This window comes from [Mycobacterium] stephanolepidis, assembly GCF_002356335.1.
Taxonomy (GTDB): Bacteria; Actinomycetota; Actinomycetes; order Mycobacteriales; family Mycobacteriaceae; genus Mycobacterium; species Mycobacterium stephanolepidis.
In genome coordinates this window covers 911,491-1,026,118 of the sequence record NZ_AP018165.1, presented here as the reverse complement: position 1 = coordinate 1,026,118, position 114,628 = coordinate 911,491, and the positions used below count along the sequence as shown (strand labels likewise).

General features: G+C 62.6%; 111 protein-coding genes, 1 tRNA gene and 5 pseudogenes (2 of these 117 running past the window's edge). 65 read left to right on the top strand and 52 right to left on the bottom strand.

Annotated elements, in window-relative coordinates; translation table 11 throughout:
- Window positions 1-470: the 3' portion of a DUF1707 SHOCT-like domain-containing protein gene (locus MSTE_RS05135; protein ID WP_096499501.1), read on the top strand. 133 nt of this gene lie to the left of the window's left edge; only the last 470 of its 603 coding nucleotides appear in the window; its start codon lies beyond the left edge, outside the window; its stop codon occupies window positions 468-470.
- On the opposite strand, the gene MSTE_RS05130 is transcribed toward MSTE_RS05135, so the two are convergent.
- From MSTE_RS05130 to sfnG, 7 genes are all read right to left on the bottom strand, one after another.
- Window positions 424-1,659, bottom strand: a complete 1,236-nt coding sequence (locus tag MSTE_RS05130; RefSeq protein ID WP_096505457.1) for a hypothetical protein — start codon at window positions 1,657-1,659, stop codon at window positions 424-426. The genes MSTE_RS05135 and MSTE_RS05130 overlap by 47 nt on opposite strands.
- Before the next feature lie 309 nt (window positions 1,660-1,968).
- Window positions 1,969-3,816: an ABC transporter ATP-binding protein/permease gene (locus MSTE_RS05120; RefSeq protein ID WP_096499499.1), complete on the bottom strand. Its 1,848-nt coding sequence runs from the start codon at window positions 3,814-3,816 to the stop codon at window positions 1,969-1,971.
- 22 nt (window positions 3,817-3,838) lie between these two features.
- A complete protein-coding gene (gene purH, locus MSTE_RS05115) occupies window positions 3,839-5,392 on the bottom strand; it encodes a bifunctional phosphoribosylaminoimidazolecarboxamide formyltransferase/IMP cyclohydrolase (RefSeq protein WP_162291369.1) in 1,554 nt (517 codons plus the stop codon).
- Window positions 5,389-6,087, bottom strand: a complete 699-nt coding sequence (gene purN / locus MSTE_RS05110) for a phosphoribosylglycinamide formyltransferase (protein WP_408645861.1) — start codon at window positions 6,085-6,087, stop codon at window positions 5,389-5,391. Before purN ends, purH begins: the two co-directional genes overlap by 4 nt.
- The gene (locus tag MSTE_RS05105; protein ID WP_096499495.1) at window positions 6,084-7,433 is read right to left on the bottom strand and encodes a cell division protein PerM; all 1,350 of its coding nucleotides are present in this window, start codon (window positions 7,431-7,433) and stop codon (window positions 6,084-6,086) included. Before MSTE_RS05105 ends, purN begins: the two co-directional genes overlap by 4 nt.
- A gap of 27 nt (window positions 7,434-7,460) precedes the next feature.
- Window positions 7,461-8,462 carry a DUF5336 domain-containing protein gene (locus tag MSTE_RS05100; protein WP_096499493.1) on the bottom strand — a complete coding sequence of 334 codons (1,002 nt, stop codon included), beginning with the start codon at window positions 8,460-8,462 and terminating at the stop codon, window positions 7,461-7,463.
- Window positions 8,463-8,576: 114 nt separating this feature from the next.
- Window positions 8,577-9,698: a dimethylsulfone monooxygenase SfnG gene (gene sfnG / locus MSTE_RS05095; protein WP_096499491.1), complete on the bottom strand. Its 1,122-nt coding sequence runs from the start codon at window positions 9,696-9,698 to the stop codon at window positions 8,577-8,579.
- A 119-nt stretch (window positions 9,699-9,817) separates the two neighbouring features.
- Here sfnG and MSTE_RS05090 point away from each other — a divergent pair, with 119 nt between their 5' ends.
- Complete coding sequence (locus MSTE_RS05090) at window positions 9,818-10,666, top strand: LLM class F420-dependent oxidoreductase (protein WP_096499489.1); 849 nt, start codon at window positions 9,818-9,820, stop codon at window positions 10,664-10,666.
- On the opposite strand, the gene MSTE_RS05085 is transcribed toward MSTE_RS05090, so the two are convergent.
- The 3 genes from MSTE_RS05085 to sucC form a co-directional block, all read right to left on the bottom strand.
- Entirely contained in the window at window positions 10,663-11,265 is a 603-nt protein-coding gene (locus tag MSTE_RS05085; RefSeq protein ID WP_096499487.1) for a hypothetical protein, read from the bottom strand. The genes MSTE_RS05090 and MSTE_RS05085 overlap by 4 nt on opposite strands.
- A 291-nt stretch (window positions 11,266-11,556) precedes the next feature.
- Window positions 11,557-12,459: a succinate--CoA ligase subunit alpha gene (sucD, locus tag MSTE_RS05080; RefSeq protein ID WP_096499485.1), complete on the bottom strand. Its 903-nt coding sequence runs from the start codon at window positions 12,457-12,459 to the stop codon at window positions 11,557-11,559.
- A gap of 14 nt (window positions 12,460-12,473) precedes the next feature.
- Window positions 12,474-13,637 (bottom strand): ADP-forming succinate--CoA ligase subunit beta, encoded by a 1,164-nt coding sequence (gene sucC / locus MSTE_RS05075; RefSeq protein WP_030094507.1) that lies wholly within the window; start codon window positions 13,635-13,637, stop codon window positions 12,474-12,476.
- A gap of 422 nt (window positions 13,638-14,059) precedes the next feature.
- On the opposite strand from sucC, the gene MSTE_RS05070 reads away from it, so the two are divergent.
- A complete protein-coding gene (locus tag MSTE_RS05070; RefSeq protein ID WP_162291368.1) occupies window positions 14,060-15,106 on the top strand; it encodes a M23 family metallopeptidase in 1,047 nt (348 codons plus the stop codon).
- Window positions 15,107-15,164: 58 nt separating this feature from the next.
- On the opposite strand, the gene pcrA is transcribed toward MSTE_RS05070, so the two are convergent.
- Window positions 15,165-17,519, bottom strand: a complete 2,355-nt coding sequence (gene pcrA, locus MSTE_RS05065; RefSeq protein ID WP_162291562.1) for a DNA helicase PcrA — start codon at window positions 17,517-17,519, stop codon at window positions 15,165-15,167.
- 361 nt (window positions 17,520-17,880) lie between these two features.
- Between pcrA and MSTE_RS05060 the strand changes: the two genes are divergently transcribed.
- From MSTE_RS05060 to pgi, 3 genes are read left to right on the top strand one after another with little or no spacing between them, the layout of a single operon-like run.
- Complete coding sequence (locus MSTE_RS05060; protein ID WP_030094504.1) at window positions 17,881-18,171, top strand: chorismate mutase; 291 nt, start codon at window positions 17,881-17,883, stop codon at window positions 18,169-18,171.
- A 43-nt stretch (window positions 18,172-18,214) separates the two neighbouring features.
- Window positions 18,215-19,048 carry a hypothetical protein gene (locus MSTE_RS05055; RefSeq protein ID WP_096499482.1) on the top strand — a complete coding sequence of 278 codons (834 nt, stop codon included), beginning with the start codon at window positions 18,215-18,217 and terminating at the stop codon, window positions 19,046-19,048.
- Window positions 19,049-19,090: 42 nt separating this feature from the next.
- Window positions 19,091-20,728, top strand: coding sequence for a glucose-6-phosphate isomerase (gene pgi, locus MSTE_RS05050; RefSeq protein ID WP_096499480.1), 1,638 nt, complete (start codon window positions 19,091-19,093; stop codon window positions 20,726-20,728).
- Here pgi and MSTE_RS05045 read toward each other — a convergent pair.
- Complete coding sequence (locus tag MSTE_RS05045; protein WP_096499478.1) at window positions 20,725-21,234, bottom strand: helix-turn-helix domain-containing protein; 510 nt, start codon at window positions 21,232-21,234, stop codon at window positions 20,725-20,727. The genes pgi and MSTE_RS05045 overlap by 4 nt on opposite strands.
- Window positions 21,235-21,363: 129 nt before the next feature.
- Between MSTE_RS05045 and MSTE_RS05040 the strand changes: the two genes are divergently transcribed.
- From MSTE_RS05040 to MSTE_RS05030, 3 genes are read left to right on the top strand one after another with little or no spacing between them, the layout of a single operon-like run.
- Window positions 21,364-22,155, top strand: a complete 792-nt coding sequence (locus MSTE_RS05040; protein ID WP_046252723.1) for an aldolase — start codon at window positions 21,364-21,366, stop codon at window positions 22,153-22,155.
- The gene (locus tag MSTE_RS05035) at window positions 22,152-23,039 is read left to right on the top strand and encodes a dihydrodipicolinate synthase family protein (protein ID WP_096499476.1); all 888 of its coding nucleotides are present in this window, start codon (window positions 22,152-22,154) and stop codon (window positions 23,037-23,039) included. Before MSTE_RS05040 ends, MSTE_RS05035 begins: the two co-directional genes overlap by 4 nt.
- A 22-nt stretch (window positions 23,040-23,061) precedes the next feature.
- A complete protein-coding gene (locus MSTE_RS05030) occupies window positions 23,062-24,198 on the top strand; it encodes a GTP-binding protein (protein WP_096499474.1) in 1,137 nt (378 codons plus the stop codon).
- Here MSTE_RS05030 and MSTE_RS05025 read toward each other — a convergent pair.
- Window positions 24,195-24,746 (bottom strand): CGNR zinc finger domain-containing protein, encoded by a 552-nt coding sequence (locus MSTE_RS05025; RefSeq protein ID WP_096499472.1) that lies wholly within the window; start codon window positions 24,744-24,746, stop codon window positions 24,195-24,197. The genes MSTE_RS05030 and MSTE_RS05025 overlap by 4 nt on opposite strands.
- An 80-nt stretch (window positions 24,747-24,826) precedes the next feature.
- Here MSTE_RS05025 and MSTE_RS05020 point away from each other — a divergent pair, with 80 nt between their 5' ends.
- From MSTE_RS05020 to ctaD, 3 genes are all read left to right on the top strand, one after another.
- A complete protein-coding gene (locus MSTE_RS05020) occupies window positions 24,827-25,321 on the top strand; it encodes a VOC family protein (protein ID WP_096499470.1) in 495 nt (164 codons plus the stop codon).
- Window positions 25,318-26,187 carry an NAD(P)-dependent oxidoreductase gene (locus MSTE_RS05015; RefSeq protein WP_096499468.1) on the top strand — a complete coding sequence of 290 codons (870 nt, stop codon included), beginning with the start codon at window positions 25,318-25,320 and terminating at the stop codon, window positions 26,185-26,187. Before MSTE_RS05020 ends, MSTE_RS05015 begins: the two co-directional genes overlap by 4 nt.
- A gap of 75 nt (window positions 26,188-26,262) precedes the next feature.
- Window positions 26,263-27,942, top strand: coding sequence for an aa3-type cytochrome oxidase subunit I (gene ctaD / locus MSTE_RS05010; RefSeq protein WP_096499466.1), 1,680 nt, complete (start codon window positions 26,263-26,265; stop codon window positions 27,940-27,942).
- Here the strand turns inward: ctaD and MSTE_RS05005 are convergent.
- Entirely contained in the window at window positions 27,939-28,373 is a 435-nt protein-coding gene (locus tag MSTE_RS05005) for a pyridoxamine 5'-phosphate oxidase family protein (protein WP_057968683.1), read from the bottom strand. The two genes, ctaD and MSTE_RS05005, sit on opposite strands and share 4 nt — an antisense overlap.
- A gap of 48 nt (window positions 28,374-28,421) precedes the next feature.
- Entirely contained in the window at window positions 28,422-29,270 is an 849-nt protein-coding gene (locus MSTE_RS05000; protein ID WP_231896998.1) for a TIGR03621 family F420-dependent LLM class oxidoreductase, read from the bottom strand.
- Window positions 29,271-29,356: 86 nt separating this feature from the next.
- Between MSTE_RS05000 and MSTE_RS04995 the strand changes: the two genes are divergently transcribed.
- The gene (locus MSTE_RS04995) at window positions 29,357-30,409 is read left to right on the top strand and encodes an NAD(P)H-dependent amine dehydrogenase family protein (RefSeq protein ID WP_096499464.1); all 1,053 of its coding nucleotides are present in this window, start codon (window positions 29,357-29,359) and stop codon (window positions 30,407-30,409) included.
- A gap of 23 nt (window positions 30,410-30,432) precedes the next feature.
- Here the strand turns inward: MSTE_RS04995 and MSTE_RS04990 are convergent, their stop codons facing one another.
- The 6 genes from MSTE_RS04990 to MSTE_RS04965 all read right to left on the bottom strand — a co-directional run bounded on the left by MSTE_RS04990 (window position 30,433) and on the right by MSTE_RS04965 (window position 36,203).
- On the bottom strand, window positions 30,433-32,019 hold the full coding sequence (locus MSTE_RS04990; protein WP_231896997.1) for a histidine phosphatase family protein: 1,587 nt from the start codon (window positions 32,017-32,019) through the stop codon (window positions 30,433-30,435).
- A gap of 177 nt (window positions 32,020-32,196) precedes the next feature.
- Window positions 32,197-33,105: a polyphosphate kinase 2 gene (ppk2, locus tag MSTE_RS04985; RefSeq protein ID WP_096499460.1), complete on the bottom strand. Its 909-nt coding sequence runs from the start codon at window positions 33,103-33,105 to the stop codon at window positions 32,197-32,199.
- Between the two features lie 53 nt (window positions 33,106-33,158).
- Window positions 33,159-33,908 carry an SDR family oxidoreductase gene (locus tag MSTE_RS04980; RefSeq protein ID WP_030094488.1) on the bottom strand — a complete coding sequence of 250 codons (750 nt, stop codon included), beginning with the start codon at window positions 33,906-33,908 and terminating at the stop codon, window positions 33,159-33,161.
- Window positions 33,909-33,917: 9 nt separating this feature from the next.
- Entirely contained in the window at window positions 33,918-34,781 is an 864-nt protein-coding gene (locus MSTE_RS04975) for an Fpg/Nei family DNA glycosylase (RefSeq protein WP_096499458.1), read from the bottom strand.
- Window positions 34,782-34,796: 15 nt separating this feature from the next.
- The gene (gene cobF, locus MSTE_RS04970; RefSeq protein WP_096499456.1) at window positions 34,797-35,546 is read right to left on the bottom strand and encodes a precorrin-6A synthase (deacetylating); all 750 of its coding nucleotides are present in this window, start codon (window positions 35,544-35,546) and stop codon (window positions 34,797-34,799) included.
- A gap of 6 nt (window positions 35,547-35,552) precedes the next feature.
- Window positions 35,553-36,203 carry a TetR/AcrR family transcriptional regulator gene (locus MSTE_RS04965; protein ID WP_096499454.1) on the bottom strand — a complete coding sequence of 217 codons (651 nt, stop codon included), beginning with the start codon at window positions 36,201-36,203 and terminating at the stop codon, window positions 35,553-35,555.
- 109 nt (window positions 36,204-36,312) lie between these two features.
- On the opposite strand from MSTE_RS04965, the gene MSTE_RS04960 reads away from it, so the two are divergent.
- Window positions 36,313-37,227: an AurF N-oxygenase family protein gene (locus MSTE_RS04960; protein ID WP_096499452.1), complete on the top strand. Its 915-nt coding sequence runs from the start codon at window positions 36,313-36,315 to the stop codon at window positions 37,225-37,227.
- A complete protein-coding gene (locus tag MSTE_RS04955; protein WP_096499450.1) occupies window positions 37,224-37,532 on the top strand; it encodes a DUF4873 domain-containing protein in 309 nt (102 codons plus the stop codon). Before MSTE_RS04960 ends, MSTE_RS04955 begins: the two co-directional genes overlap by 4 nt.
- Here the strand turns inward: MSTE_RS04955 and MSTE_RS04950 are convergent.
- Window positions 37,500-39,851, bottom strand: coding sequence for an ATP-dependent DNA ligase (locus tag MSTE_RS04950; RefSeq protein ID WP_096499448.1), 2,352 nt, complete (start codon window positions 39,849-39,851; stop codon window positions 37,500-37,502). The genes MSTE_RS04955 and MSTE_RS04950 overlap by 33 nt on opposite strands.
- Here MSTE_RS04950 and ku point away from each other — a divergent pair.
- Window positions 39,841-40,650 (top strand): non-homologous end joining protein Ku, encoded by an 810-nt coding sequence (gene ku / locus MSTE_RS04945; RefSeq protein WP_096499446.1) that lies wholly within the window; start codon window positions 39,841-39,843, stop codon window positions 40,648-40,650. The genes MSTE_RS04950 and ku overlap by 11 nt on opposite strands.
- Window positions 40,651-40,769: 119 nt before the next feature.
- On the top strand, window positions 40,770-41,969 hold the full coding sequence (locus MSTE_RS04940; RefSeq protein WP_096505447.1) for an Nramp family divalent metal transporter: 1,200 nt from the start codon (window positions 40,770-40,772) through the stop codon (window positions 41,967-41,969).
- A 313-nt stretch (window positions 41,970-42,282) separates the two neighbouring features.
- Here MSTE_RS04940 and MSTE_RS04930 read toward each other — a convergent pair whose 3' ends face one another.
- Entirely contained in the window at window positions 42,283-42,693 is a 411-nt protein-coding gene (locus MSTE_RS04930; RefSeq protein ID WP_096499442.1) for a DUF5313 domain-containing protein, read from the bottom strand.
- Window positions 42,694-42,747: 54 nt separating this feature from the next.
- Here MSTE_RS04930 and MSTE_RS04925 point away from each other — a divergent pair, with 54 nt between their 5' ends.
- The 3 genes from MSTE_RS04925 to cynS all read left to right on the top strand — a co-directional run bounded on the left by MSTE_RS04925 (window position 42,748) and on the right by cynS (window position 43,949).
- Window positions 42,748-43,242, top strand: coding sequence for a MarR family winged helix-turn-helix transcriptional regulator (locus tag MSTE_RS04925; RefSeq protein WP_096499440.1), 495 nt, complete (start codon window positions 42,748-42,750; stop codon window positions 43,240-43,242).
- 101 nt (window positions 43,243-43,343) lie between these two features.
- Entirely contained in the window at window positions 43,344-43,472 is a 129-nt protein-coding gene (locus MSTE_RS25650) for a hypothetical protein (protein WP_044104185.1), read from the top strand.
- A 36-nt stretch (window positions 43,473-43,508) separates the two neighbouring features.
- The gene (cynS, locus tag MSTE_RS04920; protein WP_096499438.1) at window positions 43,509-43,949 is read left to right on the top strand and encodes a cyanase; all 441 of its coding nucleotides are present in this window, start codon (window positions 43,509-43,511) and stop codon (window positions 43,947-43,949) included.
- Between the two features lie 4 nt (window positions 43,950-43,953).
- Here cynS and MSTE_RS04915 read toward each other — a convergent pair whose 3' ends face one another.
- A complete protein-coding gene (locus MSTE_RS04915; RefSeq protein ID WP_096499436.1) occupies window positions 43,954-44,967 on the bottom strand; it encodes an immunity 63 family protein in 1,014 nt (337 codons plus the stop codon).
- A 119-nt stretch (window positions 44,968-45,086) separates the two neighbouring features.
- Here MSTE_RS04915 and MSTE_RS04910 point away from each other — a divergent pair, with 119 nt between their 5' ends.
- Entirely contained in the window at window positions 45,087-46,007 is a 921-nt protein-coding gene (locus MSTE_RS04910) for an MPT63 family protein (protein ID WP_096505445.1), read from the top strand.
- Between the two features lie 63 nt (window positions 46,008-46,070).
- Here the strand turns inward: MSTE_RS04910 and MSTE_RS04905 are convergent, their stop codons facing one another.
- Together MSTE_RS04905 and MSTE_RS04900 are read right to left on the bottom strand one after the other, a co-directional pair.
- On the bottom strand, window positions 46,071-46,973 hold the full coding sequence (locus MSTE_RS04905; RefSeq protein ID WP_096499434.1) for a hypothetical protein: 903 nt from the start codon (window positions 46,971-46,973) through the stop codon (window positions 46,071-46,073).
- A gap of 144 nt (window positions 46,974-47,117) precedes the next feature.
- Window positions 47,118-47,720, bottom strand: a complete 603-nt coding sequence (locus MSTE_RS04900; RefSeq protein WP_096499432.1) for a TetR/AcrR family transcriptional regulator — start codon at window positions 47,718-47,720, stop codon at window positions 47,118-47,120.
- A gap of 87 nt (window positions 47,721-47,807) precedes the next feature.
- Between MSTE_RS04900 and MSTE_RS04895 the strand changes: the two genes are divergently transcribed.
- The gene (locus tag MSTE_RS04895; protein ID WP_096499429.1) at window positions 47,808-48,908 is read left to right on the top strand and encodes an oxygenase MpaB family protein; all 1,101 of its coding nucleotides are present in this window, start codon (window positions 47,808-47,810) and stop codon (window positions 48,906-48,908) included.
- A gap of 42 nt (window positions 48,909-48,950) precedes the next feature.
- Window positions 48,951-49,023 (top strand) — tRNA-Arg (locus MSTE_RS04890).
- Between the two features lie 83 nt (window positions 49,024-49,106).
- On the opposite strand, the gene MSTE_RS04885 is transcribed toward MSTE_RS04890, so the two are convergent.
- Both MSTE_RS04885 and MSTE_RS25435 read right to left on the bottom strand, forming a co-directional pair.
- Window positions 49,107-50,291, bottom strand: a complete 1,185-nt coding sequence (locus tag MSTE_RS04885) for a tyrosine-type recombinase/integrase (protein ID WP_096499427.1) — start codon at window positions 50,289-50,291, stop codon at window positions 49,107-49,109.
- Window positions 50,284-50,838 carry a hypothetical protein gene (locus MSTE_RS25435; RefSeq protein ID WP_231896996.1) on the bottom strand — a complete coding sequence of 185 codons (555 nt, stop codon included), beginning with the start codon at window positions 50,836-50,838 and terminating at the stop codon, window positions 50,284-50,286. Before MSTE_RS25435 ends, MSTE_RS04885 begins: the two co-directional genes overlap by 8 nt.
- A gap of 120 nt (window positions 50,839-50,958) precedes the next feature.
- Here MSTE_RS25435 and MSTE_RS04875 point away from each other — a divergent pair, with 120 nt between their 5' ends.
- From MSTE_RS04875 to MSTE_RS04840, 9 genes are all read left to right on the top strand, one after another.
- Window positions 50,959-51,144, top strand: coding sequence for a hypothetical protein (locus tag MSTE_RS04875; protein WP_096499425.1), 186 nt, complete (start codon window positions 50,959-50,961; stop codon window positions 51,142-51,144).
- Window positions 51,145-51,345: 201 nt separating this feature from the next.
- Window positions 51,346-51,675 (top strand): hypothetical protein, encoded by a 330-nt coding sequence (locus MSTE_RS04870; RefSeq protein ID WP_096499423.1) that lies wholly within the window; start codon window positions 51,346-51,348, stop codon window positions 51,673-51,675.
- Between the two features lie 184 nt (window positions 51,676-51,859).
- Entirely contained in the window at window positions 51,860-52,216 is a 357-nt protein-coding gene (locus tag MSTE_RS04865) for a DUF2742 domain-containing protein (protein ID WP_096499421.1), read from the top strand.
- Window positions 52,213-53,850, top strand: a complete 1,638-nt coding sequence (locus tag MSTE_RS04860) for a hypothetical protein (RefSeq protein ID WP_231896995.1) — start codon at window positions 52,213-52,215, stop codon at window positions 53,848-53,850. Before MSTE_RS04865 ends, MSTE_RS04860 begins: the two co-directional genes overlap by 4 nt.
- Before the next feature lie 36 nt (window positions 53,851-53,886).
- Entirely contained in the window at window positions 53,887-54,255 is a 369-nt protein-coding gene (locus MSTE_RS04855) for a hypothetical protein (protein ID WP_157997642.1), read from the top strand.
- Entirely contained in the window at window positions 54,224-54,445 is a 222-nt protein-coding gene (locus MSTE_RS04850) for a hypothetical protein (RefSeq protein WP_157997641.1), read from the top strand. The genes MSTE_RS04855 and MSTE_RS04850 overlap by 32 nt, the downstream gene beginning before the upstream one ends.
- Window positions 54,442-55,386 carry a hypothetical protein gene (locus MSTE_RS04845; RefSeq protein WP_157997640.1) on the top strand — a complete coding sequence of 315 codons (945 nt, stop codon included), beginning with the start codon at window positions 54,442-54,444 and terminating at the stop codon, window positions 55,384-55,386. Before MSTE_RS04850 ends, MSTE_RS04845 begins: the two co-directional genes overlap by 4 nt.
- Before the next feature lie 16 nt (window positions 55,387-55,402).
- Complete coding sequence (locus MSTE_RS24900) at window positions 55,403-55,549, top strand: hypothetical protein (RefSeq protein ID WP_157997639.1); 147 nt, start codon at window positions 55,403-55,405, stop codon at window positions 55,547-55,549.
- A 120-nt stretch (window positions 55,550-55,669) separates the two neighbouring features.
- On the top strand, window positions 55,670-56,086 hold the full coding sequence (locus tag MSTE_RS04840) for an HNH endonuclease (RefSeq protein WP_096499413.1): 417 nt from the start codon (window positions 55,670-55,672) through the stop codon (window positions 56,084-56,086).
- Here MSTE_RS04840 and MSTE_RS04835 read toward each other — a convergent pair whose 3' ends face one another.
- A complete protein-coding gene (locus MSTE_RS04835) occupies window positions 56,087-56,314 on the bottom strand; it encodes a hypothetical protein (RefSeq protein ID WP_157997638.1) in 228 nt (75 codons plus the stop codon).
- A gap of 385 nt (window positions 56,315-56,699) precedes the next feature.
- Between MSTE_RS04835 and MSTE_RS04830 the strand changes: the two genes are divergently transcribed.
- The 5 genes and pseudogenes from MSTE_RS04830 (at window position 56,700) to MSTE_RS04810 (ending at window position 61,557) form a co-directional block, all read left to right on the top strand.
- A complete protein-coding gene (locus tag MSTE_RS04830) occupies window positions 56,700-57,965 on the top strand; it encodes an ATP-binding protein (RefSeq protein ID WP_096499409.1) in 1,266 nt (421 codons plus the stop codon).
- Window positions 57,966-58,119: 154 nt separating this feature from the next.
- A complete protein-coding gene (locus MSTE_RS04825; protein WP_096499407.1) occupies window positions 58,120-58,431 on the top strand; it encodes a WXG100 family type VII secretion target in 312 nt (103 codons plus the stop codon).
- Window positions 58,432-58,437: 6 nt separating this feature from the next.
- Window positions 58,438-59,205: pseudogene (locus tag MSTE_RS25930) on the top strand (TNT domain-containing protein); the annotation flags it as partial.
- Between the two features lie 1,154 nt (window positions 59,206-60,359).
- The gene (locus MSTE_RS04815; protein ID WP_157997637.1) at window positions 60,360-60,773 is read left to right on the top strand and encodes a hypothetical protein; all 414 of its coding nucleotides are present in this window, start codon (window positions 60,360-60,362) and stop codon (window positions 60,771-60,773) included.
- A 382-nt stretch (window positions 60,774-61,155) separates the two neighbouring features.
- Window positions 61,156-61,557, top strand: a complete 402-nt coding sequence (locus MSTE_RS04810) for a nitroreductase family deazaflavin-dependent oxidoreductase (protein ID WP_096499403.1) — start codon at window positions 61,156-61,158, stop codon at window positions 61,555-61,557.
- Between the two features lie 916 nt (window positions 61,558-62,473).
- Here the strand turns inward: MSTE_RS04810 and MSTE_RS04800 are convergent.
- From MSTE_RS04800 to MSTE_RS04775, 6 genes and pseudogenes are all read right to left on the bottom strand, one after another.
- Window positions 62,474-62,848, bottom strand: a complete 375-nt coding sequence (locus MSTE_RS04800) for a hypothetical protein (RefSeq protein ID WP_096499399.1) — start codon at window positions 62,846-62,848, stop codon at window positions 62,474-62,476.
- An 18-nt stretch (window positions 62,849-62,866) separates the two neighbouring features.
- Window positions 62,867-63,832, bottom strand: a complete 966-nt coding sequence (locus MSTE_RS04795) for a glycerophosphodiester phosphodiesterase family protein (protein WP_096499397.1) — start codon at window positions 63,830-63,832, stop codon at window positions 62,867-62,869.
- A 283-nt stretch (window positions 63,833-64,115) separates the two neighbouring features.
- A pseudogene (locus tag MSTE_RS25825) lies at window positions 64,116-64,298 on the bottom strand (hypothetical protein); the annotation flags it as partial.
- A gap of 1,898 nt (window positions 64,299-66,196) precedes the next feature.
- Window positions 66,197-67,002, bottom strand: a protein-coding gene (locus MSTE_RS04785) for an IS5 family transposase (protein WP_231896907.1) whose coding sequence is annotated in 2 segments (ribosomal slippage) — window positions 66,197-66,655 and window positions 66,658-67,002 — 804 coding nt in all. Because the reading frame shifts where the segments join, the coding sequence is not laid out codon by codon here.
- A complete protein-coding gene (locus tag MSTE_RS04780) occupies window positions 66,999-67,928 on the bottom strand; it encodes a hypothetical protein (protein ID WP_157997636.1) in 930 nt (309 codons plus the stop codon). Before MSTE_RS04780 ends, MSTE_RS04785 begins: the two co-directional genes overlap by 4 nt.
- Window positions 67,929-68,351: 423 nt before the next feature.
- Window positions 68,352-69,818, bottom strand: coding sequence for a sugar transferase (locus tag MSTE_RS04775; RefSeq protein WP_096499393.1), 1,467 nt, complete (start codon window positions 69,816-69,818; stop codon window positions 68,352-68,354).
- 804 nt (window positions 69,819-70,622) lie between these two features.
- Here MSTE_RS04775 and MSTE_RS04770 point away from each other — a divergent pair.
- From MSTE_RS04770 to MSTE_RS04745, 6 genes are read left to right on the top strand one after another with little or no spacing between them, the layout of a single operon-like run.
- On the top strand, window positions 70,623-71,693 hold the full coding sequence (locus tag MSTE_RS04770; protein WP_096505441.1) for a glycosyltransferase family 4 protein: 1,071 nt from the start codon (window positions 70,623-70,625) through the stop codon (window positions 71,691-71,693).
- Window positions 71,690-72,874, top strand: a complete 1,185-nt coding sequence (locus tag MSTE_RS04765) for a glycosyltransferase family 4 protein (protein ID WP_096499391.1) — start codon at window positions 71,690-71,692, stop codon at window positions 72,872-72,874. Before MSTE_RS04770 ends, MSTE_RS04765 begins: the two co-directional genes overlap by 4 nt.
- Window positions 72,867-74,165, top strand: a complete 1,299-nt coding sequence (locus MSTE_RS04760) for a lipopolysaccharide biosynthesis protein (RefSeq protein ID WP_096499389.1) — start codon at window positions 72,867-72,869, stop codon at window positions 74,163-74,165. Before MSTE_RS04765 ends, MSTE_RS04760 begins: the two co-directional genes overlap by 8 nt.
- Entirely contained in the window at window positions 74,162-75,166 is a 1,005-nt protein-coding gene (locus tag MSTE_RS04755) for a CgeB family protein (protein WP_096499387.1), read from the top strand. The genes MSTE_RS04760 and MSTE_RS04755 overlap by 4 nt, the downstream gene beginning before the upstream one ends.
- Window positions 75,153-75,764, top strand: coding sequence for a YdcF family protein (locus tag MSTE_RS04750; RefSeq protein WP_096499385.1), 612 nt, complete (start codon window positions 75,153-75,155; stop codon window positions 75,762-75,764). Before MSTE_RS04755 ends, MSTE_RS04750 begins: the two co-directional genes overlap by 14 nt.
- Window positions 75,765-75,774: 10 nt before the next feature.
- Window positions 75,775-76,920: a glycosyltransferase gene (locus MSTE_RS04745; RefSeq protein WP_096499383.1), complete on the top strand. Its 1,146-nt coding sequence runs from the start codon at window positions 75,775-75,777 to the stop codon at window positions 76,918-76,920.
- On the opposite strand, the pseudogene MSTE_RS04740 reads toward MSTE_RS04745, so the two are convergent.
- From MSTE_RS04740 to MSTE_RS25820, 3 genes and pseudogenes are all read right to left on the bottom strand, one after another.
- Window positions 76,917-79,112, bottom strand: a pseudogene (locus MSTE_RS04740) (hypothetical protein); the annotation flags it as partial. The gene MSTE_RS04745 and the pseudogene MSTE_RS04740 overlap by 4 nt on opposite strands.
- A 1-nt stretch (window position 79,113) precedes the next feature.
- A protein-coding gene (locus MSTE_RS04735) for an IS5 family transposase (RefSeq protein ID WP_231896907.1) occupies window positions 79,114-79,919 on the bottom strand; the annotation gives its coding sequence in 2 pieces (ribosomal slippage) (window positions 79,114-79,572 and window positions 79,575-79,919; 804 coding nt in all).
- 45 nt (window positions 79,920-79,964) lie between these two features.
- Window positions 79,965-80,174, bottom strand: a pseudogene (locus MSTE_RS25820) (hypothetical protein); the annotation flags it as partial.
- A gap of 431 nt (window positions 80,175-80,605) precedes the next feature.
- On the opposite strand from MSTE_RS25820, the gene MSTE_RS04730 reads away from it, so the two are divergent.
- Genes MSTE_RS04730 through MSTE_RS04685 form a run of 10 tightly spaced genes read left to right on the top strand, consistent with a single transcriptional unit; the run spans window position 80,606 to window position 91,205 of the window.
- Complete coding sequence (locus MSTE_RS04730; protein WP_046252679.1) at window positions 80,606-81,463, top strand: MlaE family ABC transporter permease; 858 nt, start codon at window positions 80,606-80,608, stop codon at window positions 81,461-81,463.
- Window position 81,464: 1 nt separating this feature from the next.
- The gene (locus MSTE_RS04725; RefSeq protein ID WP_070951524.1) at window positions 81,465-82,322 is read left to right on the top strand and encodes an MlaE family ABC transporter permease; all 858 of its coding nucleotides are present in this window, start codon (window positions 81,465-81,467) and stop codon (window positions 82,320-82,322) included.
- Window positions 82,323-83,891: an MlaD family protein gene (locus MSTE_RS04720; protein WP_162291367.1), complete on the top strand. Its 1,569-nt coding sequence runs from the start codon at window positions 82,323-82,325 to the stop codon at window positions 83,889-83,891.
- Window positions 83,888-84,946: an MlaD family protein gene (locus MSTE_RS04715; protein ID WP_096499381.1), complete on the top strand. Its 1,059-nt coding sequence runs from the start codon at window positions 83,888-83,890 to the stop codon at window positions 84,944-84,946. Before MSTE_RS04720 ends, MSTE_RS04715 begins: the two co-directional genes overlap by 4 nt.
- Window positions 84,939-85,985 carry an MCE family protein gene (locus MSTE_RS04710; protein WP_096499379.1) on the top strand — a complete coding sequence of 349 codons (1,047 nt, stop codon included), beginning with the start codon at window positions 84,939-84,941 and terminating at the stop codon, window positions 85,983-85,985. The genes MSTE_RS04715 and MSTE_RS04710 overlap by 8 nt, the downstream gene beginning before the upstream one ends.
- Entirely contained in the window at window positions 85,982-87,100 is a 1,119-nt protein-coding gene (locus MSTE_RS04705) for an MCE family protein (RefSeq protein WP_096499377.1), read from the top strand. Before MSTE_RS04710 ends, MSTE_RS04705 begins: the two co-directional genes overlap by 4 nt.
- Window positions 87,100-88,449, top strand: a complete 1,350-nt coding sequence (locus MSTE_RS04700; RefSeq protein WP_096499375.1) for an MlaD family protein — start codon at window positions 87,100-87,102, stop codon at window positions 88,447-88,449. The genes MSTE_RS04705 and MSTE_RS04700 overlap by 1 nt, the downstream gene beginning before the upstream one ends.
- On the top strand, window positions 88,446-89,696 hold the full coding sequence (locus MSTE_RS04695; protein ID WP_096499373.1) for an MlaD family protein: 1,251 nt from the start codon (window positions 88,446-88,448) through the stop codon (window positions 89,694-89,696). Before MSTE_RS04700 ends, MSTE_RS04695 begins: the two co-directional genes overlap by 4 nt.
- Before the next feature lie 46 nt (window positions 89,697-89,742).
- Window positions 89,743-90,411: a DUF3329 domain-containing protein gene (locus tag MSTE_RS04690; protein WP_408645859.1), complete on the top strand. Its 669-nt coding sequence runs from the start codon at window positions 89,743-89,745 to the stop codon at window positions 90,409-90,411.
- A gap of 20 nt (window positions 90,412-90,431) precedes the next feature.
- Window positions 90,432-91,205 (top strand): mannan-binding protein, encoded by a 774-nt coding sequence (locus MSTE_RS04685; RefSeq protein WP_057966544.1) that lies wholly within the window; start codon window positions 90,432-90,434, stop codon window positions 91,203-91,205.
- 68 nt (window positions 91,206-91,273) lie between these two features.
- Here the strand turns inward: MSTE_RS04685 and MSTE_RS04680 are convergent, their stop codons facing one another.
- The 4 genes from MSTE_RS04680 to MSTE_RS04665 form a co-directional block, all read right to left on the bottom strand.
- On the bottom strand, window positions 91,274-92,554 hold the full coding sequence (locus tag MSTE_RS04680; protein ID WP_096499369.1) for an acetyl-CoA C-acyltransferase: 1,281 nt from the start codon (window positions 92,552-92,554) through the stop codon (window positions 91,274-91,276).
- A gap of 115 nt (window positions 92,555-92,669) precedes the next feature.
- Window positions 92,670-93,044, bottom strand: a complete 375-nt coding sequence (locus MSTE_RS04675) for a DUF4345 family protein (protein WP_096499367.1) — start codon at window positions 93,042-93,044, stop codon at window positions 92,670-92,672.
- A gap of 144 nt (window positions 93,045-93,188) precedes the next feature.
- Entirely contained in the window at window positions 93,189-94,373 is a 1,185-nt protein-coding gene (locus tag MSTE_RS04670; RefSeq protein ID WP_096505435.1) for an NAD-dependent formate dehydrogenase, read from the bottom strand.
- 156 nt (window positions 94,374-94,529) lie between these two features.
- Window positions 94,530-95,420: a LysR family transcriptional regulator gene (locus MSTE_RS04665; RefSeq protein WP_096499365.1), complete on the bottom strand. Its 891-nt coding sequence runs from the start codon at window positions 95,418-95,420 to the stop codon at window positions 94,530-94,532.
- Window positions 95,421-95,579: 159 nt separating this feature from the next.
- On the opposite strand from MSTE_RS04665, the pseudogene MSTE_RS04660 reads away from it, so the two are divergent.
- Window positions 95,580-96,721: pseudogene (locus MSTE_RS04660) on the top strand (FUSC family protein); the annotation flags it as partial.
- A gap of 278 nt (window positions 96,722-96,999) precedes the next feature.
- Here the strand turns inward: MSTE_RS04660 and arsC are convergent.
- Window positions 97,000-97,341: an arsenate reductase (glutaredoxin) gene (gene arsC / locus MSTE_RS04655; protein WP_064407919.1), complete on the bottom strand. Its 342-nt coding sequence runs from the start codon at window positions 97,339-97,341 to the stop codon at window positions 97,000-97,002.
- A gap of 213 nt (window positions 97,342-97,554) precedes the next feature.
- On the opposite strand from arsC, the gene MSTE_RS25815 reads away from it, so the two are divergent.
- The 4 genes from MSTE_RS25815 to MSTE_RS04635 all read left to right on the top strand — a co-directional run bounded on the left by MSTE_RS25815 (window position 97,555) and on the right by MSTE_RS04635 (window position 99,865).
- Window positions 97,555-97,902 (top strand): CsbD family protein, encoded by a 348-nt coding sequence (locus MSTE_RS25815; protein WP_231896994.1) that lies wholly within the window; start codon window positions 97,555-97,557, stop codon window positions 97,900-97,902.
- An 85-nt stretch (window positions 97,903-97,987) separates the two neighbouring features.
- Window positions 97,988-98,167, top strand: a complete 180-nt coding sequence (locus MSTE_RS04645) for a DUF6131 family protein (protein WP_064407918.1) — start codon at window positions 97,988-97,990, stop codon at window positions 98,165-98,167.
- A 90-nt stretch (window positions 98,168-98,257) separates the two neighbouring features.
- Window positions 98,258-98,509, top strand: a complete 252-nt coding sequence (locus MSTE_RS04640; RefSeq protein WP_064407917.1) for a hypothetical protein — start codon at window positions 98,258-98,260, stop codon at window positions 98,507-98,509.
- A gap of 102 nt (window positions 98,510-98,611) precedes the next feature.
- Window positions 98,612-99,865 carry a fatty acid desaturase family protein gene (locus tag MSTE_RS04635; RefSeq protein WP_064407916.1) on the top strand — a complete coding sequence of 418 codons (1,254 nt, stop codon included), beginning with the start codon at window positions 98,612-98,614 and terminating at the stop codon, window positions 99,863-99,865.
- Window positions 99,866-99,879: 14 nt separating this feature from the next.
- Here MSTE_RS04635 and MSTE_RS25170 read toward each other — a convergent pair whose 3' ends face one another.
- The 3 genes from MSTE_RS25170 to MSTE_RS04625 form a co-directional block, all read right to left on the bottom strand.
- Complete coding sequence (locus MSTE_RS25170; RefSeq protein ID WP_167455673.1) at window positions 99,880-100,038, bottom strand: DUF6307 family protein; 159 nt, start codon at window positions 100,036-100,038, stop codon at window positions 99,880-99,882.
- A 156-nt stretch (window positions 100,039-100,194) separates the two neighbouring features.
- Window positions 100,195-100,755, bottom strand: a complete 561-nt coding sequence (locus MSTE_RS04630; protein WP_064407915.1) for a hypothetical protein — start codon at window positions 100,753-100,755, stop codon at window positions 100,195-100,197.
- 185 nt (window positions 100,756-100,940) lie between these two features.
- Complete coding sequence (locus MSTE_RS04625; protein WP_064407914.1) at window positions 100,941-101,744, bottom strand: GAF and ANTAR domain-containing protein; 804 nt, start codon at window positions 101,742-101,744, stop codon at window positions 100,941-100,943.
- 411 nt (window positions 101,745-102,155) lie between these two features.
- Here MSTE_RS04625 and MSTE_RS04620 point away from each other — a divergent pair, with 411 nt between their 5' ends.
- From MSTE_RS04620 to MSTE_RS04610, 3 genes are all read left to right on the top strand, one after another.
- Window positions 102,156-103,037: a slipin family protein gene (locus MSTE_RS04620; RefSeq protein ID WP_096499363.1), complete on the top strand. Its 882-nt coding sequence runs from the start codon at window positions 102,156-102,158 to the stop codon at window positions 103,035-103,037.
- A complete protein-coding gene (locus MSTE_RS04615) occupies window positions 103,037-103,885 on the top strand; it encodes a universal stress protein (RefSeq protein WP_096499361.1) in 849 nt (282 codons plus the stop codon). The genes MSTE_RS04620 and MSTE_RS04615 overlap by 1 nt, the downstream gene beginning before the upstream one ends.
- 229 nt (window positions 103,886-104,114) lie before the next feature.
- Window positions 104,115-104,660, top strand: a complete 546-nt coding sequence (locus MSTE_RS04610) for a DUF5994 family protein (protein WP_096499359.1) — start codon at window positions 104,115-104,117, stop codon at window positions 104,658-104,660.
- Window positions 104,661-104,687: 27 nt separating this feature from the next.
- Here the strand turns inward: MSTE_RS04610 and MSTE_RS04605 are convergent, their stop codons facing one another.
- Complete coding sequence (locus MSTE_RS04605; RefSeq protein ID WP_096499357.1) at window positions 104,688-105,302, bottom strand: TetR/AcrR family transcriptional regulator; 615 nt, start codon at window positions 105,300-105,302, stop codon at window positions 104,688-104,690.
- Window positions 105,303-105,367: 65 nt separating this feature from the next.
- Here MSTE_RS04605 and MSTE_RS04600 point away from each other — a divergent pair, with 65 nt between their 5' ends.
- Entirely contained in the window at window positions 105,368-105,811 is a 444-nt protein-coding gene (locus tag MSTE_RS04600; protein WP_064407910.1) for an MmpS family transport accessory protein, read from the top strand.
- The gene (locus tag MSTE_RS04595; RefSeq protein WP_096499356.1) at window positions 105,808-108,678 is read left to right on the top strand and encodes an MMPL/RND family transporter; all 2,871 of its coding nucleotides are present in this window, start codon (window positions 105,808-105,810) and stop codon (window positions 108,676-108,678) included. Before MSTE_RS04600 ends, MSTE_RS04595 begins: the two co-directional genes overlap by 4 nt.
- A gap of 25 nt (window positions 108,679-108,703) precedes the next feature.
- Here MSTE_RS04595 and MSTE_RS04590 read toward each other — a convergent pair whose 3' ends face one another.
- From MSTE_RS04590 to MSTE_RS04570, 5 genes are all read right to left on the bottom strand, one after another.
- Window positions 108,704-109,327: a DUF3159 domain-containing protein gene (locus MSTE_RS04590; protein ID WP_157997634.1), complete on the bottom strand. Its 624-nt coding sequence runs from the start codon at window positions 109,325-109,327 to the stop codon at window positions 108,704-108,706.
- A gap of 104 nt (window positions 109,328-109,431) precedes the next feature.
- Entirely contained in the window at window positions 109,432-109,998 is a 567-nt protein-coding gene (locus MSTE_RS04585) for a TetR/AcrR family transcriptional regulator (protein ID WP_231896993.1), read from the bottom strand.
- Window positions 109,999-110,156: 158 nt separating this feature from the next.
- Window positions 110,157-111,377 (bottom strand): cytochrome P450, encoded by a 1,221-nt coding sequence (locus MSTE_RS04580; RefSeq protein WP_096499352.1) that lies wholly within the window; start codon window positions 111,375-111,377, stop codon window positions 110,157-110,159.
- Between the two features lie 51 nt (window positions 111,378-111,428).
- Window positions 111,429-112,184 (bottom strand): ArsR/SmtB family transcription factor, encoded by a 756-nt coding sequence (locus MSTE_RS04575; protein WP_162291560.1) that lies wholly within the window; start codon window positions 112,182-112,184, stop codon window positions 111,429-111,431.
- Between the two features lie 52 nt (window positions 112,185-112,236).
- Complete coding sequence (locus MSTE_RS04570; protein WP_096499348.1) at window positions 112,237-113,718, bottom strand: flavin-containing monooxygenase; 1,482 nt, start codon at window positions 113,716-113,718, stop codon at window positions 112,237-112,239.
- Between the two features lie 74 nt (window positions 113,719-113,792).
- Here MSTE_RS04570 and MSTE_RS04565 point away from each other — a divergent pair, with 74 nt between their 5' ends.
- Complete coding sequence (locus MSTE_RS04565) at window positions 113,793-114,431, top strand: TetR/AcrR family transcriptional regulator (protein WP_096499346.1); 639 nt, start codon at window positions 113,793-113,795, stop codon at window positions 114,429-114,431.
- A protein-coding gene (locus tag MSTE_RS04560; protein WP_096499344.1) for an alcohol dehydrogenase catalytic domain-containing protein crosses the window boundary here: on the top strand, window positions 114,418-114,628 show its 5' portion. It continues 887 nt past the right edge of the window; 211 of the gene's 1,098 nt are visible here — the first part of the coding sequence; it begins with the start codon at window positions 114,418-114,420; its stop codon lies off the right edge, out of view. Before MSTE_RS04565 ends, MSTE_RS04560 begins: the two co-directional genes overlap by 14 nt.

Below are 114,628 nucleotides of genomic sequence, written 5' to 3'. Positions count from 1 at the left end.
CAAAGGTGTACTCGGCAAACACGTACGGTGAGCTTGATCAGCTCAGCGCGGACCTGCCTGCGATCGCTACCGCTCAGGTTCGGGGTCAAGACAGCAAGCCAGCACCATCGACGGTGCTGATGGCGATCATGAGTGGATTTGAACGACGGGGCCGCTGGAACGTGCCCGGCAAGCTCACTTCATTCGCGCTATGGGGTGGCGGTGTGCTGGACCTGCGTTACGCCGACTTCACCTCCAACGAGGTCGAGATCCGCTCGTTCTCCATCATGGGTGGCCAAACGATCCTCTTGCCGCCAGAGGTCAATGTGGATGTCAGGGGCGTCGCCGTGATGGGTGGCTTCGATCACTCCGCGAGCGGCACCGGGGTGCAGGGCGCACCACATGTGACGGTCAAGGGGTTCTCGCTGTGGGGCGGGGTAAACGTCAAGCGGAAGCGGCGTAAGCGGCGCGAGTCGCTGGAAGAGCGCTGACGGCATCCAAAGCACCGAAGCGCCACAGCGTATTCACAATCTGACGGCGCCGATCGACATCCAGCTCTGCCGCAAGGACCGCATCAAGGTCATTCAGGGTGAACTCGCCTGCGAGCGCTAAGAGTCCGTCAAGATTCACTACGCCGCCGAACGCTATATCTCGACCACGGGCCACCAGATGGGTCCGATCCGCGCCGACGATCGATTGCACCACCGCGGGGTAGGCCCAGCCGAGCGCGACACCCGCGGGAGGATCACCGGTGCGCAAGGCCGCCACCTTAGGGGGCCGCAGATACCCGGCGGTGCGCTGTTTGGCCGCCGCCAACTCCATCGTTGTCGCCAGTCCCGATATCGCCTCGGGGTCGCCGAGCGTCTCCATCACCAGCTGCCGGACATCGTCGAAGCTGCGCGGCTCACCCGCCGCATCGAGCCGAGCGCCGAAGTGGTCGATCATCAAGTCCGAAAATGATTTTCGGACGTTTGGCGGAAAGAGTGTGACACCCAGGAACACCGAGGGACTCGCATTACGGAAAAGGTGGTAGCGCCCGCGGGGAATGCATATGAAGTCACCCGGGCGCAGGATGTAGCGGCTCGCTCCGGGCAGCAATCGGTCGAAGTCAAACGAGACCTTGCCCAACGACGGGTTCTCGAACAATTGATGGTGGTCGATCCCATCGGCGGGCCACACCCAGAGTTCCTTGATGCCCGGGCCCAAATGGAAGATCAGCGATGGCTCGTCGTCCTTGTGTATTCCGAAGGGTGTCCATTCCACATCGGCGACGAACGTATAAATATCCGCGCCGGACACCAGATCTCGGCCCGGGACAAGGCTGCGCACCACGGCTTGGGCGAAGGCGCCGAGGCCCAGGTCCCACGAGGAGATATCGTTGATGGCGACACATGCCGGACGGTCGTCCGCGTTCTCGGCAAGCCATTCGGTCAACTGCTGCGTGTCGTGCGGCACGGTGCGCGCGAGCCGCTCGGTGAGCTTGAAGTCGAATTCACTGCCCCGGAATCCGCGCAGTCGCAACCCTTTTCCGCCTGCCGCGGTCGCCGTGGCAGCCGCAGCGGCGATCCGGCTGCTGATCGCGCTCGGGTCTGTCACCAATCCGGGAAGGAAAACCGTTTGCTCGTACCCGGGGGCCCAGTCCGCAACAAACTGACGCCAGCGGGAGTCTTCGACGAACACCATTTCGCCTTCCATGCCTGCGTCCGGGCGTGCACGGCCGGGGGGACGACCATGCACGCCCGGCTCCCACTCTTAGTGGCTGGCAACCATTTCCGTTGCGGTGACGATCTCCTCGTCCTCGACAACGATCTCAACAGCGATTTCGCGCATGGCGGTTCCTTTCCTTCAAACGGTTAACTGCCGAACTCATCACAGGCACCGTGCTGGCATCCGTCGCGTGGCGCCACCGCGGTGAACGTACGCCCAGCCCACAGACGCCGTCACTAGATCAGTCGCGCAGTCATGGGCGAAAGTTCCCGCCGGGTCGATTCAGACCGGCGAGAGCTCCCATGCACCGCTGCCGGTCAGCTGCAACCGCGACCGGTGGTGGCGGTCGATCGTCGACCTGTGCCCCACGCTGACAACCACGCACTCGGGTAGCCGTTCCCGCACCAACGCATACATCGCATCCTCCAGCCCCTCGTCCAGAGCCGAGGTCGACTCGTCGAGGAACACCACTGCGGGACGCACCAGCAGCACTCTGACGAAGGACACCCGCTGCTGCTCCCCCAGCGAGAGCACGGCGGCCCAGTCGGCTTCCTGATCCAGCCGCTCGGTTAAATGCCCGAGCGAGACATCGCGCAACGCCTGCTTGAGCTCCTCGTCCGAAACATCTTCTACTGGAAGCGGATACACCACGGTCTCGCGCAGGTTACCCAATGGCAGATAGGGCAACTGCGGCAGGAACAGCGTCGCCCACCCGTCGGGGCGCGCGACCAATCCGGAGGCCTGCGGCCACAGCTGCGCCAGGCTGCGCAGCAAGGTGGTCTTCCCACAGCCCGATGGGCCCTTGACCACGACACTGTCACCTGCGGTCAATGCGAGGTTGAGGTCCGCGATCATGTCCAGTCCCTGCAGATCACGGACCTGGACATCGGTGAGTATCAGGGCGTCGTCGGCGCCGGTCACGGTGATCCGCGGCAGTTCGCGGGCGCGATGATCGCTGTCGAGCATCTGATCGATACGCAGGAGCGCGGCCCGGTAGACGGTGAATTCGTCATAACTGTCTCGGAAGAAGGACATTGCGCCACAGACGTTTCCGAATGCGGCGACGGTCTGCAACAGATCACCGACCTTGATCTGGCCGGTGAAGAATCGGGGTGCCTGCACGATGTACGGGATCATGCCGGTGGTCACGTCACCGATACCGCGGTTCCAGCCGTTGAGGCGCAGCTGTGCGTACACGATGCGCCACATGTTGGCGATGATCTCGGCGAAACGTGAGTGCAGCAGACGTCGTTCGCGTTCACCGCCGCGGTAGAAGGCCACGCGCTCGGAGCTATCACGCAGCCGCACCAGCGCGTACCGGAAGCTCGCGCTGAACCGTTCGTTCAAGAAGTTCAGCCGCACCAGCGGGCGGCCGATCCAGAATGCGATGACGGTCACCGTGATCGAGAACACGAACGCGATGAAGACCATGGCGCGGGGGATCTCGATTCCCCACAACAACAGTGGACCCGAGAGCTGCCACAGCACCCCGGTGAACATGACGATCAGCAGTGTCTTGTTCACCGCGCCGAGCGTCAGATCCACCGATTTGGTGGTGTGCGTCTCGATGTCGATCTGGATCCGCTGGTCGGGGTTCTCCACCGGAACATCCAGAAAACGGTTGCGGTAGAAGGCATCCTTGCTCATCCAGTCGTCGACGAGCCTCGTATTGAGCCACACCCGCCACCGGATGGCGAACACTCTGCGCAGGAAGAAGTCCACCACCGTGTAGGTCACCGTGAGCACCACAAGAATGCCGCTGATCGCGAATGACGTGAAGAACGCCTGACGCGCATCCGCCAGTAGAGCCGAGTTATGGGTGACGAGCGCCTCCGAGCCAACCTGCAGCGCATTCATCAGGTCCTTGTACTGGTACGTGAAGATCACCGTCACTCGTGCCATGTACACCGTGTGCCACATGATGAATGCCAGCAATGCCCACGTGCGCCAACTGTCGCGGCCGCGGAAGAAGGGCGCGTTGACTCGCCAGAACTGCTGTCCCCATTGGGTAAACCGGGCGATAGCGAAAGCCACCGCAAGGAACACCACCATGGTGACCGCCCAGGCTTGCAGCGTCCACACCAGAGAGCGCAATGGCTCGCCCGGCCAATCCAAACTGGGCTGAACCATTGGCTCTCCCTATCGTTGCGCCCTAATGGGCGAAGTGACGTGCTCCAGTGGTGTACAGCGTGATTCCCGCGGCCTTAGCGGCATCGGTCACCAACTCATCGCGCATAGACCCGCCCGGATGCACGATCGCTCGAACTCCGGCCTGCGTCAGCACCTCCAGGCCATCGGGGAACGGGAAGAAGGCGTCCGAGGCCGCTACCGCACCGGAAACTCGATCCCCACCACGAGACACCGCCAGCTTGGCTGCGTCCACCCGGTTGACCTGTCCCATTCCGACACCGATGGTGGCACCGCCGGAGGCGATGACGATCGCGTTGGATTTGACGGCTCGCCCCACCTTCCAGGCGAACGCCAAGTCCGCCAAGATGTCCTCATCCACAGCGGTACCGGCCACCAACGTCCAGTTGGCGGGATCGTCGCCCTTGGCGTCGAGCGCGTCGCGCTCCTGCACCAGCAGGCCACCGCTGATCTGTCGCCACTCGGTGTACCCGGACTGCGGGGGCGCCGCGCGCAGCAGACGCACGTTCTTCTTGCGACTCAGCACCTCCACCGCGCCGTCCGCGTAACCCGGCGCCACAATCACCTCGGTGAAGATGTCGGCGACCCGCTCGGCCATCTCCACGCTCACCTCGCGGTTGACCGCGATCACGCCGCCGAAGGCACTCAGCGGATCGCATTCGTGGGCCTTGAGGTGCGCATCGGCGATCGAGATGTCCGACACCGCGATACCGCACGGGTTGGCGTGTTTGATGATGGCCGCACAGGACTTGTCCTGGTCCCACGCGGCACGCCAGGCAGCATCGGCATCCGTGTAGTTGTTGTACGACATCTCTTTTCCGTGCAGCTGCTCGGCCTGCGCCAGACCATGCCCCGCGGCACCGGTGTACAAAGCCGCCTGCTGGTGCGGGTTCTCCCCGTAGCGCAGCACCGCCGAACGATTCCACGTGCCGCCGATCCATGACGGCAACTCCGCGGCCTCGGGCTCCGCCACGGAGGACAGCCAGCCGGCGACCGCTACGTCATACTCGGCGGTGTGGCGGAATGCCTTGGCCGCTAGAATCTTCCGTGCTTCCAGGGTGAATCCCCCGGCATCGACGGCCGCCAGCACCGCACCGTATGAGACGGGGTCGACGACCACCGCCACGCTCGGGTGGTTCTTGGCCGCGGCACGCACCATCGACGGGCCACCGATGTCGATTTGTTCGACACATTCGTCTTCGGAGGCACCCGAGGCCACCGTGGCGGCGAACGGGTACAGGTTGACGACCACCAGCTCGAAGCCCTTGACGCCCAGCTCCTCGAGTTGGGTCAGGTGCTCCTCACGGCGGGTGTCGGCCAAGACGCCGGCGTGCACGTGCGGATGCAACGTCTTCACCCGGCCATCCAGCACCTCCGGAAAGCCGGTGACCTCTTCCACAGGTGTCACCGGAATTGACGCGGCAGCAATGGTTTTCGCGGTAGATCCGGTGGATACCAGTTCTACGCCGGCGGCGTGCAGCCCGCTAGCGAGCTCTTCCAGTCCGGTCTTGTCATAGACACTGATCAATGCCCGCCGTACGGGTCGCTGCGTACTCACTTGATGGAGGCCCTTCTTCCGTTCCAAATCAAACCTCTGGTGGCCACCGCGGCCAGCACATCTACCAGCAGCGTGCGTTCCACTACCTTGACGCGTTCATGCAGACTGGCCTCGTCGTCATCCCCATGCACGTCGACCGACTGCTGGGCAAGGATCGGCCCGGTGTCCACCCCGTCATCGACCAGGTGCACTGTGCAACCGGTGACCTTGACCCCGTGTGCCAAGGCATCGGGGACGGCGTGCGCGCCGGGGAAGGACGGCAATAGCGCGGGATGGGTATTGATGACCCGGCCCAAGAACTGCGAAAGAAACCGCGGCCCAAGTATCTTCATGAATCCTGCCGAGACCACCAGATCGGGCCGGTGGGCGGCGGTGGCGTCGGTGATCGCGGTGTCCCATTGTTCACGGGAGTCGTAATCGGAGAGCCGCACGGTGTAGCTGGGCAGCTGCGCGCCGGTAGCGATATCGACGGCGGCGCACTGCCGGTCGGTGCCTACGGCGACGATCCGGGCGGGGAAGTCATCCGTAGCCGCATCAAGCAGGGAGCGCAGCAGGCTTCCGGTGCCGGAGGCCAGGACCACGACCCGCGCCGGGGCAGACGGGGCGATCTCAACGAGCGACTTGGGCTCCGAGGAGCCACCCGCGCGAGGAGAATCCGACACCGACACGCCGCTGAGCGTAGCCGGACTGGTCACTTGGCCTGTTCCGGAGGGTCGCTGGAGTCACTCTCGGCTTCGGCTTCGGGGTGGGCCTGGGCCTCCGAGTCCGATTCGGCCTCCACTTCCGATTCGGCTTCGGGTTCCGGCTCAGGCTCTGGCTCTGGCTCTGGCACCGGTTCGGGTTCTAGCTCTGGTTCGGGTTCCGGTTCGGGCTCTGGTTCCGGTTCGGGCTCTAGCCGTGCTTTTGCCGGAAGACGGGTGGCCCCGCCCAGCATGAACACCGTCAACAGGCCGATGACCAGGAACCAGAAGAACACTCCGGGACCGAACGTGCCCTGATCGATCCCCAGGCGTCCGAAGTTCCCCAGCTGCCCGCCTGCGAGCTTTCCGACGATCGCCAGGAATGTGGCCGCGAGCAGTGCCGCCGTGACCACCTTGTGGATCGCCGTCGGCCACGGAACGGGTCGGCGCGAGCATTGCTGACCGACGGCCACTCCGGACACCGCACCGATGATCATCAGGGCCACCCACGCAGGGCCGAGAGGTGGCGTGGGGACCGCTGCCAGAATCGGCACCGCCGGCAGCTGTCCGCCGAATACGGCGAACGCACTAAAGGCCGCGGTACCCACATGCGCGCTTGACCCGACCGCTAGCGCGCAGGCACCCAGAATGACGTTGGGCGCGTAGAGGATCGCCAACAACGTCAGGCTCAGCTGACCCACGAAATCGTTGGTGACCGAGTACAGCTGATCCATCGTCGCCCAATGGACCACCAAAGAACCGGCGGTCACGGCCGCGGACAGCCCGAACAGCGCGAGCACCCCGGCGACAGCGCCGCGGGCCGCGTCCATCGGCCATGACGGCAGCTGCAGGAGCACCGCGAGCCGCCTGCCGACCCGCAGCAATACGCCGGCAGTCGCACCGGCGGCGTGGACTCCGAGGACAGAACCGAATGCGCGCAAGGCATTCGGTGATTGCAGCTGCGTCAGCACCGTCGACGCATCGTGAATGATCGCCAGCGATATCGCCGTCATCAGGAGCGGGCCGGCCAGTGCCGAGGCGATCACCCACCGAATCACGTACCAGGAAGTGGTGGGTGTGATGGTCGAGGCGACCGTTCGGGCAACGCCCCAGACCATCGCTGCCGTCGGCAAAAGCGGCAGCACCTCGATGACTCGCCCACCGATTGAGATGGGTACCAGGTGCGTGCCCAGCCACATGCTGGCCACCGCACCGAACGTCCCGGTCATGTCACTGTTGGCAATTACCAACTGCACCAAGACGATTGCCGCAATGACGACCAACGCAACTGCTGACGGGCCAAAGGCAACCGTCAGCAGTGCGCGAGCCTGTGCGGGATTGGCGCGCGAGGTTTGATTCACGCGCCGATCACGGCAGTAAACACAGTCTTAGTTGGAAGGACGCGAGGTGCCGAACAGATCGTCACCACTGGCAGAGGCCGAGCCACTGCTAGCGCCCGCGCCGCCCTGCTCGCCACCGGGAGCCTGACCACCGGCCCCACCAAAGGTCGGGTACTGCTGGGTCGGCTGGGAGGATCCGGCCTGCTGGGTCGGCTGCGCTGACGGCGGAGTGAAGCCGGAGCTGCTGAAGCCCTGCGGCGGGGTCGGCGGTGCCGACTGCGGCTGCTGCTGGCCGTAGCCACCGTACGACGGCGGGGCGGTAGGCGCGGGCTGCTGCTGGCCGTACCCCTGAGCACCGGCCTGACCGTAGCTCGGGGCGGGTTGCTGGCCGAAGCCCTGCTGCTGGCCGTACCCCTGCGCGCCGGCCTGACCGTAGCCCTGCCCTTGCTTGGGCAGCTGCTGCTGCGCCGGGGTGTAGTACTGGCTCTGCTGCGGCTGGTACTGGCTACCGAACGGATTGGTTGCGGGCGAGGCAGTCTTGGCCTTCACCACGCCGACTTCACTGAGCAGCGCATAGACAGCGGCCGCGGCCTGCAGGCCGGACACCACGGCGAGCGTGATCAAGCCCCACCCGATACCGACCTCACCGAAGGCAGCCGCAAACGGGTTGCCGAACAGGCCGCCAAGGACGAAGAGGAATCCGACGAGCGACAGGATGGCGACGGGCGCCTGCTTGTCGTCCTTGCCGGAGAGGAGCGAGACCCCCGCGGTCAGACCGGCGAGCAACAGCGCGAACTGAGCGAAGCCGAAGACCGGCGACAGCGCCAGGAGGTCGAACCCGCCGAAGCTTCCCGATGTCCCCGAGCTGGCCTTCCCGGTGTAGAACGGCCCGAAGCCGGCAATGAAGCCGATCAGGCTCAGCACCAGGACACCACCGGGCAGGTAAACCCCTAGCGCGCCCGTGTTGGGCTCGGCCACAAAGGACGGGGTGCCGTACGGATTGGACGGCTGCGCGGGCTGGTATCCGGGCCCACCGGTCGAATACGTCATTACATCTCCTACATCACGGTTTCGGTCGTGGTCTCGGGGTGGATCGCCTCCACGCTACTGCACACGGCGTCGGTACGGACGCAGACAAGGCGAGACACGGCCGAGGCGCATCGGTTAGCTCAAAACCGGTACGCGATATTCGCTGTGGGTTTCCTGAGCGTCGGCTGCCTCGATCTCGCGGACCAGTGGCAGCACCTTGGCTCCGAAGTATTCGATCTCCTCCTGGAAGTGCAGGAAGCCGCCCAGGATCAGGTCTACACCCCGCCGGCGATACGCGACGATCCGCTCAGCGATCTGTTCCGGGGTTCCGATGAGCTGGGTACGGAATCCGTCGTTGTACTGCACCAAGTCCTCGAACGAGGAGTCCGCCCACATGCCCTTCTTGTCGCCGGTGGCCGAGCCTGCCTGCTGAACGGCCGCGCGGAAGCCCTCGACGGCGGGGCGATTGGCCTTCGCGACGATTTCCCGCAATACCTCGCGCGCTTCGGCCTCGGTGTCTCTGGCGATGATGAAACCGTTGAGCCCGACGCTGACCTCGCGGCCGACGGTGCGGGCGTGGTCGCGGACCTCCACGATCTGGTCGGTGATGCCCGCGAAGTCCTTGCCGTTGGAGAAGTACCAGTCGGAGTAGAGGCCGCCGTTGCGCCGCGCGGCCGTGGAGTTGCCTCCCTGGAACAGCTCCGGCGTGTGCAGCGGCTTCGGCTTCAGTGTGAAGTCGTGGATCCGGTAGAAGTCACCCCGGAAGTCGACGTCATCCTCGGTCCAGATCTTGCGCAGCACCTGAAGGAACTCGCCGCTTCGGCGGTACCTCTCGTCGTGCTCCAACCACGGTTCGCCCAAGTGAGTGAACTCGTCCTTGAACCACCCGGATACCACGTTGACGGCGAAGCGACCGCCGGAAAGGTGGTCGGCGGTTGCGCCCAGCTTGGCGAGCACGCCCGGCTGCCACAGTCCGGGATGGACGGCGGCGATCACCTTGAGGCGCTCGGTAGCCAGCAGCAGAGCAAGAGAGAAGCTGGTGGATTCGTGTTGGTACTCGGCGCCGTAGCTGGCTTCGTAACGCACCTGGGTGAGCGCGTATTCGAAGCCGTTGTTCTCGGCCGTGCGTGCCAGGGCGACGTTGTAGTCGTAGCCCCAGTCCGTGCGCTGCTCAATGGTGCTGGTGACCAGGCCACCGCTGACATTGGGGACCCAGTACGCGAATTTGACGTGGTCGGATATCCGTTCGGTCGTCATGGAGTCATGCAAACAGCGAACCCTGCGGACGGTCATCCGTCTTACTCACCGTGATCCGTTCCCGGCCCCATGTGGGCCCCACTCTCGACAACAAAACTGGAACACGTTCTAATTGGTGGATGGACTACGGCCTCGTTCTGTTCACCAGTGACCGCGGCATCTCGCCGGACATCGCCGCCAAGGCCGCCGAGGACGGCGGGTTCAGCACCTTCTACGTGCCCGAGCACACACACATCCCCGTCAAGCGCGAGGCCGCTCATCCCGGCACCGGTGGCGCGGAACTGCCCGACGACCGCTACATGCGCACCCTTGACCCCTGGGTGTCCCTCGGCGCCGCGTGTGCGGTGACGACAAAGATCCGGCTCGCGACCGCAGTCGCGATCCCCGTCGAGCACGATCCGATCACCCTTGCTAAATCGATTGCCACCCTTGACCACATGAGTGGCGGTCGGGTCACCGTGGGCGTCGGATACGGCTGGAACACCGACGAATTGGCCGACCACAACGTTCCCGCGGGCCGTCGCCGCACCATGCTGCGCGAGTACATCGAGGCGATGCGCAAGCTCTGGGAGAACGAAGAGGCCAGCTACTCAGGCAAATTCGTCAATTTCGGCCCGAGCTGGGCCTGGCCCAAGACCGTGCAGAAGCATGTGCCGGTGATCGTGGGCGCGGGAGGCACCGAGAAGAACTTCAAGTGGATCGCCAAGAACGCCGACGGCTGGATGTCCACCCCGCGCGACGAGGACATCACCGGCAAGATCGTTGCCCTCAAGGCGGAATGGACAGCGGCAGGCCGTGAGGGCGACCCGCTGATCTACGTACTGGCGGGCAAGCCGGACCCAGAACAACTCGCCGCCTGGCGCGAGCTGGGTGTCACCGAGGCGATCTTCGGGATGCCCGACCGCTCCGAGGAAGAGGTGCGGGCGTACATCGAGCGGTTGTCCGGAAAACTGGCCGCATTCGCCTAACGCACCGAGAACGGCGGCAAAGCGGCGAACTTCTGCTCCACGCCGATGGTCGGCGTCACCCTGGCCACCCATCGACGCAGACGCGACAGCGGGTGGTCCGGGAACCTGACGTCCCAACGTATTTCGTCGGCGATGTTGTACGGAATACCCGGCTCGAGGTCGGGCGCGTAGGGGTGCGGGGGCCACATGTGCGATGACGGGCCACCGGCAGCCAACAGCTCCTCGAGCACTACCGCCTCGCGCACCCCGGTCACCGGGCCCTCCGCGAATGCCCCGCAGACCATCGCATACGAGTGCGCGCGCGGCACAACTATCGAAGCCATGAAAGTGAGCCCTTGTGGGGCATCAGCTTTCGGAACCTTCACCACGTAGAGCAGGCCCGGCAATCTGTCGACGCCGACGATGTAGGCCTCGATGACGCCCGCGCGGCGGGTGAGCACGGCCTCGACGAGCGCGCGGCGCACCACGTCCAGATCCTCCAGGGGCACCGACAGGTAGGCGCCACGCGATTCCGAGACCCAGAATTGATCGCCGGTTGCCGGGTCGTACCAACCGTCAGCAGTCGGCACCAGTCCAGATGTGTCAAACAAGAGGCCCACGAACCGAGAAGGTAGCCGGTCACCAGGGGTGACAGAGCCCCGTCATCCGATTGTTCATGCATAGGTCACACAATCTCACTGAACGAAACGCGATATCGACTGACAGTAGATTCGACGCCTGCAGAGAGACGAATTGTCATGCCGCGGACCAAATTTCACCGCGGACAGGCCGCGCGCGAGCGCATACCACACGCAGCGCACGGGCCTGAATCAGCTGCGCCGGGTATGCGGTCGGCGAAACGACAAGGGCCCCAACCGGAAATCCGGTCGGGGCCCTCGCGTAAGAAGCCGTTACAGGCTCTGCAGGATCTCGCGAGCCAGCTTGGCGGTCTCGGACGGCGTCTTGCCGACCTTCACGCCGGCGGCCTCAAGGGCCTCCTTCTTGGCCTGAGCGGTACCCGAGCTGCCGGACACGATGGCGCCGGCGTGACCCATGGTCTTGCCCTCGGGGGCGGTGAAGCCCGCGACGTAACCGACGACCGGCTTGGACACGTTGGCCTTGATGTAGTCGGCCGCGCGCTCCTCGGCGTCACCACCGATCTCACCGATCATGACGATGATCTTGGTCTCCGGGTCCTTCTCGAACGCCTCGATGGCGTCGATGTGGGTGGTGCCGATGACCGGGTCGCCGCCGATGCCGATGGCGGTCGAGAAACCGAAATCGCGTAGCTCGTACATCATCTGGTAGGTCAGGGTGCCGGACTTGGACACCAGACCGACCGGGCCGGTGCCGGTGATGTTGTTCGGCGTGATGCCGACCAGAGCCTCACCGGGGGTGATGACGCCGGGGCAGTTGGGCCCGATGATGCGGGTCTTGTTGCCCTTCTCGACGTTGTATGCCCATGCATATGCGCTGTCCTGCACCGGGATTCCCTCGGTGATGACAACCAACAGCGGGATCTCGGCGTCAATGGCCTCGATGATCGCGTCCTTGGAGAACGCGGGCGGCACAAAGGCGATCGACACGTCGGCGCCGGTCTCCTTGATGGCCTCGGCCACACTGGCGAACACCGGCAACTCGACATCGTTGCCGTCGGCATCCTTGTGCGACACGGTGGTTCCGGCCTTGCGGGCGTTGACGCCACCCACGACCTGGGTACCGGCCTTGAGCATCAGCGCGGTGTGCTTGGTGCCCTCGCCGCCGGTGATGCCCTGGACGATGACCTTGGACTCTTTGTTCAGGAAAATGGACATTGATTCAAGCTCCCTTACTTGCTCGCCAGCTCGGCGGCCTTGTCGGCACCGGCGTCCATGGTCTCGGCCTGGATAACCAGCGGATGATTGAACTCGGCCAGGATCGCCCGTCCTTCTTCGACCTTGTTGCCGTCGAGACGGACCACCAGCGGCTTGCTGGCCGTGTCGCCGAGGGTCTTCAGGGCGCCGACGATGCCGTTGGCCACCGCATCGCATGCGGTGATGCCACCGAACACGTTTACGAAGACGCTCTTGACCTGCGAGTCGCCCAGGATGACGTCGAGACCGGCGGCCATCACCTCGGCCGAGGCGCCACCACCGATGTCCAGGAAGTTGGCGGGCTTCACGCCGTTGTGGTTCTCGCCCGCATAGGCGACCACGTCCAGGGTCGACATGACCAGACCCGCTCCGTTACCGATGATGCCGACCTGGCCGTCAAGCTTGACGTAGTTGAGGTCGTGCTCCTTGGCCTTGAGCTCCAGCGGATCGGTGGCGTCCTTGTCCTCGAACTCGGCGTGGCCGGGCTGACGGAAGTCGGCGTTGCCGTCCAGGGTCACCTTGCCGTCCAGTGCCAGGATCTGGTTGTCGGGGGTGCGCACCAGCGGGTTGACCTCCACCAGGGTGGCGTCCTCACCGACGAACACTTCCCAGAGCTTCTGGATGGTCACCGCGGCGGAATCCAGCACCTCGGCGGGCAGCTTGCCCTTCTCGGCGATCTCGCGCGCCAGAGCCAAGTCAACGCCCTTGACCGCGTCGACCGGCACCTTGGCCAGCGCGTCGGGGTTCTCCTCGGCGGTCACTTCGATTTCCACGCCACCCTCGACCGAGCACATAGCCAGGTAGGTGCGGTTAGCGCGATCCAGCAAGAAGGAGATGTAGTACTCCTCGGCGATATCGCTGGCCTCGGCGACGAGGATCTTCTTGACGATGTGGCCCTTGATGTCCAGGCCCAGGATGTTCTCTGCGTGAGTAAAAGCGTCATCGGGAGTGGCGGCGTACTTCACACCACCGGCCTTGCCACGTCCACCGACCTTGACCTGCGCCTTGATCATCACCGGCTTGCCGATTTCCTCGGCGATCGCCTTGGCATCCTCGGCGGTGGTGGTAACCCGGCCCGGGGTCGTCGGCACGTTGTGCTTAGCGAACAGCTCCTTGGCCTGGTACTCGAATAAATCCATCTAGCTAGCCCATCTTCCTCGTCGAACGTCGGGTCGGCACTATTGCACTAGGGACTGTAGCCAAGGCCACAGCGAGGCCCCTCACTACTTCTGAGTAAGTGGCCGAATTCACCACCTGGTCACCCGTAGAATTCACCCGCCGGCCACCCCCTGGCAGGACTCGAACGCGTCTGTAACCGGTTTCAGTTCGGTCACGAGGGGTCGCCATACGACCGTGATCTGTGGTGAGGTAGCCCCGGCGAGATTCGGCAACGATGCCCGGGCTCGGGAGCCCTATCAGCGACTTCGTGACACAAGTCACATTTATATGCGTTTCCGCGCATTGAGTTGCGACTCCCCTTGCCCAACCGTTACCTTCTCTTGGGTTAGATCACGTTTTGGTCACGCTAGGTCGTGACGCCGAACGGAAGACTGGCAGGGTTTTGACACAGCATCGAACGACACGCACGCGTGGTGGTCGGAGTACGGCGCCGACCGAGAATGAGATCACCAACATCGTGCCGATCGACGAGTTCGGCCTGAGTGACGCGCTAGAGCGCCCAGCGCTCGAGGACTACGACGTCTACGAGGACGCTCCCGACGAGGGCGCCGAGGCCGAGCACCAGACCGCTCTCGATCAGATCGAGCAGGACTGGGAAGAAGACACCGACGAGTCCGATCGGATTCGTGCCTCCATCGAGGCCACCGCGGACTGGTTCGCCGCCTCCGCGGCACGCACCAGAGACCCGCGTGACACCCCCACCGACAAGCTGCCCCGGATCAGCAGCGGAGGCGTGCACCGCCGCCGTGAGATCGGCCAGATAGGCAAGACGCGCATCGCTCTGGCGGCCATGGCCGCCGGCGCCGCTGCCGCCGCCGGATACACCGCGCTCAGTGAGCACGATGCCGCGACGGCCGCGGATCATCACAGCCTCGCGCTGGGTAGCTCCGCAGCGGTGATGGCCGCCCACGGACCGCAGTTGATCTCCGCTCCGCTGGCCACCGACACCTCGATCACCGATGAGCAGCTGGCGAAGGCCACCGCCTTCGCCTCCGAGCGGGCGGACCGCGAGAAGCGCCTGCTGGCTCCGCGCTTCGTGATGCCCGCCAACGGAACGTTCACCTCCGGCTTCGGATACCGCTGGGGTGCGCTGCACGGTGGCATCGACATCGCCAACAGCATCGGCACTCCGATCCTGGCCGCCGCCGACGGCGTCGTCATCGCGACGGGCCCGACCGCCGGTTACGGCGCCTGGGTCAAGATCCGCCACTCGGACGGCACCGTGACCCTGTACGGCCACATCAACACCTGGGAAGTATCGGTGGGTCAGCGTGTGATGGCGGGCGATCGCATCGCCACCATCGGTAACCGCGGTAACTCCACCGGCCCGCACCTGCATTTCGAGGTGCTGCTGGGTGGTTCGCAGCGCATCGACCCGCAGGGCTGGTTGGCCAACAAGGGCATCACCTTCAGCCGCTTCGGCGACTGAAACATAGCTTTCAACACCGGGTGGTGAGCATCGACGCTCACACCCGGTGTTTTTTGTTCTAGAGCTTCTGGACGGGCGCGAAGTTGTGCATCAGCTTCACGCGTCCATCACTGCCGAAGTCGATAAGCGATGTGGCACTCTCGCCGACACCGGTGACCTCCATGACCTTGCCCAGCCCGTACTTGTCATGACTCACACGATCGCCGGGCTCCAGCACCAGCAGCGGCTTGGTGCGCTTCTTGGAGGGAGCACCCAACGAACCGCCGCCACCGCCAAAACCCCCGCGCGATCCGCTGGACCCATAGCCACCGCCGCCATAGCTTCCGGCACCCGTCGCGATCCGGCCCGGCAGCGGATCGGTGCGCCGCCAGTCGATCAAGTCTTGCGGAATCTCTTGCAGGAAGCGCGATTCCGGATTCATCATGGGCTGCCCCCACGATGAACGCACCTTGGCCCGGCTCAGGTACAGACGCTGACGGGCGCGCGTGATCCCGACGTAGGCAAGCCGACGTTCCTCGGCCAGTTCCACTGGATCGCCCAGGGCCCGCATATGCGGGAACATGCCGTCTTCCCAGCCGGTCACGAAGACCACCGGGAATTCCAGCCCCTTGGCCGTGTGCAGAGTCATCATCGTGACCACGCCCGCGGTGGATTCGGGCAGTTCGTCGGCGTCGGCCACCAGCGACACCCGTTCCAGGAACGCCTCGAGGCTTCCCGGAGGCGCGCCGACATCCTCGTCGTCGACCGGCAGATCCTCGCCGGCCGCCTGGGCGTTGGCCGCATCAGCACTGAATTCGTGTGCGACACTGACCAATTCGTTGAGGTTGTCGAGTCGCGCCAGCTCCTGCGGGTCGCTGCTGTTCTCCAGCTCATACCGATATCCGGTGTGGTTGAGCACGGCGTCAACCACATCTCCGATGTCGGGCAATGCCCCCGGGTCGGTGCGCAACGTGGCGCGAATCTCGTCGAGCATGTCCATGAAAGCGGCAATTGCCTTCTCGGAGCGAGAGTTCAGCATCGCGACCTTGCCCGCCGCAGCGTCTGCGAGCGCTTCCCCGAAACCGATGCCCGCGGTCTCCGCGTGTACGGCAACGCACGCCTCGGCCCGGTCACCGATACCCCGGCGCGGGGTGTTGAGGATTCGCCGCAGGCTCACCGCATCACCCGGATTGGTCAGCACCCGTAGGTACGCGACGATGTCGCGGATTTCCTTACGCTCGTAGAACCGCACTCCCCCAACGACTTTGTATGGAATGCCGGTTCGTATGAAAATCTCTTCAAGCGACCGGGAATTGTTGTTGGTGCGATAGAAGACCGCGACGTCGCCGTAGTTGGCATCGCTGCGATCGAAGAGTCCGTCGATCTCCCGGGCGATGAACGACGCCTCGTCGTGTTCGTTGTCCGCGACGTAGCCGACGATCAGCTCGCCCTCACCGGAATCGGTCCACAACCGCTTCTCTCTGCGGTTGGCGTTCTTGGCGATAACAGCGTTGGCAGCACTCAATATGTTCTGGGTGGATCGATAGTTCTGTTCCAGCAGAATGGTTTTCGCGTTGGGATAGTCGCGCTCGAATTCCTCGATGTTGCGAATCGTGGCACCGCGGAACGCATAGATGGACTGGTCGGCGTCGCCCACCACGCACAGCTCCGCCGGTTCCGGGCTGTCCGGATCAACCGTGCGGTCCACGTGAGCACCCACCAATTCGCGAACCAACACGTACTGGGCGTGGTTGGTGTCCTGGTACTCGTCAACCAGGATGTGCCGGAACTTGCGGCGGTAGAACTGTGCGATCTGCGGGAACTGCTGCAGCACGGCCACGGTTTCACCGATGAGATCGTCGAAGTCCAGGGCATTGGCCGCACGCAGGCGCCGCTGGTACTCGCCGTACACGTCGGCGACGATTCGGCGCAGCTCACCGGCATCGTCGTCGACGCTGAGGTTGGCCACCGCCTGCTCCGGCGAGATGAGCTCGTTCTTGAGGTTCGAGATGGCCGTGGCCAGCAGGCGCGGTGAGTAGCGCTTGATGTCCAGGCTCATATCGCGCCCGATCATCTGCAGCAACCGCCGGGAGTCATCGGAGTCGTAGATCGAGAAGTTGGAGTTCAATCCGGGCAGCAGAGAAGCCTGGTTCCGCAGGATGCGTACGCAGCTGGAGTGGAACGTCGAGACCCACATGGAGTTGGCACGTCGGCCCACGAGGTTCGCCACGCGCTCGCGCATCTCGGCGGCGGCCTTGTTGGTGAAGGTGATGGCCAGGATCTGACCCGGGCTCACATCCCGCTCGGCCAGCAGGTAAGCGATGCGACGGGTCAACACCGCGGTCTTTCCGGACCCGGCGCCTGCGACGATCAGCAGCGGCGTCCCCTGGTGCGCGACGGCGGCCCGCTGCTGCGGGTTCAGGCCGTCGAGCAAGGTATCGCTGTGCGAACTCGAGTCGCTGGGCATGTCGAAGAGCGCGGGCTCGGGAAGTGCCGACGAACCGCTGGAGCGAAGAGAATCAGGTGTAGCCATGACCGATCTAACTTACCGCTGACGAGGGACAATCTTGGCCTGACGCTCTTCGCATCGGCGTTCATCGCATGTCAGCTACACTCTTTGATGTGCTTGACCACCACGAGCGATTTTTTTACGGGTACCGGACTCCGGTGCCCGTGGTCTAGCCGATTCACGAGCCCCGCAGTCCGCTACCGGACTACGGGGCTCCTCTCTTGTGAGGCCGGATTCCGGGGCGGCATTGCGGATCGAACCGCTCCAAGAGAAAGTGTGAGACAGAATGACTACTCAAATGACCGAGAACGCCGCCAACAACGCTGCCGAGCCCGCACCGGACATCGATGAGCTGCGCAAGGAGATCGACCGGCTCGACGCGGAGATCCTCGCCGCGATCAAGCGCCGCACCGAGGTCTCCCGCGAAATCGGCAAGGCCCGGATGGCCTCGGGTGGCCCGCGCCTTGTGCACAGCCGCGAAATGAAGGTTCTCGAGCGCTTCAGCGAACTGGGCCAGGAAGGCCATACCCTGGCCATGCTGCTGCTGCGCCTGGGCCGCGGCAGATTGGGACACTGATCCGGCGCATCCCGGCGGGGATCGGCGATGAGGGAGGGATCCGTTGAGCGACCAAGACAAGGGTGCGGACAAGCCCGATGCCGCGGACGATGTCGCCGCGGATAAACCCACCCCTGAGGACGGCACGACCGGGGATGCCCCCAATGAGCCGGTGGACTATGAGCTGGAGGCGGCCGTGGCCGCTGAGCCAACGCCCACGCGCCGGTTCGTCGCCAGGCATGCCACCAAGATTGTCATCGGGGTACTGGCGGTCTGCCTTGCCGCGGTGACGGCGGTTGCAGCGGGCCTCTGGGTCGAGAACAACCGGACCATCGAGGACACGCCCCAGTCTCGACCGACCGTCAAGCTCGGTGTCCCTCTGGTGAACCCGGCGGCGCCCAGCACCAGCACGACGACGACCACGACGAAGTCGCGGACCCGCACGAGCAGCGTCACCACCAGTTCCGCCAGCACGTCGACCAGCGGCGCAGCCTCAACCTCTGCCACGACGACCACGGCTACCGCGACGACGAGCACGGCCACCACCAGCATCTCGGTGCCGGGCCCCACCACGTCGTCGGTGCCGCGCGAAGGCACCAAGGAGGAGGAGCGTGAGCTGACGAACGTGCTCAAGGCGTTCTATGCCGCGCTGGGTGCCAAGGATCTCGATGTGCTCAACGCGCTGTCCTGCGTGAAGATCACCGACGAGGACCTCCAAGGCCAGCCCGATGATCTGAAGATCAACGTGGACAAGGTGGAAAAGACGGTCGTCAACGGCGATACCGCCTCCTCGCGGGTGACGATCACCGCGTCGGCCGACGGGAAGACCGAGACCAAGACCGGTATCGCGGGGTTCGCCCGGATCAGCAGTCGATGGGTGACCTGCGCCAACCAGTAGGCAGCCCTGCGCCGTCCGAGCCCCACTACTAGGCTCGGTCGCATGACACTCGCAGCGGCGTGGCAGGCACTGGAAACTCATCACAAGCAGATCGCCTCCACTCACCTTCGAGAGTTCTTCGCCGACGACCCGACCCGGGGAAGCGACCTGACCGTGACGGTCGGTGACCTGTACATCGATTACAGCAAGCACCGCCTGACTCGCGAAACCCTGTCGCTGTTAGTCGATTTGGCCAAAGCGGCCGACCTCGAGGGACGCCGCGATGCGATGTTCGCCGGTGCGCATATCAACACTTCCGAGGACCGCGCTGTCCTGCACACGGCGCTGCGCCTGCCCCGCGACGCGCAGCTGGTGGTCGACGGACAGGACGTTGTCGCCGATGTGCACCAGGTGCTCGATGCCATGGGCGACTTCACCGACCGGGTACGCAGCGGCGAATGGGCCGGCGCCACCGGGCAGCGCATCACCGCCGTCGTCAACATCGGGATCGGCGGGTCGGACCTGGGGCCGGTGATGGTCTACCAGGCACTGCGTCACTATGCCGATGCCGGAATCTCGGCACACTTCGTCTCCAATGTGGACCCTGCGGATCTGGTGGCCACACTCGCCGACCTGGACCCGGCGACAACGCTGTTCATCGTCGCCTCGAAAACATTCTCGACACTGGAGACACTCACCAACGCGACGGCGGCACGGCGTTGGCTCGTGGACGCACTCGGTGAGGATGCCGTCTCCAAGCACTTCGTGGCCGTCTCCACCAATGCGAAGCTGGTGTCGGAGTTCGGAATCGACACCGCGAACATGTTCGGCTTCTGGGACTGGGTCGGCGGTCGTTATTCGGTGGACTCGGCGATCGGTCTCTCCGTCATGGCGGTGATCGGACGTGAGGCATTCGGTGAATTCCTGGCCGGGTTCCACACCGTCGACGAGCACTTCCGCACCGCGCCCCTGGCGGAGAATGCGCCGGCGCTGCTGGGCCTCATCGGTCTGTGGTACTCGAATTTCTTTGGCGCACAGTCACGTGGGGTGCTTCCCTACTCGAACGACCTGGCACGCTTCGCGGCGTACCTGCAGCAGCTGACCATGGAATCCAATGGCAAGTCGGTGAAGGCCGATGGCGCGCCCGTGACCGTGGACACCGGCGACATCTATTGGGGCGAGCCCGGAACCAACGGTCAACACGCCTTCTATCAACTGCTGCATCAGGGCACCCGGTTGATTCCGGCCGACTTCATCGGCTTCAGCGAGCCCACCGACGATCTGCCCACCGCCGACGGCACGGGCAGCATGCACGACCTGCTGATGAGCAACTTCTTCGCACAGACGCAGGTACTGGCCTTCGGCAAGACCGCCGAGGAGATCGCCGCCGAAGGCACCGCGCCGAATGTCGTACCGCACAAGGTGATGCCCGGAAACCGTCCCAGCACCACCATTCTCGCCAACAAACTGACCCCCTCGACGGTAGGACAGCTGATCGCGCTCTACGAGCACGAGGTGTTCACCGCGGGCACGGTCTGGGGTATCGACTCCTTCGACCAGTGGGGGGTGGAGCTGGGCAAGAAGCAGGCCATCGCCCTGCTACCGGTCATCACCGACGACGCGTCCCCGGCACAGCAGACCGACAGCTCCACCGACGCGCTGGTGCGTTACTACCGTGAGGCGCGGGGCCGCACGCGCTAGGTTGCGGCGACGATGACCACCAACGCCTGCGTCTTGGATACGCGGCGAATCCGGTGGGTACGGGTGGCGTCAAGGTAGGCGCTGTCCCCTTCGTCGAGGACATAGCTGACGTCCTCGCATTGCAACTCGATCGACCCGCGGTGCACGAACACGAACTCCTGGCCCTCGTGGGAAGACCTGTGTTCGGCGAACTCCGTGGAGGGGCTGGCCAGGAACGGTGTCATGATCTTGCCGAGCATCTCGGTGCTCAGCGCGTGGAACTTGCTGTCATCCCATTCATCGGCGCCGCGGTCCACCACCACCCGGGACTCATGGGCGTCATTGGTGAACAGCCGACTGACGTCGACCTCAAGCGCCTGAGCAATGCGTATCGCCACGGATACCGATGGCGTGCTGTGTTCTCGCTCGACCTTCGATAGGTAGCTCTTGGTCAGGCCGGTGCGGTTGCCCAGCTCTTCCAAGGTCAGGCCGCGTTCCCGGCGCAGCGCACGAACCAGCGATGTCATGGGGTCAGTGTGACACGAAGGTTCCTATCAGCCACCGATGACAAACCTGATACAACACTGTTGACCATATGACACTTTGTGTCATATGGTGGTGATCGAACAGCCCGAGATCAGAAAGGAGCACGGAAAATGGCCACCACACTTCAGGACACCAAATCAGCTCTGATGAATCGAGCCGAGCGCAGCATGGAGACGCACTTCTCCGACTCGGAATGGACCACACGACAGAAGGTCGCACTCACCTGCCGCGCACTGTTCGACCGCGGACATGATTCTGGCCTCGCCGGACAGATCACCGCGCGCGCCGAGGAACCCGGCACCTTCTACACCCAACGACTCGGACTCGGATTCGACGAGATCACCGAGGAGAACCTGCTACTGGTTGACGAAGACCTCAACGTTCTCGAGGGATCCGGAATGGCCAACCCCGCCAACCGCTTCCATAGCTGGATCTACCGGGCCCGCCCCGACGTGCAGTGCATCGTGCACACCCACCCGTTCCACGTCGCGGCGCTGTCCATGCTGGAGACGCCGCTCGTGGTGTCGCAGATGGATATCGCCCCACTGTATGACGACTGCGCCTTCCTGCCCGACTGGCCGGGTGTGCCCGTCGGAAACGAAGAGGGCGAGATCATCTCGGCCGCACTGGGAGACAAGAAGGCGATACTGCTCGCCCACCACGGCCATGTCGTCGCCGGCGCCTCCGTCGAAGAATCCTGCTCGCTGGCGGTGCTGATCGAGAGGGGCGCCAAGCTGCAACTCGCCGCCATGGCAGCGGGAACCATCGCCCCTCTACCCGACCGGCTGGCCCGCGAGGCCCACGACTGGACGCTCACCCCCCGGCGCAGCATTGCCAACTTCGCCTACTACGCCCGCACCGCACTCGCCAATCACCCTGCGACCCTGAGGAAGACCGCATGACATCCACGCCACTGTTTCACGGAATCATCGCCTACCCCGTCACCCCCTTCTTTCCCGATGACACCGTGGACACCGATCGGCTCGCCGAACTGGTGTCCCGGCTCGTCGAGGACGGGGTTCACGCCATCGCGCCATTGGGCAGCACCGGCGAATCCGCCTATCTCGAGGAGCGCGAATTCGACGCCGTGGTCGACACCACCGTCGCGGCCGTCAACAAGAGGGTGCCCGTCATTGTCGGGGCCTCGGATCTGACCACCGCCAACACCATTCGGCGGGCCCGGCACGCCCAGCAGGCCGGGGCCGATGCGGTGATGGTGCTACCGGTCTCGTACTGGAAGCTGAGCGACCGCGAGATCGCACAGCACTACGCCTCGGTGGCGGCGGCCATTGACATTCCGGTGATGGCCTACAACAACCCCGCCACCAGCGGCGTGGATATGAAGCCCGAGCTCTTGGTCTCGATGTTCCGCGATATCGACAACTTCACCATGGTCAAGGAGTCGACAGGAGACCTGAACCGGATGCTCGGCATCCAACGCCTCAGCGATGGACAGCTGCCCTTCTACAACGGCAGCAACCCACTGGTGCTCGATGCACTCAACGCGGGCGCGTCCGGATGGTGCACCGCGGCACCGTGTTTGGCGCCGCAGCCGTGTCTGGATCTCTACGAGGCGGTGCGTGCCGGGCACCATGAGGATGCCGCATCGATCTATAAGGGACTCAAGCCGCTGCTGCAGTTCATCGTCGCGGGCGGGTTGCCGACAACCGTCAAAGCCGGACTGGAACTGCAGGGGCGCGCCGTCGGTGATCCGAGACGCCCGCTGCTCCCGCTGGATTCCGAGGGTCGCGAGACGTTGAAGGGCATCCTGGCGTCCACCCCTTAATGATAATGGTTATCATTATCATGTGACTACAGCCCAGCTCTTACCCGTAACCGTGCTCTCCGGATTTCTCGGAGCCGGAAAAACCACCCTGCTCAACCACATCCTTGCCAACACCGAGGGACGCCGCGTCGCGGTGATCGTCAACGATATGAGCGAGGTGAACATCGACGCCGCCCTCGTTGCGGGCACCGGACATCTGGACCGCACCGAGGAGCGGCTCGTCGAACTCACCAACGGCTGCATCTGCTGCACGCTGCGTGAGGATCTGATCGAAGCCGTCGGAAACCTGGCCCGACAGAACCGATTCGACCAGCTCGTCATCGAATCGACGGGCATCTCCGAACCCATGCCGGTGGCCGCCTCGTTCACCTGGGAATTCGAGGACGGAACCAGTCTCGGGCAGGTCGCCAAGCTCGACACCATGGTGACGGTTGTCGATGCTTCCACCTTCCTGCCCGAGCTGGCACGTGGCGAGGCCCTGGCCGACCGCGATATGGCCGCCGCCGACGGGGACGCGCGGTCCATCGCCGACCTACTCACCGATCAGGTGGAGTTCGCCGACGTTCTGATCCTCAACAAGGTGGACCTGGTGAACGAACGGACCCTGGGAATGGTGGAAACCCTGCTGCGCCGCCTCAATCCCACAGCGACGATCGTGCGCTCCACCGGCGGCTCCGTCGACCTCGATCTCGTGCTACAGACGGGATTGTTCGACCCCGAGCTGGCCGCCCAGACACCGGGCTGGGACGAGGAGATCGCCGACGGGCACACACCCGAAACCGAGGAATACGGCATCAGCAGCATGACGTTCCGCTCGGACCGGCCGTTTCATCCCCAACGCCTCAACGCAGCACTGGAAGCGCTGCAAGGACTGTTGCGCAGCAAGGGATTCTGCTGGATCGCCAGCCGCCCGGACATCGCCGCGATCTGGTCGCAGGCGGGACCGAACCTGACGATCGAACCCGCCCAATTCTGGGGCAACACCGAAGTCACGCCGGGGCAGGAGATTGTCTTCATCGGTGTGCGGCTGGACCGGCCGCGTGTGCAGCATCTCTTGGAATCCGCGGTGCTCACCGACGATGAGCTCGCCGGCGGCCCCGAGACGTGGCACAGCTTCCCCGATCCCCTGCCGACCTGGGGTGTCATGCACGCCCACTAACCCCGGCGGCTCATGGCAGCCTTTTTGGCGCGGTTTCCGCAGGTGTTCATGTTGCACCAGCGCCGGTTGTCGGCGCGGCTGGTGTCGAGGTAGAGGCCATGGCACTGCTCATCCGAGCAAGCCTTCACCCGATCGCGATCGGGCCCACCCAGTGTCTCAATGGCATCGGCGGCGATGATCGACAGTGCGTCCGCGACACACTCGCCCCGCCAGGTTGCCTCGCCGTTCTCCAACAGCCGGTGTGCATTTCCATTTCGGGAGAAGGCATTCAACGTCCGGATCGCGTCCGGTGCGATCCTGCCGCCGCCCGCGACCTGCGCACCCGCACGGTGGATGCTCTCGCGCAGCTCCGTGGCGGCGGCCAGATCGGCTTCGGTCAACGACGCGTCCGAGAACCTCAATCCGTTGGCCTGTAACCACAGCCCCAACCGCCCCGGGTCGGTGAGCCGCTCGCTTGCCGCCCCGGCGCGGTCGAAAACCGTCGCGGTGAAGCGGAACGCCAGCACCGCGTTGTCCAGCCGGAACGCCGCGCGAGGATCCTCTGCCATGTGAACCACACTAACCGGTTCGACAACGCATCGATGATGCCCTACGGTTGAACCGTCTAAACCGGTTCATTGGAGGAGAGATGTCCGTCAACCACGTCGGGATCACCGTTCCCGATATCGCAGCGGGAATCGACTGGTATCGCAAGGTGTTCGGATTCGAGTGCATCATGGGTCCACACACACTCGAACCCGGACCGGCCGGAGAGCTCCCACCGGGGCTGGACAGTCGATTCGGCCAGGCGCGCATGGCCGGTCTGCAGACAAGAAACGGGGTGGGGATCGAACTGTTCGAATTCATCGATCCCGTCACGGATCCACCATCTGACGTGGCCGTCGAATACACCCGGCGCGGCACCTGGCATCTGTGCCTCACGGTTCCCGACGTGGACAAGCTGACGCACGCCGTCTCCGCGGCCGGCGGACAGGTCATTACCCCGCCACGCCCCGTCCTGGCAGGCCGACCATGGACCATGTCCTACCTCACCGACCCATGGGGCACAGTCATCGAACTGATGAGCCACGACTACACCGAGATCTTCACCAATTGGCCTACCGAAACAGGAGCGCACCCGTGAGCACAATTGCCGTCGTCGGACTGGGAGCCATGGGAAAGGCCATGGCACACAATCTTCTTCAGGCCGGACATGAGGTCTCTGTGTGGAACAGGTCTCCGGGCCCCGTCGACGAACTGTCGGCCGCGGGCGCTCGCCCACTCGGCTCCCCCGCACAGGCCTTCGACTCCGCAGTTGTGTTCTCTGTGCTGGCCGATGACCATGCCGTAACCGAAACCCTTTTGACACCAAAGATTCTCGGGGCAGCATCGGGAGCTTTGCATGTCAACCTCGCGACCGTCAGCACGCAGCTGGCCGACCGGGCCACGGCACTGCATGCCGAGCACGGCGTGGGGTACGTTGCCGCACCGGTTTTCGGCCGGGTCCCCGTGGCACAGGCCGGGCAACTGCAGGTGTTATCGGCGGGCGCCTCCGACCAAATCGACAGAGCGCAACCATTCCTCGACGTCATCGGGGCCCGCACCTGGCGATTAGGCGATGTGCCTCGACAGGCCAATGTCGTCAAGATCATCGGAAACTTTCTGATCGCGGCGGCCATCCAGTCGCTGAGCGAGGCCGTCAGCATGGCCGAACGATCCGGCGTGGACTCCGAACTGTTGATCGACTTGCTGACCAGCACCCTGTTCCAGGGTCCGGCATACAGCAGCTACGGCAAGCTCATCGCCACCTCCACCTACCAACCCGCAGGTTTCACAACCACTCTGGGACGCAAGGATGTCGGGCTGGCTCTCGACGTCGCGGCGGACACCGACCTGCGACTGCCGTTCGGCGAGGTACTGCGAACGGTTCTCGATGAGGCGCTGGCCAACGGGCAGGCCGACCTGGACTGGTCCTCGATCGCCGATCTACAGCGGGCGCGCGACGTGTAGCGACTATGGCATGATGTCCACAGGAAATGCCTCACGTACACAGGCGAATCAGACTGTCTTGTATGGAGGTTTCCTGTGGCTACATCATCTCTCGAACTGACGGCAAGTCGCCCCTTTCCCCCTCGACTAGGGCCCAAAGGCTCTCTTATCTACAGACTTGTTACCACCACCGATCACAAGCTGATCGGAATCATGTACCTCGTCACGTGTTTCGCCTTCTTCATGGTGGGCGGTCTGATGGCGCTGCTGATCCGCGCCGAACTCACCACGCCGGGGCTGGCGTTCCTTTCCAATGAGCAGTACAACCAGCTCTTCACCATGCACGGCACCGCTATGCTGCTGTTCTACGCGACGCCCATCGTGTTCGGCTTCGCCAACGTGGTACTCCCATTGCAGATCGGCGCCCCCGACGTCGCCTTTCCTCGACTGAACGCATTGTCATTCTGGCTCTTCTTGTTCGGTGCCCTGATCGCCATGGCCGGCTTCATCACCCCCGGTGGCGCCGCCGACTTCGGCTGGACCGCCTACACCCCGCTCTCCGATGCCATCCACTCGCCGGGTGCCGGTGCCGACCTGTGGATCCTGGGCGTTGCCGTCGGTGGTCTGGGCACCATCCTGGGCGCGGTCAACATGATCACCACCATCGTGTGCATGCGCGCCCCCGGCATGGTGATGTTCCGGATGCCGATCTTCACCTGGAACATCCTGGTAGTCAGTGTGCTTGTGCTGCTGGTATTCCCACTGCTGGCGGCGGCCGCCATCGGGCTCGCGGCCGATCGACATCTGGGCGCGCACATCTTCGATCCCGCCAATGGCGGTGTCCTACTGTGGCAGCACCTGTTCTGGTTCTTCGGACACCCCGAGGTATATGTGTTGGCGCTGCCATTCTTCGGTGTGGTGTCGGAGATCTTCCCGGTCTTCAGCCGCAAGCCGATCTTCGGTTACACCACGCTGGTCTTTGCGACCCTGGGCATCGGGGCCTTGTCCATCGCGGTGTGGGCGCACCACATGTACGCCACCGGCGCAGTGCTGCTGCCGTTCTTCTCCTTCATGACGTTTCTGATCGCCGTCCCGACAGGTATCAAGTTCTTCAACTGGATCGGCACGATGTGGAAGGGGCAGCTGACCTTCGAAACCCCCATGCTGTTCTCGATCGGTTTCCTGGTCACCTTCCTCTTCGGTGGCCTGACAGGTGTGCTGCTAGCCGCTCCCCCCATCGATTTCCACGTCACCGACTCGTACTTCGTAGTGGCGCACTTCCACTACACGTTGTTCGGCACCATCGTGTTCGCCAGCTTCGCGGGCGTGTACTTCTGGTTCCCGAAGATGACGGGACGTCTGCTCGACGAGCGCCTGGGCAAGTTCCATTTCTGGCTGACGTTCATAGGCTTTCATGCCACGTTCCTGGTGCAGCACTGGTTGGGCAATGAGGGTATGCCGCGCCGGTATGCCGACTACCTGCCCACCGATGGCTTTACGGGGTTGAATGTCGTGTCGACGATCGGCGCGTTCATTCTCGGTTCGTCGATGCTTCCGTTCGTGTGGAACGTGTTCAAGAGCTACCGGTACGGCGAGGTTGTCACGGTCGACGATCCATGGGGTTTCGGCAACTCCCTGGAGTGGGCCACCAGCTGCCCGCCGCCGCGGCACAACTTCACCGAGCTACCCCGAATCCGTTCGGAACGCCCGGCATTCGAGCTGCACTACCCGCACATGTCCGATCGCATGCGCGCCGAGGCGCACGTCGGGCACTAGCCCGGAACGTGGCCGCCGTCCGGCTCGTGTCCGAAAACGAAACGGCGGCCGGTGATCTGCGCCGGGATGACGCGCACGTAATGCAGCTTCACAGTGGGTATCCACGGATAGAGACCACCCTGGTCGGCCTCGTCGATATCGGCCGACGAGTTCAGTACCTGTGCCGCGCCACGCACCACGACACTCCAGCCACCGATGTCGTTGTGATCGTCCGCCTCGAACAGCACCTCGTCGCTCACGACGGCACCGAAAAGCTTGGTGCCCTCGGCCGTCCGGAACAGTACGGTGCCACGTTGGGTCACGAAGTTGATCGGGAAGATCTCAGGTCTTCCATCGATCACCACGACCAATCTGCCCAGCTTGGCACTCGACAGCAGCGTCCAGCTTTCGTACTTTTCCAGCAGGGTCACGGGTTGCGAATCGGGCGTCATGACTGCATGATCGCCGACCGCGGCGGCCAACACTAGATGCGAAAGTCACTATCTGAGAGCGGCAATCAGCGCATGAAAATCCTTGAGGCCGCGTGGATCTACTCCCATGTACGTCAGATAGGAAATGCCCAGTTCTTCGCGAAGCACGATGATCCGCTCGATGAGCTCCCCTTTGGATCCGTGCAACAGCGTAGGAGAGGCGAGTAACTGTTCGTCGGAATCATGTGGCCGGTAGACACGCATCAGCCCCAGATCCGGTGCACGGTCGATGGCAACATCAAATATCCCCAAGTTCAGTTCCGGCGTGTCAGTGCGTTGACCGGCCGCCGCCAGCACGTACGCAGCACGTTCGGCGAGATCGGCGTTCGTCTTCGCATCGGAGATCGCAACGATATCGGCCTGCTGCGCCGCGAGTTTCAGGATCTTGTCCCCCTTGCCCGCGATCATGATCGGCACGGGTGACTGGACTGGCCGCGGCCAGTGCTGCGGGCTCGAAAGCAACCCCCGCAGCGCACCGAGAGCATCGGCGAGCTGCTGCACGCGTCCGGCGGGACTCAGGAACGGCACTCCCGCCGCCTCGTACTCCTGCTCGACATAACCGGCACCCAATCCGATCTCGACGCGGCCGCCGGTGAGCCGGTCAATCGTGGCGATATCGCGCGCAAGTAGACGCGGCGAATAGAAACCGGTAGTCAGTACGAAGCTTCCGACCCGGACGTTCGTCGAGGCGCTCGCGGCGGCAAGCATCACCGGGAAGGGCGCACCCACACCAAGGTGATCGGGAACCACGACGACGTCCACTCCGCAATCCTCGGCCTGTCGCACCTGATCGTGGATCTGGGCAGGGTCGCCGTGGGAGATCAGATTCGTCCCAAACCGAAATCCGTGTCTAATCACCGAGATTCCCACCTCTCAAGATCTGGACCAAGCACTTGTTTGGTGTTATGCAGGTCTGAGGCTACCGGTTGCGAGGAGGCAATGACATGGTCTATCGAGTGGTTCAGTGGGCGACGGGCGAAGTGGGCAAGGCAGCAATCCACGCAGTGCTCGTCCATCCGGAACTGCAGCTGGTGGGGTGCTGGGTGCACTCGCCGCAGAAGACCGGCGTCGACGTCGGCGAGATCATCGGCCACGCACCCGTCGGCGTCACAACGACCAACAGCCTGGAGGACATCCTCGCTCTGGACGCCGACTGCGTGATCTATAGCCCGCTACTTCCCAATCCGTCCGAGGTCTCGGCATTACTCGCCTCGGGAAAGAACGTGGTTACCCCGGTGGGTTGGTTCTACCCAGACAGTTCGGGCCTCGACTTGGACGCCACCGCCCGCCAGGCTGGAGTAACGCTGCACGGCACGGGAATTGACCCCGGCGGCATCACCGATCTTTATCCGCTGATCTTCTCGTCTATGACATCGGCCGTAACGTACGTGCGTGCTGAGGAGTACTCAGACATCCGCACCTATGGCGCTCTCGACGTCATCCGACACATCATGAAGTTCGGCGGCACTCCCGAAGAAGCTATCAGCGGCCCCATGCCCAAACTGTTGGGCGGCGGGTTCAAACAGTCCCTGCGAATGATCCTCGATGGCATGGGTTTCGCAGAGGTGGAGATCCGCCCCAACCTCAAAGTCGCCGTCGCCACCGCGGACATCGACTCTCCGATCGGTACCATCAAACCCGGATGCGTTGCCGGTCAGCAATTCTCGTGGGAGGCATTCGTCGGGGACCAGGCGGTAGTACGAATCGCCGTGAACTGGCTGATGGGCGAAGAACACCTGGAACCCGCCTGGTCCTTCGGCCCGACCGGCCCGCGCTACGAGGTCGAGGTGCACGGCACTCCCTCCTCATCGTGCACGATCACCGGCTTTCATCCCCACAGCGTCGAGGCCAGGCTCGTCGCCAACGAGGGCGTGGTCGCGACAGCCGCGCACTGCGTCAACTCGGTGCCCTATGTATGCAGGGCCGAGCCGGGACTCAAGTCATACCTTGATCTTCCGCTCATCGCGGGCAGGGCGCATCCTCGGCTCCATCGGTGACCGATGGAGCCGAGGACAGCTCGTTAGGCAGCGTCCTTATGGGATGTGCCGCTTGCTCCCGATCCCTCGGACCCTCCGCTCTTCGACGGGCTGGAGGTCGCAGGTTTGGCCGCCTTCGACTCCGCACCGGCCGGTTCACTCTTGTTACCGGCGCTCGCGGCAGCTTCGGGTTTGGACGGTGCAGCGGTGATCTTCTGAACCGCGTCAGAGGCCTTCTGAAGCACGGCCGAGAGGTGTTCCTTGACACTCGGCACGCCACGCGGGGCTTTACCCGGCTCCGACTTGTTGCCACCGCTCAAATCCGTTGCACCGTTGGCCTTGACCGGCTTGCTGGGCAGCGCAATGACCTTCGCCGGCGACTTGGCCTCCGGAACCTGAACGGCAGGATCCTTTGCTTCCGGCACATTCGCCTCTGGCGCCTTTAGTTCGGGTGACTTTACTTCCGGAGCAGCCGATTCATCGGCCGTGGTGGCGGGCTTGGCCAATCCGGCCGACTTCTCCGTTGCCGCCTCGACCACCGTGGCGGTCTTCTTCGCCTCGACGACCTTGGTGTCGGAGAGCTTCGACTCGTGGGGCTCGGTGTTGGCGTTGGATTCGCGCACAGCAGTTGACTTGTTCTCCGTCACCTTGCTTTCGGCAACCGCGGCCTCCGGTTTGACGGATTGATCGAGCACCTTCGGCAATGTGCCACGCACCTCATTGACGACGTCACGCGCCACTGCCACCGGGAAGTGCACCGTGGACCTGATGACGTCCACCACTCCCTTGGCAACCTCATCGGCCACCTTGGAGATGTCGCCGGTCGCGATCGCCTGCTGGATGCGGTACGCCGTGGTTTGCGGCTGTACGAAGAAGTTGCGGAAATCTACGAACAGCTTGGTCGGCAATGACGGGTTCTGGTTGACGGGCTTGCCATTCCACTCCTTGAGCGTCCAGCCGCCTTCGGGTGTGCCCTCCACCTTCACCACCGAGGTGTTACTCAGCGGGTCGGAGAGCAGCAGGGTGGGATCCGGATTGTCCACGTTCATCATGACCCAGAACATGATGGTGGCCCCATGCGAGTAGACCACGGCGTTGCGGTCACCGTTCTCATAGATCGTTTTCACCGAGTCATCGACACGGGCATCAAACGCGTTGCCGTCCTCACCTCCGGGCACGGGCACGAAACGGGCACCCAACGTCCACAGTAGGGGCGCGGCGATGTATCCGATGCGGCCGATGCCTTCCTTCTCCGATTGCCCTTCGAAGATGCCCGCACCGATCTCACGCAGGCCGCCCAGCACGGTGGCCTTCTGCCCCAGCTTGTCCTCCATGGGCTTGGCGGTCTCCTGGGTACGGATCATGTCCGACGCATAGATGCCGTCGAAGCCGCCGCCGAGCTTGTCGGCTACATCCTTGGCCTGCTGTTGGCCCGTCGCCGTGAGGTGGGGTCCGGGAACCGAGGTGTCGATCTTCCCCGACGCATTGCCCTCGGACTCGCCGTATCGCACAAAGGTAATGGTCATCGGATCGGCCGCCCAGGCCACCACCGCGGTGACGATCGAGAAGACGAGGGCAGCAATCACCGTCGTCAGGACACGCGACATTGCCCGCGTTTTCGATTCACGCATTGAGGAATCCCCATCCATAGGTCATGTGAGTGCGCTCACATTAGCGATGCCTGATCCGAGTTAGGCAATGTTTCATCCCACTGAGCGGACCATACGGATGTGACCAAATCTGGAACGAGATGTTAAGCGAAAACCCTTGCAGGGCTGAATATTCAGTGCTAGCGATACATTGCCCGGCTAGCGTGAGCCGGCCTTCTCCCCTTCTTCGAAGACGGCCGAAGCGGGACCGACGATCAGGGGGTCCGGCGCTCCCACGACCTCGGTGTCCTTGTTGTCATAGTCGAACTGCGAGAGCACGTGGCGCATCGCCTCTAGCCGGGCACGCTTCTTATCGTTGCTCTTGACCACCGTCCAGGGCGCGCTGTCGGTGTCGGTGTAGAAGAACATCGCCTCCTTGGCCTCGGTGTAGGCGTCCCACTTATCCAGAGACGCAAGGTCAGTCGGCGAGAGTTTCCAGTGGCGTACGGGATCGGTCCGTCGCGCTTCGAAGCGGGCCAGCTGTTCCTTACGACTCACCGAGAACCACAACTTGACCAGGTGCGTCCCCGAGTTCACCAGCATGCGTTCGTATTCTGGTGCCTCACGCAGGAATTCGGCGACCTGCGCGGGAGTGCAGTAGCCCATCACCCGCTCGACACCAGCCCGGTTGTACCAGGAACGGTCCATCAGCACGATCTCCCCACCGCTGGGCAGGTGCGCGGTGTAGCGCTGGAAGTACCACTGTGTCTGCTCTACCGAGGTCGGCTTCTCGAGTGCCACGACGCGGGCGCCGCGGGGATTGAGGTGCTCGGTAAACCTCTTGATCGATCCGCCCTTACCGGCGGCGTCTCGGCCTTCGAAGATGATGCAGATCTTCTCGCCGCGTTCCTTGACCCACAGTTGCAGCTTGAGCAGCTCAATCTGCAGCTTGCGTTTGGTCTTCTCGTATTCCTTGCGACTGAGTTTCTCGTCGTAGGGGTAGCCCTGTTTCCAGGCATCCTTGCCCTCTTTGGTGCGACTGATCCCGCCGCGCAGGCTCGCGAGTTCATCGAGCTCGGCGGCGTAGTCCACCGTGACGGAAGCGTTCGGTTTCTCTTGATCGGCCATAGGTTCAGCATCCCACGTGGGCACAAAGTCCCATGTGGGAAACCCATGGCCGATTAGGCCAGGCGCCCGGCCAAACGCGGCGGAATCAGGCGCATGATCAAGGTCACCGGGGCCCACGGCCAGCGCGGCACCGCGGCGCGGCCGGGCTCCCTCTCGATGGCATCCACCATGGCCGTCACACCGGTCTTGGTGTCCACCATCATCGGCGTGGTCGGCGATTTGGCGCTCAGGTCGGTCTGGATGTAGCCCGGCTCGATGGTGCTGACCTTGATTGGGCCACTGGCATATTCGGCGCGCAGCGACTCACCCAGCGAGGAGAGGCCGGCCTTGCTGGCCGCATACGCGGCCTTCGTACCCGGTAGCCCCTTGGCAGCGGTCACCGACGAGATAAGCACCAGGTGCCCGCGCCCCTGCTCTTTGAACAGGGCGAGCGACGCCTCGATCTGCACCAGCGCACCGATGAGATTGGTTTCGATGGTTTGGATGTTGGCCCACGACTTGCCGCCGCCCAGATGCCAGCCCTTGGCGATTCCGGCGTTCACAACCACGCGATCCAGACCGCCGAGCTCGTCGCGCAGCTCGCCGAAGACCACCGGCACCGAGTCATGGTCGGTGACATCCAGGGACCGCACCGCGACCTTGATGCCCGGGTTGGCGGCCAACAGCTCGGCCTTGAGTTCTTCCAGCGCCTCGGTGCGCCGGGCGCACAGCGCCAGGTCGCGTCCCTTCGCGGCGAACTGACGGGCCATCTCGGCGCCCAGGCCAGAGCTTGCCCCGGTAATCAGGATCTTCTGTCGCGTCACGTTGCCACTTTATTTGAGGAGCCGCGAGAGCCGACGGTCGGCCAGCACCTTGCCGCCGGTCTGGCATGTCGGGCAGTACTGGAACGATTTGTCGGCGAACGACACCTCTCGCACCAGGTCGCCACACACCGGGCAGGGCATCCCGGTACGGGCATGCACCCGCAGTCCGGATCGCTTCTCCCCCTTGAGAGTCGCCGCCTGTTGTCCCACACTGCGCTGCACAGCATCGGCGAGAACCGACTGCATGGCCTCATACAGTGCCGTGAGTTGCCCCTCGGTGAGGGTCTTTCCACTGGCGAAAGGGGACAGTTTGGCCACATGCAGGATCTCATCGCTGTAGGCGTTGCCGATCCCGGCAATCACCCGCTGGTCAGTGATCACATTCTTCAGACGTGCGGTGGTGCCGGACAGGATGTCGGCCAATCCGGTGGCGGTCAGCGAGAGCGCGTCGGGCCCCAGTGCGGCGATCTGCGGCACAGCGGCCGGGTCTGCCACGACCCACACGGCCAACCGCTTTTGAGTGCCGGCTTCGGTGAGGTCGAATCCCGGTGCCTCGCCGGGCGTTCCAAGATGAACCCGCAGCGCGATGGGCCCCTTGCCCGGTTTGAGCGGCGCGGGAGCCAGCTTGTCCGACCAGCGCAGCCACCCTGCTCGCGACAAATGAGTGATGAGGTAGTGACTGCCAACCTGAAGGCCCAGGTACTTGCCCCAACGCGTCGCACCCGTCACCGTGTGGCCATGCAGGGACGTGACCGGGGGATCGAAGGTCTTGAGCACCGAGAATGCCGAGACATCGACGCGGCCGATGGTGGCCCCGGTGGCGTGACGACGCAGATGGTCAGCGAGCGCCTCGACTTCGGGTAGTTCGGGCATGGGCCCAGTCTGCCTCTACTCGCCGACACTCCGCAGTAGATAGGTATCCATGATCCAGCCGTGTTCGGCCCGGGCCGAGGCACGTATCTCGGCGATCCGGGGACCCACTTCACCGACGGACCCCGACACCAGCAGCTCGTGCTCTGTGCCCAGATAGGCACCCCACCAGATCTGCGTTGCCGGGTCCAGCTGCCGGAATGCGCAGTCACCGTCGAGCATCACCACAACGGTTCCGGCACGTGGCCACTCGTCCAGCAACCGGCGCCCGGTCGTGATGAGCACGGGTTCCCCGATACCGTTCAGCACAATCCGATGCCGCGCGGTGAGCGCGGAGATCGCGGTAATGCCCGGCAGCACGTCGTAATCGAAGGCGTGAGGATCGCCGACCAGGATCGCGTCGAGGATGCGCAGCGTGCTGTCGTAGAGGGACGGATCACCCCAGGCCAGAAAGGCACCGACGCCCCCCTCCGGTAACTCGGAAGCAATTGCTTTGCCCCACAAGGCGGCCCGTTCCGCATGCCATTGCTTCACCGCATCCCGATACTCGCCCCTACCGCGCACCGGATCGGGCAGTTCGACGAAGCGATAGTCGGGTTCGGTGATGTACCGCTCGCAGATATGGCGGCGCAACTCGACCAGGTCGCCCTTGGTGTCGCCCTTGTCTGCGACGAAGAAGACATCGACCTCGTTGAGCGCCGCGATGGCCTGCACGGTCAGGTACTCGGGATGGCCGGCACCGATCCCGATGACGCGAATCCGTCGCATCGCGACTTAGGAAGCAGCCGAATTAGGAGTCAACACCGCCGAGATCCCCTCGGTGATCGCCGATACGGTGAGCAAGTTGCCGATGAAGTCACCCAGCTGCTCGTCGGTCTGAGTCTCGACCACTCCGGGAGTCACCAACAACGAGGCGGCGATCCGGAAGCTCCACTCGGCGGCGGCCTTGACGTCGATAGTGGCCAACTGCTCGTCGGTGAGCAACTTGCGGAAGTACGGGGCCAGCAGCACGGTCGTCTGATCGATGAACGGGCGCGCCTTGACGGTCAGATAAGGCAACACCTGCTCGGGGTTCTCCTTGAGCCCCTTCTGCAGCAACGGATGATGGCGACCGTGCTGAACGATGCGCACGATGGCGTCGATAAATCCGGTGCGGGGGGTCTTCGCGGTCGCGAAGACGGGCTCCAGTATTTCGCCGAACCGGAGAAACTCCCGATGAAACAGTGCCTCGATGATCGCGGCCTGATCACCCACGTGCTTGTAGACGGTGGGCCTCGACAAACCGGCCTTCTTGGCGATCAGCGCATGCAGGCGCGCCTCATAGCCGTGCTCCAGCAAGCATTCTTCGGCGGCATCGAGGATGCGGCGGCGAATCTCGCCGTGATCGCGCGTGCGGCCGCGATGGCTCGACCGGCTCACTTTCATCGGTGCCTACTTTCGTTCGCCACGATAATTACGTGGCACTTCGCGTCTCACTTGACGCCCCAACCTGCAACGTTTACGTTTGACATCCTAACGGAAAGGACTGTCAACGGTGACGTCTACCCTCAATAACGGCCCCGCTCGCACCCCTAATCGCGAGGAATACTCCGACCGGCTGCTCAAGGGCTCTGTGCGCCGCTCCTACCAGCCAATGGTGGATCTGGACTGGGATGCGCCGTTGGATCCGGACAAGTACTTCCTTCCTCCGAAGGCAATCTCTCTGTACGGCACCGACATCTGGAACAACATGTCGCGCGCTGAACAGATCGAGCTGTCCAAGCACGAGATGGCCAATGTGCTGTCGGTCGGCATCTGGTTCGAGAACATCCTCAACCAGAGCCTGCTGCGCGCTCTCATGCACGCCAGACCGAACAGCAGCGAGACCTTCTATTCGCTCACCGAGATCGGTGACGAGACCCGCCACATGACGATGTTCGGTAAGGCGATATCGCAAGCCGGGGTCGAGCCCTACCGGCTACCGCTCTACCAGCGGTGGCTGGCCAACGCCCTGCCCCTGGTCCTCAAGGGCCCGATGCTCTGGGTTGCCGCCCTGATTGGCGAGGAGATCTTCGACGCCATCCAGCGCGAGATGATGGACGATCCCGAGCTGCAGCCAATGGTCGCGCGGCTCATGCGAATTCACGTCACCGAGGAAGCTCGGCACATCCAGTTCGCCCGCGACGGCCTGCGCCAGCGTGTTGACAAACTGCCGTGGTACGCGCGTTTCATCGTCCGGCAGGTCAACGGCTTCGGTGGCCCCATCTTCATGTACCTGTTCACGAATCCGAAGATGTACCGCAATGTCGGGTTGCCCGGATATCAAACCCAGCGGATCGCGTACCGCAACCAGAACTTCCGCGAGACGCAACAGCTCGGTTTCGCACCGCTGTACAACTTCCTCAGCGGTATCGGTCTGATGGGCGGAACGTCACGCTGGTTGTGGCGCAAAGCAAAGTTCGTCGCATGATGGATGACGACGATCTGTACGACGGCCCTGCGCTCATCACCGCGGGAGAGTTCACCGTCGAGTCCCGGGTGCGGCTGATCGGGTTCTTCAACCCGCTGGATGGCAAGTTCCACTGGCAGGGAACGATTTACGCCAAACCCGAGGGCGGAGAGCTCAAGGGCGGAACCCAGGTCACCATCGCCGTGGGCGAGACCAGCGCACCTGGGCGCATCACCGAGCAGACCCCCTGGGGCCACTTCTCGGTCGCGGGTGTCGGCGCACCGCCGTACCCGTTACCCGAGATCGAGCTCGACGTCGCCAACTGACTTGTCGGTGCGCAGACCACGCCAACTGGAATGCTTGAGAATCCCGCCGGGCGTGCGGTCGCCGTAGCGAACCTCGGCGACCAGGACCGGTTCGACGAACTGCACATCTTTGGCCTCGACCGCGGAAAGCGGCGCGCTGAAGGGTGATTCATCGCAGTGCAACGGCTTGAGCTGCTCCTTGAGCGATGCCAGCTCCTTCTCCGTGAATCCGGTGCCCACCCGCCCCGCATAACGAAGCCCGTCGGACGCCGGTATCCCCATCAGCAGAGCGCCGATCCCGCTGCTGCGTCCGCCCTGCCCCTTACGCCAACCGCAGATCACGATCTCTTGGCTGCGCCAGTTCTTCGCCTTGATCCAGGACTGGGTGCGGCCCGGAGCATAAGCCGAATCCAGCCTTTTGGCGACGACACCCTCCCAGCCCCGCTCATGCGAATGAGCCAGCGCCGCATCTCCGTCGCCGTTCAGTTGTTCCGGAACGGTCATCATCTCGGCGCCGGCCCCCAGCACGTCGAGCAGGCGGCGCCGGTCACGATACTTGGTGCGCAGCAGGGATTTTCCATCCAGATACAGCAGATCAAACGCCCAGAATCGGACATCGGCACTCGGTGTCCGATTCTGTAACAACGAGAAACTCGGCCGCCCCTTGGAATCCAGCACCACCACCTCACCATCGAGAACCACACGGTGCTCGGCCAATTCCCGGGCGAGCTGCTGCAAGGCCGGGAACTCCTCGGTGACATCGCGCCCGCTGCGCGCCACGGCCCGCAGCCGACCGTGGTCGCATTCGAGGATGAGGCGGTAACCGTCCCATTTTCCCTCGAATGCCCACTCGTCGGCGGTCAGGCCCGCCACGGATCCGGTAGTCGGCAGCATCGGCGCGAGGCCAACCGGCATTGCACCAGGAGATCGCTGATCCTTCATGCGGTGCGCCAGCCACTGCTTGCCATCGGTTTGAATCAGCGCGTACCGTCCCGAGATTCGCTTGCCATGCAGTGTGACAATGACTTCTCCCTTTGACCCGCCGTCGGCGCTGGAGCCGTCGCGCGGATCGATGAACTTCTCGGTGTCATAGGTTCCCGAGTCCCAGATGGTCACCTCACCGGCGCCGTACTCCCCCTTCGGAATGGCGCCCTCGAAGGTTCCGTATTCGAGGGGGTGATCCTCGGTATGCACCGCAAGATGATTGACGGACGGCTCCATGGGCAGATTCTTGGGGACCGCCCACGAGACCAGCACACCGTCACGCTCTAACCGAAAGTCGTAGTGCAGCGCGGTGGCGTGATGTTCCTGGATCACAAACGAACTATCGCGACCTGCTTGCGGTTCGACGGCGGGTACCGGTTCGGGAGTACGCGCCGGATCGCGCATGCTGCGGTATGTAGACAGCCTGTCTTCGACAATCGCCGCATCGTCGAGTCCTGCCAGCAGATCACCGTCGCGCTCGGCACGCGCCAGTACTTCATCAAACCGCAACTGGCGCAACTCTGGGTCGTCCAATTCGTCCCACGTACGGGGCGCGGCAACAGTCGGCGCCTCGCGGCCACGCAGCGAGTAGGGGGCAACCGTAGTCTTGGAACCGCTGTTCTGACTCCAATCCACGAAAACCTTGCCCGACCGCAGGTCCCGGGTCATCGTCGCGGTGACCAGATCCGGCATCGACTGCTCCAGTTGCATCGCGACCTTTCTCGCGACGGTCACCGCACCGGATGAGCTGACCGGCTGCGCCAGCGGCACATACAGGTGCAGCCCCTTGCTGCCACTGGTCAAGGGAAAGGTGGTCAGACCGATATCGTCGAGTACATCGCGCACCGCGCGGGCGACCTGCGCCAGTTTCGGTAGGTCCACGCCGTCGCCCGGATCCAGATCGAATACCAATCGTGTTGCCGGCCCCGGATTTTCGCCGACAAACCGCCATTGGGGCACATGCACTTCCAGTGCCGCCTGCTGAGCTATCCAGGCCAGCGCTACCGAGGTGTCGATCAACGGGTAGGTGACGTAGCGGGATTTGTGCTCGATGCGTCGCCGGGGAAGCCAATCGGGGGCCGACGACGCCAGGTCCTTCTCGAAGAAGGACGGCTGCTCAACGCCATTAGGCCAGCGCTTACGGGTGACCGGGCGCCCCGCGAGGTGCGGCAGCATGAATGGTGCGACGGCGGTGTAGTAGCCGAATACGTCCGCCTTGGTGGTGGCCTGAGTGGTTCCAGTTGGCGGATAGAGCACCTTGTCCGCATTGGTGAGGCGCACGAAGGCAGTTGACCTCGAACCGGATGTCGCGGACTGCGCGGCTCCGGTGGGCCATACTGGGGATATGCGTTCCATCTGGAAGGGCTCCCTCGCCTTCGGGCTGGTGAACGTCCCTGTCAAGGTATACAGCGCGACCGAGGACCACGACCTCAAGTTCCATCAGGTCCACAACAAGGACAACGGCCGGATCCGTTACAAACGCACCTGCGAAGAATGCGGTGAGATCGTCGAGTTCCGGGATATCAACAAGGCCTACGAGGCCGAGGACGGCCGCACCGTCGTCATCACCGATGAGGATCTGGCGAGCCTGCCCGCCGAGTCCAGCCGCGAGATCGAGGTGCTGGAGTTCATTCCCGCCGCCGAACTCGACCCGCTGTTGTATGACAAGAGCTACTACCTGGAGCCGGATAGCAAGTCTTCGAAATCCTATGTGCTGCTGGCGCAGACGCTCGCGCAGACGGATCGGGTAGCGATCGTGCATTTCGCGCTGCGCAACAAGACACGCCTCGCGGCCCTGCGGGTCAAGGACTTCGGCACGCGTCAGGTGATGATCATCCACACGCTGCTCTGGCCTGACGAGATTCGTGAACCCGACTTCCCGGTGCTGGACCAGGAAGTGAAGATCAAACCGGCCGAACTGTCGATGGCGGGACAGGTGGTGGAGTCGATGGCCGACGATTTCGATCCGAGTCGATACAACGACACGTACCAGTCGCAGCTACTGGAGATGGTGGAAGCCAAGCTCGAAGGTGGTGAGGCGTTCACCAAGGAAGAGGCGCCCACCGAGCTCGATGCCACCGATGTCTCGGATCTACTGGCCAAGCTCGAGGCCAGCGTCAAAAAGCGTCAGGCCGAGAAGGCCAGTACCAACTAGGCGACCGCCACCCCGAGGTAGCCTCGCCGCAACACAAGGTTTCGGGTACTCTAACTTTTCTATTCGGGTACTTGAAATAGGAGGCGTGGGTGCTGGAGCGGCCGAAGCAGACGCGACAAATGCATGGGTTTTACCTACTCGGCCCCGCTTTCGTCGCAGCCATCGCCTATGTCGATCCCGGAAACGTCGCTTCGAATGTCAGCGCAGGTGCCAAGTACGGCTTCCTACTGGTGTGGGTAATCGTCACCGCCAATGTGATGGCCGGGCTGGTGCAGTACCTCTCAGCGAAGCTGGGCCTCGTCACGGGGCAGTCACTGCCCGAGGCCGTCGGCAATCGCATGTCACGGCCCACCCGGTTGGCGTTTTGGATGCAGGCCGAATTAGTCGCCATGGCAACGGATTTAGCGGAGGTCGTGGGCGGCGCCATTGCGCTGAATCTGTTGTTCGACCTGCCGCTGCTGCTCGGTGGTGTTATCACCGGAATCGTCTCGATGGTGCTGCTTGCCGTGCAGGACCGACGCGGACAACGCTCATTCGAATATGTGATCTCGGCGCTGCTGGCCATCATCGCGATCGGATTCCTCGCCAGCGTCGTTGTGGAACCGCCGCCGCTGGGCGAGGCTGCCGCGGGGCTGATCCCCCGATTCCAGGGCGCCGAGAGCCTGATGCTTGCGACGGCAATGCTGGGTGCCACGGTCATGCCACACGCCGTGTATCTGCATTCCGGGCTAGCCCGGGACAGACACGGACGTCCCGAAGAGGGCGAGCCGCGACGCAGGCTACTGCGCATCACCCGTTGGGACGTGTGCCTGGCGATGCTGTTCGCGGGCGCCGTAAACATGGCGATGCTGCTGGTAGCGGCCACCAACCTGAAGGGCCGCGACGGCGTCGACACCATCGAGGGCGCACACGCCGCCGTCCGCGACAGCCTCGGGCCCACTGTTGCCCTGCTGTTCGCGATCGGCCTGCTCGCATCCGGGCTCGCATCGTCCTCGGTCGGCGCCTACGCCGGCGCCATGATTATGCAAGGACTTCTCCGCCGGTCCGTCCCCATCGTGACGCGACGGCTGGTCACGCTGCTCCCGGCGCTGGCGATCCTGGCCGCGGGTATCGACCCCACCAGGGCACTCGTGGTGTCACAGGTGGTGTTGTCCTTTGGCATCCCCTTCGCCCTCATACCGCTTGTCCGACTGACCAGCGATCGCAGGCTGATGGGCACCGATGTGAACCATCGCGTAACGACGATGCTGGGCTGGATCATCGCCGCGCTCATCACACTGCTGAACGCCGTGCTGGTTTTCCTTACCCTTGCGAACTAGTTTCTCCTGGGAGTACGCTGTGAATCATGAAACGAATCCTGCTCTCGGCCTTGGCAATTGGAGTCGTTGCTAGTGGAGGTATGGCCTCTGCAACCTCGGCAAAGGCAGATCCAGACATTTGCGGCTCCGTGGATACCTACCCACGCGTGACCGTTTGCGCGGACGGCAACTGGGATCGCGGCTGGCGCGGCGGACATGGCAACGGTTGGGGCAAGGGCCACTGGAAGCACGGCGACTGGGACTGAGCCGCCGTCAGGCATCTTGGCGCAGACGAAAAAACTCAGTGCACCAAGATGTTTGACACCATGCCGCGTTAGATGGGACCGCTACTGGAGTGGCCGTCTCCCGAGCGCGGCCCGAATCGCCGCGCGTAGTCCTCGTGAATCCACGCGTCCTTTTGACGCTTGAGCACATCGACCAGGCCCGGATCCAAGTCATGCTGCACCAGCCGGTGACGGCGCCACACTTTGTTGAGGGCATGCGCCATGATCAGCACCCACACGTAGATGGGCACCGTCATCTCCATGTGGACGTACAGCGACGCCGGTAACAGCCAGAACGGCGCGAGGATGAACAGCGGTGGAATCGCACACCGGAAAATGTGCCTGCGCACCGCGCCCTTGCCCGCCAAATCATTGGCGACCCAGTCCTTCATCGAGTCGGGTAGACGCCGTCCGTAGCAGTAGGCGATGTACTGAAAGAAGTTCGGGCGATCGGCGGCCATAACTAGATTGTAGACTAATAATTAGTGCACTAACTAATGGTTAGGATAGTGAGAATGACCGCAGTCTCACCCGATGTCGACCCGCTGGCCCTGGAGCGGCAGGTGTGCTTCGCACTGGCCGTCACCAATCGCGCGGTGCTGGCCATCTACCGGCCGCTACTCGCCCCCCTTGGAATCACACATCCGCAATATCTGGTGATGCTGGCGCTCTGGGATCACGCCAAGAGCAGCGCGGACGATGCCCCGGAAGCGTTGTCCGTCAAGCAGATAGCCGCCCTACTGCAAACGGATTCGGCGACCATCTCCCCCATGCTCAAGCGGCTCGAGACGCTGGGCCTGATCACCCGCCCACGCAGCGCCGCCGACGAGCGCACCACACACGTCACGCTGACCAAGCAGGGCGCCGCACTGCGCCGGAAGGCGCTCAAGGTGCCTGCAGCCGTCGTGGAGCGCCTGGGTGTCGACCTCTCCGAACTGGAGCACCTGCATGCGGTGCTGACCAGGATCAATGCGGCCGCACTGGCCGCCGGGGCTCTGGACACCGACTAGCCCCGACGTCGTTGTGTGGCGTCCGCCACACCCCCCTGTACACCGATCGGTGTACGTGCTGCAATAAGCAGTATACCGATCGATATACCAAGGAGGTCATCATGTGGAACGACTCAATGGTGCTCATCGCCATCACGCTCGTCACCCTGGCCATGCTCTGGACCGCGAGCGGAGAGAACTCGATGAACTACTACGAGCGCGACACCCAAAAAGGCATGTGGCAGCGCTAGTTTGCGCACGCGGCGGGCGTCTGTTTGCCTGAGGTCATGACCAAGGACGAAGCCGCCGAACTGATCACCGCTCGCCGCCTCGAGAAGAAGCTGACGTGGCAACGCATCGCGGAAGCGATTGACTCACCACTGATTTGGACCATTGCGGCGCTTCTCGGCCAGCATCCGGTGCCCGAAGCGAAGGCCACGAAGGTGGCGGAGCTTCTCGAGCTGGGGCCGCAGGTCACTGCCGCGTTGCGGGCCCAGCCGTACCGCGGCACGCTAGACGGTGGTGCGCCGTCCGACCCGACGATCTACCGGCTGTATGAGGCGCTGAGCGTCTATGGCCCGGCGATCAAGGAAGCCATCCACGAGGAGTTCGGCGACGGCATCATGAGCGCCATCAACTTCAAGGTCGACATCGCGCGCCGCTCCGATCCCGACGGCGATCGTGTGGTCCTGACCCTCGACGGGAAGTTTCTCGACTACCGGTGGTGACGGCTCACAGCAGGTCGCGGATGTTGCGGCCCGTAATGGCACCCCATTTGGTGTCGAGCGCATTCATCAACAGCTGCCAGTACGGGGCCCACAGCGTGCGTTGCGCCATGGCCGGGGGCATCGTCTTGTAGGTGGCCGTCTGTTGCGTCCACCGCCACGCCAACCCCCTGGCGACATCGTCGATGCACCAATAAATCAGTTCATTCGGGTTGTTCGTGGTCTTCCATACGAATCCCTTTTTCGGATCACGCGTGTGGTACCAGAACTGCGCTCCATCCAGCACATACTGCGGCGCGGTATTGGAGTGGCGCTCCCCCTTCGCCAGCTCCGTCGGCACGGGCACCTCGGAAATCGCGACTTCACCAGCGAGCCGGCTCAACACGGCGATACGGACGTCGAGCTGCTCGCGGATCCACTCCGAACTCCCAGGGCTCCCGGGCTCGGGCGCACTTGCGGCCGGAACGGGCGCGGATACGGACCCGGGGGGGATCGGCTGATCGGGCTGTCCCTCGGAGGTATCGGCTGCGCGGTCGGCCACCGCCTCCCCAGCAACATCAACGATTGCCCCGCCCGCCCAGTCGACCTTGGCAGAATTGAGCACTCCGTCTTCTTCGAGCGACAGATCGACCACATAGGCGACGTCTACAAGAACATCGCGGGCGCCGGGCGCGAGGGACACTCCGGGGCGGCGTGGACCCAGCAGTGCCACATGCACCATGAAGAACTCACCGTCGTCGTCGCGGTCGCAGTATTCACGCTCGTACCGGGCGGCATCGGAGGCATCGGAGGCATCGAACCGGTGCTTGACCGGCGGTTCCAGTAGCACGCTGCAGAACTGCACCGGATGGTCGGCATCTCCGTCCAACATCCCGAGTTCTGTTGCGCTAATGGGCAGTTCGGCGGCCAAGCTCGGCGCGGCATCATCCGCCGCGGCGCGGATGGTGAACATGCGTGCGTCGGGTGGCCAGTCGTCTGGCTCCGGCGCGGCCCCCTCGTGACCGGTGGAATCAACCGTCATGTTCTTAACCGTATGGCAATCGTGTACTTCGGGCGACGATGGTGCATCCAGACCTGTTAGTTTTACGACAGACCGTCCCCGCTGGGGGGAGCATTTCGGACGTCAAGGAGACCACCATCGTGAAGATCAACGTGCCCATCACCGCCGCCTTGGCGGCCGCCGCGGCGGCCGCCGGACTTGCCCTGATGCCAACCGCCGGAGCCGACACTACGCTCGGCCAGCAAGGTCGCCTGACCAACGGCGACGTCGTGCAGGCATGGACCATCAGCGACCTGAAGGTCAGCACCGACCAGCTGCCGTACCAGCCCAAGGGCACCCTGTGGGAGGCGACCGCCACCGACGAGGCCATCCAGGGCAGCGTGATCCCCATCGTCGCCAACTTCAACGCGAAGACCAACGACGGCGAGACCTATCGCGTGCTGTACGGCGTGCCTACCGAACAGGGCGTGAACCCGGGAACCCTGTCGCAGGGCGAGAAGACCAGCGGCAAGATCTACTTCGACGTGACCGGTGCCGCCCCCGAGACGGTGACGTACACCTCCGGCGACGAGGATCTGCTCACCTGGAAGGCTGCGCCCGCCGCTGCCGCACCACGTTCAGGTGGTTCTTCGAGCCAGTCGCATGGCACCGCCCCCGCGCCGGCCACCAGCGCCGCGCCCACCACGTCCGCGGCACCCGCCGCTGTTCCCGCCGGCAGCCAGGGCACTCCGCTGCCCGCCGGTAGCCAGGGCACCCCGGTGGACGGACAGCAGCCCGCGACGACTGCGACCCCGACCGTGGCTCCCGTGACCGCAACTCCCGGCCCGACTCCGGCCACCCCGGCCCCCGCCGAAGGCACGCCGCTGAACAGCACTGCGGTGCCTGCTAGCCCGGCCCCCGCCTCGCCGGTACCCGCGACTCCGGTCCCCGGCGCCGAGGGTGCTCCGCAGACCGCGACCCCGCCAGTGGCTGCGGTTCCCGCCGTTCCGGCCTCTGAAAGCACTCCGCACGGCCAGCGCGCAGCGGGCAGCCAGGGCACTCCGGTTTCCACCGAGGGCTAGTAGGAGCCTCAGAAAACATCTCGGCATTGACCGCCGGCCGCCTCGTGCGGCCGGCGGTTTTTGTTATGAGTGCGAGGACCACCAGGCATACAGCTGGTCGAGAGTCGGACCTGTCACGCCCGAACGCGTCTCGCTGAGCAGCAATCGCTCCTCATCTGTCCAACCGACCACCGGGTGTCCCTGGTTGGTTCCGCAGAACACCGTGCCGCTCACCTGATCCGGCGTGGCGTTGCGACGCCACGGTCCCGGCGACTGAATCCGGCCGGGGCACACCACTACCGCATTACGTTTCGTCAGACGGCTCAATCCTGCCGCGAGCGCGGACCTGTCCTTCACCAGCGAGTAGCTGGCCTCCAGCGGCCCATCCGGATCGTCACTACGCCCGCACTTCACTTGCGCCACTGCCTCATTCGCGGGCTCAACGACCTTGCAGGCCGATGTCGCGTAACCCGTCGGAAGCATGGAGAGCAAGCGAGCTTCGGCATCGGAATCCCTGCTAGTCGCCGTTGTCGATGGGGCCGCGCTCGGTTCCGCGGGCGGGGCGTCGTCGCCACCGCCTGCGAATGCGGCGACCACACCACCGACGACGACAACCACAGCGGCCAGTATTGCGCCACCAATTACTAACGGCCGCTTGCTTCTTTGCGGCTTGTCCTCCCAGGACGAGAAATCAACCGGAGCCGTGGGCTTCGCAGGTCCCGAGGCGACGGGAGCCGCCGTGCTGAAGGTCTCGTGACTCGGCCACTGCAGGTACTGGCCGCTCGGTTCCACCGCGGGCGAGTGTGGTTGCACGAATGCCGGCTCATCGAGGAATGGCGGCTGGCCGAACTCCTGTTCCGGCGCAGCGAACGGACCGGGTTCAGACAACATCCCGGGAAACGCGTTGAGGACCGGTAGCGGCGCGGTATCCGCGGCATCAGACGAGTCGTCGGCCGGCGGTGAGCCCGCTCCGATGTCCGTATCCATCCGCTACCCCCAATGTCTCGTGGTTATGTCCCCGACCATGGTCAATGCACAAAGATTACTTGGCCCGGTTGCCCACCGGCCGAAAGCACACACGGTGGCCGCCTCAGAACCGGGCCGGCGTCGCGGAGAAGCTCCACCGCTCGGCTACAAGAGCGCCTTGGTGGGCGCCGGCACCAAGGCCCGCGCGATCGGCAGGATGTACTGACGAGCGTACTGTTCGGCGTCTTCCCTGGTGGCCAGCGCCCGGCGAGCACTCGGCGCAAGGATCAACGAATGCGTCAGGCGCACAAAAACTTCCGCAACACCGTAGGCGTCGTCGACAACATCACCGGCACTGCGGCTCACGTGGCCCGCCAGGTATGTGGTCGCCATGTCCAGAGCTGGGCCTGCACCATTGGTCAGGACCGGCAGCACCGACTCCGGATCGGTTTCCACTGCCCGCCGCATCAGTGGGTGCGTGTGCACATACCAATAGATTCCGGTGAATCCCGCCACCAGCTTGTCCTCGGGGCTCTTCAGCGCGGCGATTTCTCGGTCGATGGCGGAGAACATCGTCTGCGCCTCCCGCATGAGGACCGCTAGCACAAGCTCGGTCTTGTTGGACCAGCGGCGATAGACCGTCATATGCGATACGCCCGCACGCCGCGCGATCTCGTCGACCGTCGCCCGCCGAAGACCGAAGCTGAGCATGGTCTGCAGCGCCGCCTCAAGGATGCGCTCGCCGGTCGGATCCGGATCTGCAGACACAGTTCAGTCTCTCACGCAGAGGTACTTCCCAACTTCGTGTTGCAATGTTAGCTTCTAACTAAGTTACTAACACCGACGGAGGATGCAATGACGCATGTACTGCCGCGCGACACGACACACGACGACGAATCGGAACGGGATACCCACGAAGAGGGCTTGGCCTTCCTCCGCGCGGCCGGCACGCGCCCGCACGTCATGGACGCATTTCGCAAGCACCTGGGCAGCCCCCTGACCGGCGTCTTCGGTGGGGTGCTGTTCGACGAGGTAGCCCTGCTGCCGGTGGCGGCGTCTGTCGACCGCTCCGGACGGTTCCGCCAGAATTTCACCGACCGTGGCATCCGGAGTGCACTGAGCGCGATGTCGCTGCTCGCCGGCAATCAGCAGCAACGGGCCGATACGGCGCAATGGCTCAAGGAACGCCACCGCGACGTGCGAGGCACCGGAATCGGCGAGTACGCGGGGATTCGTTACAGCGCATTGGATCCCGAGCTATGGATATGGATCGCGGCCAGTGCCATGAACGCCACTTTGGAGGCCTTCCCCTATTGCACGGGTTACGCGATGAATCCCGCCGAAAAGGAGGCCGCATATCAATATCAGCGGTATCTGTTCAAAGATCTCGAACTGCCCAGCGCCAAGGGGAAATTCCCGGAAACATACGCCGCCTTCGTCGAGTACTACGACGACATGGTGTCAAACAGACTGCAGTCCAATGGCTTTCTGCGCGAGCAGTTCGCCGGATTGATGCGACTCCCACTGCCCACGCTGTTACTCCCCGCCGCGATGCGCCCGGCCCTGTTGCCGCTCTGGCTCGCGATTCGCCCGATCGCGGGCCGGGTGATTCAGGTGTGTTCGGCCAAGGCGATGCACCCCGAGATACGCGAGATGATCGGGTTCCAGCTCAAGCCCCGACACAACGTCGAGTTCGCCCTCTACACCCGGCTCCTGCAGCTGGTGTGGCGCGCGACACCGGAACGGCTCCTCATAGAACCCATGTTGTACAACACGATTCGCATAGACGATGCCCGCGCTCAACTCGATGGATCGAAGACCGCGCAACGCAAGTACGAGAAGGTCTCACGAACGCTGACCCGGCGTAACGAGCGGCTGGCAGACTTCTATCACGGCTATCGCCTGGATAGCTTTGCCGCCCCTGAACGCCCGACCGGTACCTGCCCGTTCGGATGAGAGCCCACGGGGACAGCCCGGTAGACTCCTGTGCTGATCCCCGCCCTCGTAGCTCAGGGGATAGAGCACGGCTCTCCTAAAGCCGGTGTCGCAGGTTCGAATCCTGCCGAGGGCACTAAACATGCACTTCAGAGGATTTTCAGAGTTGGCGGCGCGGCCAGATAGTCCGCAATCTCCGTACTTTCCCCGTACATTGGCCTACTTTTTGCCCTGACCAGCCCATTTGTCGAGCACAGCACGAGCGTCAGGGCCGGTGGTGCGGCGCTGTGCGTAATGCTGCTCAGTCGTTGCCATCTCTGAGTGTCCAAGCTGCTGTTGCGCCGCCTCGATACCAAGGCCATCGCGCACCACCGTGGCGACTGATCGCCGGAAGCTGTGCGGCGTGATCCAGCGCAGATCCTCGTGTGGTGCCAGTGCCTCACGCAGCGCGCTGCGGATGTTCGACAACGACACAAGGCCGCCGTCACGGTTGGTCAACACCGTGCCCGAAGAAGTCGTGGACACTGTGTCCCCTACTAGGGCGGTTAGCGCTTCAACGCCGAACTCGGGCAGCAAGACGGTGATCGGTGGCGCACCTCCCTTGCGGAAGCCCTGCCGATGGATCGGCTTGCCGGGAACTCGGTCGTGATCCATGACCGTGCCGTTCACCGTCACTGAGGGCGTGTCGTCGAGAAAATCCACGTCTTGCCATCGGATCGCGAGCACCTCACCGGGCCGGGCACCGGTCGCGGCCAACAACTCGACGAACGCCGGCAACATCACACCCCTTGGCGGGCCTGAGCGACCCGACGGAGTCACGTATGCCTTCACAGCCTGGCGAACCTGCTCAAGCTCCACAGCCGTCAGCGCGCGCACTGGCCTACGTTCACCCCGCGGTGCTGATTGCGCCTCACGAATCGGATTGTGGTGCAACACGTCGAAGCGGACTGCCATCGAGAACATACCGACAAGAATCGTTCGCAGGAGTGAAGACTGGCGCGCTGGAATAGTCTTCAGATGACTATCAGCACGACTGGTCGTCAACTCTGTAATACGCAGCGCCCCAAGATGTTCAGATCCATGCCCCCGCCACACCCGTCGATACTGCATCTCCGACTGCGGGCTCAGGGAACCTTGCGCAACCTTGTCGGCAACCCACGCCTCAAATAGGTCATCGAGCGTCGTCTTGCCATTGACGACTCCCGTGCCGGTCCCGGCCGCCAACTCAGCGACGATCCTGGCAGTGAGGTTCCGGCGCGCATCCTCCGCAGACTTGCCCGTCGCCTCACGCTCCACACGCTTGCCGGTCTTCAGTCGCAAATACGTTGTGGCGTAGTGCTTCCCATCACGTCGAGTACACGTGACCTTGCCATGCTCACCAGGGGCAAGGCGTTGCCTAGGCATCGCCGTCTTCTATCCCCAGCTGCCGCTCTAGATGCGCTATCCGCTTGTCGTACTCTTCGATTACCTCGCGGTCACGACCCCTGTCCCGCACGCCACCTTTGTGCTCCGAAGCGCGTTGGCCAAATAGCTCCTTGAGTCGATCGAACTTCAATTCCTGGTATGCCCGCCAGGTGTTGAGTTGCTCGGTGGCCCGGCCCCAGTCGCCAGATTCCGACACGACGTCTTGGTGCCACAGGAGTCCCGAAAACCATTGTGATGCAATGAACTCTGATGACTCTCGACCTGGCAGTACCTCCACCGAGTCCTGATACGGCCCGGGGTAGACGAGGTTCACTGGAGATGTTTCTAGAGCGGCGGCGAGGACGATCAGTTCCGCTATGTCGAGACCCTTCTTTCGCCCGCTTTCGTAGTTGGCGATCTGCGCCCTGGTAATCGGACAACCGAGTTCAGAAGTTCGATCTGCGAGCCACTGCGCCGACCGGTCCCCACGCGCCGCCTTGATCGCTGCTGCTATCCGCGCGTGCATATCGCGCTCCCACTGTGCCATAGCGACACAGTTTAGTTACCCCTTGTGCGGATTGGAACCTACGTGTATATCTTGATTCATCACTACACAAACGACATCGTATCGATGCTGTTTTGACACAACCAGGAAGAAGGCGGGAGCGTGGAGAAGGTCAACCATCTGAACAACTGGGAGCAGACCGGACAGCGGCTCGGAGGCATCCGACGAAGCAAGGTGTTCGAACTCTGGTATTCCGGCGCCTTGGGCTCGGTACTGGTCGGCGCGAAGCGGTTCTCGACCGATCGTCAGATCGACGAGTACATCGCCAAGCTGGAAAGCGCAGCCTAATGCGGATTTACCCGCAGGACGATCATGCCGATCTTGGCCTGATTGAGAACGATTACACCCCCGAAATGCGAACTGCTCCAGCTGATTCCGGTGCTCGAACACCGGGCCGGAGCAGTTCTGAACACCCAACCGATAAGTAAGGAGTTCATATCCATGATGACACAACTACTCGCACCTGATCTACCGTCGCCAGGTACTTGCATGCCGTGGTGCACCGATGGTGACGGGCATCCTCACTACCTGCTCCGCGGCGATCAGTCCTGCTGGGGACCCGCCCATAAGGTCGTTTTCAGCCTGGATGATCACGCCCCAGCCAGCTCAGTTGTCCCGGTGCCGTCCGATGCCACGGGGATCACGGTATACGCCTATCGCGGGTACTACGAGCTGCCGAAGGTGAAGCTGAATGTCTTCCATGATCCCGGCGACGACCCTTGCGGGATAGACCACGACTTTCTGCTGACACCGCAGGAGGCAGTCGATCTGGCGTTCCATCTGATCGGCGCGGCCGAGCTGATCGGTGGTTTCAAGTGATGTCCGAGATCATCCGGTGCTCGAGGTGCAACAGGCCGATCCAGGCCGAGCAATCAGTCAACCGCCTGTGCGGTCCAGTCTGCTGGCGGAGTATTTCGGGTTGCACCGAAGAACCTCCCGATTCACGGTTGACCTCGGGCATGGCAGACCTTGACGAACGTGCGGCTCGCGCCTTCGGGGCTCCGTGGTAATCGGCAAGGAGGTGGAGGCCCCGGTCATCGTGCCGGGGCACTCCCCCGTCTCCCGAGAGGTCTCTTGGTGGCCGGTGCACGAGTTCGTGGCCGCTCTGGTCGCGCAGCTCGATGAACCGTTGCCGACAGCGGGGACGCCTACGTGGTGCGCCCTGTCCGGTGGCGACCCTCGCAAGCTGCTAGCCCTGGCAGTGGCTGGTGAACATCACGTACTGCGCCTTGAGCTGGACCAGAACGCCTCCTCTGAAGCGTCGAAAGCCGTTGCCGCTGCATGTGACTGGGGTCGCGTTTCAAACGCAACCCTGCGAGGCCGTGGCCCGAACTACATCCCCCGAGAGAGGGCATCTTGAACAACGACGAATTCTTCACGGCCACCCCCGAGTTGCAGGCGATTCATGGGTGGGCGCGGGCCCGGTATGCCGCACCGTGGGCGGTTTTCGGCGCGGTGCTGTTGCGGGTGTCGGCCAGTGTCGGCCCTCATGTGCAGCTGCCCGGTCTGATCGGCGGCCGCGCGTCCCTGAATCTGCTGTGCGCGTTCGTATCGGCCTCTGGTGGCGGTAAGGGCATCTCGGACAAGGTGGCCCGTCTGGCGTGGCCTAAGCCGATTCTGGAGCTGCCCATCGGGTCGGGTGAGGGCATCGCCGCCACGTTCAAGAGGCCGGAGAAGGAGGGAGAGGACAACGAGGCGATCACCGCGGCGATTTTCAATGTGCCCGAGGTCGACACCTTGGCCGGTATCGCCTCGCGTCAGGGCTCGATTCTGCTGGCACAGCTCAAGTCCATGGCGATGGGTGAGCAGATCGGCCAGCAGAACGCCTCCAAGGCCACCAGCCGCGTCGTGGCAGCCCACACGTACCGCTGCTGCCTGTCGGTGGGAGCCCAACCGCTACACACCTCCGTGATTTTCAACGACGCCACCGGAGGTACACCGCAACGGTTCCTGTGGTTCCCCACCACCGACCCGTCGATGCCCGCAGAGGCCGCACCGGACCCGGCACCGCTGAACACCGACATCCCCGTCTACGTCCCCAACGACGATGGCGTGGTCGAGATCGCCTACGGTCCCGATGCCATTCGGGAGACCGTGATCGGTGCGCACCTAGCGCGTCAACGCGGTGAGGGTGACGCCCTCGACGGGCATGCACTGCTGACCCGTTGCAAGGTGGCCGCGCTGCTGGCGGTCCTGCATCACCGCTCGGTGGTGTCCGAGCTCGACTGGCAGCTCTCCGAGGTCGTGATGACCGTCTCGGATGCCACTCGGGACTGGATCACCAACGAAGCCAAGAAGGCGCAACGGGCAAAGGTGCGTGAGCGGGCGGTGGCACGCGCTGCCGGGGATGACTTCTATGACGCGAGCCGCTTGGAGACCGTCAAGCGCAGCATCCTGCGGCTCCTCGAGCGTGACGGGGAACAGCCTGGCAACAAGCTGCGATCACGCCTCGGTAAACGCGAGAAACGCGATCTCTTCGATCAGGCTGTTGCGTTGCTGGAAGCTGACGGTCTGGTCTCTGAACGGACGGATGAGTACAACGGAGCAAGGCGTGTTCGGTATCGAATCGGGTCAGGCCTGACCCATGAGGTCACCCCTGAAAACCCCAGTTCAGAAGGGGTGACCCAGTTGGTCAGGCCTGACCACCCTGCCACGGTCACTGAGTTGGATTTGCCCAGTTCGCACTGCCCCGACTGTCACACGGCCAGGGCACGAGTGGACACCGGGAAGTGCGGCCCCTGCACCCTGGCCACCATCGGAGCGCACGAGTTTCTTGTCTGCTGGTTTCGTACTAACACTCAGCGCGGGGAGTGGGTTGAGCCCGCCACCGTCATCTCCGCTGGCCTGGAGATCGGGTACAAGCACGCGACGCTGAAGGCCGCGCAGCAGCGCCAAGGAAGTCCGCGCATTCAGTCCTCCGGCACCGGTCGCGGTTCCAAGTGGCGACTTGATTCAGCAACTACATCAACTGCAGGCACCAAGGAGACCGCATGACTGACAGACGGCAGGCTCGGTGATCGATAGATGTGGGTGAGCGATGAGCAGGCCGCACTGATTCGGTACTGCGTCGCCGAGTTGGTGCGCCGCCGCCAGCTGTGTGGACAGCCCGTCCCTAACCGGATCCACGATCTGCGCCTGTTCCTGGCGGCGATGACCGTAGACGGAACCCAGAATCACTCCGGTGCAACAGAATTAGTTCAAGGTCAAGGCGATCTGATCGACACCGAGAAGGCCGCTGAGATCCTGGGCTACAGCACCCGCTACATACGTCGGATAGCCAGCGATCTTGACGGTCAACGGGTTTCGGGCCGGTGGGCGTTCAGCGCCCGCACCGTCACTGAATACGCCGAGGCAAGGAAACACCGATATGACCGACAGCCCACTGATGGCAGGGGTTAAGCAGTACCTATCCCAGCTGTCTCCCACTGAATTCGCCGACCTTGTCGCCGAGGTCCGCGAGCCCGAACCCGAGAAACAACCACCCGATACCAGCGGAATCGACCGCGGCCGTGCCCGCTACACCGGAAAACAAAAGATCGAAGTCGCTCCCGGTAACACGGAAACCCACACCGCGGGCAAGTGGTCATGAGAGTGAACGTCAAAGAACGGCCGCTTAAAGAGCGGGTACTCGACCAGATTCCCCGCTACCGCGAGCTACAGAATCGCCGCGACCGGCTACGCAGCTTATTGCGCATCGTGCCACCCGCCTCCGATCTCAATCTCGCTTACGCCGAGCAGATAACCGCCGCCGCCGATACCGGCGCCGACAACCTGGACGACCTGCGCGACCGGTTCGCCGCCGATCGCCAGAATTGGACTGCAGCAGCCGAATTCAACACCCTGGTCCGTGATGCCTGGTATCACGCATCCAGCGAGACCGAGAACGCCCAAAAGGCCAGCGTCCCGATCGCACTGGACTACCTGCGCGGTGAACTCACCGCCCTGATGAACGAGGTCCGCGAGCACCGCGAAGTCCTGCAGGCGCACCCCGACAGTGCCGAGGAAGCCATCGGCGCAGGCCCTGCCGGGCTCAAAAGCTGGAAAACCGTCAATACCCTGATCGACCGCTATCAAGAGCTGCGCACCGAGCACCGCGTCTACGTCAACCTCCGATTCGGCGGAACTGTCAAGGGATTCGATACCTGTGCACAGTCCGCCCGCTTCCTGGAAATGGACCCCTGGTGGCGGCGCTGCCGTAGCACCGGCGGCACCTGCAACGACACCCGGATCGCGGCCTGGCTGCACAACCGCGAACACCACGCAGAAGGCAACCGCACCAACATCTGGCCCCACAGCTACACCCAGCCCCAGTGGCTGCTGGCCGTCGCCGACAACGATCCATGGCTGCCGGACGCCAACACCATCGACCGGGCCAACCAGATCGCCACCGAACTGCTCGGACGCATGCCCAGCAATAACTCCGAGATCACATCGTTCTACCGACGTATCGCCGAACTAACCGCGCTAGGGGCAGTCGTCGACCTCACCACACCAGACACGGCACCGGCCACAACAGCCCACGCCCACTAAGCCGGAAGGAAAACTCATGCCTGAAGCGCACCGCATCGACCGCATCAGCCGCTGGGAGAACATCGTTTTCGCCTACCAGCAGTACCTCACCGAACTCGACGACGAACAGTTCGCCACCGAACTAAACCGAGTACGCAACAACGGCATCGCCAACCCCACCTAGACCGGGCCGCGCCGGCGGGCCTTCCTTTCACCCGCCCTGCAGCGCCCAACTGGACCCCAGGTGCCGCAGATACGGCCCAACTGCCGCACCTGGGGTCCCCACAACCCCCTAGGAGCCTCGATGCCCGAGCGCGTCAACGACGCCCGTATCAAACGCATCCGCACCAAAGTCCGAGCACGCAAAGATCACTGCCACATCTGCGGCAACCCCATCGACTACCAAGCACATCACCACCTGCCCAACAGCTTCCAACTCGACCACCTCTGGCAAGTAGCCCTCGGCGGACCCGAACACGACATCGCCAACTGCGCGGCCTCACACCGGCACTGCAACCGCCAACGCTCCGACAAGATCGACGCAACCACCATCACCGCAGCCGCCCACTACGGCGTCACCATCAGCACACCGGGGACGCCCGCAGCAGCAGACCGACCATGCGGCACGCCAAACGCACAGCACTGCGATCAATGCACCGGCACCCACAACCCTCAGACCGGTGTCACATTCGTGACTGCACGGAACTGGTGGTCGAAGTAGTTACTCGGCGCGCTTATCCCAGACCTCAACCATCTGGACGACCGTGGCCGCAAGGTCCACCACGAGTCCAGGTATCGGGTCGTCATGATCGGACTCGACCGTCTGGCCGGTCTGAACCATCTTGGTCAAGTGCCCTATCAATCCCCTAGCCGCCGACAACTCAGCCGGAACCTCTATGGACTGCATCCGCTCCACAAAATCTGACGGCATCCCCGGGTAATTCGGCATATCAGAACTCCTTACGGTGCAGGAACCGGGCGCGAACCCGCGTCAGGGTACTTGCAGCGTAGGACCAGATCGAGAGCGCCACATGCGAATTCACAGCCAGAGACCCTGGCTATATACCCCTCCCGCCCCACCTCGCTGTCCGCCTCGTGGCATACGGCGTTCCTCCCCCCGTCATTTTTTCCAAACCACCACCATGGGTCGAAAAAAGAAAACCGCTCCCTCTCCGCTGCCCTATGGCCCGAGGTGGAGAACCCTGGTGGGCGGGGGACTGCTACCCCAGGCCTCTACCTCCCATCGTGTTGAAGCTAGTACCCCGTGAAGATCGCTAGTTGAAGAAGATGCTGGATTAGTTGAAGCTGAGGTGCTTGGATGCTCCAATAGTTGAATGACACTGCCGTTCGGAGACGACGTACTGTCGCTGGCTGCCCAGGAAGCCATTTTGCATTCGATCTTCAGGCCGAGCGCGCCGACCGAAGATCGTGCAATGTTCAAAGGGCGCACCGCAGAGTTGAGTGGGGTACTGAGCGCGGTACAGCAAGTGGGGCAGCACGTCATAGTGTACGGAGAGCGCGGCGTAGGCAAGACTTCGCTCGCATACATGGCAAGAGAGGCATTTCAGCAGGCCTCTGCGCATGCTGGCGTGGCAGTACGTGTTGCCTGTGGCAATGATGACAACTTTGCGAGCGTGTGGAAGAAGCTGACCGCTCACCTTCAGTCATTCGCCGATCTAGCTCCGGCGGGAATTGCAGCCAACCTAGAAGCTGCTGTTGACAAATACGAAGACATCATCGAGATGTCTGATGCTGTGACTCCGGATAGTGCGGCTAGGGCACTCAAGATTGTGGCCAACGCGGTGCCGTTGGTAGTGATTTTGGACGAGTTCGACAGGATCGGAGCATGGGATGACACGGTCCTGTTCGCTGACCTAGTCAAAATGCTGTCGGATGACCTCGTGAAGTGCACAGTCTTCATCGTGGGAGTGGCCGACAATGTGGCCGGGCTCCTCGCTGGCCATGCCTCCATTGACCGCTGTCTCAAGCAGGTCTACATGCCAAGGATGAGTGCAGACGAACTGAGGGAAATTGTTGTTGGCGGCTTCCAAAGATTCAACGATCTGAGCGGAATTTCGATCGAACTTGAGACGCGCGCAGTTGATGCGATCATCCGACTCTCCCAAGGTTTTCCGTACTACACACATCTTCTAGCCGGCGCGATTGGCGAGCTCGCACTACGCAATCACAAGCATGAAACAGGTGTGCGGGATGTCTTCGAAGCACTAGTACGTGCGACCGAAGAAGCGGCTCACAGCATCCGAGTGAGCTACACGGATGCAGTGGCTTCGGCAAAACCGGCGGGATTCGACATGACACTGTTGGCGTGTGCAATAGCTGAAATCGATGAACTTGGCTTCTTCGCGCCGGTGGATATCAGCGGTCCGTTGTCGAACCTCAGCGGAAGGACCAGGCGGACACCGAGCTACCTGGGGCATCTGAAAAGGTTCGCCGATTCACCCATCTACATCCTCGATACGAGGGGCGAGGGCCGCAAAACCCGGTATCGATTTAGGGACCCTCTAATGAAGCCCTTTGTGATGATGAAGGGCTTCAAAGACGGGGCATTGAAATTTCCGCAGAACACGGACGACGCCTGAAATGCCTACTTTGCGCAGACGCTCCCCGATCTAACGTCCGGGCCGTTCGGGGCAACTCGACCGTTCTAGCAGTATCCAGACGGCTGACAACCATCGGCACGAGCTACCTGACGGTGCTACTGTGCCCGTAGTTGTTAGCTGAGGGGGTGTTGCTGTGGGGTCGTTGCAAGTCAGTCCTGAATTGCTGCATCTGTCGGCCAATGAGATAGACCGGCTACTGGCCGCGCATCGTGCAGCGCATACCAAAGCCCACGGCCTGATCAGTGCCGCGATGTCGGGGTGGGTTGGTGGCGCGTCCTCTGCGCTAGGCAGCGAATCAACCCAATGGCAGGGCCATTCCAAGCACGTCGAGAATGAATCCACCCATTACCGCGACGCATTCGATCAGATCGGGTACGCCTTCGCCGGGATGGAAGAACAAACCGCCGTCAGTATCCTGGGCAACCGTCCACAGGCGAAGGCGTAACCCGACGTGTCGTTGTCGCTGGCCGATATCAAACGCGCCAAGGTCCAATCGTTCCGTGACGTAGCGGACGGACTCGACGCGATGGCGAACGCCAATCGGGACATGAAACGCGGTGTGGAGCGGCTTCCGATCATGGGCGACGGGTGGAAAGGCGTCTCCGGTGACGCAGCGCACCACGACATCGACGCACACGGCAAGTACCTCGATGGCCACGCCCAAGCCCAACAGGTTGCGGCGGGCAAGATCCGGGCCGCTGCCGATGAATTCGAGGGCGTGCAACAGCTGCTCAAGAAGATTGAAAGCGACGCCGCCGGCGGCAAGTTCACGATCAACTACGACACCGGTGAAGTCACACCTCCGAATGGCAAGTACGACAAAAACGAGTTGGACTACCTGACCAACACGCTGCGGCAGATCCGCGCAGCCGGGGATGCCGCGAATACCGACCTTGAGGCAGCAGTCAAAGCTGCCCAGACACTTCCGGACCCGGCCGGATCTGCTGGCGCGCTGCCGCTTACACCGGGATCGGCGATCAAGCCTAACGGCGCTGCTGGAGCGCTACAGAACTTGGCAGCCCCCAACCCTGATGGTGATCCTGGGGCGACTAAGGCTGCCGCTGCCGGTGCGGACACACAAGCCAACTACAAAGAGTGGTACCCCAAAAACGCTGTCCCGGTGGGCGATAAGAACGTCGATCCAAGCAAGCTGGGCGGTCTAGGGGCACTCCCAGGCGTGCGGGACAGCACCGACAAGATTCCGCAGCGGATGTCGCCGACCTTGCAACCCAAGGATGTGCCCGCGTTCAAAGACTTGACGCGTCAAAACCTGCAACGCCTGGGCGTGCCCGCCGACCAAATCGAAGCAAAGGTAAACGCAGCGGTCGAGCAGGCACAAACCCCTCACTTCCTGCCTGATGCACCCGCTGGCGGAGACGGCAACGCCAACCTGAGCAGATCACCAGGTGAGCGGTTCATCGACTTCACCAACGATGTTCACGAGGGCTTCTACCAAAGCGCCGACGGTGCCGTACAGCAAGGCAAGGAACTCACCGGGCAAGCCGGTCCGGGCGCACCCGGAGTCGCCGAAGCCTGGGCCAACCTCGCCAAAGACAGCGGCAAAGCTCTGTTGGATCAGACCGTCAACCCCATCGGCTCCGCGATTGACCAAGCCCAACAAGCCGTCAACGACCCCGGACACTTCGCCGGACACAAACTCTTCGAGGCAACCGCCATCGCCCCCACCCTGCCCCTAGGCGGTGAAGGCGGGGCGCTCACACACGGCCTTGAAGGCGGCATCGAACGCGGACTCGCAAGCGACGTCGCCCACGGTATAGACAATGGCGTGGGCCACCACCCCGCACCGGTCGCTGGCCTCGATCACGCACCAAGCTCAGGCGGATGGAACTACTCCACTGAGCACTACTCGCCCCAAGCGCCGCAGTTGGCGTCCGAACTCAATAGCGCATTCGCCAACGGCCATCCCACAGCTGAATTAGCGGGCCAAGTGGCCGATCACGCGACTCACCACGCACCAGGTATTGGCAGTACCGCCAATCCCGATCGCGTGGTGCTTGGCAAATGGGCTGGTGAGGAAGCTGGATACATCGGAGAAGCCAGACAAAATGGCGGCATCTACTACGACACAGGCGGCGATGCATGGAACGCTATCGGCAACGGGCTCGGCAGATCAGACGCAGATACTCTGGGATGGCAAGTTAACGAGCATTTTCTAAAGTCACAGATGGAGAACGGGATACCGCGCATAGACTACGTAACTGAGGGCACCAAGTTCTCAGGCATCGCAGATGTGCTGCGTAACGACCCAAACTCGTTCTCCGCGAAGGAAATTAAGTACCTGATTGAAAATGCCCCAGCATATGGATACCAACGAATTGGTGACTCCTGGGTGCGAGTAGGAGGTCAATGATCATGAATGATGATTTCGCAGAACAGGTCCAGACTGTTGTCGGGCCATTGCTAACTGATCTTGGCTTCACGTTGGATGAGATCGATAGTCACGTCGACGAGGGCGGCATGCGTGGTTCAGTCGTCTACTACCGCGCCCAAGACTGCAAAATTCAGATCTACCAATCGTCCCGCGAAGGCAGCATCAACTGCATGATCGCCCCGCTGGCCGCACCAAACTCGTTCGGCCCCAGAGACCAGTCCGGTGGTTGGCAGTACCTCACCAAGTTTGTCCCGATGCCCGAGATGTCACTCGAGGAACTGGCCCGATCAGTGAGCTTCGAGCCAAAAACCAGCTTCGAACAACTGCAATGGGTGCGCGACAACATCGCGGACAACTTCGAGGCGGCACACACCGGTGTCCTCAGCACGCGCTGAGAACGTACCGCCCACAATGAATTGATCAACCTCGCCACAGGTAGACCCCCGCGACTTTCCGTCCGCAGTAGATTGACGCCGAAAAACCGTACTTTCCCCGCATAAACCCCCGCGACACGCCGCGAATCTATACGCATCTAACTGCACTTCGTACTCGCGTAAATGATTGTGCCGCAATACGTTAACGGACTTTGACGAACTACGGCAACCGACAAATCTACAAGCCGGTGTCGCAGGTTCGAATCCTGCCGAGGGCACTTCTTCCACTACGCCGTTTCACCCCTCCCGCCCAACCACACACAGCCCCGCAGGCGTTGACACGGGCCTACAACCTCATTAACTTCAGCTTACTCAAGTTGAATTAAATAAGGAGCACGGCTACATGCCCCAACACCTCCAGGCGCCCCGCTGGCTCGCCCGCTTCAACAAGCGAGTCACCAACCGAATCCAGGGAAAATGGGCCGGGGCCGTTCCCCCGTACGGGGTCATCCTGCACAGGGGCAGAAAATCCGGAACCATCTACAGAACGCCCGTCGTACTGCTGCGCGCACACGCGGGATTCGCGGTCATGGCCGGCTACGGCCGCCACAGCGACTGGATCAAGAACCTGGAGTCGGCGGGGACCGTCGACATCCAACGACGGGGCCGGACAGCGACGTTCGATCAGATTCTCGTCGAGTCAGCCTCGGAGGCGCTTCAGCACCTCCGACCGATCGGGCGCTGGATTACCAAGTGTCTTAAACCCGAATGGGTAGTTCTCATGCTCGAAATCGAGACCGCCTGAAACTTCCCGCGGCTACCAACCCGGGTAGTCGCCCACAACCCAACTCGCGATGAAGACCTCGGGTCGCTGTTGACCGTCGACGGAACACCATCAATTCCGATCGCTATTGATAGCGCCTTTCCAAAGACACGATCCCCACGAGGAACGAACCTCTGTACATCCACCAATCCGCATAGTCGGGCTCCTTCTTCCGCGACACCATCGAACAGTGACGATCTGCCGCGGAGGCGGCGGCAAGACCTTGCCCTTCATCCCAGTTGGCCACGTACACGGAAATATCTCTATTCTCGTCGTAATCCGAGACCCGCAGCTGATAGTACGCTCTCAATTTTCTCCCCCGTCCCATGAATGAGTCGTATCACGAAAGGGGAAACGGGCACATCCGAGTACGCGAACCACGGCCTCTAACGGCACACCTGATTGCGGAACCAAATCACTCGGCATGTCGCTTTTGATGTGCACGCTGTTGAGGTCAATTGAACTCGCCAGATTCCCTGAATAATCTATGGAGTGCGACAGCGGCGGATCTCCTTGTGCACGATTATTCCCCACAGCGATATCAGCCCGCGGTAGAGCAGTCATGAGGGAGAAAACAACCAACGAAACCCAGAAGAGTATCTTCATTGCCTCAGACCAATAAGACGCAACGCTACCCCATCCCAGTATTGTGTTAATCATAAAAACCCGTTCGGCATCAGGACGCTGTCTGACATCACGCTGCACTCGATCATGCAACCGATTATTACCGCGGTGACACACGCTCTACATGCACCTTTACAGATCAGTGCCACGACCATCCATGAATTGCCGATCGCATCCATTTAATGCATATCATTGATGAGCATTCAGCCGGCATTGAAATCTGCGGCATTGCACTACTTCACGGCATAAACGAAACGCCTCGACTGCCCGCTTCTCATCGATGGCGCGTGGATTGACGGGCGATCATCAACAACATTCCCGCACATCCGGCGACAGCCGCGAGTACGAAAATGGTGACGATTCGCCGCGTAGACACCGAGGCGATCTTGTGGACGCCGCTTACCCCGTTTTCCTGTTTGCGTGCGGCGTCGCACCACAGCTTACGGAAAGTGTCCACGTCGCCATTGAGCTGGCACACAACCAGATGGAGGATCTCCCATGACGGAATAGCCCCGGGCGCGAAGGCCTTGGCGACTGTTGTGTGACTACACCCGATAGCCCGGCTGATACTGCGAAAACTGGGTCGACCAGCCATGAAACGCAGCTCGGCCAGCTCAGCATTTAAAGGGTAGACATGAGCGTCAGGCATTATTCGAAGACTTCTTCTCTATTGCCAATTTCGTGCTGCCAAAGGCGAATCAACCAACACGGCATTCAGCCCAATCTTACGGGCCAGACGAAAATCATCTTCGGTTTTTACCGCAAATCCAATCGTCTTCATACCGGCCTGCTGAGAGTTGAAGCACTCAATAGAGCTGGGGTCCCAAAGCTCGGCATCAACTTGGGAAGCGCCGGTACCCAACGTAAACGTCTCAGAGACTGAGACATCGCGATGGAGCTCAAAGCCGGCCCATCTCCCAATGCTTGGCGCCGGCTCACACCGATGATTCAGTGCCATGTTCAAGAGGCGCTGACGAGTCATATCGCGACTTTCGGCGACTTCTAGGCTCCTCTGAGCCGCCAATACAGTCACTTCCGCATCTGTCGAGTAGATGACTGATCGCTCTACAGCAGCCGTCTTGACCAACACCCGAGAGACTGCATCTACCAGTGGCTGAGCCGGCGCCTGTTTCAGGTCGAGGAACAGCGGCATACTCGGCGGTACCGCGGCGATTGCTTCTTCGAGCGTCGGTATCTGGACTACCTGCTGACGATAGGGGTTGATATCTTCTTTTGCGAAATTCCACCCCGCATTCAGCTCTTTCAATTGCTTCAATGTCTTGGAGTTCACTCGCCCTGTACCATTTGTCAATACCGACAGATCAACCGGACGATAAAGCACCGGTATCCCGTCACCGCTCACCTGGACGGTTATCCACATCCCTCCGACTCCCGACTTTTCAGCGTTGGTAATTGCCAGAAGTGTGTTCTCCGGATAATCCGCGGCACCGCCACGATGGGCGATAAGCATTGGCCCGGAGCCAACATCAGCCGGGAGGCGATCGTCGGTTGACGGCGATATAGTCTCCGCAAAGGTCGCGTGTCCATTTTCATCGCCGGTGTAATGTCCGCATCCCGTCACCGAGAATGCCACAGCGATAAAACCAGAAGTTAACGACCAAGCACCGAGCATTTACGGATCACCTCAAATTGGAAAGCAGCGCAGTTCATCAAACACTGCGTCAGGAATACACATACAGAGCATATGACACGAGGTGTCATATTGTCAATGTCGCGCTGTGAAGTAGGCCTCTTACGTCGATCAACATTTCAGTACATTGACCTCACGCTAATTGGAATCCGCCGATTGAAAGCTGAAATCACTCGGTCCGCAAAGATGCACTGATCGCCTGGCAGCCGAGCTGATGTGGGACCCTAACCCTGCCGACGACAACACCAGCGCCATTCGTACGACCCTAACCGCCTGCCGAGTGCTTTCCCCCAGTCGAAGCCGATCCGCCATGAGCGCCCGAGCCTTCCGAACCACCACCCGACGACGCACCTGCTGTGCGGTGCTTTCCACCCGACTCGCTAGGCGAGGCCACCTTGACCTTCACCTTGTTGGACGCACCCGAGGAATCCTCGTGATGCTTGCCGCTGTCGGAGTCGTTCTTGGTCACGGACGACGTGCTTGAATCCGCCGCACTCGCCGGCTTCGAACTACCAGTCTTCCTCGACGTGGCCGGATTGTCATGAGAGTCATTGCCCTGCTTTGTCTTAGCTCCCGCCGACGAACCAGTCGCATCCGCCGCACTTGCCGACTTCGCACCCTCAGTCTTCGTTGAGGTGGCAGATCCATCGGTGTTGGTCCCCGTAGAGGTGATCGCACCCCTCGTCTGCTTGATGGACCCGGTTGCCGAATCCTTGAGCGCACTGTTCGCCTTATCGACCTTGTCCTGCAGCTTCTCCTTCACGACCGGCTTGGCGAGCTTCTCCTTGCCTTTCGATGCCTCCTGATGCTGACCAGAGTCATTGTCCTGCTTGCTCTTCGGAGCCTTGGATGCGGCATCTGCGACCGACTTAGTGCTGTCAGTCTTTGCCGCAGCTGCGGATGCATCTGTGTTAGTTGTCGTGGAAGCGCCGATACTGCCGGTGTTCTGGGTGTCGGTCACCTGCTTGTTTAGTGACTGGTCTGCCTTGTCCGGCTGCCCTTCCTTCACCAGTGGCTTGAGCGACCTGTCCCTGTCTTTCGCGTCATCCTTTGGTGCGGTCTTGAGGTCTTCCTTCGCGGTGTCCTTAACCGATTCGACAGCGTGCGGCGCCGAGGGCTCACTGTCTACAACCACACTCGGCCTCGATGCGGAAAGCTGCGCGGACGAGACCGTCTCGACATCCGACGCAGCGTCGCCGTTGACGACGGCCGCTTCCTTTTCCTTGCCTGATCCGCTGGTGCCCAGCAGGTGCCACGCAAAGTCCGGTGTTCCGGCGGTGAGCTGCTGAGGCTTGGGGAGCGTTTCCGGCATCGCAAACAGAGCGGCGGTGGAACGCGCGGCCACTGCATGAGCACCCGCGCTCTGCACTGCCCCGAGGAGCCCGTTGTCCAACGACTTAGTTGATTCGTTGATCGCGCGATTGGCATCGAAGAGTGGCTTGCTCGCGTCGATGTTCAGGCCCTTTATTGCGGCACGCCCCTGGTCGATCACTCTGTTCACCTGAACTGTGGCGGCGTCGAGTGCATCGGCCACCGGCTTGAGCATGTTCTGCGCCTGGTTGAACATGGGGTTGGCGATGCTCTTGAGCCGGGTCAGTCCCTCGCGCACCGCGTGAGCCACAGATACGACCAACGCATTCTTATAGATGGCATCCCCAAGTGCGCTGTTACCGAACAACGTGAGTCTCTGCTTCTCCGGGCTCAGCAAGTTATTGCTGAAACCGTCGATCAGCGCGTTGAACACCGTCTGCGGGACTTCAAAACGCTGCGCCCAGTTGATGTTGGTCGGCGCCCTGAAGACATCCGTTTGCACACCGGCCATATCCATACCGCGTGTAAAGGTCATCACGCCGTTGGCGTCGGTAGTGCTCTTGACATCTTGATAACCAAGCGCAACCAGCTGTGTGAGCGCACTCTCAAACGAGTCGGCAACGGGTGTGGTGATGTCCGCCAGGCCCGCGTATCCGAGTAGGCGAGGCAGCATGTGGAAGGGCTCAAGGAGCGCAAGATTGCCCGAGTCATAGGTGACGTAGGTGGAGATGCCCTGTACCGGGAACTTGAAGTCCGTGCCCAGGATCGACCGGAAGACCGGTCCCAACACCGCATTCAAGGCGCTGTTCAGGGGGCCATTGACCACGTCGACGATCGTGCCCTGGGTAAGCAGGTGGAGCCCCTGTCCTCCCGTCGGATCAGCGGTGACCAACCCCGCGTTGACGAGCCCTGGAAGCAGCTGGCCGACCAAGTTGGCGGCCACCGGGATTGCCTTGTCCTTATCGGGAATCAGGTAGGTAGGCATGACCACACCCGCGACGGAATTCGCCCAGGCAAGTGGGTTAAGAGCGTGTCTCATGTGGATAGTTTTCTGAAGCAGACCAGGGTGGCGGCGAGTGTGAGGAATGCGGCGTAGAGATGGTCGTGGCGTTCCCAGCGGGTGCCCAGGCGGCGGTAGGTGAAGAGCCAGGACATGGTGCGTTCGACTTTCCAGCGTTTGGTGCCGAGCCGGTCGCCGGATTCGGTTCCGCGGCGGGCGATCCGGGGTGTGATGTGTCGATTGGTGAGCCATTGCCGCAGCTGGTTCGCGTCGTATGCCTTGTCTGCGTGCAGTTTTGCCGGTCGCCGCCTGCGTGGCCCGCGCGGGGATTTGATGGCGGGCAGTGCCCGTACCAGCGGCGGGACCGCATGCCCGTCCCAGGTGTTGGCGGCGGTGACCGCGGTCTGCAACGGCAGACCGGTCGCGTCGGTGAGCACGTGAATCTTGGTACCCGCTTTGCCCCGGTCTACCGGGCTCGGCCCGGTCATGGCGCCCCTTTTTTAGCCCGCACGTACGCCGAATCCACCACGGCCCGTGACCAATCCAATGCCCCATCGGCACCGAGCCGATCGAGTACCGCTTCTTGTAGACGCCGCCATACCCCGACGGCGGTCCACTCGGCGAACCGGCGATGCGCGGTAGGGACCGTCACTGCGAAACATGGTGGCAAATGCCGCCAGGCACACCCACTGACCAGCACAAACACCACCGCGGTGAATACCGCACGCTCATCGGCATACGCCGTCCCGCCGCCCTGGGGACGCACCCGCTGCACCGGCAACAACGGCTCCACCAACGCCCACAACTCGTCCGGAACCAACCTCAACGAAAGCTCTTTCACACCAGCACATCATGCCCCAACCACCCCACAAACCACACAAGACACGCTCTAAGCGTCGACGGTGCGTCCGAAAGTAGGTCGTACTTCCACCCGATATCGGTGACGGAGATGTTGAGAACCTTGGTGGCAAGACCAGCATTGGCCCCTGCATTCGTGTAGCTGCCTGCACCGGGATTACTGAGGTTCAGCCCAAACAACTCCGAGATGGGGGTAACCATCGCCATCAGGCCGCCGCCCGGGCGCGACGTGTTGCGAAACAGTACGGCGACAACGCCGGTCACACCGTGCTTACCGTCACCCCACAGGGCACTGTCGGACTCGACCTCTTTGATCATCTGGCGTAGCGCGAGCGCGCTATCGGTGCCGCCGAGACCGTCCCCGAGAATGAATGCGCGCCGCTGGTTGAGCGCTGTCAGCAAATCGTTCCCGATCGCACTAATACCGGGAATCCAATTGATCCATGGGCTATTGAGGGTATCCGCGACGCCTTCAAGCCCACTGAATGCGCCCATGCTGTAGCTCAGCTCGTTCACGGAATCGTAGACACCCGCCGGCCCGAAACCGGGCACCTTGGGCTCGACAGGGCTGATCGTGTTCAGCACGTCCAACAGCGTCTTAGCCGCCGAGGACAAACTGGGATTATTGAGCAATCCGACCGCATTAGTCAGGACGGCATCCGGGCTGCCGACCCCGGCCAGGCGCAACGCCTGGAAGACAGGCCCCACCCCGTACATGCCCACCATCGAGGCAAGTTGAACGTCCAGACTCATCGCACGTGGAGCAAGCGCAACGGCGGCATGGGGCTCGGGGGGCGAGAAGTTGACGGTGACCGGCGCCGCCACGCTGACGGTAAGTGCCGTCGCGGTCACCAACGCCGTCGTCGCCGACATCACCCGCGAGACAGGCAGCGGCAGGTGAGCAGGCACCGGCGCGCCGGCAAGGACTTGCTTCCGCCATCGCTTGGGAACGTTATTCGACGACCGAACATCCCGACCCGACATAAGCACGACACCTCTCCTCAGAAAATTTGAGCAGCGTTGTACGCCGAAAGTCCCACTGGCCATTGAGAAATCGACAATGCCTATTCGCAGCGAATTTGCAAGGAACGCCCCGCACCACAGCCATGTGCAATCAGCATCTGGTACTCGAGGGACACTCGCCAGTTGGGGGTAACACCCACGAAACGGTAGGACACAGAGTGTCATGCTGTCAACGATGTGTTTTAGCGCTAACACGCATTTACCGATTGAATGCGGTGACCGTTCGGTCCGCAAAGACCCGCTCGAAAGATTGTGCGGCACAGGGCCGCACGGCAAGCTCGGGAAGCCCTGCGGGCCATCGACCGAGTATCAGTACGCGCCCTCGCTGCGCACCACCGCGCCGACAGTCCGGGAAATGATGCGGATGTCGAGCCCCATGGACCAGTTGTCGACATACGAGATGTCGTGACGAATAGACTCATCGACCGAAAGATCGTTACGGCCGCTGACCTGCCATTGACCGGTAACGCCCGGTTTCACCAGGAGCCGTCGCCGCATCGTCTCGTCGTAGGCGTCGACCTCGCGCTGCACCTGCGGGCGCGGCCCCACGACGCTCATGTCACCGAACAGCACATTGAAGAACTGGGGCAGTTCATCGAGGCTGTACTTTCGGATGAACGCCCCCACCGGGGTGATGCGGGGATCTTCCTTCGCCTTGAAGAAGACGGGCGTGCTTCCTGCCGAGTCGATCATCGCCGCGGTATCGCGGTCGGCGCCCGTGTACATACTGCGGAACTTGATCATTCGAAATGGCACACCGTCCAAGCCAATTCGTTCGGATACGTAGAGCACCGGCCCGGTGCTGGTGAGCTTGATGGCCGCGGCAATCGCGAGCATCACCGGCGCGGTGGCCAGAATGGCGGCAGCCGCGAACGCCATGTCGAAAGCTTCCTTGGACATCGATCGCGCGCGGCGATGGCCCGGGGCGAGCATCTCCAGCATGTGGACCCGCTCCAGACCCCGCTCCGCTGTGGTCACGACGGTCTCATCCACGTCCCCCGGAGATGCCGCGAGCTCGATTCCCAGATCTCCGAGCTCGGAGGCCAGCACTGAAAGTTCCTTGCGCCCAAGTCCATTGGTCATCGCGACCGCGACGATCTGAGCCGATGTCCGCTGCGCCGCCTCGACCACGTGCCGGTCGTCACCGACGATCGGTACGCGGTGACCGCCAACCTCGATCGCCTGTCCCCCAAGCCAATGCTCAACTCCGGGGGTGCACGCGCCGACGACCTCGAAGCCGCTGCCCCGGTGACGACCAAAGGCGGTGACCATCTCCCGGACGGCATCGTGATCGCCCGCCAGCAGCACGGGCGTCCGGCTCGCCGAGCCCCAGATACGCCGCAGCCCGTATCGGGCGACGAGTATGCCCAGCAGTCCCAGCGGGATCTCGATGACCAGATGCCGAATATCGATCAGCTCGATGCGTGAGATGAGATAGGTGAGCAGCACGATCGTGAACAGCTGGAACGTGACACTGACGACCGTCTGCCATTGCTGCAAGACCGCCCGCAACGCCTTTCCCGGGCCGACGGTGTGCAGCGAGAGCGCAGCAAACCAGGTGACGGCGATCACAACATCGGTTGCCGCGTACCACCGTCCCAGGTCTTGCCGCCCGGACAGCAGATGATGCGCGAGCTGATACGAGACCAGCGACGTGAGAGCGATGGCGACCAGGTCGGCCGCCGGCGCCCATCGTCGGTGCAGGTAGAAGAGCCCCCCAGGGCGCGCTTCTACCCTCCGTTGAATTCCATCACTAACGACGCTCTTCAAATCCATAAGTGCACTTGACCCGTTCGTTCATATCGGTTGATTCGTATGGACGATTTAGGCAATTGAGCCCGACCTATTTACGTGTAGAGGTTTCCATAACGACCAAAAACACGCCACGTGATGACTGTCACGCTACTTCACCCATCGAAGCGTTACAAATGAAAGTTTCATTGCAGGGAAATAAGAATTATCTAACAAACATCTCCCATCGATGCTCTTTGCTAATCTTCACGCCAATCACACAACGCTCACCAGCAAGTAACATATTCATAATATAGCCAGTTCAGGCTAGTTCAGGCAACGCGGAACGCGTCCCTCTCAGCCAGCCACAGCGTTATCTCGACCACTACATATCGGGTAGTTGCGGGCAAATTAAAGGCAAGGTTGGATCCGACTTTCAATGAGCGAAACCTCCGCCTCAGGTTGCGGAGCACCCACCGTGTGTTGCAGGCTAGAGACGAGTCGGCTGTCTGGCGGCATAAACTAGGCGCATCGGACATCGGTGCGCACATGAATTTCGCGTCCGAAGAGCATCGTGCTACTCGGAAATATTGTTTGGCCTACTCAGGCATTATGAGTATCAATGGACATGAACCTATCGGCGGCCGCATGCACGTGCATGTTGTGTCGGTTGAACATTGAACAAACATGAGGGATGGGGCCGAGCCCCCAAGGCAGACCGCGCATGGCGGCGAACACCTGCGTGGCGATGGACGATGCGCGACGTCGGACCAATTTCGCAGCCGTCACCGATAGCAAAGATCACCGACAGCGGAGATGAGGCCTGACATGGCACCCATCAGAGTGCACATGACCGGCTCGGAGTGGTTCTCATCGTTGCCCGGCGGGCTGAATCGGTACTTCACAGATCTATTCACCGCGCTGCGCCGGCGGGACAACATCGAACTGTCCGCCGCCGCATTCGGGGTGCCTTCAGACGGCGGATGGTCCTGGGGCGCTACCGGCGGGTCCACTCGCTCGCGGGTTCTCACCGCCTTCAACGATCGATCCGGGCTGCGGCAACCCGGGATTCTGGATCGCCACTTCTGCCTCTACGGGCCATCGGCCACCGGATGGCGCACCCACAGCCGGCTGGTTGTGCACTTCCACGGACCCTGGGCAGCAGAAAGCAGGTTCGCAGGGGCCGGAGCGTTCCGTTCGCGTGCCAAGTACCTCGTCGAACGCCTCCGGTACACCGGCGCTGAACGGATGATCGTGCTGTCGGATCGATTCCGTGACGTGCTGATCGAGGACTATCGAATACCCGCGGATCGCATCGAAGTCATTCCGCCCGGGGTCGACCTCGACAGATTCGGACTGCTACCACCGTTGGAGGCACCCACCGGGAGGCGCACGGTGCTCTGCGTGCGCAGGCTCGAACATCGCATGGGAATTCACCGCCTCATCGAATCGTGGCGGGCCGTCGTGTCCGCGCACCCAGATGTCTGCCTGATGATCGTGGGCACGGGCACCGCCGAAGACAATCTGAGGACACAGGTATCAGTGGCGGGTCTGGACGACAGCGTTCAATTCACCGGTCGTGTGGACGACCAGACCCTGACACAGCTCTACACGCTTGCCGACCTCACCGTCGTGCCGTCCGTGGCTCTTGAGGGGTTCGGACTGATCGCACTCGAATCCTTGGCCACCGGTAGGCCCGCCGTGGTCACCGACTGTGGTGGGCTCCCTGATGCGGTACGCGGTCTGGATCCCACGTTGATCGTGCCTTCCGACAACGCCGAAGCGCTTGGGGCACGACTCATCTCAGCGCTCGATGGCGTTCTCCCCACTCCACAACAGTGCCGACGACATGCCGAGTCCTTCTCCTGGGCCGCTGCCGCACAGCGTCACCATGCCGTGTATTCGGAGTTGAGCGCATGATCCGGGCGGTATTCGTCGCTCACACCGCGGCTCCCTCCGGTGCGGAGTTGGCAACCTCGCGATTGCTGTCGGCGCTACGCGATGCGCCCGCAGAGTTCACCGTCGAACCATCGGTGATCTACACCGAAGACGGCCCCATGGTCGGCGCAATGAAGTCCCGAGGCATACGAACATCACTGTTGGCCAACACTTTCGATAGCCGAAGCGTCACCATTGACGGTTCCGGATGGTTGCGCCGGTTGACCGGAGCCGTGGCACTGATTCGGCTCGGCTGGGATCTGGGCGCCGTCGTGCGAGAGCATGGAGCCGATGTGTTGATCGCAGGGAGCACAAAGGCTCTCATCATGTCTGCCGTCGCAGCCAAACGTGCGCGAATTCCCTTGATTTGGCATGTTCACGATCGGATATCAGCCGAATATTTCGGCGCCACACTGGCATTCCTCATCCGAACGGTGGGCATGATCGTCTCCGACGGGTACATCGCCAATAGCCGGTCCACCGAGAACTCCCTCCGGCCACGGCGCCGCCCGGGCGTCGTGGCGTACCCTGGGCTGGATTTTCTGCGGACACTCGACACAGAACACCCACCCCAGCGCCCGCCTGACGAGACCGTTGTCGCCGTCGTCGGCAGGCTGACTCGGTGGAAGGGGCAAGATGTATTCCTCAGGGCGCTGGCCAACACCAGCATTCAACCTCGGCGCGTATATCTCGTTGGCGGCACCTTCTTCGGCGAGGATTCCTTTCGAACCGAATTGGAAGACCTGGCAAGTGAACTCCAACTGCCCGTGACATTCACCGGGCATCTCGACGACCCCTCCGACATCCTGTCCACCGCCGACATCCTGGTGCATTGCTCGGTCATCGCCGAGCCCTTCGGGCAGGTTGTCGTCGAGGGGCTGCGCGCGGGCTGCGCAGTCATCGCCACCCAGCCCGGCGGCCCCGCCGAGGCTATCGAATCGGGAGTCCACGGGCTGCTGGTCGACGCCGGTAACGCTGATCAATTGACCGACGCGCTCGACTGTCTCATCGAAGACCGTGACCTTCGAACCCGATTGGCGCACGCCGGTCAGTCTCGGGCGAGAAGATTCGATATCGCCGACTCGGCACAGACCGTCGCATCGTTCCTCGCGCAGATCCTCAACCCCCGCGCGGCTACATCGTTGGAAGAGCGCAGTGTCTAGGGAACCCCAAAACAGCGCAACGCTCCCCCGCGCATTGCGACTGGCCAGAGATTTCGGGGCCGTCATCTTCGGCAAGTACGGCCAGTACGTCGTGACATTCGCGACCGTGCCACTACTTGCCCGAGTGCTTGGACCGGTGGGAATGGGGCTGTTGGCGGTGGGGATGGCCGCGTACTTCTTCGGCTCCATCGTCGTCGACCTGAGCATGACACCGTTTCTCGCTGCTCAAGTGCCTACCCTGCGCAACACCCCTGCCGAACTCCGGCAGGTCCGTAGCGACTACTTGTCCCTGAGGTTGATGACCCTCGCCGTGCTCGGCGCCGCGTTCGGCGTCGGCTGGATCGCCGGGGCGCCCCCATACGTGCACATGATTCTGTTGGGACTCTTCGCCGGTGGACTCTGGGCCACCTCCGACGACTGGCTGCTCATTGGGCAGGGGCGGTTTGTCGCATCCGCGGTTTACCAAGGCTCGGGGCGCATCGCCTATCTCGTTCTTCTCATCGTGCTACTACCGCACTCCCCGCACGCGTCCACCGCCGTGCTGTGCCTGCTGGGCTCCTCGATCTTGACGGTCGCCGGCACGTGGTGGGACAGCCTGCGGACCTTCGGCGGGCTGTGTCGCCCCTACGCACCTGGCCGCATCCTCCGCACCAGCTGGCCGATCGCGACCTCACGACTTCTCACTACCGGGTACGGGCAAGGCGCACCGGCCGTCTACTCGGCCATGCTCGACGCCGTGTCGCTGGGCCTGTTCTCGGCGAGCGATCGTCTGGTCAGGGCGATGCAATCGCTCCTCGACATGATCGGTTTGGTACTGCTGCCCCGGATGGCAAAACGCAGCGGACACGAACACTTCTGGCGCACCGGATTTCAGGGACTACGCGGCGCCGTCGCGGTGGCCGTACTCGCCGCAGCCCTACTCTGGGTGTTCGCCACACCGATAATTCACCTCATCTTCGGAAGTGAATTCCACGGGGCCGTAGGCTTACTGCGCGCCGAGCTTCTCATTCTTCCGGCGAGCACTATCAGCTCGTACATCAGCACCGCGCTGTTACCGGTACGTCAAGACATGCATGGTGTCCTCGTCGCATCGGTGGTAGGTACAGCGGCGTCGGTGGCGGGGCTGATCGCAGCATCCTGGAGCCACTCCGTGTGGGCACTCATTGGCGGCGTGATCGGTGCAGAATTCGGAGTAGCCATCTGGTATCTGGCACGCGTCAGGCACCTGGCAGGACGGGAACGAGGCGTGCTCAACGAGGCCGAGTCGGAGCAAGAGGGTGTTGCGCGATGAAGATCCTCTTTATCGGAGATGACTGGGTGGGCAGTAATGCCCGGTCGATGGCGGACGGATTCCGCCAGGCGGGCCATGAGGTGGTCGTGGTGGACACCACCAGAGTCACCTTGCCCACCAGACTGTCACCGGCATGGGTGTACTCAAAGGCCATGCGCCGGCGCGCATCCTGGGTGCAGAACTCCGTGCATGATCAGATCGATGCCATCGCGCGAGATTTCACTCCCGACATGCTCTTCGGGTTCAAGTCGATCCACCTGGACCAGGGACGCCTACTCCAGGTTCCGGCAGCTATGCGCGTCCACTACAGCCCCGATGATGTCGGCAATCCCTACAACACGACGGCCGATTACCTGGCGCACGAACGCGAGTGGGATCTGGTAGTCACCACCAAACGCCACAACGTGTCCGAGTTGCAAGACCGAGGCGCGCGCCGGGTGAAGTTCGTACGCAGCGCCTACGATCCTGCGTGGCATCGTCCGTGTGCCAAACGGGTTGCACGGCAGTATCTTGTGGGATTCATCGGAGCCAGGCGCCCCGACAGATCCGACATAATCGCCCGACTCGGCAACGAGCATGGGAAGAATCTTCTCGTGCGTGGTCCGGGCTGGCGGCGCATGCCCTCGCTGCAGGCCACCGGGGCCACGGTCGGTGGCGCCGTCTACGGCGATCACTTTGCGACCACCGTGGCGTCCGTGACAGCGAACCTGGTCTTGCTGAACTCGGACAACCGCGATACCCACACCTGCCGAACCTTCGAAATACCCGCGTGTGGAGGACTGTTCGTCGGGGAACGCACCGATGAACACAGCGAGCTGCTCAACGAGGGCACCGAAAGCCTGCTGTTCTCCAACGAGGCCGAACTTGGCGAGATCCTGCACTGGTGTGCCCGCCATCCGGCACAAGCCGCCAAGATCGCGGAGGCGGGCCACCTTCGCGTAACCCAGGATTCGCACCGCTACGTCGACCGCGCCGAGGAGATCACCGATGAGCTCCACTGACGCCACGGAAACACCCACCGATGAGCCCTCGGTGCCCGCCCCCGACCGCCGACCACAATGGCGCAGGCGAGTCCTGTTGGCCTTCATCGTGATCGCCGTGCTCATGGCAGGCTTCGTCACAGCCGGCTGGCGCGTCTACATGAACCCGCAGACCGATCCGCTACGCCCTGCCGACGCGATCGTCGTGCTGGGCGGTACCCCCTACGAGCGCTTCGATGTCGGTCTGGACCTGGCGAAGCGCGGGTACGCACCGTACCTGCTGATCGCACAGTCGACCGGCGCCAATGACCGCAACATGGACAAGTACTGCAAGGGCCACTTCACATTCACGGTCAGCTGTTTCATTCCAGACCCCTGGACCACGGAGGGCGAGGCCCAGGAAATACGTTCCAAGGCGCAGGAATTCGGCTGGCATCACATCATCGTCGTCACCTTCACACCACACGTCTCGCGTGCTCGTTACATCGTCGGGAAGTGTTTCGACGGGGAGCTCACCATGATTGCCAGTCCCACTCCTTCCGGAGTTGGCTTCTGGTCGTGGATGTTCATCCGACAGTCCGGCAGTTACGTGAAGGCCTTCCTGACCCCCGGATGCTGAGGAGGGAACTATGAACTCATCGCGTATCGCGATCGTCCATGAACGCTTCACCGAGTTCGGTGGCTCGGAATTGGTGGTCGCCGAATTCATGAAGGCCTGGCCACAGGCCAAGGTGTTCGCGCCCATCACCGAACCTCAGTGCCGCCGGCAGGTATTGGAGGCCGCCGGCAGGCTGGACGGCGCACCGCACGAGCAGATTTCGGGGACCTGGCTGGACAATGCCTACGGCCTTACCGGGCGCAGGTCGCATGCACCACTGCTTCCGCTGGTTCCCAGCGCCCTGAAGAGACTTCCGCTCGACGATGACCTGGACGCGGTGCTGATCAGTCATCACTCGTTCGCCACCCAAGCGGCATTCGCCACCGAGGCGCCCGTCGTCGCATACGTGCACAGCCCGGCCCGCTGGGCGTGGGATCGCACCTTCCGTGATCACGAGATGGCAAGCCGGGCAGGACGAATCGCCCTATCAGCATTGGGGAACCTCGCGCGCCGGGGAGAACTACGGGCAGCACCTCGCCTGTCGCATGTCATCGCCAACTCACATGCCGTAGCCGAACGGATTCGCGATTGGTGGGGACTGCCGTCGACAGTGATCAGCCCACCCGTACGCATCGACAGGTTCTCCCCCGATCCGTCGATAGCTCGCGAGGACTTTTACTTGTGCGCGGGCAGGCTGGTTCCGTACAAGCGTGCGGACCTGGCCATCCGGGCCGCCCAACGGGCCAATTGTCGTCTGGTAGTGCTGGGCGAGGGACGGTTCCGCGATCACTTGGAAGCTATCGCCGGGCCCGAGACCACCTTCCTGGGCGCCGCATCCGACGAGGTTCTCCTCGACATGTACCGGCGATGCCGCGCCCTGCTGATGCCCGGCGTGGAGGACTTCGGGATCGTCCCCGTCGAGGCAATGGCGTGCGGGACACCGGTCCTGGCGCTGGGCGCGGGAGGCGCCCTGGACACAGTGGAACCCGGCACTACCGGTGAACACGTCCAGGCCGGACCGGATGACGCCGTCGTAGCGCAGCTCGCCGAGCTGATGCGGGACTTCAACCCCGCCGACTACGACGCCGGCGCCATCCGGTCGCAAGCGTGCGGATTCTCACCCGAAGCGTTCCGCTCTCGGATCGCCGACACCGTGCTGAGAACCGTACGCCTCTAGTCGCCCGTCGAGTGCTTTCCGCCATTCGAAGCCGACCCGCCATGGGCGCCCGAACCTTCCGAACCACCCCCCGTGTTCGAACCACCACCGGATGACGCATCAGGTGCGCGGTGCTTCCCACCCGACTCGCCGGGCGAGGCCACCTTGACCTTCACCTTGTTGGACGCACCCGAAGAATCCTCGTGATGCTTGCCGCTGTCGGAGTCGCTCTTGGTCGCGGACGACGTGCTTGAATCCTTGTTTGCCTCAGTAGCTTTGGATTCAGACTGGGTTGACGTCGCAGATTCGACGGTGTTGGTCACTGCAGAAGTGATGGCGCCCCTCGTCTGCTTGATGGCCCCGGTCGCCGAGTCCTTCAGCGCACTGTTCGCCTTATCAACCTTGTCCTGCAGCTTCTCCTTCACGACCGGCTTGGCGGGCTTCTCCTTATCTTTCGAGTCGTCCGTGGTCTCGACCTTGGGCGTCTCCTTCGAGACATCCGGTGCGGGAGCGGCGACGGCAGCGGGTTGAGCTACCGCTTCGCCGACCGGCGTCGCACTCGATTCCGAAGCGCTGGTCACGGATGCGGAAAGCGGTGCCGGCGCGACCTTCTCAACAACCTTGTCCTTGGCGGTCAGGAGGTTCGAGGTGAGGTCCAGTTTCGGAGCCTCGAGCTGCTTGGCCTCAGGTGCCGCCGCAGCGCCCAGTTCCTTCACCGGTGCCGAAGCCTCAACGTGCTTGGCCGCCGGTTCAGGCGTAGCCGTGGCCGCCAAGGCGTTGGGCGCCGGGGACGAGAGCGGCGCTGGAGCGGCACCGATCACGCCGGCGAGCTGAGTCATCACGTCCTTGTAGAACTTAGAGGCCTGCAAGGTGTTCGACGCCGCGCCGTTGAACAGGTTCCCATACTGCGCAGTGAGCAGGTCTGAGATCGGTGTCATGACGGGCGTGACCAAACCCTTGTACAGCGGAGTCAGCGCCTTGGCGAGTTCGACTGTCGGGTCCGGGATTCCGAGTGCGGTACTGATCAAGCCGGAGACGGTGATGAGCTGGGTGGGCACGATGCCACCCGTGGGGATCAGGTTGGGCGGGATGATTCCCAGAGGCGTATTGGCCCCGGGCGCCGTGCCGATCTGGAATGTCGGCATGAGCCCAACGCCGAACAGCGATGGCAGCGTGAAGCCCATGCCCTCGGTCCCCATGTTGAAGCCACCCAGGGAGTAGACGATCGGTATCGGCAGCGCCCCGGAGAACGGCGTCTGCAACACCATCACGTTCTGCCCGTTGTTGATATTGAATCCGTTGGTGCCGACATAGTTTCCGGTCGTCACATTGAGATTCGTCATACCCAGACCGAGCATCGGAACGGAGAAGTTGGACAGCGTCGTGCCGATCGGCGAGTAGATACCGTTCTGCGTCGGGATCAGGACGTGTGCGTTGAACTGACCGGCCTGCCCCAGTCCCAGCGGCGCCTTGATGCCATTGGCCCACATCGGAATCGACAGCACGGTCTGCGGAACGTTCACTGCGCCGCCGTCGACCACCAAGGTGGGCGCGGTGGCCCACCATCCGGTCTCCATCCCCAGCGGGAATGTGTAGCTTCCCGCGCCCATCGGAACCCAGGCCGTCACGTTCGGCAAGGTGCCATCGGGCAGGATTCGGACCGAATCGGGCAGGATGCCCAGCGGGTCCAGCGAGGCCGGGATCTTGATATTGAGTCCGCTCGGCGTCTGCACAAAGGTGTTGGTGATGGTCGTCAGGCCGCTGGCCTGAAGCAGCGGCCAGTTGTATCCCGCCGTGAACTTGTCCTGTTCGGCGATCAGTCCGTCGACGATGTCGCTCAGGGGCGGGAGCTTGTCGACAATGGGCCCGATGATGGGGTTGTTGAATACACCGTCCAGCGCGTTGGCCAGACCATTGAGCAGGTTGGCGCCCGGGATGGTCGTCGGCAGCGGCAGGTCGACGAAACCCTGCCCGGGAATCTTGATCGACGGGATGACTCCCGGAACGGCCGTGGGGAGCGGAGTGCTTGCGAGGTTCCGCAGCACATCGGGGAGGTCGCCGATGCTGGTCAGATTCGAGTGGGTAAGGCTCGTCCCGAATGTCGGGAGCAGCCCACCGGATCCCTGGGCGAGGGGATTCCAGACGCCTCCGGCGGCCGATCCGATTGCATTAGTCCCGGATAAGTAGTTATTGAGCGCGTCCTTAGAGCGTGTCTCATGTGGATAGTTTTCTGAAGCAGACCAGGGTGGCGGCGAGTGTGAGGAATGCGGCGTAGAGATGGTCGTGGCGTTCCCAGCGGGTGCCCAGGCGGCGGTAGGTGAAGAGCCAGGACATGGTGCGTTCGACTTTCCAGCGTTTGGTGCCGAGCCGGTCGCCGGATTCGGTTCCGCGGCGGGCGATCCGGGGTGTGATGTGTCGATTGGTGAGCCATTGCCGCAGCTGGTTCGCGTCGTATGCCTTGTCTGCGTGCAGTTTTGCCGGTCGCCGCCTGCGTGGCCCGCGCGGGGATTTGATGGCGGGCAGTGCCCGTACCAGCGGCGGGACCGCATGCCCGTCCCAGGTGTTGGCGGCGGTGACCGCGGTCTGCAACGGCAGACCGGTCGCGTCGGTGAGCACGTGAATCTTGGTACCCGCTTTGCCCCGGTCTACCGGGCTCGGCCCGGTCATGGCGCCCCTTTTTTAGCCCGCACGTACGCCGAATCCACCACGGCCCGTGACCAATCCAATGCCCCATCGGCACCGAGCCGATCGAGTACCGCTTCTTGTAGACGCCGCCATACCCCGACGGCGGTCCACTCGGCGAACCGGCGATGCGCGGTAGGGACCGTCACTGCGAAACATGGTGGCAAATGCCGCCAGGCACACCCACTGACCAGCACAAACACCACCGCGGTGAATACCGCACGCTCATCGGCATACGCCGTCCCGCCGCCCTGGGGACGCACCCGCTGCACCGGCAACAACGGCTCCACCAACGCCCACAACTCGTCCGGAACCAACCTCAACGAAAGCTCTTTCACACCAGCACATCATGCCCCAACCACCCCACAAACCACACAAGACACGCTCTTAGAGTCGGTGACCGCGCCCTTGTAGTCCGGCGCCGCCGCGGCCGCCTGGGCGGTGGGCCCGACAAAAGCCAAGCTGGCAGTCGCGGCGACGGCACCGGCCGCGGTCACGGTGCGTTGGACGACGACCTTTTTGGATGACTTTCGATGCCGCTTAGACAAAACCGCAACCCTCTCCTTTGAGGAAACCTGAAACGTTAGCAGCACTGTAAACGTGTGACCCACCTCATAGTCGTTATTTGAAAATCGTGTCTACCTGCGATTTGTTTGGTAACACTGCGTGCCCAGACCGGCCCCGGTCGCTGCGCGTCGCACAAGGAGGGGCCATACTCACGCAAAGTGGCTGACGAAAGTTTGCTAGAGACGTCAACAAGCGTTTACGGCGAGCAACCCGGCGGCTGAGGCAAACACGCAAACCTCGCGGCCATCGGGGTACTACAACCCCAGTAGACGACCGTCAATTTACGTTCACGCCTGAATCCATTTTCGCGTTTCGCATGTATCCAGGAACCGAATAGCCCATGATGTCCGAGACGTACTCGTAGATTGCTGGGATTTGTGTTCCAGGTCACACAGGGAGCTGTATTGATTGCCGTAGCCGCAACCACTCTGAGCTGCCTCTGCGCGGGCCACCTGCGATGACCACACAAGACGAGCGCCGCGCCACCACTGATGGCGTCGCGGCGATCCAGGATTGGACCACCGGATACGTCAAGCGCCACCCTCTTGAATCACTCAAGACCGTCGGCGAGCAGTTCATGCTCGGTGTCCGCACCATCCAGTGGTTCTTCATCGACCTGTTCACCGGCCAATTCCAGTGGCAGGAGTTCGTCAGGCAGGGAGCCTTCCAGGCCGGTACCGCCGTCGTACCCGTCATCCTGGTCACCCTGCCCATCGGTGTCACACTCTCTATCCAGTTCGCGCTGCTCGCCGGCCAGGTCGGAGCGACGTCACTGGCCGGTGCGGCCAGTGGCATCGCCATCATCCGGCAGGCCGCCTCGCTCGTGGCCGCTCTCCTGATGTCCGCCGCCGTGGGCTCGGCCATCACCGCGGACCTCGGTTCGCGCACCATGCGCGAGGAGACCGACGCCATGGAGGTCATGGGTGTCTCGGTGATCCGGCGACTCGTCGTCCCCCGCTTCGCCGCCGCCATCATGATCGGTATCGCGCTCACCGGAGTCGTCTGCTTCGTCGGATTCCTCGGCGCCTACCTATTCAATGTCTATTGGCAGAACGGCGCCCCGGGCAGCTTCGTCACAACCTTCTCCGCCTTCGCGACCCCCGGCGACATGATCCTGGCCCTCATCAAGGCCGTCATCTACGGCGCCATCGTGGCGGTGGTGGCCTGTCAGAAGGGTCTGTCGACCAAGGGCGGCCCGATCGGTGTCGCCAACTCGGTGAATGCGGCCGTCGTGGAATCGATCCTGCTGCTGATGACGGTCAACCTCGCCATCAGCCAGCTGTACATCATGATGTTCCCGCGGACGGGGCTGTGACATGACCGCATCAACATATGTACCCCCGATTGCACGGCCCTTCGTCGGGATCTACAACAAGGCACAGAAGCCGATCACCCGGCTCGGCCACATGGTCGCGTTCTTCTTCCGGGCGATCGCCGGCGTACCCATCGTGTTCCGCCACTACAGGAAAGAATTCCTGCGGCACCTGTCCGATATCGCGTGGGGCAACGGGTCTCTCGTAGTCGGTGGCGGTACCGCCGGCGTCATGATCGTCCTCGGCATCATCGCCGGAGGACTGGTGGCCATCGAGGGCTACAACTTCCTGGATCTCCTGGGCCTGGGCCCGGCCACCGGCATCATCTCCTCCTTGGTGAACACCCGCGAACTCGCCCCGATCATGGCCGCGATCGCCTTCGCCACCCAGGCCGGCTGCCGCTTCACCGCGCAGCTCGGCGCCATGCGCATCTCCGAAGAGATCGATGCCATGGACTCCATCGCGATCCGGCCCATCCCCTACCTGGTGACCACCCGGCTGATGGCGGCCACCGTCGTCACCATCCCGCTGTACGTCGCGTGCCTTGCCGTCAGCTACCTGTCCTGCCAGATCATGGTGGGGATCATGAGTGGTGGATCCATCGGTTCGTACCTGCACTACTTCGGCATCGGTGTGAGTGGCATCGACATCTTCTACTCGGTCATCAAGGCGATCATCTTCGTGTGGCTCGCCTCGACCATCCAGTGCTACTACGGCTTCTACGCCAGTGGCGGCCCCGAAGGCGTGGGCGTAGCTGCGGGGCACGCCATGCGCGCTGCCATCACCCTCGTGATCATCGTCAACATGCTGCTCACCATGGCGCTGTGGAGTGTCGACGCCGGTGCGAGGTTGGGCGGCTAGATGGCGGCGAATTCCTTTGAGACGGACGGCCGTGGACCATCCGAGAAGCTTCTGCTGGGTACCGGCGTCGCGATGATCGTGGTGGCCGCACTGGTCACCGGCGTCATGATGCTGAAGTCCACGGGACGTCTCAACGACTTCGTTCGCGTGATTGCCGACCTCAACAACGTCGGTGACGGTCTGCCCCAGAAATCCGACGTGAAGTACCACGGTGTTCTGGTCGGCGAGGTCGATGGCGTCACGCCCGCCGCCAACGGCCAGCCCAACTTCGTACACATCAATCTCAAGCCGCAGTACGCCAAGTCCATCCCCGGCACCGCCACCGCCCGCGTCGTCCCCAGCAACGTCTTCGCGGTCTCGTCGGTGCAGCTGGTGGATCGGGGGCAGGGTGCTCCGATTCGTGCGGGCGCACACATCGCCGAGGACACCCAGCTGCCGACTGTTCTGTTCCAGACAACAGTGAGCAAGCTGCGCGACGTCCTCACCGCGACCGGTCGCGGTCGCGATGATCACTCCACCGGCATCCTGGCCGCGTTGGGAGCCGCGACCGACAATCGCCGCGTCAAGCTACTCACCGGCGGTGCGCAGCTGAACCGCCTCATCGCTCAGCTCAACGACATCGTGGTGACCGACACCGGACCGTCCACGGTCAAGGCTCTGCTCGACGCGACCGAGGGGCTCAAGCAGACCGCACCCGAACTGCTCGACTCGCTGCACCAGGCCGTCAAACCGATGCAGACCTTTGTCGAGAAACGCGACCAGCTGACCAGCCTGATCAACGGCGGCCTCACGACGGTGGGCACCACCCGGCAGGCCTTCGAGAATCACACCGATCAGCTGATCGGCATCACCACGGAGCTCACGCCCGTCCTCGGCACGTTCTCGAACAACGCGGGCAAATTTCAGATGATCTTCCAGAAGATCAACCAGATGAACCAGAAATGGTTTGAGAATCCTTGGCTGTCCGATGTGGATACCGGCAACATGCGGGTGAACCTCTCGTTGACCCCCGGATACAGCTACACACGTGCGGACTGCCCACGCTATGGCGAGCTCAAGGGGCCCAGCTGCTTCACCGCGCCCGAGCTCGTGGTGCGTCCAGACCTGCCGGAAGAACTGCTGCCCCAGAACTACAAGGTGCCCCCGGACTTGCAGCCGCCGCGCGGAACCGTGGTGGGCCCCAACGGAAATCTGATCGCGGTCGGGCCGCCGTACGTGGTGCCGCCCGGCGGTCCGAACCTGACGGACCCGAATCCGCCCCTGCCGCCATGGCAGGCGGTACCGGTGCCACGCGTCCCCGGGACCGCGGATCCCGACAATCTGGAACCACCGCCACCACCTCCTCCCCCACTTCCGGCAGCACCGGTGGCTCCCGGCGCACGGGACGGTGGCGGCGCACCGATCGCACCGGCGTCGTTCGGCGGGACGGTGGGCCCGGTAGGTAGCGCGGTGGAACGCGCTCAGCTCAGTGTCATCACCGATAAGCCTGCTAGCTCCTCCACGCAGCTGCTGCTCGGCCCGGTCGTGCGGGGCACCACGGTCTCGCTCGCGAAGGAAGGATCCCAATGAAGTTCCGTGGTCCGTTGATCGCGCTGGTCGTCTTCATGGCGGTCGCGATGGTGTTGACGTGGCTGGTGTATGCCACGTTGCGCCGTGATGTGGCGGGCGGGACCACGGCGTACTCAGCGGTCTTCACCGATGTGTACGGGTTGCGAGACGGTGATGACGTCCGCATGGCCGGTGTGCGCGTGGGACGCGTGGAGAAGATCGAGCTGGTCAACAACAACCAGGCCAAGGTCGACTTCGTCGTCCAGAACGACCAGAAGCTGTACGGCAACACCCTTGCCTCGGTGACCTATCAGAACATCGTCGGTCAGCGGTACCTGGGCCTGTCGCTCGGCAAGACCGGTGACACCAACGTGTTGGCCGCGGGGTCCACGATTCCGCTGGAGCGCACCGATCCCTCCTTCGATGTAACCACGCTGCTCAACGGATACGAGCCGCTGTTCAGCACGCTCTCACCGGAGCAGGCCGACAACCTCACCAAGGGTGTCATCCAGTCCCTGCAGGGCGATCAGGCCTCGATCACCTCGCTGGTCGACCAAACCTCAACGCTGACAAAGACCTTCGCAGGACGCGACCAGGTGCTGGGCAATGTGATCACCAGCCTGAGCACAGTGACGGGAAACTTGGCACAACAGAACGACAGTCTCGACAAGGCCATCACCAATACCCGGAAGGTATTCGCGGACTTCGACTCCCGCCGTCCGGAGCTGGTCAACTCGGTGGGCTCGCTGGCGCAGACCCTGCGACGGGTGTCAAAGATCACCGATGAGGTCTACCCGTCACTCGATGAACTCATCACGCGCCAACCAGGTTTCGCCAAGCACATGGTGCAGATCGAGCCGAAGCTGGCCTTCCTCGGCGGCAACCTGCCGCTGCTACTCAAGGGCTTGGCGCGCATCACCGGCGACGGCGCCTACGGCAACGCCTACATCTGCGACTTGAACATCACCGGCTTCTTCCCGGGCCTCAACGACGTGGTCCCGATCATCGTCAACGCGGCGACACCGGGCAACGTCACCCAGCACACCCCGCGATGCAGGAACCTGGCCAATGGCTGAGCACACGAGATGGCAGAAGATCAAGAACCGGCCGGTCGAGACCTATAACAAGACATGGCTCGGGTTCATCGCGATCGCCGTGATCGGCGCACTCGTGGGCGGGATGCTGCTCGTCAAGGCAATCGGTTTCGGGTACACCACCTACACCGCCGAGTTCGCGCAGGCCGCATCGCTGCGGACCGGTCAGCCCATCACCGTGGCGGGCATCCCGCTGGGAACGGTCACCGGCATGAAGCTGGTCGGCGATCATGTCGAGGCCAAGCTCTCGGTCAGCGACGACGTGAAGCTGGGTAAGGACACCAAGGCTGCGATACGGGTGACCACCATCCTCGGTTCCCGGTATCTGGACCTGCGCCCGGAAGGACCGGGGTCGTTGCCCAACAAGACAATCGACCTTGCCCACACGGAAGTCCCCTACGACTTACAGGCGACCCTGAAGGACGTGACGAACACCTTCGACCAGGTCGATTTCGACAAGGTGGCCCAGTCGTTGAGCATTCTGGGTAAACAGCTCGACGGGCTGCCCGAGGTGGTTCCCCAGGCCATGCAGAACATCCAGACGCTGTCGGGAATCATCGCCGAACGACGCGACCAACTGGGCACGCTGCTCAAGAGCACCGAGAAGGTCACCAACACGCTGCACCGTCAGCAGCAGGGTGTCGGGACCTTGATCAACCAGGGGCAGAGCCTGATCGGCGAATTCGTAGTGCGCCGTGGCACATTCCACGCGATGATGCAGTCACTGACCGACCTGGTCGAGCAGCTCAGCAAGATCGTCATCAGGAACCGGCCGCAGCTCGACGACATGCTCAAGACACTGCATCAGCTCACCGACATGCTCGGCCAGCATGACGACCTGCTGCGCAACATTCTGCAGGTTGCTCCCGTCGCGCTGCGCGGCGTGACCAACGCCACCGGTACCGGCAACGCCATCGAGTTCAACGCCCCCAACGGCCTGGCCGTCGACTCCTGGATGTGCGCAATCAGCGGTCGCGCAAAGCAATTCGGCATGATCCAGTACTTCAAGGACTGCAAATGAGTAGCGGCAAGGGTAAGGCCATCGCCGTCATCGCAGCGGTCGCGTTAGTGGTCGCGGCGGTCGTCGGCGCAGGCGCGTACTACGTGAAGTCGCAGTTGGATCACATCACGCTGACCGCTCAGTTCGACAACGCCTCCGGACTGTACGAGTCGAATGTTGTTGCGGTACTGGGTATGCCGGTTGGCAAGATCACAAAGATCACCCCCCGATCCGGGTATGTCGACGTGGAGTTCACTGTCGACAAGGACGTCAAGGTGCCCGTCGACGTGCAGGCCGTCACCCTGTCCACCTCGATCCTCACCGATCGCCAGGTCGAGCTGTCTCCTCCGTACCGCGGTGGGCCGACGCTCAAGGACGGCGACACCATCGGACTGGACAAGACGAAGACGCCGGTGGAATTCGACCGCGTGCTGGGCATGCTCGACAGATTGTCGGTATCGCTCAAGGGCGACGGCAACGGCCAGGGACCGGTGGGCGACATCATCAATGCGGCCGCCGGGGTCGCCGACGGTAACGGCGACAAGATCAAGTCAGGCCTTGACGAGTTGTCGAAAGCGTTGCGACTCAGCTCGGAGGGCGGCGTGACTACCCGCGAGCAGATGACAACCATCATCAAGAACGTCAGCTCACTGTTCGACGCCGCAGCATCCAACGATGGGAAGTTGCGCGAATTCTCTTCCACCATTCACCAACTGAGCAACATCATCGAAGACGAGGCGCTCGGCACCGGCAACACCGGGCGCAAGCTCAATGATCTGGTGAAGCAGGCCGGTGACCTCCTGGAAGTCAACCGCGACCACATCAAGGCGGCGGTCCTCAACGGCAATACGGCACTGAAGACGTTCTCGGACAACCAACGTGAGCTCGCCGAGACCCTCGACCTTGCGCCGCTGGCCGTGGAGAACCTGTACAACATCATCGACCAGGACAACGGGGCGCTGCGTGCACGGTTCCTCACGGACAAGCTGCTGTTCGAGAGTCAGACCGCCAAGGAGATCTGCAACATGATGGGCCTGCGCCAACTGGGCTGCAGCACAGGAACATTGCAGGACTATGGGCCCGATTTCGGCCTGTCCTACGTGCTCGACGGGCTCGCGGCGATGGGGCAAAAGTGATGGCTACACGCAAGCGGCCGGCAGCGATGAGCACGGCGACGATCCTGGCCGCCACCGTTCTGTCCGGTTGTGGAACCAACGGTCTGGGAGATCTCCCATTGCCCGCCCCCGGCGTCGGATCGGGCGGCTACCACCTGACGGCACTCTTCTCGAACATCCTGAACCTGCCGAATAGCGCCAAGGTGAAGCTGGCCGGCGCGGATGTCGGCCAGGTCGACGACATGCGGGTGAGTAACTACACCGCGATCACCACCTTGCGCATCATCCATGGAGTCCGACTCCCCAAGGGCAGCACCGCCGAGCTGCGTTCCGCGACACCGCTCGGCGACGTCTTCGTCTCGATTCGTCCCCCGGCCGGCGCCACCTCGGACTCGCCCGTCCTCAAGGAGGGCGACACCATCGGCCTCGATTCGACGATGGCCGCCGCGACGGTGGAATCCGTGCTCAGCTCGGCGGCGCTCGTCTCCAACGGGGGCGCCGTACGCAACCTGACCAACGTCATCAATGGTTTCGGTAAGGCGACCGGCGATCAGGGCCAGGCATTCGGCGATCTGATCAAGGACTCCAATCGCCTGCTGGGAACGTTGAATACGCGATCCGCGCAGATCTCTGATGCTCTCACCCAGACCTCGCAGTTGGCCGACCAGCTCGACACCAAGAACCAAACTCTCACCGACATCGTGAAAGAGGCCGATCCAGCCACCGAGGCTCTCGCCGCCAACACCGCGCAGCTCTCGCAGCTGGTTCTTCAGATCGGTGCCACCACCAAGCAGCTGCAGAAGTTCCCATCGATCGCAGGCACCGATACCAGCGGACACAGCATCATCAAGGATGCGAACACGATCGCCAAGTCGTGGAACGACATCGCGCAGGACCCGACAATTGATATCAACGGCCTCAACCGGCAGATCACCACGCTCATCAAATCCACCCCCAGCAATGCGATTTCGGTGCGCGTCAGTATCGACAAGTTGGTCCTGGGATCGATCCCCGATGCCGGGTTCAAGGGCGATATCGGTTCGCACGGACCCAAGCGCTACAACTGGGCTCAGCTGGTCGGCTCCTTCAAGTACACGCTGTGGCGCCTCCAGGAACGCGTCGTGGGCAAGGGTGTGGACGGCGAGGATGTTCCGATGCGGCCGAGTCCGACCGAACCCGGCGTGATCGAGCGCGTGCCCGGCCCGCCGCCAGGAGCCGCCCCGCCGGCGACACCCAACCCGGGTGCTCCGGTGCCGCCGGGACAAGCCGAACCCGCGTCGGCGCCTGCTCCTGGCGTCGTTCCCCCCTCCGCAACGGCGCCCGTTCCCGCCACTGGCCCCGCCCCCGGACCGGAGGTGATGGGCCAGTGATCAACGCCCTCGCCAATGGCCTGGTCGGCACGATTCGGGCCGGGCATCGCAAGCGGATGCTGCTCTCGGGCATCGCGCTGGCCACCGTGCTGTTGGTCGCGATCGCCTACCTCACGGTGGGCGCCTTGCGCGTCAGCCCGTTCTCGGGCACGTACCGCGTCAAGGTGCAGCTTCCGGAATCGGGCGGTCTACTGCCGAATCAGGATGTCGCGCTGCGCGGCGTCAAGGTGGGCACGGTGCAGTCGTTGGCGATCACGCCGCAGGGTGTCGACGCGGTCGCCGAGATCCAGTCGAAGTACAAGATCCCCGTTTCCGCGAAGGTGCGCGTCACCGGCCTGTCACCCGCCGGCGAGCAATACATCAACTTCGAGGGCGTATCGGATCAGGGTCCGTTCCTCAAGGACGGCGCCGTGATCTCCGAGGGTGCGCAGGTGCCGGTGACGTTGGCCAAGCTGTTGGCCGATGCCGACGGTCTGCTGGCGCAGGTGGATCCCAAAAAGCTCGAGCTCATCAAGAAGGAACTGAGCCTGAGCAAGGAAGGCCCACGCAAGCTCACCGAGATCATCGACGGTGGCACCTTCTTGCTGAGCACCCTGGATTCGGTGCTGCCCGAGACCACCAGCCTGCTCAAGACCAGCCGGGTGGTGCTCACCTTGGCCGCCGACAAGAACTCGGGCATCAAGGCCACCGCGAACGAACTGGGCCGCACCCTGCGCGGCGTGGACAAGATGCAAAACGGCTACCGCACCCTCGTCGATCAAACCCCGAAGACCCTCGGCGCGGTGGACAACCTGTTCGCCGACAACTCGGACACCATGGTGACTCTGCTGGGTAACCTCGCGACCGCCTCACGGCTGCTCTACCTGCGCGTTCCTGCCCTTAACGCACTGTTTCCCAACTACCGGGCCTCTGTGTTCGACGCACTGATGAGCATCATGCACGACGGTGGAATCTGGGCCACGGCAGATCTGTACCCGCGCTACGTCTGCGACTACCCGACACCGCGGCTGCCGCTGTCGGCCGCCGATTATCCCGAGCCGTTCCTCTACGCCAACTACTGCGCCGACACGGATCCGGCGGTCCTGATTCGCGGCGCCAAGAATGCGCCGCGCCCAGCTGGAGACGACACCGCCGGACCTCCCATGGGAGCCGATATGGGGAAGAAGGCCGATCCGACACCGAAGGGCCGCTTCCAGGTACCAACCACCTATGGTGGACCGACACTGCCGATCGAACCGCCAAGTTGACACCTGACCTGCGAATCAGATTCAAGGAGCTACTACCGTGGTCACCATGACCAAAGATGACGTCGATTCAACAAGCGACGCCGAGGCGGACAAGGTCGACGAGAAAGACACCGCGGACACTGCCGCGGAAACCGACCAGACCGACACCGACGAGCCGGACGACGTCGACGCGACAGACGAGTCTGATGCGCAAGCAGCCGGTGCCGATGACGATGCGGATTCTTCCGGAACGTCCTCGTGGGTGCGTTACGCCGCGATCGGAGCCTTGGCGGCAATCCTGGTCGGAGCTCTCGTGTTCTCGGGTGTGGTGGGCGCGAAGGTGTGGAAACAGCACCAGATCGACGCGGCCGGAGAGCAGGCACAGGCAGTCGCGGTCGCCTACACAGAGGTCTTGACCAGCGTCGAATCCGACAAAATCGACGAGAACTTCCGGCAGATCCTCAACGGAGCGACCGGCAAGTTCAAGGACGATTTCACCCAGGCAAGCATCCAACTGCGGCAGCTGCTCATCGACAACAAGTCGGGAGCAGAGGGCAAAGTCGTGAACTCGGCGATCGAGTCCAAGTCCACGGACAAAGTCGTGATACTGATGATGGTCGATCAGAGCGTCAAGAACGTTAATGTGCGGGATCAACGTGTCGACAAGAATCGAATGAAGATCACGATGGTGAAGATCGACGGTCGCTGGCTCGCAAGCGACCTGACGTACCTCTAGGTCGGCCAGGAAAGGTCATCATGCGGATTTCTCAACTCTTGGTCCGAGGGGTTGCCGGGGCGTGTGCCGTCGCGCTGGCGATCAGCAGCGCGCCGTTGGCGTCAGCGTCGGCGCAGTCCTTCTGCGGCGAGCTCGGCGGCAACTTCGACGGGCTCTACTGCCACACGGTGGTGACCTCGCCGCGTAAGGCAGATCGCGATATCAAGGTCGCCATCCCCGAATTGGTGGACAGCAACCCCGCCATCCGTGAGTACCTGCGCAACTTGTACAACAACTGGAAAGCCAAGGGCGCTGACATGATTCAGGACAGCTATGGCGAGGAGAACTTCCAGATCTTCAACCACGGCAGCACCACGTCCATCGTTTTTCACGAGGATTACCACGCCAACGGCCCGCAGGTGAACAACGCCTACCGGACGTTCAACTACGACGGCGGTAAGCGCCTGGTGCTCGCCGACATTCTCAAGGGTGGCGATCTGAACGCCATCCCGCCGATCGCCGAGCCCTTCATCATCGAGGCACTGGACCGGGCGGCGCCGGGGCACACCCCGCAGACCTATCCGTTCACGCCCGACCGGTGGACTCCGGACAAGGTGTACTCCGGCGCGTACAAGGCCTGGGCGCTGACACCGGACGAGCTGATCATCTACATGCCGGATTACCCAGTTGCCCATGACTATCCGATCGATTACTCCCCGGGTCAGCGGGTGTACTCGATGGACGGCGGCACTGTGGAAGCGCACATCCCGATTGGCGCCATCGCCCCGATCCTGAAGCCCGGGTACGGAGGCTAGAACGCAATGGGCAATGCCCGCCTACGAGCGATAACGCTTGTAGGCGGGCATTTTCCGTCTCCGGAGGATCACTCCACGCGTTCAAGCACGGCGCTGGCGCCGTGACCACCGGCCGCGCAAATGCCCAACAGCGCGGTGCTCTTCCCACTGAGCGCGAGCTCGTTGGCCATGGTGGTGACCATGCGGGCGCCGGTGGCGCCGAACGGGTGGCCTATCGATACCGAGCCGCCGTGCACATTCACCTTGTCGATATCGGGCGTACCCACGGCCTCGGAGCGCCCGAGCCGATCGGCCGCCCACTTCTTGGAACCGAGGGCCTCCAGCACTGAAAGAGTCTGCGCGGCAAAGGCTTCGTGAATGTCGACGTAGTCGATGTCGGCAAGGGTCATCCCTGCCTTCTCCAAGGCTCGCGGCATTGAGATGGCGGGCCCGATAAGCACCTCGTCGGCTGGGTCGACGCTGACATAGCTCCAGGACCGGATGGCGGCCAGCGGTTGCAGACCGAGCGCCCGCGCCTTCTCCTCGCTCATCAGCAGCACCGCGGCAGCGCCGTCGGTCAGCGGGCTGGCGTTACCTGCGGTCACCGTGCCGTCGCGATTGAAGACCGGTTTGAGCATTGCGAGTTTCTCGACGCTGGTGTTCTCGCGGACCAGGCCGTCACGGGTCACGCCGTTGACGGGCACCACCTCGCGGTCGAAGCGTCCCGACTTGATGGCGGCAGCTGCGCGATGGTGCGAGCGCACCGCGAACTCGTCCTGCGCCTCGCGGGTAATGCCGTGGATCTTGGCCATCTTGTCGGCAGACTCCCCCATCACCTCACCGGTGGTCCGCTCTTCGATCTTGGGTCGCCGCGGCAGCAGTCCGGTGAACGGCGCCAGGCTCAGGGCCGCGTCGAAGTAGTCCTTTGGTTTTGGCTTACCCAGCGCCAGAGGGGCGGCCGCGTGAATGAGCTTCTGCGGCAAGTTGACTCCGGCATTGGAGGTGGAGTCGGAACCGCCGGCAATAATGACGTCGTACTCACCGCGCTCGATCGCCGCGGCCGCCGTGGTGATGGCCTGCAGGCCGGAGGCACACGCACGGGTGACGGTATGCCCCTCGACGCCGTGCCCGAGCTTGAGGTCGAGTGCGATCTCACGAGCGATGTTCGGCGCACCCGCCGGCAGGATCACCCCGCCCCAGACGATGGCCTCAATCTCATTCGAGGAGATCTTGGTGTTATCGAGCAGACCTCGCACGGCTTCGTCGGCCAATGCGATGGTGTCGATGCGGGTGAAGTCACCGAAAGCACGGACAAAGGGAGTGCGCGCGCCCGCGACGATGACGGCGCGACGCTGAGCAGGTGCGGTCATGGCGGCGAGCTTACTCGCGAGTCAGTTCTTTTGTTTACACGGGTACTAGGTTCGTAAATCGGCCGACGGCGCCGTCCCGAAATCGGTGAACCGGGCCACGAACTCCCCTACCGCATCAGGCATTGGACCGCTCGGTGAGTGCCGCGCCCACAGCGATTTCCAGCGCTGCGAAAAACCCTGTGGGCCATGGCCGCACTCGCCGTTCTAACCCGCCCGACAACAATCGGGTCAGCCCCATGCCATAACTGGCGTAACGGACAGCAGCACGAAGACCCGCTGATCGCGCGCCGTCATCACCGGCCTGCGCCAAGGCCAACGCGAAGGCCAAGGGGATGCCTCCGTACACGGCGCGAACCTCGGTGCGGGATTCACTGGTCGGTGCGTCGCCGCCGAACATCTGTGGCACCAGGGCGGGTTTCACAAGGGCGAAGATGCCGATTCCCGCATAAAACCCGGCTGCCGCTTTGCGCAGTGATGCGTTGTGACTCATGGAGGCGATGCTGCCAGGATGACGCGGCCCTGACACTGCCAATCGGTGCCAGATCCCGCCGGATCCATGCCAGCCGGTGTTGACGTGGGCGCGAAGGCGGGCCGCTGTCAGGAAATCCGTCCCCGACAGCGGCCCATGTGTGGACTAGGTGCCCGCGCCGGGGCTGGCCGACCCATCCGCTGTGTAGGACTTGGCTCCGGTTCCAGCCAGCTGGCCGCCCTCGACGATCAGGTATTCGTCACGGATGGGCCGCCGCTCAAAGAAGTCTTCGAGGATTTCCCGGGTACCGGCCGCATACCTGGCCTGCGCCGACAGCGTGGTGCCGGAGACATGCGGCGTCATGGCCTCGTGGGGCATGGTGCGCCACGGATGATCGGGGGCGGGCGGCTGCGGGTACCAGACGTCGCCGGCGTAACCCGCCAGCTGTCCGCTCCGCAACGCATCGACCACCGCATCGCGAACCATGATCTCGGCACGCGCGGTGTTCACGATGTACGAGCCGCGTCGCATGGAGTTGATCAGGTTCGCGTCGAACAGGTGATAAGTCTGTGGGTGCAGCGGAGCATGGATGTCGACGATGTCGACGGAGCCGACCAGGGAGTGCACGTCCGGGTGATAGGTGAGCCCTAGCTCCTGTTCCACCTCGGCAGGCAGCCGACGAGTGTCAAAGTAGTGCAGCCGCACGTCAAATGGCTTGAGCCGACGCATTACTGCCTGCCCGATGCGCCCCGCCGCGATGATGCCGACATCGAATCCCTCAAGGTCGTAGGCGCGCTCAACGCTGTCTGCGATGTTCCAGCCGCCGTCGACCACCCACTGGTGCGACGGCAGGTAGTTGCGCACCAGCGCCAGGATCTGCATGACGGCATGCTCGGCCACACTGATGCTGTTGCAGTACGTCACCTCCGCGACAGTGATGCCCGCCTTGATCGCCGCATCCAGGTCAACATGGTCCGAACCGATACCCGCCGTCAACGCCAGCTTCAGCTTGGGCGCCCTGGCAATTCGCTCCGCACTGAGATATGCGGGCCAGAAGGGCTGGGAGATAACCACATCGGCGTCTGGCAGCTCCTTCTCGAACACCGAGTCGGGCCCATCTTTGTCGGAGGTAACCACAAGCTCGTGCCCCTGCGCCTCCAGGTAGCGGCGCAGGCCGAGCTCCCCGGATACACATCCCAGCAGTTCACCCGGGGTGAAATCGATGGCCGACGGGGTAGGCAGAGTCTGCCCATCGGGATAGCCGCCGATGACCGGGATCGAATCCCGGGCGTATACGGGCGGATAACCCGTCACCGGGTCGGGGTAGAGCACACACAAGATCTTCGCCATGACCACTCCTCCACGGCGGTCGTATGGCCGCCAGTTCTATTGATGCAGAAGGCTTTCCAGCTATCCGATGCGTTCATTTCGACGCACCCTCAGTGTCCGGCGCGCAGTGGTGCGGTGTCCAAGACCAAGTTCCGACCGCCCAATAGGCAGAGCCGATCAGAGCTGGTCGAGCGGTGCCGCCGTCTGCGCCAGCGCGCGCGCCAAGAGCGACGCGGGCTCGCCCGCGGTACGCACCAGCGCGACCGGCGAGCCGAGCCTCGGTGTCTGCAGCTCGACGACTCGAGTACCTGCCGGCGCAGGTACGGTGGCGAACCAGGTCCGTGCGACGATGGCCGCCCAGCGACCGGTCCCGACGAGGGCCAGCAGTGTCGCAACGGAGTCAGCCTCCAGGCGAGGCGACACTGTGAGCCCATGCTCGGCAGCAGCCTCATCGATGCGATCACGGTCACGCATCCCCTTGTGCAACAAGCACATGGGCAGGCTTAGCGCCTCCGACCAGTCGATCGGCTCGGGGGCGTCACGCAACAACCCCTCGCCCGCCACCAGCACATAGCGTTCCTCATAAAGCCGGGTTAGCTCGAGCCCTTCGGTCTGCAGCCCGTCGTCGTAGACCACGCCCGCATCGAGTTCGAACCGGCGGATGCGGTCCAGGATCTCCGCAGACCGCAGGCTGGACTCGATCCGCACCCGCACCAGCGGATGTTCGGCACAGAACGCATCGGCCATCAGCGCCACACGGGTGGCCGCCCCGGGCACCACACCCAACCGCAACTCACCGGTGAGTCCGCTGCGCAAGGCCGTCACCTCATGCTCCAGCGCGTCACGGTCCGCGAGAATCCTTCGCGCCCACAGGACCAGGCGCTCTCCCTCCGGAGTCAAGCCCTCAAAGTTCGACCCCCGCAGTACCAGCGGGACGCCCAGCTCGTGCTCGAGCTTCCGGATGGCCTCCGACAGTGCCGGCTGGGATACGTAGCATGCCGACGCCGCGCGGGCGAAGTGTCGTTCCCGCGCCAGCGCCACGAAATATTCAAGCTGACGGAACTGCATAACTCGTTCTACCACCAGCGATCGGTACCGCCTATCGCCTCAGCGGCAATGTCTCTTGGACAGGCCCGACGCCGCACTCACACACTGGTTGCCATCATCACCACCAAAGCTTGGGAGCACACCCGTCCGGATCGCCACGATCACCGGCACGCATTGAGGGTGGCCGCCGGTTTGGCTCTGCCCGGAGTGGTGCTGCTGGCCATCGGGCGGCCCGAGTTACTGGTGTACATCGTCTTCGGCTCTTTTACCGGAATCTACGGCCGCGCCGAATCCGGCTGGCGCCGGGTGCGTCACCAAGTCCGGGCGGGGACTCTCCTCTGCGTGGGAGTCGCTCTTGGCGTGATGCTTTCGTCGCTGCATGCCAGAACCTGGATGCTGGTCGCGGTTGAGGTGACATTCGCGACGGCCGGATCGGTGATGGCCGACGCGTTACGCCTGCAGCCGACGGGCCCCTTCTTCTTCCTCTTCGCCATAGGCGCCACGGCGACCGTTCCGGCGGGTCTGATCGCCCCGCCGGGCGCCATTGGGCTGTGCCTGTCGACGGCATTGCTGTCGGTCCTGATCGGTCTCATCGGATCGTCCGGCGAGACCTCGACACGGCGTGTGAAGCATCGTCGGCTCCCACCCGATGTCGGCATACATGCGCTGCGCTACGCGCTGGCCGTCGCGGCGGCGGGTGGGGCGGGGCTACTGCTGGGCTTCGATCACGCCAACTGGGCGATGGCTGCGGCTGCCGTACCGCTGTCCGCCATCGATGTCGGACGGCCGTCAGACCGAGAAATCCAGGGAGTGCTGGTGCGGGCCACCCACCGGACCATGGGAACTGTCGCGGGCCTGGTACTCACCGGAGTGCTTATGACGCTGGGCCTTCCGCCTGTCGCGGTAGGCGCACTGGTGATAGCACTCTTGTTCCCCACCGAGCTGTTTATGGCTCGCCACTACGCGCTGGCAGTCGGCTTCTTCACCCCACTGGTGATGCTGATGACCGAATTGGCCGACCCCACAGACCCGTTCACCCTGATCCTGTACCGAGGCCTGGACACCGCGATCGGCGTCACCGCCGGGGTGGCAGCCGCCGTGCTGGTAGGCAGACGGGGTGCCAAGCGCTACTAAACCCGCGCCAGATCCTTGGCTAGACGAGTGGCACCAACACTCATGTAACCGCCGGTCAGCACTACCAACGCGGCAGCACTGACGCGAGGAATGTCACCTCGGATCAGATGCGCGGCGCCGTGCACGGTGTCGGTAACGTCGACCATAAGCGCGAGCCTCTGCCATCGGAATCGCTCAGAGGTGGGCGAGGTCAGATAGCCGAGACCGAGAGCAACCGCGCGAACGCCGAATATCCTTGTCATATAGGCCAGTTCGGGTGTCGCACGGACGCGGCTGGCCTTAGCGAGCACATTGGGCGCAGCCAAGGAGACGACGCCCAACACGATCCTTCCGATGGCCAGGCCCCGCAGCGCACCCGCGAGACTGCCGTTGGCAGATTCTGGAGTCATATGGGCCATCGCGCCAACAGCCAATTCATCGAACCGGTCGTTGCGTGCCAGATGTGCTCGGAATCAGGACATCCGGTCTACAAGATCTCGTCGATCGCCTCGGTAGGGCGCGCCATCCGGGTGCCCTTGGCGGTCACCACGAATGGCCGCTGGATTAGCCGCGGATGGGCAACCATGGCGTCAAGGAGCGCGTCATCGGAGGCATCCGCAAGACCGAGCTCCTTGTACTCGGCCTCGCCGGTGCGCACCGCCTCACGCACAGTGAGATCCGCGTCCTTGATCAGCTTTTTAAGCTGCGCCTTGGTCAGTGCGTCGTCGAGGTACTTCACGACGGTCACGGTGGCGCCCGCTTCTTCGAGACGTGTCAGCGCCTGACGGGACTTCGTGCACCTGGGATTGTGGTAAATCGTTGCGTCCACAGCGTCAACTTACCTAGCGCTACCGACAAATTCGGCCTTGAAACGTCAGCCGGACGCAAACGTGGGAACGCGCCCACCGCAGCATTCGAACACTTCGTCGGCAGGATCCACCTATGTGTAGAAGGGCCAGGGTGGCGTAACATCACAGATAGCTGGGTACTTCAGCTGGTCTGGGAAGAATTTCGCCGTCCGCCGCGGAGTTCCGGGAGCGTTGTGCTCCGCAACCCAACACTTCCGGCGATCGTAGGCACGCCAGAGGTCTGCCATGACTACCCTTCGGCCACCAAAGTGATTGAAAAACATGATGATCCCTGCGAAACGACGCAGCCAGCAACCCATGTGCGCCGTCATCGCGGCTCGCGATCACCCAAACGAGGGGAATCTCCACATGAGCATCGGCAAGAAGATCACCTACAAGCCCAAGCGGCAGCAGGCTCCGTCAAGAAGTACCTCGGCCGCACCACCGGCAATAGCCGCCTGCGCGTCGAGGGGCGCGTAGATCAGTTCGAGGGCAACGTCAAACAAGCAGGAGAGAAGGTCAAAGACGCGTTCAAACATTGAGCTGCGGCCCGACCGACCACGGTTACAACCAGGTCTGATCCCGTCTCATCTCGCCGAACATCCGCAAAGAAACTAGGTAAACATCATGATCGTTCTAGGCATCATCCTTATCGCCCTGGGGCTCCTTCTCCCCAGCCTTGTCCCTACCTTCGCCTTCGCCCACATACTTCTCGTCCTGGGGGTCATCCTCCTGGTCGTCGGCGTGGTCTTGATGGTCGCGGGACGGACAGGACACGCACTTGGCGGCCGGCGCCACTACTACTAACCCGCAGCGTGCGCGTACGCAGCTAGTCAAGGGCTGTTGAAGAGTCGTTCACATCAATGACCATGAACGACCTATCCAAGGAAACACCACATGAGCACTATCTCCATTGCTATCGCCGTCGTCTCGGTTGGGCTGTTCGTGCTCTCTATCGCGATGGCATGGCAGGCCCAAAGGATGCGAACGCAGCAGCAGCACAAAAAGACCGGGACCATCCATAGCCACGCCACCACCACCCAAGATCACGTCAACCAGCAGCAGGACCGAGCAGAAAAGCTAGACGCGGTACCACTGCAGGAGGATGAACCTCTCAGCGCCGTCCCCAAAGAAGCGCAGGACCTGTAACAGTCCGCCAACCCGCACCGAGGACGTAACCGGCACTTCGGTCGATGACGTGGGCCGGGAGGTGCACATGGGTGCGGTGGTTCGGCAGAAAGCAAGGAAACTATGGCGATTACCGATGTTCCGGCGTTCGCCCACCTGACAAATGCCGATATCGAAAGCCTGGCCGTTGAACTGGACGCGATCCGCCTCGACGTTGAAGAGTCCCGCGGTCATCGGGACGCTCGCTACATCCGTTGCGCCATTGCCGCGCAGCGCGGACTTGAGGTGGCCGGCCGAGTCTTGCTGACGGCCAGCTCACATCGTTCGGCGTGGTGGGCTGGCACGGCGACGCTCGGCGCCGCCAAAATCATCGAGAACATGGAGATCGGCCACAACGTCATGCACGGCCAATGGGATTGGATGAATGATCCCGAGATCCACTCCTCAACATGGGAGTGGGACATGAGCGCGGTGTCCAAGCACTGGCGACTGACTCACAACGTCATGCATCACAAGTACACCAACATCCTCGGCGTTGACGACGACGTGGGCTACGGAGTACTGCGGGTTACCCGCGACCAGCGCTGGTCACCGCTGCACCTCGGCAATCTCTTTGTCAACGCTGTCCTGGCGATAGGGTTCGAGTGGGGAATCGGCCTGCAATCCTTGGAACTTGAAAAGTTCTTCACAGGCCAGTCGAACCGCAAGATCGCCCTTGTGCAGATCCGCGAGTTCCTGATCAAGGCCGGCCGACAGGTATTCAAGGATTACGTCGCGTTCCCGGCGCTGTCCTCACTTTCGCCTGCCGCGACCTATAACTCGACCTTGTCGGCCAACGCTATCGCTAACGTGATCCGCAACGTCTGGGCCAACGCTGTGATCTTCTGCGGCCACTTTCCCGATGGCGCAGAGAAATTCACCAAGACCGACATGGCCGGTGAGCATAGAGGGCAGTGGTACCTGCGCCAGTTGCTCGGCGCCGCGAACTTCAACGCGGGACCAGCGCTGCGGTTCATGAGCGGCAACCTCTGCCACCAAATCGAACACCATCTGTACCCCGATCTGCCAAGTAACCGGCTCCACGAGATCGCCATCCGAGTCAGTGACATATGCGACAAGTACGACTTGCCTTACACCACAGGATCATTTCTCATGCAATACGCCAAGACGTGGCGCACCATCGCTAAGCTCTCACTGCCCGACAAGTATCTACGCGACACCCCCGATGACGCGCCAGAGACCCGAAGCGAGCGGATGTTCGCCGAATTCGGGTCGGATTTGGCCGACGGCCAGGCAAGTACGGCCCGCAGGCAGGGGTTGAAATCCGCGATCAGGCTGGTACATCAAGGGATGCATCGCCCGCACACCGGAGGATAACCGAGATACCTTCGCTAGCGCACCTTTTCGGGAATTGAGTTCAAGGCACGTAGAACCTCAACCGCAAGCTCGCCGGCGGTATCGCTGTCGAGCGATGACGCAGACATCAGCGCTTGCTTAACCAGTTCAACGCGTTTCTCGTAAGGAGAGGTGAAGGTCGTCTGAGAATCCATGATCTCTGTCCTATTCAGTCAGGCTTGTTTCGAGCACCGCAAGGATGCTCCGCCTGACACTGTCAACGCTACTCCTCACGCGGTCGGGCCCAGGCGTTTGTGTCATTACCGTCAGTGACGCCTGATGTTTTGAGCAATCCGCACGTGAGTCATGCGTCAGCCATCTCCCTCGCTGAGGATGAGTTGCGCGATGGCGTGCCGACTGGTGCTGATGCGGACGGCCTGGGCGTCAAGGTGCTGCCGGGCCAGATGGGGTGTGTAGCCACGGCCGATCAGAACTCCGATGGCCTGGTTGATGTCGGTGGCCGCTTGTAGTTGGTTGGCGCTCGCACTGTCTACCACGGTGAGATCCTGGTCAAAGATGAGGTCAGTCAGTGGTTGCGTGGCGAGCAAGGCCAGGTCTGCAGCGAGTGCGACGAACGCTCCCGGCACTCCAGAACGCAGAACGAGGGCGACTGGAAGACGGTTCCGTCCGCCCGACAGCATTATGCGCAGCGAGGCACGGATGTCTACGGTCGCTGGCCCATCGGCCATGAGAGTGAAGGTGATCGGCAGATCGCTTTCGGAAACAATCACACTCAGGCCCAGATAGTCCGGTATCGCGGCAGCGGCATCTGCGGCCAACTGACGCAAACTATCTGCGACGTTGACCCCAGGTGCATCCAACGCCTGGGTGAGGATCGCCAGATCAGCGGCCATCGCCGCAGTGATCTTCACGAGGTGGATACTCCCTAAGCGCTCCCGAGCGCTGTCGAGTCGGGCAATACCGTGCATCGCGATTGCTGGTGCGCCGTGGAGAACTTGGGCGTGCGGGTCAGGGCCCGTATCCGTTGCTGTACTCCACTCTCAACCCTACGCGGGTACACACAATGCGGCGCCGCTGCCGGCCACAGGCGGTGAATTCAGCGCGCCGAGTGCCGGGCGCGCGCCCGGCGAACCGCCTCATCGACGATGCGTTGCGCCACGTCCGCCAACTTGCGGTGCTCGGCTTGGCTGATCGCCCGCAACTGGGTAAACGCCTCCTCGGCACTGCGTCCGCTGCGCCCTCTCAGCAGGCCGATCGCTTGATCAATTACCGGTCGCGTGGACAAAGCCGTATGCAACTGCGTGACCAAAGCCCTTGCTTGAGCGAGTAATTGAGCGTTATGTACTGCCACCGCGGCCGGTTTGGCGAACAGCTCGCCCAGTTCCGCCGCCCGCTCATCGAAGACGTCCTTGCCGTGGGAGTACACATTGATCGCGCCGACCACCTGGCCCGGCAAGAGCAGCGGTAACGAAAGAGCGCTGTGCACACCTAGCCTGCCTACGCGCGGACCGAACCGTGGCCACATCCGCTCCCCTCCCAATGAGCCGGAACGTACCGTGCGGCGCTCCAGTGCCGCTGTGATGCAGGGACCTTCCTGAAGCATGGTGTATTGAATATGGTCAATCTCAGAGACAAACGGCGCACTTGCTGCCAGCGCTTCGACCATATTGTCCGGATGGTCCACCCGCAACAGCGTCACCCCGGCACCATCAGCGCCCGGAATGGCGTGCACTGCGAAAGTCGCTACCTCCGCAAGTAATTCAGGCAGCCCTTGACTGCCCGCCACCAGACCCGCCAGATCGCCCAGAGCGTTCTGTAGATCGATAATGTCGGCGCTGACGTGGTCCGAACTCGTCGACCCAATCACCGGATCGGGCGTTCCTTCGCGAAAATCAGCCACTACTCTTGCCCATGCTCAATAGTTCGGCCCTAGCTCTGCCCAGAGCATGGTCCCTTAGCCGCGCCCGGAAAGCTCGTCACTCCAAGACTACCCGTCAGGGCCGCGAACGACTAGCAACATTGAGCGCCGACATTGAAAGTGGATACTTCCAAGTGCATCTGGGTGTGCGGGGAAACGACGTAGCGCGCTGAATCCTTGAGGTGTAGCGTCAAAGGCAGCTGAGAATTACAGCTGGTCTGAGAAGGGTTCTGCTGCCCGCCGTAGAACTCGAGGAGCGCGAGCTCCGAGTCCTGACATACCCGGTGATCGTCTGCCCGTCAGGATCGCCATGCCCAGCTTGACTGATTTGCCCCCGCGCCTGTCACAGCGCGCGCCGCCCAGACTCCAACCTGACGCACCAGGGGCACGGCCATGAAGACTCCGATCATCGTGGCAGCCATCCTGATACTACTGGGCATGCTGGCGCTGACAATGTCGGTTCGTGTTGTCAAGCAATATGAGAACGGCGTGCTGTTTCGACTGGGCCGAGTGATCGGCCAACGAGCACCCGGCCTACGGTTCATTTTCCCATTTGTCGATGTATTGCACGGGATTTCATTGCGGATCGTGACGATGCCGATTCAGTCTCAGGGCATCATTACCCGCGACAATGTCAGCGTCGATGTGTCTGCCGTGGCCTACTTCAAGATTGTCGATGCTGTGAAATCCGTTGTAGCGATTGAGAATGTGCATACAGCGATCAATCAGATCGCACAGACGACGCTGCGCAAAGTGGTTGGTCAGCACACGCTGGATGAGATCTTGGCCGAGACCGAGAAAATCAACCTTGATATTCGCGGGATTCTCGACGTCACGACCATCGAGTGGGGTGTCCAGGTCACCTTGGTGGAGCTCAAGGACATTCAGCTGCCCGATAGCATGAAACGCGCGATGGCACGCCAGGCCGAAGCAGAGCGCGAAAAGCGCGCGAAGATCATTGCCGCGGAGGGAGAATCCCTCGCAGCAGCCGCGCTCGGTGCAGCCTCTGACACCATGATGGCCCATCCGCTGGCACTGCAGCTGCGCAACCTGCAAACCCTGGTCGAGCTGGGCGTCGACAAAAACACCACGGTTGTGTTCCCGGCTCCCTTGATGTCAACCATTGCCGAGCTCGGTGCGTTCCTCTCACACGAGGGCGCGGCCGCCGCTAGGTCGTTGCCTCCGTCCCCTCAGGTTGCGACCGAGATCAACGGCTTCTCAGCCGACACCGGACGACGCGCAGACTCCACGGAGCCCGAAAACTGGAGGCTCTGATGTCCAGCACTGACCAGCGCGGGCCGGTAGTGGTGGGAATCGACGGATCGAAGGCCGCCCTTTTCGCTGCGGAATCGGCGATCCACGAGGCGATCAGTCGTGATGTGCCACTAAGCCTTGTGCACGTCATGCGACCGGTCGCGACCACGACATCACTCGTAGCCGAAGGTCGGCATGATGAGCGGTTCGCCGAATCATCTTTACGCTCAGCCGCAGCTGCGATCGAGGCGATCGGCAAGCCGGTCAAAGTGGATACCATCCTCGTCCGCGGACTGCCGTCTGACGCGCTTGTCTTCGAGTCAAGAAGTGCCAGTCTCATTTGTATCGGCGCCGGCCGATTTGTGCATGCGCCCCTCGGCTCGACGGCCACTAGGCTCGCCGAGCACGCCCATTGTCCCGTTCTGATCGCTCGCGCACCGTTTCCGGACCAGCCGTCGGAGCTATCAGTGCTGGAAAACGCGGCAGATGGTCGCAGCTGGAACACTAACCGACAGAATTGGATCGCAGTGTCTGTCAATGGATCTAAGGGAAACCGGAATGTCATTGACCACGCCATACGGGAGGCGCGGCTACGTCAGCTACCGGTACTTGCGATAGGCACCTGGCCGCACAAACTCGGTGAGGGGATGCATCATGAACTCGAGCGCCGCGTCGCCAGCCTGCACGAGCAGTACCGCGACGTTCACATCTACCCGGTGACAACTCGCGCCCGAATCGCCCGGTTCGTCGCCCGCTGCCACGAACCGATTGCGGTCGCGGTGATCGGCGCGTCGGAGGCCGGGCAGGCGGCCCGGCTCTGCCGATCATCACGTGAACAATGCTGCTCAGTTCTTCTCGTACGCCCTTAGCAGGGGCTGTGAAGTGGCGTCTGCATCAAGCGGAACAATCCCAAAATTGCAGATATCCAATGGATTTGGCGTACCGGAGTGGGAAACCGGCAACCGGATCCTTCTTCATTCCTTCCATCGATAGGAGTAAACTGGCGTATACGACGGTGTTCAGATACTCGCTCACCGATAGGGTGCTGTGTCGTCGGAAAAATGGTCCCGGTTGCGGGGCCCAGGGTAGGAGCGTCTGATGACGCATCATGTGTTTTCTAAACCCCGAAGCGGACCGGCCGTTCGTCTGCGATTGAAGCCCAAGGCGCCACCAACCGGACACGTCGATGGCGCATGGTGGCCTTACTCCAGGGATCTGATGGGCGAGCTGCCACAGCTGCTCAGGATTCTCAGTGTCCGCTTGGGCTCTATCGACCGGATCACATACCAAGTCTCGGAGTGGTCGACGGTCTCGCGGCGGATACTGTTTCGCAATCGCCTAACACATCTGAATTGGTCACTTAGCCAGCCGGTCAACACAATCAGTGCCGAAGGAGCGGACGGGGCTCATCTGACCCTGTTGATCGTCCCGCCGGACACGGAGGCCCTGCCCGCCCACACCACCATGATGGCGGCGGCCGCTCCCGGCAACACAGCGACCGTCGCTCAACTGCTACCGGCCAACCGAACAGAGCCCGGCACGTGGATCGATACGTTCGCGGCACAGAGCCAATGGGATTCTGAAGGGGGCGCACAGATGGTCGAACACCGTGATCAACGCGGCGCCGTCAGCGCCCGCGCGTAAACACCGCCAACACAAAAGATCGGAGCTTCAGAGCTTTCGGGTCAGGCTGGGCATGATGACATCGTCCACCAGCGTGCGGACGGTGTCCGCCGTAGCAGACCTCACCGGCAGTAACCCGCGGAACACAAGATACCCCGGCAACAGATCCCAGAGCTCCTCATTGATGGCGGCGGAATCGATCTCACCGCGTTCGACGGCCGCGTCGAGCACGTCACTGATCAACGACTTACGTTGATCGATGAATTGCGTCCGAAATGCCTTGGTCAGTGCGGGGTTTCGAGCAATCTCATTCAACATCCCGCGCATGATGGGCAAGTTGTGGCGACTCTCTTCAAGCACGCTGTCGCCTATCTGGAGCAAGTCTTCACGGAGCGAACCAGTATTCGGCCGGATCAGCTGCGCGCGCATTCCCTCGATGAAGGCCGCCAGCACCAGTTCCGCCTTCGAAGGCCAACGCCGATAGATCGTGGCCTTACTCGCCTTCGACTCCGCGGCGACTTCGTCGACCGAAAGTCGGTCGTACCCATGTTGCTGCAGCAGCCGCAGAGTGACAGCGAGCAGCTCCACCTCTCGCGGCGTCCACTGGGAGACTTGTCGCTTCTTCGCCGCCTTAGTCAACCCCGTTGACACACCATTCGTCATGGGAGTACGGTACCGTACCGTTCTGCACAAGTCGGTCAGCGACTATCGAGAGGGCGTGGACGCTGGTGCAGGGCTGGTTCTGGAATTTCCTCAAACGCTGGTGGACATTCATCGTCGCGGCAGCCGTGGTGGCAGTAGTGGCCTTCGGAGTGACACGGCTCCACGGCATTTTCGGTTCAAACATCGAACTGTCACGTCCTGGCACCGAGGCCATGGAGAACACCAACTACAACCCCAAGCGCGTCCTTCTCGAGGTCTTCGGCACGTCGGGGAGCACAGCCACCATCAACTTCCTCGATGAGATGGCTCAGCCGCACCGCGTCGACAACGCCGCGCTGCCCTGGTCTCACGAACTCGTGACCAACGACCCCACCTTGTTCGCCGACCTGCGCGCACAGGGCAGTGGTGACGTGACGGGCTGCCGCATCACCGTCGACGGCATCGTCAAAGACGAAAGGACTGTCACCATCGTGAATGGCTACACCACCTGCCTGGACAAGTCCGCATGAGCGCCGACCACACCCAAGAATCGCGGGCAGCGAGGATCATCCGCAGCCTCGCGGTGCCGATTGTGTTGTTCTGGGTGGCCATCGCGGCGGTAACCAACGCCGCCGTGCCCCAACTGGAGGTGGTGGGTGAAGAACGGTCTGCCCCGCTGAACGCGGCCGATGCGCCGTCGACACTCGCGATGAGACATATCGGCAAGGTATTCAACGAGTTCGACTCGGACAGCTCCGCAATGGTTGTACTGGAAGGCGACAAACCCCTTGGTGCGGAAGAACACCAGTACTACAACACACTGGTGCAACGGCTGAACGACGACCGCGAACACGTGCAGCACGTCGCCGACTACTGGGGCGATCCCATCACGGCAGGTGGCTCCCAAAGCAAGGACGGCAAGGCCGCGTACGTGCAGGTCTATGTCGCCGGAAATCAGGGCGAGGCGCTCTCCAATGAGTCCGTCGACGCCGTGCGTCGCATCGTAGCGGACACACCGGCCCCGGACGGGGTCAAGGCCTACGTTTCCGGTGAGGCCCCCACCATCACCGATCAGTTCGAGGTAGGTAACGCGGGTTCCGCCCAAGTCACGATCATCACCTTCGCGGTCATCGCGATCATGCTGCTGGTCGTCTATCGCTCGCTTAGCACCACGGCACTGGTTCTGGTGACAGTCTTGGTGGAACTGGCCGCAGCACGAGGAATCGTGGCAGCACTGGGACATACAGGCGTCATTGGACTGTCGACGTATGCCACGAATCTGCTGACGATGCTCGCCATTGCGGCCGGTACCGACTACGCGATATTTTTCGTCGGCCGCTATCAAGAGGCACGCTCGGCCGGTGAGGACCGCCTGGCCGCCTACCACACGATGTTCAAGTCCACCGCGCACGTGATCGTCGGATCGGGTCTGACGGTTGCCGGTGCGTTGCTCTGCCTGTCGTTCACACGGCTGCCCTACTTTCAGACCCTGGGTGTGCCCGCGGCGCTCGGGGTGCTGGTGACGTTGGCCGCCGCCCTCACCATGGCGCCGGCCATGTTGGTAATCGGAAGCCGATTCGGACTGCTGGACCCCAAACGTGCGATGCGCACGCGTGGTTGGCGCCGTATCGGCACGGCGATCGTGCGCTGGCCCGGACCGATTCTCGTCGTCTCATGCGTTGTGACGCTCATTGGATTGCTCGCATTGCCCGGATACAAGACCATCTACGATGGCCGCATCTACATGCCGAGCTCGGTTCCGTCCAACGTGGGGTATGCCGCCGCCGAGCGACACTTCTCCGTCGCACGCCTGAACCCCGAGCTTCTGATGATCGAAACCGATTTCAATATGCGTAACCCCGCGGGAATGGTCTTGTTGGAACGCGTCGCCAAGTCCGTTCTACACGCCCGCGGCGTGGCCCTGGTCCAGTCGATCACCCGCCCACTCGGGACGCCGATCACCCATTCCTCCATTCCATTTCAGATCAGTGCATCAAGTGCCAGCCAGCTGATGAATCTCTCACAGCAGGAGAACCAGGCCCTATATCTTTCCCAACAGGCTGATCAGATGACGCGGACCATCGCTGTGCTGAAACAGCAACTGGCACTTCAACAACAAAGTGCGGCGATCACGCATGAACAAACCCAGGGATTCCAGCAGACCGTGGCAGTCGCACAGGACCTGCGGGACAAGATCGCGAACTTCGACGACCAGTTCCGGCCCATACGCAACTACTTCTACTGGGAGCCGCACTGCTTCGATATCCCCTTCTGCGCGGCGCTGCGATCGGTCTTCGACGCGCTGGACGGTATCGACGAACTCGTCGACGCACTCCAAACCGTCACCGGAAGCCTCAACAAACTCGACGCTTTGCAGCCCAAACTCGTGGATCTCATACCGCCCCAGATCGAGATACAGGAGAAGAACCGCGACCTGACCCAGTCCAACTACGCCATCAACAATGGCACCAATACGCAGAATGAGGAATCTACCCGCACTGCAACAGAATTAGGCAAGGCCTTCGATGACGCGAAGAACGATGACTCCTTCTACCTACCACCGGAGGCATTCGACAACCCCGCGTTCAAACGCGGCATGAAACTGTTCATGTCCCCGGACGGCAAGGCCGCGCGGATGATCATCACCCATCAAGGAGATCCGCAGACCTCCGAGGGCATCGAACACATTGATGCGATCAAAGAGGCGGCTTTCGATGCCGTCAAGGCAACACCATTGGCTGACGCCAAGATCTATGTGGCGGGAACTGCCTCGGCGTACAAGGACATCGCCGACGGCCAGAAATACGATCTGCTGATGGCCGCGTTGGCGTCGCTCGGCCTCATCCTGCTCATCATGATGTTCCTCACCCGCAGCCTGGTCGCCGCACTCGTGATCGTGGGGACGGTCGCACTGTCGCTGGCAGCATCGTTCGGGATGTCAGTAGTGGTGTGGCAATACATCTTCGGCATTCCGTTGTATTGGGTCATCTTCCCGCTGGCGGTCATCATCTTGCTGGCGGTCGGAGCAGACTACAACTTGCTGCTGATCTCCCGATTCAAGGAGGAAACGGGCGCGGGCCTGAAGACGGGCATCATCCGTGCCATCGCCGGTACCGGCGGCGTCGTCACCGCCGCGGGCTTGGTCTTCGCGGTGACAATGTCCTCCTTCATCTTCAGCGATCTGCGCGTGCTCGGCCAGATCGGTACCACCATCGGCCTCGGCCTGCTGTTCGACACCCTGGTGGTGCGATCGTTCTTGACCCCGGCGATAGCCACCATGCTGGGTCGCTGGTTCTGGTGGCCCCTCAATGTGCGCACGCGGCCAACGCCCAAACCCTTTGGGCCAAAAGCGGTTGCGCCCGATGATGCCACCGGACCGATCTCGGTGGGCACATAGCACCTACTGTGGCCGGTTCTGCGACTCAGTCGCTTGTAACGCGCATCGCGCGGTGCGCCCGGCGCAGCAACGGGTAAGCGATCACGATGAGCAGGACACCCAATGGCCAGCCCATGAGGACTCGCGCCATCGCCAATGCCGATAGGCTGTCCGTGTCGTAGAGATCTTGCTGCACAACGAATCGCGCGGCATTGGCGAGCACGCCCGAAAATGTCATCAGTACGTACGCCAGGAATGCCGGCGGAACACTGCGCCAACGCGTCCCGTGGTCAAGCAGCCAACCCCACGCACATCCCGCCAAAGGCCATCGCATCAGGATTGACACCGCTCCCGCAATCGCCGCGAGCAGGCTTCTCCAGATTCCTATGACGAAATAGCCTCGCGCATCGCCCATTCCCCACGCAACGAGTAGTGCCACACTCACGGAGGCGGCCCCGATCAACGCACCACGGGCAGTCCTGCCCATTGCGATCTGAAAACACACGATCGCCAGGGAAGTCCCCAGGGCCGCAACGCTTGCCACCAACAATCCAGCTCCCGGCGCAAGGACGGCGAACACCGCCGTGGGGAACGCCGCGTGCAGGATGGCCGCCGCGCCACCCAGCCGACGGACCAGCACACGCCACAATGCGGCATCACTGCTGGCCATCTCGCTTTTTTCGGGTTCGCCTACCATCTCGACCTGAATGTACACAACTGTGCACAAAATGGTCAAGATGCTTGGCCTCTCGGCCGAAATAGGCTGGACTCTAGTCAGTCTCGAGGTAGTGAGAGCGTGCGACCTATCTCGGCGAGCACCTCGGTGCGCAACGCCTCATCATCCATGTCTGCCAGCCCAAACCCCGCACGCAATACCGGACCGAGCAGACGCCAGCCGTACTGCAGCGCTGTCGCATGCGCCGCGGCAAGCTGCGCCGCACGCTCGGTGGGAAAATTGGGGCGCGCCTGATCCAGGACCCATTCCATTCCCGGTCTGCGTTCCTGTAGCTCGGCAATCGGATAACCATCAAGGGCAGACCGCACGAGAACACGCATGTGCAGGTCGCCGAGCTCCTGGCGCTCTGCATCCACATCGCCAGATGCAGCCAGTTCGACGCCTCGATCGGCGAGATGCTGCAGTGTGGCGGCCAGTAACTGCTGTTTGGTGCCGAAGTATCGGTGTATCAGACTGTGATTGACCGCCGCATGCGTCGCCACATCGCGCAATGAGGTCGAGCTCGGCCCCTTCGCGGCGAAGAGTTCTGCAGCTGAAGCAAGGATGGCCTGCACAATCTCGGCGCGGCCCAGCGGCTTATCGTGATCCGGTTCGCGTTTGCTCACGACAACCCCACCCATCGGCGCACGGCAGTCGTCGCCGGAACGGTCAGCTGAAACAGACGCTGTCGGGTGGCAGGTAACACAACACAACAGTCTAGAGGGCCCGAATCGGGCTAAGGATGCTTAGCCTTGCGTTGTTCGTCCGCGTTAGCCGGAGCGGCTCAACGAACGCTCAGCGGAAATGTACTGATTCCCCGTAGCGCCGCGTTGGATGTATAGGTGGGCTCAGCGACCATGTGGGCGTTGGGAAACCGGGCAGTAAGAGCCGATAGCGCGAGCCTTGCCTCCAGCCGCGCCAACGGGGCGCCCAGACAAAAGTGCGGACCAAGACCGAATGCCAAGTGTTTCGCATCGGAACGCCGTGGATGGAATGTGTCAGGATCCTCGTAGACAGCCGGATCACGTTGCGCCGCAGCGAGCAATATCAAAACCAACTCTCCCTTCGGCAAGGTCGCCGCACCGGCGGTCATGTCCTGCGCCGCGGTACGCATGACCATCTGCACGGGAGGGTCGAAACGCAATGTCTCTTCGACTACCGCCGAGGCATATTCCGAGTCAGCTCCCAGCTCCCGCCAATGCCGCGGCTGACGCAACATGGCCAGCGCCGCGTTGCCGATGAGGTTGACCGTGGTGATGTGGCCCGCCAAGTACAAGATCACGCACATGGTGACGATCTCCTCGTCGGTGAGGCGATCGCCAGCGGCTTCGGCATCGATCAGTGCCGATAGCAAGTCCGCGCCGGGATGGTGTCGCCGCGAGGCAACCAGCTCTGAGAAGTAGGCCCGCATGTCTGCGTCCGCCTGCACCTGCGCGGTGTTATCCGGTGCCTCACCGGTGAGCGCAAACGCGAGTCCGGGTGAACCGTTGAGCAGCTTGGTCGTGTCAACCACCATCGACTCATCGCCGGGGGGCACCCCCAGGATCCGCGAGATCACGGTCACCGGCAGTGGGTACGCACAGTCGGCGATGAGATCGAATGTGCCCATTTCTGCTGCACTGTCCAGTAATTCATCGATGAGCTGCTGAATACTCTCACTTATCGCATTGACCACCTTGGCGTTGAATGCTTTCTGGACGAGGCCGCGCAACCTGGCATGGGGCGCACCATCCAAACCCAGAAGTGACGGCTCACGTGCGGGGGCCGGACTACCCGCACGCTGGCGTATATGGGCGTGACGAGCGTCCGAGGAGGCCAGCGGATGCCGAAGCATGGCATTGCAATCATCGAACGTCGCCAGCACGCTGACTGGCAGGCCCTGCGGACGCACGGCGCCAGTTCTGGCCAACTCTCGAATTTCCCCATAGAGCGGATACGGATCCGCCCTGTCTCCCTCATCCAGGAGGCGGCGGAGTAGGGGATCTACTTCAGTTTGTACACGCATGTCTACATAATGCATATCCCGGCTGAGACATACCTGTGAAGATCGCGCCGCCTAGCCGGGTTGAGTCCACGGCGCCGTAGGCAACGGGGCCCCAGTCTCCAAGAACGACTTAAGGTTTGACAGCACCGCGGCCCACCCACCGCTGGCCTGGGCATACTCCGACGGGTCCGCAAGGTCGGCGTGCTCGACAGTCAGCCGCACGATGTCTCGATACGGCTGAATCAGGAAGGTGACGGTGGACGCGGGAGCTTCGGCACCGCCGGCCGGGTCCACCCACGTGGTGACCAGCTTTCTGGGCGGATCCGCCTCTACAACCGTACCGACAACGTCGGCAATGCCGGACCCGTCCACGCGCTGATGCTCCCAACGTGAACCCTGTTGCCAGTCAGACACATTCGAGTGTCCCCAGTACTGGCCGCTGAGTTCGGGATCGGTGATGGCCTGCCACACCTTCTCGGGCGTGCTGTTGATGTAGGTGGTGTAGACGAAAGTTGGTTGAGACATCTCCGGCTCCTCGGCTCGCTGCTTGATGGCGCTCAACGCCCGCAGTCGCGGGCGTTCGAACTTGTCGATCCACCGTTCCTGAATCTCATGCAGCGGAACCGGATTGAGATAGTGCAGCTTCTCCCGGCCCTGCCGCACGGTAGTGATCAAGTTGGCAGATTCCAGTACGCCCAGATGCTGAGTCGCCGATTGCCGCGTCATCCGAACGCCGTCGCACAGCTGACCGAGGGTCTGGCCGTTACGTTCATGCAGCCGGTCCAGCAGCTCCCGCCGAGTCCGGTCGGCGAGCGCCTTGAAGACCATGTCCCAATGAGAATGGCCGGGTGCTGACTGCACCCGGCCATTATGCAGGTATTTACCTGCCTATTGCAACGGGGGCCTCACGCGAGACCTTTACCTTGCTGAATCGCACACCCTTGTCGGCGACCTTGCCGTACTTGAGGACGGGCAGCTCACGGAAGTAGTTCTGGTACGAGCGCCACGGCGCCAGCGGCACCTGGTGTGGCACCGCGCTCTCCGCGCGGGTGACATACCCGGAGACCAAGTCCTCCAAGAACGGCAACCGCTCACTGGTCGGGGGCTCAACCGGCCACACGACCGTCTGGCCCTCTTTGTCCATGTACTTGAGCAGGCGGCAGGCGTACTGCGACACCAGATCGGCACGAAGGGTCCACGATGCATTGGTGTACCCGAAGGTGAAGATGAAGTTCGGCAGACCGGTCAGCATCAAGCCCTTGTAGCTCACCGAATCCGCGGGGTTCACCTGCACGCCGTCCACCACAGGCTTGAGCCCACCGGCCAGCTGAACATTCAAACCCGTTGCGGTCACGATGATATCGGCCTCGAGCTCTTCGCCCGACTCCAGCAGGATACCCTTCGGCGTGAACCGCGCGATGCGGTCGGTGGCTATGGAGGCAGTGCCCTTGCGCAGCGCGCGGAACAGATCCGAATCCGGCACCACACACAACCGCTGATCCCACGGGTTGTACTTCGGGGTGAAGTGCTTGTCCAGATCGAAATCGGGCAGCTGGCGCTTCAACAGCGCGCGCAGGATTCCCTTCATACGCTCGGGGTCGCGGCGGCTGGTCTGGTAGCTGATGAAGCTGACCATCTGGTTCTTCCACTTCACGATCGGGTAAGCGATCGAGGCGGGCAGCTTGCCCTGCAGCGCCACCGCGAGCGCGTCCGTCGACGGCAGCGACACCACATAGGTGGGTGAACGCTGCAGCATGGTGACGTGCCCAGCGGTTCCGGCCATCGCGGGAACCAGCGTCATGGCCGTCGCACCACTGCCGATGACAACAACCTTCTTGCCGGCGTAATCCAGATCTTCCGGCCAGTGCTGCGGATGGATCACCTGGCCGGTGAAGTCTTCGATACCCGCGAACTCCGGCGTGAAGCCTTTGTCGTAGTTGTAGTAGCCGGTGCACGCCAGGAAGAACCGCGTGGTGAACTCGACGATCTCACCCGCGTGCTCGGCCCGCACCGTCCAGAGTCCCTGCTCGGAGGACCACTCGGCACCGACGACCTTGTGACCGAAGCGGATCTTCTTGTCCACGCCGAACTCGCGGGCGGTGTCGGTGACGTACTCGCGAATGGAGGTTCCGTCAGCGATGCCCTTGGTGCTCGTCCACGGACGGAAATTGAAGCCCAGGGTGAACATGTCGGAGTCGGAGCGGATGCCCGGGTAGCGGAACAGATCCCAGGTACCACCGATGCGCTCGCGCGCCTCCAGCACCACGAAGTCCTTGCCCGGCACGTCACGGGCGACATGGCAGGCCATGCCGATCCCCGAGATTCCGGCGCCCACGATGACAATGTCGACATGTTCGGTCATGAGAGCTAGGCTATCGACGCAGTGTCGAGAAAGTCAACAGTGTGTCGACAAATTTATAGAATGCGCAGGTAGACGTGACAAAACCGGCAACGCGAGGCCGCAAAACCACGCGTCCCTCCGGGGACGAGCGGATACAGGCCATCCTGACCAACACCGAGGAACTGCTCGGGCAACGCCCACTGACGGATATCTCCGTCGATGATCTAGCGCGTGGAGCCGGCATCTCGCGCCCCACGTTCTACTTCTATTTTTCCTCGAAGGAGGCGGTACTTCTCACGCTGGCCGAGCGGATCATCGAAGAGGCCGACGCCAACGTCGCCGGTATTGACCCCGCGGCCATGACAAGCCCCGCCGAGTACTGGCGCGCCGTGATCAAGGCCTACTTTGACGCCTTCGGCTCCCACCGGGCCCTCACCGTCGCGTTGTCCAGCATGCAAGGAACAAGCCCCGAGCTAGATCAACGCTGGTCCGAGGTGACGGAGAACTGGGTCTCCAACACGACGCTGGGCATCGAGGCCGAACGCACGCGCGGCGCCGCGCCCAACACCATCCCAGCCCGCGATATCGCTATTGCTCTCAACCTCATCAACCAGGCGATGATGCGCGCCACCTTCACCGGGCAGCAGCCCGCGGTCGACGACGGCAAGGTGGTCGATACGCTGCTCCACGTCTGGCTCAATGCGATTTACGGAGGGGTCTGTGCGAATTCGTAGTGCGGTGCTGCACGCGGCACCGATCGAAAGGCCATACCGCGACACACACCCACTGAAAGTCGTTGAACTCGAACTCGACCCACCGGGCCCCGGCGAGGTACTGGTCCGGATCGAAGCCGCAGGGCTGTGTCACTCGGATCTGTCAGTCGTCGACGGCAACCGGATACGTCCGGTGCCCATGGCGCTCGGACACGAGG

Coding starts and splice junctions, on each gene's coding strand:
- MSTE_RS05120 (WP_096499499.1), bottom strand. CDS start 3,816: ATGGTTCAGCCCAGTTTGGATTGGCCGGGCGAGCCATTGCGCTCTCTG.
- MSTE_RS05100 (WP_096499493.1), bottom strand. CDS start 8,462: ATGACGTATTCGACCGGTGGGCCCGGATACCAGCCCGCGCAGCCGTCC.
- sfnG (WP_096499491.1), bottom strand. CDS start 9,698: ATGACGACCGAACGGATATCCGACCACGTCAAATTCGCGTACTGGGTC.
- MSTE_RS05090 (WP_096499489.1), top strand. CDS start 9,818: ATGGACTACGGCCTCGTTCTGTTCACCAGTGACCGCGGCATCTCGCCG.
- sucD (WP_096499485.1), bottom strand. CDS start 12,459: ATGTCCATTTTCCTGAACAAAGAGTCCAAGGTCATCGTCCAGGGCATC.
- sucC (WP_030094507.1), bottom strand. CDS start 13,637: ATGGATTTATTCGAGTACCAGGCCAAGGAGCTGTTCGCTAAGCACAAC.
- MSTE_RS05060 (WP_030094504.1), top strand. CDS start 17,881: ATGACTACTCAAATGACCGAGAACGCCGCCAACAACGCTGCCGAGCCC.
- pgi (WP_096499480.1), top strand. CDS start 19,091: ATGACACTCGCAGCGGCGTGGCAGGCACTGGAAACTCATCACAAGCAG.
- MSTE_RS05045 (WP_096499478.1), bottom strand. CDS start 21,234: ATGACATCGCTGGTTCGTGCGCTGCGCCGGGAACGCGGCCTGACCTTG.
- MSTE_RS05040 (WP_046252723.1), top strand. CDS start 21,364: ATGGCCACCACACTTCAGGACACCAAATCAGCTCTGATGAATCGAGCC.
- MSTE_RS05035 (WP_096499476.1), top strand. CDS start 22,152: ATGACATCCACGCCACTGTTTCACGGAATCATCGCCTACCCCGTCACC.
- MSTE_RS05025 (WP_096499472.1), bottom strand. CDS start 24,746: ATGGCAGAGGATCCTCGCGCGGCGTTCCGGCTGGACAACGCGGTGCTG.
- MSTE_RS05020 (WP_096499470.1), top strand. CDS start 24,827: ATGTCCGTCAACCACGTCGGGATCACCGTTCCCGATATCGCAGCGGGA.
- MSTE_RS05005 (WP_057968683.1), bottom strand. CDS start 28,373: ATGACGCCCGATTCGCAACCCGTGACCCTGCTGGAAAAGTACGAAAGC.
- MSTE_RS04995 (WP_096499464.1), top strand. CDS start 29,357: ATGGTCTATCGAGTGGTTCAGTGGGCGACGGGCGAAGTGGGCAAGGCA.
- MSTE_RS04990 (WP_231896997.1), bottom strand. CDS start 32,019: ATGCGTGAATCGAAAACGCGGGCAATGTCGCGTGTCCTGACGACGGTG.
- ppk2 (WP_096499460.1), bottom strand. CDS start 33,105: ATGGCCGATCAAGAGAAACCGAACGCTTCCGTCACGGTGGACTACGCC.
- MSTE_RS04975 (WP_096499458.1), bottom strand. CDS start 34,781: ATGCCCGAACTACCCGAAGTCGAGGCGCTCGCTGACCATCTGCGTCGT.
- cobF (WP_096499456.1), bottom strand. CDS start 35,546: ATGCGACGGATTCGCGTCATCGGGATCGGTGCCGGCCATCCCGAGTAC.
- MSTE_RS04965 (WP_096499454.1), bottom strand. CDS start 36,203: ATGAAAGTGAGCCGGTCGAGCCATCGCGGCCGCACGCGCGATCACGGC.
- MSTE_RS04955 (WP_096499450.1), top strand. CDS start 37,224: ATGATGGATGACGACGATCTGTACGACGGCCCTGCGCTCATCACCGCG.
- ku (WP_096499446.1), top strand. CDS start 39,841: ATGCGTTCCATCTGGAAGGGCTCCCTCGCCTTCGGGCTGGTGAACGTC.
- MSTE_RS04950 (WP_096499448.1), bottom strand. CDS start 39,851: ATGGAACGCATATCCCCAGTATGGCCCACCGGAGCCGCGCAGTCCGCG.
- MSTE_RS04940 (WP_096505447.1), top strand. CDS start 40,770: ATGCATGGGTTTTACCTACTCGGCCCCGCTTTCGTCGCAGCCATCGCC.
- MSTE_RS04930 (WP_096499442.1), bottom strand. CDS start 42,693: ATGGCCGCCGATCGCCCGAACTTCTTTCAGTACATCGCCTACTGCTAC.
- MSTE_RS04925 (WP_096499440.1), top strand. CDS start 42,748: ATGACCGCAGTCTCACCCGATGTCGACCCGCTGGCCCTGGAGCGGCAG.
- MSTE_RS25650 (WP_044104185.1), top strand. CDS start 43,344: ATGTGGAACGACTCAATGGTGCTCATCGCCATCACGCTCGTCACCCTG.
- cynS (WP_096499438.1), top strand. CDS start 43,509: ATGACCAAGGACGAAGCCGCCGAACTGATCACCGCTCGCCGCCTCGAG.
- MSTE_RS04915 (WP_096499436.1), bottom strand. CDS start 44,967: ATGACGGTTGATTCCACCGGTCACGAGGGGGCCGCGCCGGAGCCAGAC.
- MSTE_RS04905 (WP_096499434.1), bottom strand. CDS start 46,973: ATGGATACGGACATCGGAGCGGGCTCACCGCCGGCCGACGACTCGTCT.
- MSTE_RS04895 (WP_096499429.1), top strand. CDS start 47,808: ATGACGCATGTACTGCCGCGCGACACGACACACGACGACGAATCGGAA.
- MSTE_RS04885 (WP_096499427.1), bottom strand. CDS start 50,291: ATGCCTAGGCAACGCCTTGCCCCTGGTGAGCATGGCAAGGTCACGTGT.
- MSTE_RS25435 (WP_231896996.1), bottom strand. CDS start 50,838: ATGGCACAGTGGGAGCGCGATATGCACGCGCGGATAGCAGCAGCGATC.
- MSTE_RS04870 (WP_096499423.1), top strand. CDS start 51,346: ATGCCGTGGTGCACCGATGGTGACGGGCATCCTCACTACCTGCTCCGC.
- MSTE_RS04850 (WP_157997641.1), top strand. CDS start 54,224: ATGACCGACAGCCCACTGATGGCAGGGGTTAAGCAGTACCTATCCCAG.
- MSTE_RS04845 (WP_157997640.1), top strand. CDS start 54,442: ATGAGAGTGAACGTCAAAGAACGGCCGCTTAAAGAGCGGGTACTCGAC.
- MSTE_RS24900 (WP_157997639.1), top strand. CDS start 55,403: ATGCCTGAAGCGCACCGCATCGACCGCATCAGCCGCTGGGAGAACATC.
- MSTE_RS04840 (WP_096499413.1), top strand. CDS start 55,670: ATGCCCGAGCGCGTCAACGACGCCCGTATCAAACGCATCCGCACCAAA.
- MSTE_RS04835 (WP_157997638.1), bottom strand. CDS start 56,314: ATGCCGAATTACCCGGGGATGCCGTCAGATTTTGTGGAGCGGATGCAG.
- MSTE_RS04830 (WP_096499409.1), top strand. CDS start 56,700: ATGACACTGCCGTTCGGAGACGACGTACTGTCGCTGGCTGCCCAGGAA.
- MSTE_RS04815 (WP_157997637.1), top strand. CDS start 60,360: ATGAATGATGATTTCGCAGAACAGGTCCAGACTGTTGTCGGGCCATTG.
- MSTE_RS04810 (WP_096499403.1), top strand. CDS start 61,156: ATGCCCCAACACCTCCAGGCGCCCCGCTGGCTCGCCCGCTTCAACAAG.
- MSTE_RS04800 (WP_096499399.1), bottom strand. CDS start 62,848: ATGCCTGACGCTCATGTCTACCCTTTAAATGCTGAGCTGGCCGAGCTG.
- MSTE_RS04795 (WP_096499397.1), bottom strand. CDS start 63,832: ATGCTCGGTGCTTGGTCGTTAACTTCTGGTTTTATCGCTGTGGCATTC.
- MSTE_RS04775 (WP_096499393.1), bottom strand. CDS start 69,818: ATGGATTTGAAGAGCGTCGTTAGTGATGGAATTCAACGGAGGGTAGAA.
- MSTE_RS04770 (WP_096505441.1), top strand. CDS start 70,623: ATGACCGGCTCGGAGTGGTTCTCATCGTTGCCCGGCGGGCTGAATCGG.
- MSTE_RS04765 (WP_096499391.1), top strand. CDS start 71,690: ATGATCCGGGCGGTATTCGTCGCTCACACCGCGGCTCCCTCCGGTGCG.
- MSTE_RS04755 (WP_096499387.1), top strand. CDS start 74,162: ATGAAGATCCTCTTTATCGGAGATGACTGGGTGGGCAGTAATGCCCGG.
- MSTE_RS04750 (WP_096499385.1), top strand. CDS start 75,153: ATGAGCTCCACTGACGCCACGGAAACACCCACCGATGAGCCCTCGGTG.
- MSTE_RS04745 (WP_096499383.1), top strand. CDS start 75,775: ATGAACTCATCGCGTATCGCGATCGTCCATGAACGCTTCACCGAGTTC.
- MSTE_RS04730 (WP_046252679.1), top strand. CDS start 80,606: ATGACCACACAAGACGAGCGCCGCGCCACCACTGATGGCGTCGCGGCG.
- MSTE_RS04725 (WP_070951524.1), top strand. CDS start 81,465: ATGACCGCATCAACATATGTACCCCCGATTGCACGGCCCTTCGTCGGG.
- MSTE_RS04720 (WP_162291367.1), top strand. CDS start 82,323: ATGGCGGCGAATTCCTTTGAGACGGACGGCCGTGGACCATCCGAGAAG.
- MSTE_RS04715 (WP_096499381.1), top strand. CDS start 83,888: ATGAAGTTCCGTGGTCCGTTGATCGCGCTGGTCGTCTTCATGGCGGTC.
- MSTE_RS04710 (WP_096499379.1), top strand. CDS start 84,939: ATGGCTGAGCACACGAGATGGCAGAAGATCAAGAACCGGCCGGTCGAG.
- MSTE_RS04705 (WP_096499377.1), top strand. CDS start 85,982: ATGAGTAGCGGCAAGGGTAAGGCCATCGCCGTCATCGCAGCGGTCGCG.
- MSTE_RS04700 (WP_096499375.1), top strand. CDS start 87,100: ATGGCTACACGCAAGCGGCCGGCAGCGATGAGCACGGCGACGATCCTG.
- MSTE_RS04690 (WP_408645859.1), top strand. CDS start 89,743: ATGACCAAAGATGACGTCGATTCAACAAGCGACGCCGAGGCGGACAAG.
- MSTE_RS04685 (WP_057966544.1), top strand. CDS start 90,432: ATGCGGATTTCTCAACTCTTGGTCCGAGGGGTTGCCGGGGCGTGTGCC.
- MSTE_RS04680 (WP_096499369.1), bottom strand. CDS start 92,554: ATGACCGCACCTGCTCAGCGTCGCGCCGTCATCGTCGCGGGCGCGCGC.
- MSTE_RS04675 (WP_096499367.1), bottom strand. CDS start 93,044: ATGAGTCACAACGCATCACTGCGCAAAGCGGCAGCCGGGTTTTATGCG.
- MSTE_RS04670 (WP_096505435.1), bottom strand. CDS start 94,373: ATGGCGAAGATCTTGTGTGTGCTCTACCCCGACCCGGTGACGGGTTAT.
- MSTE_RS04665 (WP_096499365.1), bottom strand. CDS start 95,420: ATGCAGTTCCGTCAGCTTGAATATTTCGTGGCGCTGGCGCGGGAACGA.
- MSTE_RS04645 (WP_064407918.1), top strand. CDS start 97,988: ATGATCGTTCTAGGCATCATCCTTATCGCCCTGGGGCTCCTTCTCCCC.
- MSTE_RS04640 (WP_064407917.1), top strand. CDS start 98,258: ATGAGCACTATCTCCATTGCTATCGCCGTCGTCTCGGTTGGGCTGTTC.
- MSTE_RS04635 (WP_064407916.1), top strand. CDS start 98,612: ATGGCGATTACCGATGTTCCGGCGTTCGCCCACCTGACAAATGCCGAT.
- MSTE_RS25170 (WP_167455673.1), bottom strand. CDS start 100,038: ATGGATTCTCAGACGACCTTCACCTCTCCTTACGAGAAACGCGTTGAA.
- MSTE_RS04620 (WP_096499363.1), top strand. CDS start 102,156: ATGAAGACTCCGATCATCGTGGCAGCCATCCTGATACTACTGGGCATG.
- MSTE_RS04615 (WP_096499361.1), top strand. CDS start 103,037: ATGTCCAGCACTGACCAGCGCGGGCCGGTAGTGGTGGGAATCGACGGA.
- MSTE_RS04610 (WP_096499359.1), top strand. CDS start 104,115: ATGACGCATCATGTGTTTTCTAAACCCCGAAGCGGACCGGCCGTTCGT.
- MSTE_RS04605 (WP_096499357.1), bottom strand. CDS start 105,302: ATGACGAATGGTGTGTCAACGGGGTTGACTAAGGCGGCGAAGAAGCGA.
- MSTE_RS04595 (WP_096499356.1), top strand. CDS start 105,808: ATGAGCGCCGACCACACCCAAGAATCGCGGGCAGCGAGGATCATCCGC.
- MSTE_RS04590 (WP_157997634.1), bottom strand. CDS start 109,327: ATGGCCAGCAGTGATGCCGCATTGTGGCGTGTGCTGGTCCGTCGGCTG.
- MSTE_RS04580 (WP_096499352.1), bottom strand. CDS start 111,377: ATGCGTGTACAAACTGAAGTAGATCCCCTACTCCGCCGCCTCCTGGAT.
- MSTE_RS04575 (WP_162291560.1), bottom strand. CDS start 112,184: ATGGTCTTCAAGGCGCTCGCCGACCGGACTCGGCGGGAGCTGCTGGAC.
- MSTE_RS04570 (WP_096499348.1), bottom strand. CDS start 113,718: ATGACCGAACATGTCGACATTGTCATCGTGGGCGCCGGAATCTCGGGG.